Annotated in this window: 102 protein-coding genes, 2 tRNA genes, 2 pseudogenes and 1 riboswitch (2 of these 107 only partly in view); of the genes and pseudogenes, 64 read left to right on the top strand and 42 right to left on the bottom strand. The window is 71.1% G+C overall.

Going from position 1 to position 115343, the window contains the following annotated elements; genetic code table 11:
• The 11 genes from OG780_RS15220 to moeZ all read left to right on the top strand — a co-directional run.
• Positions 1-1059, top strand: partial view of a DUF3152 domain-containing protein gene (locus tag OG780_RS15220; protein WP_328448505.1) — the 3' portion only. It extends 507 nt beyond the left edge of the window; 1059 of the gene's 1566 nt are visible here — the last part of the coding sequence; the start codon falls outside the window, past its left edge; the stop codon is at positions 1057-1059.
• A 55-nt stretch (positions 1060-1114) separates the two neighbouring features.
• Positions 1115-1207 carry an Ms4533A family Cys-rich leader peptide gene (locus OG780_RS15215; protein WP_318658278.1) on the top strand — a complete coding sequence of 31 codons (93 nt, stop codon included), beginning with the start codon at positions 1115-1117 and terminating at the stop codon, positions 1205-1207.
• A 201-nt stretch (positions 1208-1408) separates the two neighbouring features.
• A complete protein-coding gene (locus OG780_RS15210) occupies positions 1409-3127 on the top strand; it encodes an ABC transporter substrate-binding protein (RefSeq protein ID WP_328448502.1) in 1719 nt (572 codons plus the stop codon).
• 4 nt (positions 3128-3131) lie between these two features.
• Positions 3132-4199 (top strand): ABC transporter permease, encoded by a 1068-nt coding sequence (locus OG780_RS15205; protein ID WP_328448500.1) that lies wholly within the window; start codon positions 3132-3134, stop codon positions 4197-4199.
• Positions 4196-5194 (top strand): ABC transporter permease, encoded by a 999-nt coding sequence (locus OG780_RS15200; protein ID WP_328448498.1) that lies wholly within the window; start codon positions 4196-4198, stop codon positions 5192-5194. Before OG780_RS15205 ends, OG780_RS15200 begins: the two co-directional genes overlap by 4 nt.
• Complete coding sequence (locus OG780_RS15195) at positions 5191-6936, top strand: ABC transporter ATP-binding protein (protein WP_328448496.1); 1746 nt, start codon at positions 5191-5193, stop codon at positions 6934-6936. Before OG780_RS15200 ends, OG780_RS15195 begins: the two co-directional genes overlap by 4 nt.
• 210 nt (positions 6937-7146) lie before the next feature.
• Positions 7147-8922, top strand: coding sequence for a DUF3492 domain-containing protein (locus OG780_RS15190; RefSeq protein ID WP_328458141.1), 1776 nt, complete (start codon positions 7147-7149; stop codon positions 8920-8922).
• Positions 8919-10343, top strand: a complete 1425-nt coding sequence (locus OG780_RS15185) for a hypothetical protein (RefSeq protein ID WP_328448493.1) — start codon at positions 8919-8921, stop codon at positions 10341-10343. Before OG780_RS15190 ends, OG780_RS15185 begins: the two co-directional genes overlap by 4 nt.
• A gap of 272 nt (positions 10344-10615) precedes the next feature.
• Positions 10616-11578 carry an NAD-dependent epimerase/dehydratase family protein gene (locus OG780_RS15180; protein ID WP_328448491.1) on the top strand — a complete coding sequence of 321 codons (963 nt, stop codon included), beginning with the start codon at positions 10616-10618 and terminating at the stop codon, positions 11576-11578.
• Complete coding sequence (locus OG780_RS15175; protein WP_328448489.1) at positions 11566-12315, top strand: spherulation-specific family 4 protein; 750 nt, start codon at positions 11566-11568, stop codon at positions 12313-12315. The genes OG780_RS15180 and OG780_RS15175 overlap by 13 nt, the downstream gene beginning before the upstream one ends.
• Positions 12316-12378: 63 nt before the next feature.
• Positions 12379-13557, top strand: coding sequence for an adenylyltransferase/sulfurtransferase MoeZ (gene moeZ / locus OG780_RS15170; protein WP_328448487.1), 1179 nt, complete (start codon positions 12379-12381; stop codon positions 13555-13557).
• 71 nt (positions 13558-13628) lie between these two features.
• Here the strand turns inward: moeZ and OG780_RS15165 are convergent, their stop codons facing one another.
• The 3 genes from OG780_RS15165 to OG780_RS15155 all read right to left on the bottom strand — a co-directional run bounded on the left by OG780_RS15165 (position 13629) and on the right by OG780_RS15155 (position 19963).
• On the bottom strand, positions 13629-15182 hold the full coding sequence (locus OG780_RS15165) for an alpha/beta hydrolase (protein ID WP_328448485.1): 1554 nt from the start codon (positions 15180-15182) through the stop codon (positions 13629-13631).
• A 115-nt stretch (positions 15183-15297) separates the two neighbouring features.
• Positions 15298-16839, bottom strand: coding sequence for an alpha/beta hydrolase (locus OG780_RS15160; RefSeq protein WP_328448483.1), 1542 nt, complete (start codon positions 16837-16839; stop codon positions 15298-15300).
• A 244-nt stretch (positions 16840-17083) separates the two neighbouring features.
• The gene (locus OG780_RS15155; RefSeq protein WP_328448481.1) at positions 17084-19963 is read right to left on the bottom strand and encodes a lysylphosphatidylglycerol synthase transmembrane domain-containing protein; all 2880 of its coding nucleotides are present in this window, start codon (positions 19961-19963) and stop codon (positions 17084-17086) included.
• Positions 19964-20148: 185 nt separating this feature from the next.
• On the opposite strand from OG780_RS15155, the gene OG780_RS15150 reads away from it, so the two are divergent.
• The 5 genes from OG780_RS15150 to nudC all read left to right on the top strand — a co-directional run bounded on the left by OG780_RS15150 (position 20149) and on the right by nudC (position 30439).
• Positions 20149-20514, top strand: coding sequence for an MGMT family protein (locus OG780_RS15150; RefSeq protein WP_328448479.1), 366 nt, complete (start codon positions 20149-20151; stop codon positions 20512-20514).
• A gap of 254 nt (positions 20515-20768) precedes the next feature.
• Positions 20769-24164 carry an ATP-dependent helicase gene (locus OG780_RS15145; RefSeq protein WP_328448477.1) on the top strand — a complete coding sequence of 1132 codons (3396 nt, stop codon included), beginning with the start codon at positions 20769-20771 and terminating at the stop codon, positions 24162-24164.
• A 122-nt stretch (positions 24165-24286) separates the two neighbouring features.
• Positions 24287-27976 carry an ATP-dependent helicase gene (locus tag OG780_RS15140; protein WP_328448475.1) on the top strand — a complete coding sequence of 1230 codons (3690 nt, stop codon included), beginning with the start codon at positions 24287-24289 and terminating at the stop codon, positions 27974-27976.
• Positions 27977-27986: 10 nt separating this feature from the next.
• Positions 27987-29399, top strand: a complete 1413-nt coding sequence (locus tag OG780_RS15135) for a dipeptidase (RefSeq protein ID WP_328448473.1) — start codon at positions 27987-27989, stop codon at positions 29397-29399.
• 95 nt (positions 29400-29494) lie between these two features.
• On the top strand, positions 29495-30439 hold the full coding sequence (nudC, locus tag OG780_RS15130) for an NAD(+) diphosphatase (RefSeq protein ID WP_328448471.1): 945 nt from the start codon (positions 29495-29497) through the stop codon (positions 30437-30439).
• 72 nt (positions 30440-30511) lie between these two features.
• Here nudC and OG780_RS15125 read toward each other — a convergent pair whose 3' ends face one another.
• Complete coding sequence (locus OG780_RS15125; protein WP_326785638.1) at positions 30512-30766, bottom strand: mycoredoxin; 255 nt, start codon at positions 30764-30766, stop codon at positions 30512-30514.
• Between the two features lie 299 nt (positions 30767-31065).
• On the opposite strand from OG780_RS15125, the gene OG780_RS15120 reads away from it, so the two are divergent.
• The 5 genes from OG780_RS15120 (at position 31066) to OG780_RS15100 (ending at position 34989) form a co-directional block, all read left to right on the top strand.
• A complete protein-coding gene (locus OG780_RS15120) occupies positions 31066-33261 on the top strand; it encodes an ATP-dependent DNA helicase UvrD2 (protein WP_328448469.1) in 2196 nt (731 codons plus the stop codon).
• Positions 33262-33425: 164 nt separating this feature from the next.
• Entirely contained in the window at positions 33426-33752 is a 327-nt protein-coding gene (locus tag OG780_RS15115; protein WP_326785636.1) for a hypothetical protein, read from the top strand.
• Positions 33753-33928: 176 nt separating this feature from the next.
• Complete coding sequence (locus OG780_RS15110) at positions 33929-34297, top strand: WhiB family transcriptional regulator (protein WP_328448466.1); 369 nt, start codon at positions 33929-33931, stop codon at positions 34295-34297.
• Positions 34294-34617 (top strand): hypothetical protein, encoded by a 324-nt coding sequence (locus OG780_RS15105; protein WP_328448464.1) that lies wholly within the window; start codon positions 34294-34296, stop codon positions 34615-34617. The genes OG780_RS15110 and OG780_RS15105 overlap by 4 nt, the downstream gene beginning before the upstream one ends.
• Before the next feature lie 138 nt (positions 34618-34755).
• Positions 34756-34989: a hypothetical protein gene (locus OG780_RS15100; RefSeq protein ID WP_328448463.1), complete on the top strand. Its 234-nt coding sequence runs from the start codon at positions 34756-34758 to the stop codon at positions 34987-34989.
• Positions 34990-35082: 93 nt separating this feature from the next.
• Here the strand turns inward: OG780_RS15100 and OG780_RS15095 are convergent, their stop codons facing one another.
• Positions 35083-36474, bottom strand: a complete 1392-nt coding sequence (locus OG780_RS15095; protein WP_328448461.1) for an ABC1 kinase family protein — start codon at positions 36472-36474, stop codon at positions 35083-35085.
• Entirely contained in the window at positions 36467-37657 is a 1191-nt protein-coding gene (locus OG780_RS15090) for a TOMM precursor leader peptide-binding protein (protein ID WP_328448459.1), read from the bottom strand. Before OG780_RS15090 ends, OG780_RS15095 begins: the two co-directional genes overlap by 8 nt.
• A gap of 215 nt (positions 37658-37872) precedes the next feature.
• On the opposite strand from OG780_RS15090, the gene OG780_RS15085 reads away from it, so the two are divergent.
• The 4 genes from OG780_RS15085 to OG780_RS15070 all read left to right on the top strand — a co-directional run bounded on the left by OG780_RS15085 (position 37873) and on the right by OG780_RS15070 (position 41765).
• Entirely contained in the window at positions 37873-38469 is a 597-nt protein-coding gene (locus OG780_RS15085) for a M48 metallopeptidase family protein (RefSeq protein WP_328448457.1), read from the top strand.
• Between the two features lie 128 nt (positions 38470-38597).
• Positions 38598-40301 (top strand): TerD family protein, encoded by a 1704-nt coding sequence (locus OG780_RS15080; protein WP_328448455.1) that lies wholly within the window; start codon positions 38598-38600, stop codon positions 40299-40301.
• Between the two features lie 11 nt (positions 40302-40312).
• Positions 40313-40993 carry an AIM24 family protein gene (locus OG780_RS15075; RefSeq protein ID WP_328448453.1) on the top strand — a complete coding sequence of 227 codons (681 nt, stop codon included), beginning with the start codon at positions 40313-40315 and terminating at the stop codon, positions 40991-40993.
• A 16-nt stretch (positions 40994-41009) separates the two neighbouring features.
• The gene (locus OG780_RS15070) at positions 41010-41765 is read left to right on the top strand and encodes an AIM24 family protein (RefSeq protein WP_328448451.1); all 756 of its coding nucleotides are present in this window, start codon (positions 41010-41012) and stop codon (positions 41763-41765) included.
• 97 nt (positions 41766-41862) lie between these two features.
• Here OG780_RS15070 and OG780_RS15065 read toward each other — a convergent pair whose 3' ends face one another.
• Complete coding sequence (locus OG780_RS15065) at positions 41863-42384, bottom strand: NUDIX hydrolase (protein WP_326785627.1); 522 nt, start codon at positions 42382-42384, stop codon at positions 41863-41865.
• Positions 42381-43811 (bottom strand): zinc-dependent metalloprotease, encoded by a 1431-nt coding sequence (locus OG780_RS15060; protein ID WP_328448449.1) that lies wholly within the window; start codon positions 43809-43811, stop codon positions 42381-42383. Before OG780_RS15060 ends, OG780_RS15065 begins: the two co-directional genes overlap by 4 nt.
• Positions 43812-44001: 190 nt before the next feature.
• Between OG780_RS15060 and OG780_RS15055 the strand changes: the two genes are divergently transcribed.
• The 4 genes from OG780_RS15055 to OG780_RS15040 all read left to right on the top strand — a co-directional run bounded on the left by OG780_RS15055 (position 44002) and on the right by OG780_RS15040 (position 47684).
• Entirely contained in the window at positions 44002-45117 is a 1116-nt protein-coding gene (locus OG780_RS15055; RefSeq protein WP_328448447.1) for an SDR family oxidoreductase, read from the top strand.
• A gap of 414 nt (positions 45118-45531) precedes the next feature.
• Positions 45532-45993, top strand: coding sequence for a molybdenum cofactor biosynthesis protein MoaE (locus OG780_RS15050; RefSeq protein ID WP_328448445.1), 462 nt, complete (start codon positions 45532-45534; stop codon positions 45991-45993).
• 160 nt (positions 45994-46153) lie between these two features.
• Positions 46154-46339, top strand: a complete 186-nt coding sequence (locus tag OG780_RS15045) for a hypothetical protein (RefSeq protein WP_326785623.1) — start codon at positions 46154-46156, stop codon at positions 46337-46339.
• 247 nt (positions 46340-46586) lie between these two features.
• Positions 46587-47684, top strand: coding sequence for a YlbL family protein (locus tag OG780_RS15040; protein ID WP_328448444.1), 1098 nt, complete (start codon positions 46587-46589; stop codon positions 47682-47684).
• Positions 47685-47756: 72 nt separating this feature from the next.
• On the opposite strand, the gene OG780_RS15035 is transcribed toward OG780_RS15040, so the two are convergent.
• The gene (locus OG780_RS15035; RefSeq protein WP_328448443.1) at positions 47757-48299 is read right to left on the bottom strand and encodes a PPA1309 family protein; all 543 of its coding nucleotides are present in this window, start codon (positions 48297-48299) and stop codon (positions 47757-47759) included.
• 164 nt (positions 48300-48463) lie between these two features.
• On the opposite strand from OG780_RS15035, the gene OG780_RS15030 reads away from it, so the two are divergent.
• The 4 genes from OG780_RS15030 (at position 48464) to OG780_RS15015 (ending at position 53864) form a co-directional block, all read left to right on the top strand.
• Positions 48464-51436 carry a UPF0182 family membrane protein gene (locus OG780_RS15030; protein ID WP_328458139.1) on the top strand — a complete coding sequence of 991 codons (2973 nt, stop codon included), beginning with the start codon at positions 48464-48466 and terminating at the stop codon, positions 51434-51436.
• A 42-nt stretch (positions 51437-51478) separates the two neighbouring features.
• A tRNA-Met gene (locus tag OG780_RS15025) sits at positions 51479-51552 on the top strand.
• Positions 51553-51781: 229 nt separating this feature from the next.
• The gene (locus tag OG780_RS15020; protein ID WP_328448442.1) at positions 51782-53632 is read left to right on the top strand and encodes a tetratricopeptide repeat protein; all 1851 of its coding nucleotides are present in this window, start codon (positions 51782-51784) and stop codon (positions 53630-53632) included.
• 158 nt (positions 53633-53790) lie between these two features.
• Positions 53791-53864: transfer RNA gene (locus tag OG780_RS15015), tRNA-Met, on the top strand.
• A 75-nt stretch (positions 53865-53939) separates the two neighbouring features.
• On the opposite strand, the gene OG780_RS15010 is transcribed toward OG780_RS15015, so the two are convergent.
• The 4 genes from OG780_RS15010 to hisN form a co-directional block, all read right to left on the bottom strand.
• Complete coding sequence (locus tag OG780_RS15010) at positions 53940-54365, bottom strand: hypothetical protein (RefSeq protein ID WP_328448441.1); 426 nt, start codon at positions 54363-54365, stop codon at positions 53940-53942.
• Positions 54366-55109: 744 nt separating this feature from the next.
• Positions 55110-55532 (bottom strand): Fur family transcriptional regulator, encoded by a 423-nt coding sequence (locus OG780_RS15005; RefSeq protein ID WP_326785619.1) that lies wholly within the window; start codon positions 55530-55532, stop codon positions 55110-55112.
• A gap of 229 nt (positions 55533-55761) precedes the next feature.
• Complete coding sequence (locus OG780_RS15000; protein WP_328448440.1) at positions 55762-56154, bottom strand: CBS domain-containing protein; 393 nt, start codon at positions 56152-56154, stop codon at positions 55762-55764.
• A 359-nt stretch (positions 56155-56513) separates the two neighbouring features.
• On the bottom strand, positions 56514-57314 hold the full coding sequence (gene hisN / locus OG780_RS14995) for a histidinol-phosphatase (RefSeq protein WP_326785616.1): 801 nt from the start codon (positions 57312-57314) through the stop codon (positions 56514-56516).
• Positions 57315-57539: 225 nt separating this feature from the next.
• Between hisN and OG780_RS14990 the strand changes: the two genes are divergently transcribed.
• The gene (locus OG780_RS14990) at positions 57540-58148 is read left to right on the top strand and encodes a TetR/AcrR family transcriptional regulator (RefSeq protein ID WP_328448439.1); all 609 of its coding nucleotides are present in this window, start codon (positions 57540-57542) and stop codon (positions 58146-58148) included.
• A 72-nt stretch (positions 58149-58220) separates the two neighbouring features.
• Here the strand turns inward: OG780_RS14990 and OG780_RS14985 are convergent, their stop codons facing one another.
• From OG780_RS14985 to OG780_RS14970, 4 genes are all read right to left on the bottom strand, one after another.
• Complete coding sequence (locus OG780_RS14985) at positions 58221-58544, bottom strand: DMT family transporter (RefSeq protein WP_326785614.1); 324 nt, start codon at positions 58542-58544, stop codon at positions 58221-58223.
• Between the two features lie 116 nt (positions 58545-58660).
• A complete protein-coding gene (gene rsgA / locus OG780_RS14980; protein WP_328448437.1) occupies positions 58661-59674 on the bottom strand; it encodes a ribosome small subunit-dependent GTPase A in 1014 nt (337 codons plus the stop codon).
• 16 nt (positions 59675-59690) lie between these two features.
• Entirely contained in the window at positions 59691-61031 is a 1341-nt protein-coding gene (aroA, locus tag OG780_RS14975; RefSeq protein ID WP_328448435.1) for a 3-phosphoshikimate 1-carboxyvinyltransferase, read from the bottom strand.
• A gap of 147 nt (positions 61032-61178) precedes the next feature.
• Positions 61179-61910, bottom strand: a complete 732-nt coding sequence (locus tag OG780_RS14970) for a M50 family metallopeptidase (RefSeq protein ID WP_326785611.1) — start codon at positions 61908-61910, stop codon at positions 61179-61181.
• Positions 61911-61960: 50 nt separating this feature from the next.
• Here OG780_RS14970 and OG780_RS14965 point away from each other — a divergent pair, with 50 nt between their 5' ends.
• The 10 genes from OG780_RS14965 (at position 61961) to OG780_RS14920 (ending at position 72169) form a co-directional block, all read left to right on the top strand.
• Entirely contained in the window at positions 61961-62776 is an 816-nt protein-coding gene (locus tag OG780_RS14965; protein WP_328448432.1) for an SOS response-associated peptidase, read from the top strand.
• 1 nt (position 62777) lies between these two features.
• Positions 62778-63446 carry an alpha/beta hydrolase family protein gene (locus OG780_RS14960; RefSeq protein ID WP_443062163.1) on the top strand — a complete coding sequence of 223 codons (669 nt, stop codon included), beginning with the start codon at positions 62778-62780 and terminating at the stop codon, positions 63444-63446.
• Between the two features lie 255 nt (positions 63447-63701).
• Positions 63702-64394 (top strand): RNA polymerase sigma factor SigR, encoded by a 693-nt coding sequence (gene sigR, locus OG780_RS14955; protein ID WP_326790805.1) that lies wholly within the window; start codon positions 63702-63704, stop codon positions 64392-64394.
• Complete coding sequence (gene rsrA, locus OG780_RS14950) at positions 64391-64693, top strand: mycothiol system anti-sigma-R factor (RefSeq protein ID WP_328448430.1); 303 nt, start codon at positions 64391-64393, stop codon at positions 64691-64693. Before sigR ends, rsrA begins: the two co-directional genes overlap by 4 nt.
• Positions 64694-64878: 185 nt before the next feature.
• The gene (locus OG780_RS14945) at positions 64879-66234 is read left to right on the top strand and encodes an HD-GYP domain-containing protein (RefSeq protein WP_328448427.1); all 1356 of its coding nucleotides are present in this window, start codon (positions 64879-64881) and stop codon (positions 66232-66234) included.
• An 80-nt stretch (positions 66235-66314) separates the two neighbouring features.
• Positions 66315-67538: a metal-dependent phosphohydrolase gene (locus OG780_RS14940; protein ID WP_443062319.1), complete on the top strand. Its 1224-nt coding sequence runs from the start codon at positions 66315-66317 to the stop codon at positions 67536-67538.
• A gap of 153 nt (positions 67539-67691) precedes the next feature.
• Positions 67692-68672 carry a tetratricopeptide repeat protein gene (locus tag OG780_RS14935; RefSeq protein WP_328448425.1) on the top strand — a complete coding sequence of 327 codons (981 nt, stop codon included), beginning with the start codon at positions 67692-67694 and terminating at the stop codon, positions 68670-68672.
• Positions 68673-68731: 59 nt separating this feature from the next.
• On the top strand, positions 68732-69382 hold the full coding sequence (gene def, locus OG780_RS14930) for a peptide deformylase (protein ID WP_328448423.1): 651 nt from the start codon (positions 68732-68734) through the stop codon (positions 69380-69382).
• A gap of 340 nt (positions 69383-69722) precedes the next feature.
• On the top strand, positions 69723-70802 hold the full coding sequence (cyc1, locus tag OG780_RS14925; protein WP_328448421.1) for an epi-isozizaene synthase: 1080 nt from the start codon (positions 69723-69725) through the stop codon (positions 70800-70802).
• Positions 70799-72169: a bifunctional albaflavenone monooxygenase/terpene synthase gene (locus OG780_RS14920; protein WP_328448419.1), complete on the top strand. Its 1371-nt coding sequence runs from the start codon at positions 70799-70801 to the stop codon at positions 72167-72169. Before cyc1 ends, OG780_RS14920 begins: the two co-directional genes overlap by 4 nt.
• Positions 72170-72461: 292 nt before the next feature.
• Here the strand turns inward: OG780_RS14920 and OG780_RS14915 are convergent, their stop codons facing one another.
• The 8 genes from OG780_RS14915 to OG780_RS14880 all read right to left on the bottom strand — a co-directional run bounded on the left by OG780_RS14915 (position 72462) and on the right by OG780_RS14880 (position 82807).
• Positions 72462-72950, bottom strand: a complete 489-nt coding sequence (locus OG780_RS14915) for a hypothetical protein (protein WP_328448417.1) — start codon at positions 72948-72950, stop codon at positions 72462-72464.
• 102 nt (positions 72951-73052) lie between these two features.
• Positions 73053-75143 carry a putative Ig domain-containing protein gene (locus OG780_RS14910; protein WP_328448415.1) on the bottom strand — a complete coding sequence of 697 codons (2091 nt, stop codon included), beginning with the start codon at positions 75141-75143 and terminating at the stop codon, positions 73053-73055.
• A 379-nt stretch (positions 75144-75522) separates the two neighbouring features.
• A complete protein-coding gene (locus OG780_RS14905) occupies positions 75523-76557 on the bottom strand; it encodes a ribonucleotide-diphosphate reductase subunit beta (protein WP_328448413.1) in 1035 nt (344 codons plus the stop codon).
• Positions 76557-78938, bottom strand: a complete 2382-nt coding sequence (locus OG780_RS14900) for a ribonucleoside-diphosphate reductase subunit alpha (protein ID WP_328448411.1) — start codon at positions 78936-78938, stop codon at positions 76557-76559. Before OG780_RS14900 ends, OG780_RS14905 begins: the two co-directional genes overlap by 1 nt.
• Before the next feature lie 136 nt (positions 78939-79074).
• A riboswitch (cobalamin riboswitch) is annotated at positions 79075-79223 on the bottom strand.
• 52 nt (positions 79224-79275) lie between these two features.
• Positions 79276-79797 carry a GNAT family N-acetyltransferase gene (locus tag OG780_RS14895; protein ID WP_328448409.1) on the bottom strand — a complete coding sequence of 174 codons (522 nt, stop codon included), beginning with the start codon at positions 79795-79797 and terminating at the stop codon, positions 79276-79278.
• 122 nt (positions 79798-79919) lie between these two features.
• Positions 79920-81530 carry a monocarboxylate uptake permease MctP gene (gene mctP, locus OG780_RS14890; RefSeq protein ID WP_328448407.1) on the bottom strand — a complete coding sequence of 537 codons (1611 nt, stop codon included), beginning with the start codon at positions 81528-81530 and terminating at the stop codon, positions 79920-79922.
• The gene (locus OG780_RS14885) at positions 81527-81790 is read right to left on the bottom strand and encodes a DUF3311 domain-containing protein (protein WP_328448405.1); all 264 of its coding nucleotides are present in this window, start codon (positions 81788-81790) and stop codon (positions 81527-81529) included. The genes mctP and OG780_RS14885 overlap by 4 nt, the downstream gene beginning before the upstream one ends.
• Positions 81791-82042: 252 nt before the next feature.
• Positions 82043-82807 carry a GntR family transcriptional regulator gene (locus OG780_RS14880; protein WP_326785595.1) on the bottom strand — a complete coding sequence of 255 codons (765 nt, stop codon included), beginning with the start codon at positions 82805-82807 and terminating at the stop codon, positions 82043-82045.
• Between the two features lie 437 nt (positions 82808-83244).
• On the opposite strand from OG780_RS14880, the gene OG780_RS14875 reads away from it, so the two are divergent.
• From OG780_RS14875 to OG780_RS14860, 4 genes are all read left to right on the top strand, one after another.
• A complete protein-coding gene (locus OG780_RS14875) occupies positions 83245-84528 on the top strand; it encodes an extracellular solute-binding protein (RefSeq protein WP_328448402.1) in 1284 nt (427 codons plus the stop codon).
• A 145-nt stretch (positions 84529-84673) separates the two neighbouring features.
• A complete protein-coding gene (locus OG780_RS14870) occupies positions 84674-85660 on the top strand; it encodes a carbohydrate ABC transporter permease (protein ID WP_328448400.1) in 987 nt (328 codons plus the stop codon).
• Complete coding sequence (locus OG780_RS14865) at positions 85657-86532, top strand: carbohydrate ABC transporter permease (RefSeq protein ID WP_328448398.1); 876 nt, start codon at positions 85657-85659, stop codon at positions 86530-86532. Before OG780_RS14870 ends, OG780_RS14865 begins: the two co-directional genes overlap by 4 nt.
• Positions 86533-86541: 9 nt before the next feature.
• Entirely contained in the window at positions 86542-88248 is a 1707-nt protein-coding gene (locus OG780_RS14860) for a glycoside hydrolase family 3 protein (RefSeq protein WP_328448396.1), read from the top strand.
• Positions 88249-88542: 294 nt separating this feature from the next.
• On the opposite strand, the gene nagB is transcribed toward OG780_RS14860, so the two are convergent.
• Positions 88543-89328: a glucosamine-6-phosphate deaminase gene (nagB, locus tag OG780_RS14855; RefSeq protein ID WP_328448394.1), complete on the bottom strand. Its 786-nt coding sequence runs from the start codon at positions 89326-89328 to the stop codon at positions 88543-88545.
• A gap of 635 nt (positions 89329-89963) precedes the next feature.
• Here nagB and OG780_RS14850 point away from each other — a divergent pair.
• Positions 89964-91430: a PAS domain-containing sensor histidine kinase gene (locus OG780_RS14850; RefSeq protein WP_326790802.1), complete on the top strand. Its 1467-nt coding sequence runs from the start codon at positions 89964-89966 to the stop codon at positions 91428-91430.
• Positions 91431-91708: 278 nt separating this feature from the next.
• On the opposite strand, the gene OG780_RS14845 is transcribed toward OG780_RS14850, so the two are convergent.
• Together OG780_RS14845 and OG780_RS14840 are read right to left on the bottom strand one after the other, a co-directional pair.
• Entirely contained in the window at positions 91709-91966 is a 258-nt protein-coding gene (locus OG780_RS14845) for a WhiB family transcriptional regulator (protein ID WP_006380970.1), read from the bottom strand.
• Between the two features lie 316 nt (positions 91967-92282).
• Positions 92283-93248 carry a diacylglycerol/lipid kinase family protein gene (locus OG780_RS14840; protein ID WP_328448392.1) on the bottom strand — a complete coding sequence of 322 codons (966 nt, stop codon included), beginning with the start codon at positions 93246-93248 and terminating at the stop codon, positions 92283-92285.
• 170 nt (positions 93249-93418) lie between these two features.
• Here OG780_RS14840 and OG780_RS14835 point away from each other — a divergent pair, with 170 nt between their 5' ends.
• Entirely contained in the window at positions 93419-93871 is a 453-nt protein-coding gene (locus tag OG780_RS14835) for a hypothetical protein (protein WP_328448390.1), read from the top strand.
• Between the two features lie 7 nt (positions 93872-93878).
• Here OG780_RS14835 and OG780_RS14830 read toward each other — a convergent pair whose 3' ends face one another.
• The 3 genes from OG780_RS14830 to OG780_RS14820 all read right to left on the bottom strand — a co-directional run bounded on the left by OG780_RS14830 (position 93879) and on the right by OG780_RS14820 (position 96015).
• Complete coding sequence (locus OG780_RS14830) at positions 93879-95060, bottom strand: SigB/SigF/SigG family RNA polymerase sigma factor (RefSeq protein WP_328448388.1); 1182 nt, start codon at positions 95058-95060, stop codon at positions 93879-93881.
• Entirely contained in the window at positions 95057-95470 is a 414-nt protein-coding gene (locus tag OG780_RS14825; RefSeq protein WP_328448386.1) for an anti-sigma regulatory factor, read from the bottom strand. The genes OG780_RS14830 and OG780_RS14825 overlap by 4 nt, the downstream gene beginning before the upstream one ends.
• A 284-nt stretch (positions 95471-95754) precedes the next feature.
• Entirely contained in the window at positions 95755-96015 is a 261-nt protein-coding gene (locus tag OG780_RS14820) for a UBP-type zinc finger domain-containing protein (protein WP_328448384.1), read from the bottom strand.
• Positions 96016-96077: 62 nt separating this feature from the next.
• On the opposite strand from OG780_RS14820, the gene OG780_RS14815 reads away from it, so the two are divergent.
• Positions 96078-97673: a Na+/H+ antiporter gene (locus OG780_RS14815; protein ID WP_328448382.1), complete on the top strand. Its 1596-nt coding sequence runs from the start codon at positions 96078-96080 to the stop codon at positions 97671-97673.
• Here the strand turns inward: OG780_RS14815 and OG780_RS14810 are convergent.
• Both OG780_RS14810 and OG780_RS14805 read right to left on the bottom strand, forming a co-directional pair.
• Entirely contained in the window at positions 97655-98545 is an 891-nt protein-coding gene (locus tag OG780_RS14810; RefSeq protein ID WP_328458133.1) for a 1-aminocyclopropane-1-carboxylate deaminase/D-cysteine desulfhydrase, read from the bottom strand. The two genes, OG780_RS14815 and OG780_RS14810, sit on opposite strands and share 19 nt — an antisense overlap.
• A gap of 350 nt (positions 98546-98895) precedes the next feature.
• A complete protein-coding gene (locus OG780_RS14805; RefSeq protein WP_326785584.1) occupies positions 98896-99486 on the bottom strand; it encodes an N-acetylmuramoyl-L-alanine amidase in 591 nt (196 codons plus the stop codon).
• Positions 99487-99745: 259 nt separating this feature from the next.
• Between OG780_RS14805 and OG780_RS14800 the strand changes: the two genes are divergently transcribed.
• The 7 genes from OG780_RS14800 to OG780_RS14765 all read left to right on the top strand — a co-directional run bounded on the left by OG780_RS14800 (position 99746) and on the right by OG780_RS14765 (position 105970).
• Positions 99746-101152, top strand: a complete 1407-nt coding sequence (locus OG780_RS14800; RefSeq protein ID WP_328448378.1) for a family 2B encapsulin nanocompartment shell protein — start codon at positions 99746-99748, stop codon at positions 101150-101152.
• 226 nt (positions 101153-101378) lie between these two features.
• The gene (locus tag OG780_RS14795; protein WP_328448376.1) at positions 101379-102434 is read left to right on the top strand and encodes a family 2 encapsulin nanocompartment cargo protein polyprenyl transferase; all 1056 of its coding nucleotides are present in this window, start codon (positions 101379-101381) and stop codon (positions 102432-102434) included.
• 156 nt (positions 102435-102590) lie between these two features.
• Positions 102591-103244, top strand: coding sequence for a GNAT family N-acetyltransferase (locus OG780_RS14790; RefSeq protein WP_328448374.1), 654 nt, complete (start codon positions 102591-102593; stop codon positions 103242-103244).
• A gap of 468 nt (positions 103245-103712) precedes the next feature.
• Positions 103713-104126: a YciI family protein gene (locus tag OG780_RS14780; RefSeq protein ID WP_328448370.1), complete on the top strand. Its 414-nt coding sequence runs from the start codon at positions 103713-103715 to the stop codon at positions 104124-104126.
• Between the two features lie 5 nt (positions 104127-104131).
• Positions 104132-105358 carry an RNA polymerase sigma factor gene (locus OG780_RS14775; RefSeq protein ID WP_328448368.1) on the top strand — a complete coding sequence of 409 codons (1227 nt, stop codon included), beginning with the start codon at positions 104132-104134 and terminating at the stop codon, positions 105356-105358.
• Positions 105359-105368: 10 nt separating this feature from the next.
• Positions 105369-105716, top strand: coding sequence for a DUF952 domain-containing protein (locus tag OG780_RS14770; protein WP_328448366.1), 348 nt, complete (start codon positions 105369-105371; stop codon positions 105714-105716).
• A complete protein-coding gene (locus tag OG780_RS14765) occupies positions 105713-105970 on the top strand; it encodes a hypothetical protein (RefSeq protein ID WP_328448364.1) in 258 nt (85 codons plus the stop codon). The genes OG780_RS14770 and OG780_RS14765 overlap by 4 nt, the downstream gene beginning before the upstream one ends.
• On the opposite strand, the gene OG780_RS14760 is transcribed toward OG780_RS14765, so the two are convergent.
• The 6 genes from OG780_RS14760 to OG780_RS14735 all read right to left on the bottom strand — a co-directional run bounded on the left by OG780_RS14760 (position 105967) and on the right by OG780_RS14735 (position 110800).
• Positions 105967-106758 carry a VOC family protein gene (locus tag OG780_RS14760; RefSeq protein ID WP_328448362.1) on the bottom strand — a complete coding sequence of 264 codons (792 nt, stop codon included), beginning with the start codon at positions 106756-106758 and terminating at the stop codon, positions 105967-105969. The two genes, OG780_RS14765 and OG780_RS14760, sit on opposite strands and share 4 nt — an antisense overlap.
• Positions 106755-107591: a hypothetical protein gene (locus OG780_RS14755; RefSeq protein WP_328448360.1), complete on the bottom strand. Its 837-nt coding sequence runs from the start codon at positions 107589-107591 to the stop codon at positions 106755-106757. Before OG780_RS14755 ends, OG780_RS14760 begins: the two co-directional genes overlap by 4 nt.
• A gap of 185 nt (positions 107592-107776) precedes the next feature.
• Positions 107777-108196, bottom strand: a complete 420-nt coding sequence (locus OG780_RS14750) for a VOC family protein (RefSeq protein ID WP_328448358.1) — start codon at positions 108194-108196, stop codon at positions 107777-107779.
• Between the two features lie 61 nt (positions 108197-108257).
• Positions 108258-108638: a helix-turn-helix transcriptional regulator gene (locus OG780_RS14745; RefSeq protein ID WP_326790800.1), complete on the bottom strand. Its 381-nt coding sequence runs from the start codon at positions 108636-108638 to the stop codon at positions 108258-108260.
• A gap of 149 nt (positions 108639-108787) precedes the next feature.
• The gene (locus tag OG780_RS14740) at positions 108788-109201 is read right to left on the bottom strand and encodes an SHOCT domain-containing protein (protein ID WP_328448356.1); all 414 of its coding nucleotides are present in this window, start codon (positions 109199-109201) and stop codon (positions 108788-108790) included.
• Between the two features lie 276 nt (positions 109202-109477).
• The gene (locus tag OG780_RS14735) at positions 109478-110800 is read right to left on the bottom strand and encodes a DUF2254 family protein (RefSeq protein WP_328448354.1); all 1323 of its coding nucleotides are present in this window, start codon (positions 110798-110800) and stop codon (positions 109478-109480) included.
• 326 nt (positions 110801-111126) lie between these two features.
• Between OG780_RS14735 and OG780_RS14730 the strand changes: the two genes are divergently transcribed.
• The gene (locus OG780_RS14730) at positions 111127-111324 is read left to right on the top strand and encodes a hypothetical protein (RefSeq protein WP_326785570.1); all 198 of its coding nucleotides are present in this window, start codon (positions 111127-111129) and stop codon (positions 111322-111324) included.
• A 138-nt stretch (positions 111325-111462) separates the two neighbouring features.
• On the opposite strand, the gene sodN is transcribed toward OG780_RS14730, so the two are convergent.
• Positions 111463-111858, bottom strand: a complete 396-nt coding sequence (gene sodN / locus OG780_RS14725; RefSeq protein WP_053662116.1) for a superoxide dismutase, Ni — start codon at positions 111856-111858, stop codon at positions 111463-111465.
• A gap of 145 nt (positions 111859-112003) precedes the next feature.
• Between sodN and sodX the strand changes: the two genes are divergently transcribed.
• Complete coding sequence (gene sodX, locus OG780_RS14720) at positions 112004-112438, top strand: nickel-type superoxide dismutase maturation protease (protein ID WP_328448347.1); 435 nt, start codon at positions 112004-112006, stop codon at positions 112436-112438.
• On the opposite strand, the gene OG780_RS14715 is transcribed toward sodX, so the two are convergent.
• Positions 112342-112971: a CGNR zinc finger domain-containing protein gene (locus tag OG780_RS14715; protein ID WP_328448345.1), complete on the bottom strand. Its 630-nt coding sequence runs from the start codon at positions 112969-112971 to the stop codon at positions 112342-112344. The two genes, sodX and OG780_RS14715, sit on opposite strands and share 97 nt — an antisense overlap.
• A gap of 100 nt (positions 112972-113071) precedes the next feature.
• Here OG780_RS14715 and OG780_RS14710 point away from each other — a divergent pair, with 100 nt between their 5' ends.
• From OG780_RS14710 to OG780_RS14700, 3 genes and pseudogenes are all read left to right on the top strand, one after another.
• Positions 113072-113830, top strand: coding sequence for a class I SAM-dependent methyltransferase (locus OG780_RS14710; protein WP_328448343.1), 759 nt, complete (start codon positions 113072-113074; stop codon positions 113828-113830).
• Positions 113831-113953: 123 nt separating this feature from the next.
• A pseudogene (locus tag OG780_RS14705) lies at positions 113954-114348 on the top strand (RNA polymerase sigma factor); the annotation flags it as partial.
• Entirely contained in the window at positions 114291-114542 is a 252-nt protein-coding gene (locus tag OG780_RS14700) for a hypothetical protein (RefSeq protein ID WP_328458778.1), read from the top strand. The pseudogene OG780_RS14705 and the gene OG780_RS14700, both read left to right, overlap by 58 nt.
• A 104-nt stretch (positions 114543-114646) precedes the next feature.
• Here the strand turns inward: OG780_RS14700 and OG780_RS14695 are convergent.
• A pseudogene (locus OG780_RS14695) lies at positions 114647-114970 on the bottom strand (amino acid ABC transporter ATP-binding protein); the annotation flags it as partial.
• A 77-nt stretch (positions 114971-115047) separates the two neighbouring features.
• On the opposite strand from OG780_RS14695, the gene OG780_RS14690 reads away from it, so the two are divergent.
• A protein-coding gene (locus OG780_RS14690; RefSeq protein WP_328448341.1) for an IS607 family transposase crosses the window boundary here: on the top strand, positions 115048-115343 show its 5' portion. 277 nt of this gene lie beyond the right edge of the window; 296 of the gene's 573 nt are visible here — the first part of the coding sequence; the start codon lies at positions 115048-115050; its stop codon lies beyond the right edge, outside the window.

Genomic DNA, 115343 nt, shown 5'->3' with positions numbered 1-115343 from the left:
GGGACTCCTCAGGGCGCGTCCGCCGGACCGCGGGTGCCCCAGCAGCGCAGGCAGGCCGTGAAAGGACCCCGGCAGGCGTACGTCGACGCGTTCGACCTCGACGAGCGGCAGAGCGGCGGCGCGGCGGGCCGGACGGCCGGCCCCCGTACGGGGTTCGACGACCCCGCCGACTGGAACGCCCAGCCCATCGGCACCGGCGACCGGCCGCTGCCGGAGGCCGACGATCAGGACGAGGGCAAGGCCCGCAAGGGATGGGCGTTCACCGGGATCGCGGCGGCCGCCGTCACCACCGTGCTGGCCGTCGTCGTGGCCGGACAGATGGCCACGGGAGGGCACGACGCCGACGCACGGGCGCAGTCCGCCGACGCGGGCGGCCGGACGACCCAGGACTCCGCCTCGCGCGGCGACGACAGGCCCACCCAGTCGGGACAGCCGCAGGTGGCCGCCGCGCCCCTGACGTACGACCAGCAGATGGCCAGGACCTACCCGCTCGGGGCGAAGCTCAAGGCGTCGGGGAAGTTCGCCGCGGTGCCCGGAGTCGCCAAGGCGCCCGGCAAGGGCCACAAGTACACCTACCGCGTCGACATCGAGCAGGGCCTCGATCTCGACGGCGCGCTCTTCGCCGACGCCGTACAGAAGACCCTGAACGACAAACGGAGCTGGGCCCACGGCGGCGCCCGGACCTTCGAGCGGATCGATTCCGGCAAACCGGACTTCGTCATCACGCTGGCGAGTCCCGGCACCACCGCCGAGTGGTGCGCCAAGTCGGGGCTCGACACCACGGAGGACAACGTGTCGTGCGACTCGGCGTCCACCGAGCGCGTCATGATCAACGCGTACCGCTGGGCCCAGGGCTCCAAGACCTACGGCTTCGGTGACGAGATTCACGCCTACCGGCAGATGCTGATCAACCACGAGGTCGGCCACCGGCTCGGATACGGGCACGTCACCTGCGAGAAGGACGGCGATCTCGCCCCGGTCATGCAGCAGCAGACCAAGTTCCTCGACCACGACGGAATCCACTGTCTGCCCAACGCCTGGCCCTATCCCACGAGTTGACGGAAAGTGCCCGTATCGCTTTGACATGCGGAAAAAGATCGTTCATATTTTCCGCATGTCCTCCCGTCACGCCTCCGTTCGCGCCGCCATCGAGCTGGCGCTCATCGGCGTGACCGCGCTCTGCGTGGCCGACATTCACTGTTGCTGACGCCCGCCCCCCGGCGAGTGCGTCGCTCTCCTTTCCGTCTCGTTCCCGTGCGCTCCCGAACCTCCGCGGTTCGGCGTGCCCGCGCCCCTTTCGGTCCGGTCTGACTCCGACGCCTGACGCCCTGGGCGAGCTCTGCGCTCCGCTGTCTCACTCCGTGTCATTCCGTCTCAGTATTCGAGTCATCCGAGAGGTCGTCTTCCGATGCGTCAATCGTCCGTCATAGCGCGCCGCGTGGCCGCGGCATCCGTCAGCCTGGTCGTGGCAGCGGGCGCCGCCGCCTGCGGGCCGAAGGACAACGATGCCAAGAGCTCCGGTGGCGACTCCCAGCCCCACAAGGGCGGCACGCTCACCGTCCTGAACTCCAATCCGCAGTCGGACTTCGACCCCGCGAGGCTCTACACCTCCGGCGGCGGCAACGTGCCCTCGCTCGTCTTCCGTACGCTCACCACCCGCAACCGCGAGAACGGGGCCGCCGGTGCCGAGGTCGTCCCCGACCTCGCCACGGACACCGGCCGCCCGAGCGAGAACGCGACCGTGTGGACGTACACCCTGAAGAAGGGCCTCAAGTTCGAGGACGGCACGCCGATCACCTCCGCCGACGTCAAGTACGGCATCGAGCGCTCCTTCGCCGCCGAACTCTCCGGCGGCGCGCCCTACCTGAGGGACTGGCTCATCGGCGGCGCCGACTACCAGGGTCCCTACAAGGACAAGAAGGGCCTCGACTCGATCGAGACGCCGGACGCGCTGACCATCGTGTTCCACCTGAACAAGCCCGAGGGCGAGTTCCCCTACCTGGCCACGCAGACGCAGTTCACGCCCGTCCCGAAGGCCAAGGACACCGGCACGAAGTACGAGGAGCACCCGGTCTCCTCGGGCCCGTACAAGGTCGTCAAGAACGAGAACGACGGCGAGCGCCTCACCCTGGAGCGCAACACCCACTGGTCCGCGTCGACCGACGCCGAGCGCAGGGCCTACCCGGACACGATCGACGTACGGTCCGGGCTGGACTCCTCCGTGATCAACCAGCGGCTGTCCTCCTCCCAGGACGCCGACGCCACCGCCGTCACCACGGACACCAACCTCGGCCCGGCCGAGCTCGCCAAGGTGACCGGGGACAAGGCACTTGCCTCGCGCGTCGGAACCGGCCACTTCGGCTACACGAACTACCTCGCCTTCAACCCGAAGGTGAAGCCGTTCGACGACCCGAAGGTGCGTCAGGCGATCTCGTACGCCGTCGACCGCAGCTCGGTGATCAACGCCGCGGGCGGCTCGTCCCTCGCCGAGCCGGCGACGACGTACCTGCCGAACCAGAAGTCCTTCGGCTACACGCCGTACGACCTGTTCCCGGCGGGCGCCTCCGGCAACGCGGTCAAGGCGAAGGAACTGCTGGCGCAGGCGGGCCACAAGAACGGCCTGACCATCACGCTCACGCATTCCAACAGCAAGGACTTCGAGACCAGCCCGGAGATCGCGACCGCCGTCCAGGACGCGCTCAAGAAGGCCGGCATCACCGTCAAGCTCCAGGGTCTCGAGGAGAACGACTACAGCGACAAGATCCACAGCGCGAAGAACGAGCCCGGCTTCTTCCTCGCCCACTGGGGTGCCGACTGGCCCTCCGGCGGTCCCTTCCTGGCCCCGATCTTCGACGGCCGGCAGATCGTCAAGGACGGCGCCAACTTCAACTCCGGCTTCCTCGATGACAAGTCGGTCAATGACGAGATCGACGCGATCAACAAGCTGACCGATCTCGACGAGGCCGCCAAGCGCTGGGGCGCGCTGGACAAGAAGATCGGTGAGCAGGCGCTGACCGTGCCGCTGTTCCACCCCGTCTACAAGCGCCTGTACGGCGAGGGCGTCAAGAACATCGTGATCAGCGACTGGACCGGCGTTCTGGACATCTCCCAGGTCGCGGTGAAGTAGCACCGTGAGCGAGGCACTTGCCGCCTCCCCGGCCCCCGTGGCGGACTCGTCCGCCACGGGGGCCTCGGGGGCCCGTCAGTTCTGGCGGCGGCTGCGTGCGCAGCGCGCCGCCCTCGTCGCGGCGGCCGTCGTCGCGCTGCTCGTCCTGATCGCGATCGCCGCGCCGCTGCTCACGGCGATCGAGGGCCAGGACCCCACCACCTACCACCCCTCGCTGGTGGACTCCGCGCGCGGCGGCGTCCCCGTCGGCCCGCTCGGCGGCATCGGCGCCGACCACTGGCTCGGCGTCGAACCCCAGACCGGCCGCGACCTGTTCGCACGCCTCGTCTACGGCGCCCGGGTCTCCCTGGGCGTCGCCCTGGGGGCGACGGTCGTGCAGGTCCTCATCGGGGTCGTGGTCGGTGTCGCCGCCGCCCTCGGCGCGCGCTGGGTCGATCAGCTGCTGAGCCGGTTCACCGAGATCATCATCGCGATGCCGCTCATGATCATGTCGCTGGCACTGCTGGCGATCGTGCCCAGCGGCTTCCCCCGGCCCCTGCTGGTCGCACTCGTCATCGGCCTGATCGCCTGGGGCAACGTCGCGAAGATCACGCGAGCCCAGACGCTCGCCCTCAGGGGACTCGACTACGTCTCCGCCGCCCGGCTCAGCGGCTGGGGCACCTGGCGGATCGCCCGCCGCGAACTGCTGCCGGGACTCGCCGCGCCGGTCATCACGTACGCCGCGCTCCTCGTCCCGATGAACATCAGCGTGGAAGCCGCGCTCTCCTTCCTGGGGGTCGGAGTCAAGCCCCCGACCCCCTCGTGGGGACAGATGCTCACCGCCGCCGACGTCTGGTACCAGGCCGCCCCGCAGTACCTGCTGCTGCCCGCCGGCGCGCTCTTCGTGACCGTCCTGACGCTGACCGTCCTGGGCGACGGCATCCGCACGGCCCTCGACCCGCGCGCGGCCTCCCGCCTGCGCGTCGGCACCGGCCGCAAGCAGGAGGCCAAGGCGGACGCGGACACCAGGAAGTCCCCGGCGGACACGAGCGCCGGGGCGGAAGCCGCCGGCGGGAAGGGGGCCGTGGCATGAACGGCTTCGGAGGATTCCTCCTGCGCCGCTCCGCCGGCACCGTGATCACCCTGCTCGCCATCTCGGTGATCGTCTACGTCGTCTTCTTCGTCACCCCCGGCAACGTCGCCCAGATCACCTGTGGCCCCCGCTGTTCCCCGGAGCAAGTGCACCAGGTGGCGCAGCAGTTGAGGCTCGACGACCCCCTCTACGTGCGCTACTGGCACTTCCTCCAGGGCATCCTCGTCGGCCAGGACTACTCCACGGGCACGTCCGTGGAGCACTGCTCGGCGCCCTGCCTCGGCCAGTCGTACCAGAGCGGCCGGCAGGTGACCCAGCTGATCCTCACGAAGCTGCCGGTCAGCCTGTCGCTCGTGTTCGGCGCGATGATCCTCTGGCTGATCCTCGGCGTCGGCACCGGTGTCCTGTCCGCATGGCGGCGCGGCCGTCTCACCGAGCGCGTGCTGACCGGCGTCACGCTCGCGGGCGTGGCCACGCCCGTCTTCGTGATCGGCCTCGTCCTGATGATCGTCGTCTGCGGGCAACTGCGGCTGCTGCCCTTCCCGCAGTACGTCAGCCTCACCGAGGACCCCGAACAGTGGGGCTGGAACCTGCTGTTGCCGTGGCTCTCCCTGGCCCTCATCGAGGCCGCCACGTTCGCCCGGCTCACCCGGGCGTCGATGCTGGAGACGCTCGCCGAGGACCACATCCGGACCTTTCGCGCGTACGGCGTCGGCGAGCGGTCGATCATCGGCCGGCACGCGCTGCGCGGGGCGTTCGCGCCGATCATCGCGCTCAACGCCAACAACGTCGGCGGCGCCATCGGCGGAGCGGTGCTCACCGAGACGCTCTTCGGGCTGCCCGGCATCGGCCAGGAACTGGTGCACGCGGTGAACGTCGTCGACCTTCCCGTGGTCGTCGGCATGGTCCTGGTCATCGGCTTCTTCGTGGTCATCGCCAACGCCGTCGCGGACGTGCTCTACGCGGTGGCCGACCGACGGGTGGTGCTGGCATGAGCGACTCTTCCCCGACCCTCTCCACGCTTCGTCAGGCGGGCCCGGGCTCTTCACCCGGTACCTCCGCGGACTCCTCCCCGGCCGGTTCCGCCGCCCCGCTGGTCGAAGTGAACGACCTCGTCGTCGACTTCGGGGGCCTGCGTGCCGTCGACGGGCTCTCCTTCCGGCTGGAGAAGGGCGCCGCACTGGGTCTGGTCGGCGAGTCCGGCTCGGGCAAGTCCACCGTGGCGTCGGCCCTGCTGGCGCTCCACCGGGGCACCGGAGCACGCGTCGACGGCACGGTCCGCGTGGCCGGCGTCGACGTACAGCGGGCGTCCGACGACGAACTGCGGCGGCTGCGCGGCGGAAAGGCCGCCATGGTCTTCCAGGACCCGCTGTCCTCCCTCGACCCGTACTACGCGGTGGGCGACCAGATCGCCGAGGTGTACCGGGTGCACACCAAGGCGTCCCGGCGAGCGGCACGCGCGTGTGCGGTGCGGGTGCTGGACCGCGTCGGCATCCCCGACGCCGCCCGCCGGTCCCGCTCGCGCCCGCACGAGTTCAGCGGCGGTATGCGCCAACGCGCCCTCATCGCCATGGCGCTGGCCTGCGAACCCGAGCTCCTGATCGCCGACGAGCCCACCACGGCCCTCGACGTGACCGTCCAGGCGCAGATCCTCGACCTCCTGCACACCCTGCGGCAGGAGACCGGAACAGGGCTGCTGCTGGTCACCCACGACGTCGGGGTCGCGGCCGAGAGCGTCGACGAGATCCTGGTCATGCGGCACGGACGCGCGGTCGAGCACGGGCCCGTGGGTGCCGTCCTCGGCGCGCCCCGGGAGCCGTACACCCGCGAACTCCTCGGCGCCGTCCCGCGGGTGGACACACCTCGGGCGGCCGGGCCGGCCCGGCGCGAGGACGGTGCCGCTCGGGCCGGGGAGGCCGGGCCGGACGACGTCCTCCGGCCCGACGACGTCATCCTCGAAGCGGCCGGGCTCCGGCGTGAGTTCGGGCGCGGGAAGCGCCGGTTCGCCGCCGTCGACGACGTGTCGCTGAGCGTCCGCCGGGGCGAGACCCTCGGCATCGTCGGCGAGAGCGGCAGCGGGAAGACGACCCTGGGAAGGATGCTGGTCGGGCTCCTGGAACCCACCGCAGGCGTGGTCCGTCACGAGGGGCGCGAACAGTCCGGCGTCCGCCCCTCGGTGCAGATGGTCTTCCAGGACCCGGTGTCGTCCCTCAACCCCCGGCGCAGTGTGGGCGAGTCCATCGCCGACCCGCTGCGGGCGCGAGGGGAGAGGGACGAGGGGTGCATCCGGGGGCGCGTACGGGAACTGCTGGAGCGCGTGGGGCTCGAAGCGGCGCACTACGACCGCTACCCGCACGAGTTCAGCGGCGGACAGCGCCAGCGCGTCGGCATCGCACGGGCCCTGGCCGCCGAACCGCACGCCATCGTGTGCGACGAGCCGGTCTCCGCGCTCGACGTCACCACGCAGGCCCAGGTGGTCGCCCTGCTCGGCGAGCTGCAACGGGAGCTCGGGCTCGCGCTGGTGTTCGTGGCGCACGATCTCGCGGTCGTACGCCAGGTCAGCGACCATGTGGCCGTGATGCGGCGCGGCCGGCTCGTCGAGTACGGTCCCGCCGACGAGGTCTACGAGAGCCCCCGCGACCCGTACACCCGGCAGCTGCTGGCCGCCGTACCGGCGCTCGACCCGGAGATCGCGGCCCGGCGCCGCGCGCGGCGCGAGGAGGTGTCCCCGGCGTGATCCGGGGGCCGGTGGCCCGCGGATACGTGCCCGCGTGATCCCGTAGCGCGACGAAACGCGACCTGCGCGGGAAAGTTACGACCGTTCACCCCTTTTGGTGGTGCGATGGACAACCGTCCGTCGTACCACCTCCTTGTCCGCATACCTTCGTCCCGCTGTGAGCCGCCGGGTCAACGGCGGCTCCCCATACGGGAGATCGGGGGTGTGCTCGTGCGCATCGGACTGGTTACGGAGGGTGGCTATCCGTATGTGAGCGGTGATGCCGGACTCTGGTGCGACCGGCTCGTGCGCGGGCTCGGGCAGCACACGTTCGACATCTACGCGCTCAGCCGCACCGAGCGCCAGGAGGACCAGGGCTGGATCCAGCTGCCGCCCCAGGTCGGCCGCGTCCGCACGGCACCGCTGTGGACGGCGCACGACGACGGCGTGGTGCACGGGCGCCGGGCCCGGCGCCGGTTCTCCGAGGCGTACGGAGAGCTGCTCGCGGCGGTGTGCGGGGGACCGCGGGCCGCGAGCCCCGAAGCCCCCGGAGTCTCCGAAGCCCCCGGAGTCTCCGGAGACCCGGCGGATTCCGTCGGCGCCGAGGCGGACCGTTTCGCCAGTGCCCTGTACGGACTGGCCGAACTCGCCCGGGACGAGGGCGGACTGGCGGGCGCCCTGCGCTCCGAGAACGCGGTGCGTGTCCTCGAACGCGCCTGTCGCGCACCGGGCGCGCTCCGTACGGCCCGCACCGCGCGCGTTCCCGACCTGCTCACCGTCGCCGCGCACATCGAGCGCGCCCTGCGCCCGCTCTCACTGGACTGGTACGAGGACGACGCGCTCGGCTCGGCGGACCTCTGCCACGCCGCGGCCGGCGGGGCGGCGGCGCTGCCCGGCCTCCTGGCCCGGCACTTCCTCGGCGTCCCGCTGCTGGTCACCGAGTACGGCGTGCACCTGCGGGCGCACTATCTGGCCGCCGCGACCCTCGAAGAGGCCCCCGCCGTCCGAGCACTGCTCGCCGCGTTCCACGGCCGGCTCGCCACCGAGGTCTACCGCGCGGCCGTGCTCGTCACGCCCGGCAACGTGCACGCCCGCCGCTGGCAGGAGCGCTGCGGCGCCGACCGCGCCAAACTGCGCACCGTCCACCCCGGCATGGAGGCCGCCCGCTTCGCGGACGTCGGGGAGGGAGTGCGGGGCAGCCGGTGCGCGGACCCCGACACGCTGGTGTGGGTCGGCCGCGTCGAGCCGGCCAAGGACCTGATCTCCCTGCTGCACTCCTTCGCCGAGATCCGCAGGGCCGAGCCGAGGACCCGGCTGCGGATCGTCGGCGCCCCCGCCGAGGACCCGGACGCCGCCGCCTATCTGGCCCACTGCAAGGCGCTGGCCGCGCAACTCTTCCCCGACGAGGCGGAGGGGGTGCACGCCGTCGGCGACAACCCGGTCTCCTTCGAGGAGATCGGCGGCCCCGAGATCCCGAGCCTCGCGGAGGCCTACGCCTGCGGAGCCCTGGTCGTCCTGTCCAGCGTCGTCGAGGGCTTCCCGGTCAGCCTCGTCGAAGCCATGCTCTGCGGCCGGGCCACCGTCTCCACGGACGTAGGCGCGGTCGTCGAGGTCATCGGCGGTACGGGTCTTGTGGTCCCGCCGCGTAATCCGCGGGCGCTGGCGGAGGCGTGCGTGGCACTGCTGCGCGACCCCGAACGCCGTGAGCGGCTCGGCGCGGCCGCCCGCGCCCGCGCCCTCGAACTCTTCACCGTCGAGCAGAACATCACGGCATTTCACGGCATTTACCTGGAGATCGTCTCTCGCTCCCCGGTGCGTCGCCTCGTCGTGGACGACGAGGGGGAGCCGCTGCCCTTCGGCGTTCCCGCCGAGGCCCATGTGCCGGGGCGCTGGACCGAGACCCGCTTCATGACCGCGTGCCGGCCGCGCTGGGCGGAAGGGGCACCCGTACGGGCCACCGTGCCCCCGTCCACGCCGGTACCCGTTTCCGTGCGGGAGGGCGCGTGACGATCGACAGCACGGGACACGGCGCGGGACCGGGTGCCCCGCACGAATGCGACGACCCGAGCGAACCGGCCCGACCCGCCCCGACGACCCCCGCCCCGACGACGACCCCCGCGACACCGGTCCCCGCCCTGGCCGGGCTGACGACGCGTCCTGGCACGACGACCGGCCCCGGCACGGGGGACGAGCGGTCGGCACCCGACGCCGGTCCCTTCGGAGATGACGCCGGTCCCTTCGGAGATAAGGACAGCGGCGGGGGCAGCGGCGGGGCCGGGGGCGGCGACTCGGTGCGCGGCATCGCTCCCCTGCGCGAGGGCGACTCCGCACGTGAGGGTTTCCAGGGCACGCGCGGGTCCGCCGGGCGCCGTGGCGCGGTGGACCCCGTGAAGGCACTCATGCACCGGCACCGCGAGCTCTGCGAACGGGCCGTGGACCCCCTGGAGATCGCGGCGGGTCTGGAGGCGCACGGGGTCACCGACCGGACCGCCGCCCGCCTGCGCCACCGGGACGTCTTCTCACTCGCCGAGGAGATGTACGCCCGCGCGGCCCGCGACGGGGAGGCGACCTCCCGCACCGAGTCCCCCGGACGCCCGGGACCGCGCGCCTACTGGGCGGCGCTCGCCCTGGTGCCGGGCGTCCTCGGCGCGGCCGTCGTCGTCGGGCTGCGGCTCACCGGCGGGCAAGCTCGTCCGGCCGTCGCCGCGTTCGGCGCCCTGGCCGTCGCGTCGGGCCTGTACCTCGCCTTCCGGCGCGGCCCCTTGAGCACCCCGCACCGCACGACGGGCGCCGCACACGTGGGGACCTGCTGGCTCATCGCGTACGCCCTCGCCGGAGACGGACTGCTGAGCGCCGCCCGGGACGGCGGCCCGCACGGCCCCTGGCCCCTGGCCACTGCACCCGTGCTGGCTCTCCTCCTGGCCTGCGTCCCGGCGGCCTGGTGCGCCCACCTCTTCGCCGCCCGCGCCCACCGCCGGCTGAGCGCGAGCCGCGGCCTGGAGGAGTTCGCCACCTCCGTACGCCCTCTGCTCCTCGGGGCGTTCGGCCTGTTCACGGTCGCGCTGTACGGGCTTCTCGCGCTGTGCGGGACGGCACTGGACGAACCGCCCGCCTACGCCGGAGCCGGTGCCCTCGGCGCACTGGTCCTCCTGGCACGGCTGCTCACGGCACGCGGTTTCACCCGCGTCCCGGGCCGCGCGCTGGCAGGCGCGGGTGCGGTGGAGGCCACGGCCCTCGCCATGGTCTTCGCCGCGCGACTGCCCGGCTGCTCGTTCCTGGCCGCCCCCGTCGACAGCCTGGTCGAAGCGGCGGGCGCCGGGGCCGTGCCGGCCCTGGGCTGCGGGGCGGGCGCCCTCGTCCTCCTCGTCCAGTCGACCCGCACGCTCACCCGCGCCTCGGCCCACGCCCCGCCCCGCGAGGGCGCATGAGCCGCGATCGATCCGAGTCCCCCGGCGCGCCGAGACCGCCGACCCGGCGGTCCGTTTCGCCGGGTGGCCGGGCGGCCGAGGCCATCCGGAACCGGCCCACGACGGCCCCACCGCCGTGAGCCCCCCGGAGTCCGGGCAGTTTCCCGGATCCGGACCCCCTTCTCCCGCGGGGCCGACACCGCGGGCCCTCTCCCCGACCTACGGCATCACCTTGAAGGAGACAGTCAGATGATCACCTCCCGAACCGGAGAATCCGCCCCGGGAGCTGCCCGATGAGGGTCCTGCTGATCGGAGCCAACGGCTACCTCGGCCGCTTCGTCGCCGACAGACTGCTCGCCGACCCGGCCGTGCAGCTCACCGCCCTCGGCCGGGGCGACGACGCCGACGTACGGTTCGACCTAGCCTCGGGCAGCCCCGGCGCGCTCACCCGCTTCCTGGACGCGGTGCACCCCGGAGTCGTCATCAACTGCGCGGGCGCCACCCGCGGCGGCGCCCGCGAACTGACCCGGCACAACACCGTCGCCGTCGCCACCGTCTGCGAGGCCCTGCGCCGCAGCGGCTGCGGGGCCCGGCTCGTCCAGCTCGGCTGCGGCGCCGAGTACGGGCCCAGCCAGCCCGGCTCCTCCACCGCGGAGGACGCCGTGCCGCGCCCGGGCGGCCCGTACGGAGTGAGCAAACTCGCCGCGACGGAACTCGTCCTCGGCTCCGGCCTGGACGCCGTCGTCCTGCGTGTCTTCTCACCCGCGGGACCCGGCACGCCCGCCGGATCCCCGCTCGGCCGGCTCGCCGAAGCCCTGCGCCGCGCCATGCAGGCCAGCGACGGCGAACTCAAGCTCGGCGGCCTCGGCGTCCAGCGCGATTTCATCGACGTCCGTGATGTCGCCCGCGCCGTCCACGCCGCCTCCCTGTCCGCCGCGCAGGGGGTGATCAACATCGGCTCGGGCCGCGCCGTACGCCTCCGTGACGCCGCCGCAGTCCTCGCGCGCGTGGCCGGTTACAGCGGCAGCCTGCACGAACTCGACGGCCCGCCCGGCCCGTCCATGAGGCCGTCCATCGGCCACCCCCGTCCCGAACCCGAACACGTGGCCCCGGTGTCGTACCCCTACCCGGACGGCTGCGGCAGCTGGCAGCAGGCCGACGTGCGCACCGCGCGCGACCGGCTCGGCTGGCGGCCCCGGATCAACCTCGAGGAATCCCTGGCCGACATCTGGATGGAGGCGGCATGTCGTATCTGACCAGGACCGCGACCGGCAGCGCGAGCACCGACCTGGGACTCGGCTTCGGTGTCCCCGGCTATGCGCATCCCCTCGTCGCTCCGCTGGAATGGGACGAACTCACCCGCCCCGGCACCCCCTTGCACTGGGTCGTGCTGAACGTGGACAACGGTCCAGGCGAGCGGCCCGACCCGCGCTGCCTGGAGGCCACCGGACGGCTGCGCAACGCGGGCGTCCGGGTGCTGGGACTTCTCGACGCCGCCCACGGCGTACGCCCCTTCGGCGAGACGATCGCCGACGCGCGCCGCCATCTCGACTGGTACAAGGCCGACGGATTCCTCCTCGACCGCTGCCCCACCGAACGCGCCGCGCTGCCCGACGTCCGCCGGACGGCCGGCGCGCTGCGCGCGCTCCGGGACGGCGCCCACATCGTGTTCGGCCACGGCACCCACCCGCATCCGGGATATGCCGAGAGCGCCGACCAACTGGTGACCTTCTCGGGCCCCTGGAGCGAATACCGCTGGTCGCAGGTCGCCGAATGGACCGCCGACCATCCCCCCGAGCGCTTCTGCCATTTCGTGCACGGCGTGCCGCGCGGTCACCTGGACGAGGCACTGCGCATCGCCCGCTGGCAGGGCGCCTCGACGATCTACTTCACCGACCGCACCGATCACGGCGGGACAGCCGACCCCTGGGAGACGATGCCCGGCTACTGGGACGAGATCGTCTCGCGGATCGGAACGGGTGTCTCGGAATGAAGAAGGGCGTGGCAGTGTTACGGGGAGAACAACTGTAGTGATAGACCGACCAACGGAGTCCCCGTGTCGCTGCCACCCCTGGTCGAGCCAGCCTCTGAGCTCACCGTAGACGAGGTCCGCAGGTACTCCCGCCACCTGATCATCCCCGATGTGGGCATGGACGGGCAGAAGCGGCTGAAGAACGCCAAGGTGCTCTGTGTGGGCGCCGGCGGCCTCGGATCGCCGGCGCTGATGTACCTGGCCGCGGCGGGCGTCGGCACGCTCGGCATCGTGGAGTTCGACGAAGTCGACGAGTCGAACCTGCAGCGCCAGATCATCCACAGCCAGGCGGACATCGGCCGTTCCAAGGCCGCGTCCGCGCGCGATTCCGTACTGGGCATCAACCCGTACGTGAACGTGGTCCTTCACGAAGAGCGGCTCGAGGCCGAGAACGTGATGGACATCTTCAGCCAGTACGACCTGATCGTCGACGGCACCGACAACTTCGCGACCCGTTACCTGGTCAACGACGCCTGCGTGCTGCTCAACAAGCCGTACGTGTGGGGCTCGATCTACCGCTTCGACGGCCAGGCCTCCGTCTTCTGGTCCGAGCACGGTCCCTGCTACCGCTGCCTCTACCCGGAGCCCCCGCCGCCGGGCATGGTCCCCTCCTGCGCCGAGGGCGGCGTCCTCGGCGTGCTGTGCGCGTCCATCGGCTCCATCCAGGTCAACGAAGCGATCAAGCTCCTCGCGGGCATCGGTGAGCCGCTCGTCGGCCGCCTGATGATCTACGACGCCCTGGAGATGCAGTACCGCCAGGTCAAGGTCCGCAAGGACCCGAACTGCGCGGTCTGCAGTGAGAACCCCACCGTCACCGAGCTCATCGACTACGAGGCCTTCTGCGGCGTCGTGTCCGAGGAGGCCCAGGAGGCGGCCGCCGGCTCGACGATCACTCCCAAGCAGCTCAAGGAGTGGATCGACGACGGCGAGAACATCGAGATCATCGACGTCCGCGAGGTCAACGAGTACGAGATCGTCTCGATCCCCGGCGCCAAGCTGATCCCGAAGAACGAGTTCCTCATGGGCACCGCCCTGGCGACCCTGCCGCAGGACAAGAAGATCGTCCTGCACTGCAAGACGGGTGTCCGCAGCGCGGAGGTCCTCGCCGTCCTGAAGTCCGCCGGTTTCTCCGACGCGGTGCACGTCGGCGGCGGTGTGATCGGCTGGGTCCACCAGATCGAGCCCGACAAGCCGGTGTACTGACCGGCGGACCGGACCGCGCTTTCGGTGGCGGGGGTTTCGTGGACCTGGTGTCCGTGGAACCCCCGCCGTCGTCATGAACAGACCTTGCCGTCCTTCGGCACCGTTCCGTCCAGCAGATAGCTGTTCACGGTCGAGTCGACACAGTCGCTCCCGCTCCCGTAGGCGCCATGGCCCTCGCCCTTCCAGGTGAGCTCCACTCCCACGCCCTCGCCGAGCTCGTCCGCCATCCTGCGCGCACCCTCGTAGGGTGTCGCCGGGTCCCCGGTGTTGCCCACGACCAGGACGGGTCCGGCTCCCGGAGCACTGACCTCGGGAGTGTCGTACTGGCCGGCCACCGGCCAGTCGTGACACCAGCCCGCCGTGTCCCAGCCCATGAAGTCCCCGAAGACGGGCGAGATCTTCTCGAACTCGGGGAGCCGCTTCCTGGTCTCCTCGGGAGTCGGCCGCTCCTTGTCGTCCAAGCACGATATGACCCGCTGGGACTGGGTCGTCGTGCCGTAGTGCCCCGAGGCGTCACGGTCGTTGTAGTTGTCGGCGAGCGTCAGCAGGGCCGAACCGTCCCCGCCCTCGGCGTTCTTCAGGGCTTCGGTGAGGCTCGGCCAGCGCTCCTGACTGTAGAGGGGCAGCACGATGCCGGTGAGGGCCAGTGTCTGGCTCAGCTTGCGCCCGCCGGAAGCGGGCAGCGGGTTCGCGTCGATCCGCTTCAGCAGGTCCGCGATCTTCCGGGAGCCCTGCTTCGGGTCCTGCCCGGTGGACTTGAGGTAGTCGTCCAGGGCGCGCTGGAAGCCCAGCGTCTGGTTCTTGGCGTGGCCCACGGTGTCGGCGCTCGGGTCGACGACCGCGTCCAGCGCCAGGCGTCCCACGTTCCTCGGGAACAAGTGGGCGTACACACCGCCCAGTTCGGTGCCGTACGAGATGCCGAAGTAGTGCATCCGGCGGTCGCCGAGGACCTGGCGCATCAGGTCCATGTCGCGGGCCGTGTCCGTCGTCGAGACATGGGACAGCAGCTTCCCGGCGGCCTTCGCGCAGGCCTTCCCGAAGTCCGTGGCGTCCTGCAAGTACGCAGCCTCCTCGGCCGCGTCGTCCGGTGTCGCGTCCACCGACTCGGAAGCCTGGATCGCCTTGTCCCCGCGGCACCGCACCCCTTCGCTGGCAGCCACCCCGCGCGGGTCCCAGCTCACCAGGTCGTAGCGCTGGTGGAGCGGGCCGACGATGCTCTCGTACCACGGCATCGTGGAGATGCCCGAGCCGCCGGGGCCGCCGAAGTTGAAGAGGAGCGAGCCGATGCGCTTGCTCTGACCACCGGTCGCCTTGGAGCGGATGAGGGCCAGGCCGATCGTCGCACCGCCAGGCTTCGCGTAGTCCAGCGGCGCCTTGAGCGTGGCGCACTGCCAGCCGTTCCCGGGTGCGGGGGAGTCCGAAGTGCCTTTGCACCGGCCCCAGTCGAGCCTCTGCGAGGTGAGCGAGGCGGGCAGCCCCGGCGACCCGCCGGAGGGCGGGGCGGTGGACGGCGCCTTGTCGCCGTTCTTTTCCTCGTTCTTGCCGCCGTCCGGCGAGCCCCCGCCGCAGCCCGCCAGCAGCAACGCGGCGGCGGCCGCGGCCGTCCACCGTGCGAAACGTGTCATGAGTGCCCCCCTCGCCAGTGGTCCGCACGAGTTCGCGGATCACATGCAGGCCATAGTAGGCGCCGGCCGCCGACCGCCGTCGAGGCCTGTGGATAACGCTCTGACCTGCTGCTTTCTAGGAACAGACGGTGCCGGTCGACGGCACGGTTCCCTCCAGCAGGTAGCCGTTCACCGCACCCTGCACGCACTTGTTCTTGCTGTCGTACGCCCCGTGTCCCTGGCCCTTGTACGTCAGCTCCACTCCGACGCCCTTGCCGAGCGCGTTCACCATCGCCCGGGCTCCCTCGTACGGCGTCGCGGGATCGCCGGTGTTGCCGACCACGAGGATCGGCGCCGAGCCGGGGGCGCTGACATCCGGGTGCTCGGCGGCTCCCGGCACCGCCCAGTCGGTGCAACTGACCATGCCCCAGGCCAGATAGTCGCCGAACAGCGGAGAGGCGGCCCGGAAGTCGGGAACCTTCGACTTCACATGGTCCGCGGTGTAACGCGGCTTGTCGTCGGCGCAGTTGATGGAGATGTTCGCGGGGGTGATGTTGCTGTACTGGCCGTTCTCGCTACGTCCGTTCATCGAGTCCGACAGCAGCATCAGCACCTTGCCGTCGCCGTCGTAGGCCTGTTGGAGTCCCTCCGTCAGGTACTCCCAGAAGTCCTTGGAGTACAGCGACTGCGCGATGCCGCTCGTCGCGGCGGTCTGGGTGAGCCGGCGGGGGAAGACACCGGGGATCGGCTTGCTGTCGAGGTCCTTCAGCAGCCGGGCGATGCGGTCCTTGACGTCCTGCGGGCTGTCGCCGATGGGGCAGTCCTCGACCTTCGAGGTGCAGTCCTCGGCGAAGTTGTCCAGCGCGAGCTGGAAGCCCTTGGCCTGGCCGAGGGAGCTCTGTTCCGCGTTCTGGGTCGGGTCGACGACCCCGTCGAACACGGCCCGGCCCACGTTCTTGGGGAACAGGTGGGCGTAGACGCCGCCCAGTTCGGTGCCGTACGAGATGCCGAAGTAGTGCAGCTTGTCGTCGCCGAGCACCTGCCGCATCAGATCCATGTCGCGAGCGGCGTCCGTCGTGCGCACATGGGGCAGGGCCTTGCCGGAGTTGTTCTCACAGGCCGCGTTGAACGTCCTGGTGTTCCGCAGGAGCGCCTGCTGCTCGGCGTCGTCGTCCGGAGTGGCGTCCTGCTGGAAGAACCTGTCGAGCTGCTGGTCGTTCTCGCACTTGACCCCCGCGCTGCGGCCGACTCCGCGCGGGTCGAAGCTCACCAGGTCGTACCGGGTACGCAGGGCGGCGTAGTCCTGTCCGAAGGCGGGCAGCGTGGCGACGCCCGAGCCGCCGGGTCCGCCGAAGTTGAAGATGAGCGAGCCGATGCGCTTGCCGGGGTCGCCGCTCGCCTTCGCCCGGATCAGCGCGATCCCGATCGTGTCGCCCTTGGGGTCGGACCAGTCGAGGGGCACCTTCAAGGTGGCGCACTGCCATTCCGCCCCACCCGGCAGAGGCGAGGGGGCGCTGCCGCCGCCCTGGGCCTCGGACGGCGCCGGGCACGCCTTCCAGTCCAGCTTCTGCGCCGTCAGATCCTCCTCCTTGGAGTCACCGCTGCAACCGGACACCCACGAGGCCAGCAGGACGGCGGTGACGAACACGGCGGCGGCGCGCGGGGACGGGTTCGGCATGTTCCCCATCCTGCGGGCGGGCAGGGTGGGGCGCTCGGGGCACGAGCCGTGTGGGTGAGGGCGTGACCGAGGGCCCGCGCCCGTGGGCGCGGCTCGGACGGGGCCGTCCGCCCGCCGCCGGTACGGACGGGGACGGGCCGTCCGTCAACCGCTGTCACGGACAGGGCCGAGGGCCCAGTCCGCCGCTGGTACGGGCCGGTGCGGGCGCGTAAGGGCGGTCCTCGCACGGGGTCTCGCGGGCGTCCTAGAGCGCGCCCTTGCGTGTCAGGTGGTTGAAGAACAGCCAGCCGGGCAGCACCGGGATCCACAGGGTCAGCAGCCGGTACAGCAGCACCGCCGGCGCCGCGACCTCCTTGGGCAGCCCGACGGCGATCAGGCCGACGGTGAGGGTCGCCTCGACCGCGCCCACACCGCCCGGGGTCGGGGCCGCCGAGCCGAGTGCGTTGCCGGCGAGGAAGACGACGGCGACGCTGGCGAGGCTGAGCGAGGCCGTCTCCTCGTTGCCGAACGCCCGGATCGACGCGTCCAGGCACATCACGAAGCAGGCTGTCAGCAGCAGCATGCCGCCGATGCCGGTGACGAGCTTCTGCGGCCGCTGCAGCACGTCCAGCATGCGCGGCACGACGCCCGCGAACAGCGACCTCACGCGCGTGGAGACGAACTTGCGCAGCAGCGGCACCGACGTCACCACGAGGATGAACACCGCGACCGTCAGCAGGCCCGCGATGACCGTGCGGGACGGTGACAGGGACGGCGTCTTCTCCGTACCGGTCAGATAGCCGAAGGACAGCAGCATCAGGATGTGGCAGCCGAGCCCGAACAGCTGCGACGCGCCGACACTCGCCACCGCGAGCCCCGGCCGTACCCCGGCACGCTGGAGGAAGCGCGTGTTGAGGGCGACGCCGCCGACCGCGGCGGGCGCCACGATCTTCACGAACGAGCCGGCGACCTGGGCCGCCGCGGTCCGCAGGAAGGGCACCCGCTCCGGTACGAAGCCGAGGAGGCTCATCGCCGCCGCGAAGTAGCTCAGGGCGGAGAACAGCGCGGCCGCCGCGACCCAGCCCCATTCGGCGTTATCGAAGAGGGTCCCGAACTCGATGTGGGTGAGCTGGGTGAGCAGGAAGTACGCGCCGATCGCCCCGGCGATGAGACTGATCAGTGTGCGGGGCTTGACCCGCTCCAGCCGGGCCGGCTCCACGGGCGCCTGGGGCCTGATCAGCAGGACCTGGTGGCGGATCTGGGTGAGCAGATCCTCCTCGCGCGCCTCGTCCAGGGCCTCGTCGATGGCTCGCTTCTCGGCGCGCTGCTCCGCGCGTACGGCCTTCTTCCCGGCCTTCTCCGGCAGGGGCGGGGCCGCTTCCCCGCCTTCCTCGGCCGCTTCCGCCGCGCGGGCGAGTTTGGCCTGCCGCGAGGCCTCCAGTACCGCCTCGCGTTCACGCTGCGCGCGCTCCCGGGCGAGTCTGCGCAGCGTCGCGCGCGTGGAGCGCGTCAACGCGATCGGCTGGAGCATGGGCAGGCAGTTCGCGACGGCGTCAGGGCCGAGCACGCCCACCGCGGACGCCACCGCGCGCTCGGCGCCCACGCGCAGCCCGAGGGTGGTCACGAGCTGGGCGATGTCCATGCGCAGCAGCAGATCGCCCGCCGCGATCTCGCCGCCGCGCAGATCCGTGAGGATCACCGTGCCGGAACGATCCACCAGAATCGCGTCGCCCGCGAGCCGGCGGTGCGCGATGCGCCGGGACTGGAGCGCCTGCACCTGGTGCCAGGTGTCGCGCAGCAGTTCGTCGGTGATCAGCTCGTCGGGCAGGGAGTCCAGGGTGTGCGCGCCGGTGTGCTCGTAGACGAGCATCACGGCGTCCGGGCCCAGCTCGGAGGTCGCGATCAGCTTGGGCGCGTTGGCGCCGGCCGCGATGGCCGCGTAGGCGAGGAGCGCTTCCTGCTCCAGGGCCTGGCGCAGTGACTGGAGGCTGCGGCGCGTGGTGAGGCCGCGCAGCGTCAGACGGCGCCAGACGCGGTAGAAGAAGCCCTGTGCCTGCTGCTCGCGGTCGACGACCGTGACGTCCAGCGGCGGGCCGTCCTCCAGGGTGACGAAGTAGCGCCGGCCGCGGTCGCCGCTCTCCGTGCTCTCCGGCATCTCCTCGCGGGCCGCGCTGACCGGGTGGAAGCCGACGTGCCGAAGGCCCGCCATCAGCGTCCGCCCGGTCGGCCGTACGTTCGGCGAACCGACCGCGTACAGCGTCCCGTAGGCGACGGTCCAGCCGATCAGCACCGTCAGGATGATCGAGAACGGGGTCGTGTAGCCGGTGACCAGCATGGAGAAGGCGTCGAGGAGCAGCACGACCCACAGGACCCCGCGCCAGCGCGGTCTGCGGGACATGCCGACCGCCGTCATGTAGGCGATGACCGGTGCGAGATAGCCGTGCACCGGGTCGGTGAGGGCGTGGACGTCACCGGGCGAGGGCTGGGTGAGCGCCTCCTGGATGGAGCCGGGGGCGCCCTTGGCGACCCACAGGTCCGTGGCGAGTGTCACTCCGTGCGCGAGGACCGCGGCGAGGACGCCGTCGGCGATGCGCAGTCCGTCCCGTTTGATCAGCCGCTCGATGGCGAAGGCGACCGGTACCAGGAGGATCGCGATGCTGGACGCCAGTCCGGCGATCTTGATCAGCAGATCGGGTGCCTGCCCGGTGCCCTTGTTGATGTCCTGTTCGAGGCCCGAGGTGGTGCCGTGCGCGAACGCGGCGATGGCCAGCAGCACCACGATCGCGAGAACGCCGACCAGGAGCCGCATCAGGTCGGAGGGGCGGTGCACGCGCGCGGGAAGCAGCGGTTCGTCGCCCTCGACCTCGTCCGCGTGGACCTCGTCCGCGCAGAGGGTGCCGCGCTCGGCCTGCCGCTTCTCGTCCCTGGGGGTCAGGGACGGGTTCGCCCGGGTCCCAGGAGACGGGGTCTCCCGGGCCTCGGGAGAGGATTCCGCGGCCTCGCCGGAGTCCGTCCCGCCCGTCACGGAGGCGGACTCGTCCGTCTTGTCGTCCGAGTCCTTCTCGTCGACGCCGTCGGTGTCCGGGCGTGACGAGGCAGCGGAGGTGCCCTCCGCGTCTTCGGGGTGCACGCCCTGCTGCCTCATCGTCTCTTCTTGATCTCGTATCACCAGTCACCGCCCGCACGATGGTGGCATGCCCGACCGACACACGGGGGCATCAGGGTGCAAATGCGGGGCGCGCAATCTGCTACAAGCGTCACCCGGCGGGAAGGAATATGTACAGTCGCCGCGGGGTCGCGTTGTCGGTGGGGTGGGGCAGGATGGGGCGGATGAGCGAGGAGAGGCTTCCGGCGGACGCGCTGCCGGAGTACGCGGAGCGGGTCCTCGACGTCGCCGAGCAGATCCCGCCCGGCCGCGTCATGACGTACGGCGACATCGCCGAATGGCTGGAAGAGGGCGGGCCGCGCCAGGTGGGCCGGGTGCTGGCCCTGTACGGCGGAGCGGTTCCGTGGTGGCGCGTCATGCGTGCCGACGGTGCGCTGCTGCCCGGCCACGAACTGGACGCGCTGGCCCGCTACCGCGCCGAGGGGACGCCTCTGAAGGAGGCGAGCCGGGCCGCCGCGGGTCATCTGCCACGCGTCGACATGAGACGGGCCCGATGGGACGGCGGCGAACGCGCGGAAGGTCACACCTGACAGCTTCCGGCATTCACGGGGCCGAAGGGGACACTGAGGCCCGTACGAGGGAAATGAGGCGCATCCGTGACATGCCGTACGTTCGTGCACCACGGGACGCACGGGACGTGCGAGGCGTGAGGGAAGAATCGGAAGCCCTCCTTCCGTGAACCGGACCGGCGTAGCGTCGTCGGCACGCGTCCCCATCACCCCGCGGTCACCGCCTCCACGCGGCAGTCCGCCAACCCGTACGACCACCAGGACCGGCGAACCACGTGAGCTCGACTTCCTCCAGCAGGCGCCTGACGCACCCCTCCGTGCGCCAGGGGGCCCGTGGTGCGTACCGGCTGGTGCGCACCACGCCGGCCCGGGTGGATCCCCCTCGTCTTGACGCAGGACAGCGCGCGGTGGTTGACCACGGGAGCGGGCCGCTGCTCGTTCTCGCGGGTCCCGGTACGGGCAAGACGACCACGCTCGTCGAATCCGTGGCCGCGCGGATCGAGCGCGGCGGCGACCCGGAACGGATCCTGGTGCTCACGTTCAGCCGCAAGGCGGCCGTCGAGCTCCGCGACCGCATGGCGCTGCGCATAGGGGCCGCCCGTGCGCCCCGGGCCACCACGTTCCACTCCTTCTGCTACGCCCTGATCCGGGCCCACCAGGACAGCGACCTGTTCGTGGAGCCCCTGCGGCTGCTGTCCGGCCCCGAGCAGGACGTGGCCGTGCGCGAGCTGCTCGCGGGCCAGCCCGATCTGGAGCGGCTGGGCCTCGCCCATGTGCGCTGGCCGGACGAACTGCGCGCCTGCCTGACCACGCGCGGCTTCGCGGACGAGGTCCGCGCGGTTCTCGCCCGCAGCCGGGAGCTCGGGCTCGGCCCCGACGCCCTGGAGGCCTTCGCGCGGCGCATCGGCCGCCCGGACTGGGGCGCGGCAGCCGCCTTCCTCGCCGAGTACCTCGACGTCCTCGACATGCAAGGAGTCCTCGACTACGCGGAACTGGTCCACCGCGCGGTGCTCCTCGTCCACCGCCCCGAGGTCGCCGAGCGGCTCGCGGCGCAGTACGACGCCGTCTACGTGGACGAGTACCAGGACACCGACCCCGCGCAGGTGCGGCTGCTGCGCGGCCTCGCCGGCGGCGGGCGCACCCTCGTCGCCTTCGGCGACCCCGACCAGTCGATCTACACCTTCCGCGGCGCCGACGTGAACGGCATCCTGGAGTTCCCCGACGTCTTCCCGCGCGTGGACGGCCGCCCGGCCCCGGTCGAGGTTCTCGGCACGTCCCGCCGCTCGGGCGCCGATCTGCTGGAGGCCACCCGCCGGCTCACCCTGCGCATGCCGCTGACCCGGCTGCCGGCGCAGAAGGTGCGCGCCCACCGCGAGCTGTCCCCGGTACGGGACGGGGGGCACGTCGAGGTCTACACGTACCCGACGTCCGGGACGGAGCTCGACAACATCGCGGACATCCTGCGACGCGCCCACCTGGAGGACGGTGTTCCCTGGGGAGAGATGGCCGTCCTCGTGCGCGCCGGTTCCCGCACGATCCCCACGATCCGGCGGGCGCTCACCTCGGCCGGCGTGCCCCTCGACATCGACGGCGACGATCTGCCCCTGCGGCACGAACCCGCGGTCGCGCCGCTGCTGACGGCGCTGCGGGCGGTGGCCCGCGCGGAGTCGGAGACCGGTACGGAAGGGTCGTCCGGCGCGGCTGAGATGTCCGGCGCGGATGAGGTGTCAGACCCGGGTGGGATGTCCGGCGCCGCCGACGATCCGCGGGAGGGGACGGCCGGCGTCCGCGCCGCGGCCTGGCTCGACACCGAGACCGCGCTCACCCTCCTGGCCTCGCCTCTCGCGAGCATGGACGCCGCCGACCTGAGGCGCCTGGGGCGTGCCCTGCGGGAGGAGGAGCGGGCCGGCGGAAACCTCGTACCGCCGCCGTCCGACGTCCTGCTCGCCCGCGCGCTGGCCGAGCCGGAGCGGCTCGTCGCGCACGATCCCGCGTACGCCCGGGGTGCCCAGCGCCTCGGCGCGCTACTGCGCAAGGCGCGTGAGCGTCTCGCGGGCGGCGGAACGGCCGAGGAGGCCCTGTGGGACCTGTGGGACGGCACGCCCTGGCCGCAGCGCCTGGAGAGGGCCGCCCGGCGCGGCGGCGCGGCCGGCCGCAACGCCGACCGGGACCTCGACGCCGTGTGCGCGCTGTTCGCGACCGCCGAACGAGCGGAGGAGCGCACCGGAGGCCGTGGCGCCCTGAACTTCCTGGAGGAGATCGACGCCGAGGACATCGCGGCCGACACGCTCACCCGCAGGGCTTTCCGCCCCGAAGCCGTACGCCTGATGACCGCTCACCGCTCCAAGGGGCTGGAGTGGCGCCTCGTCGTCGTCGCCGGCGTCCAGGAGGGTCTGTGGCCGGATCTGCGCCGCCGCGGCTCCCTGCTGGAGGCCGACCGCATCGGGCGGGACGGACTCGCCGAACCCCTCACCCCCGGGGCACTCCTATCCGAAGAGCGCCGGCTGTTCTACGTGGCCGCCACCCGCGCGCGTGAACGGCTCGTCGTGACGGCGGTGAAGGCACCGGCCGACGACGGTGACCAGCCCTCCCGTTTCCTCACCGAGCTCGGTGTCGAACCCAAGGACGTGACCGGCCGCCCGCGCCGCCCGCTGGCCGTCGCCCCGCTGGTCGCCGAGCTGCGTGCCACCACGGTCGACCCGCGTGTCTCGGAGAGCCTCAGGCAGGCCGCCGCCCGCCGCCTCGCGCGGCTTGCCGCGCTCGCCGACGAGGACGGCCGCCCGCTGGTCCCCTCCGCGCACCCCTACCGCTGGTGGGGCATGTACGAGCCGACTGAGAGCAAGATCCCGCTGCGCGACCGCGACCAGCCCGTCGTGCTCTCCGGCAGCGCCCTCGACCAGCTCGCCAACACCTGCGCCCTGCAGTGGTTCCTCGGGCGGGAGGTGAAGGCCGACGCGCCCGCGACAGCCGCCCAGGGCTTCGGCAACGTGGTGCACGTCCTCGCCGACGAGGTCGCGTCCGGACGCACCCCCGCCGACCTCGACGTTCTCATGGAGCGTCTCGACTCCGTGTGGAACGCGCTCGCCTTCGACGCGCCCTGGAAGTCCGCGCAGGAGAAGGAGCACGCGCGCGTGGCGCTCGAACGCTTCCTGAAGTGGCACGTCATGGACCGCACCGGCCGTACGCCGGTGGCCAGCGAGCACGATTTCGACGTCACCCTCGAAGCCGGCTCCTACGAAGTGCGCATCCGCGGCTCCATGGACCGCGTCGAGGCCGACACCGAGGGCCGCGCCTACGTGGTCGACTTCAAGACCGGCAAGCAGGCGCCGAGCGCCGCCGAGGTGACCCACCACCCGCAGCTCGCCGTCTACCAGCTCGCCGTCGGCGAAGGCGCGGTCGACGACGTCTTCGACGGCGTACGTCCCGAAGCGGGCGGCGCCGAACTCGTCCAGCTCCGCCAGGGCGCCGCCAAGAAGAACGGCGGCGAGACCCTTCCCAAGGTGCAGGCGCAGGAGCCGCTGGAGGGCGAGTGGGTCGGCGACCTGCTGGCGAACGCCGCCGGCAAGGTCCTCGACGAGCGGTTCTCGCCGACGACGGGCCAGCACTGTACGCACTGTTCCTTCCGGGCGTCCTGCAGTGCCCGGCCGGAGGGCCGCCAGGTGGTCGACTGAGCGGCTCCGGGGACATGACGTCAGCGAGTGACGCACAGCACCACATGTGTTGACCTGCGATTATCTCGCCCCGGGCGTCGATCTGGCCACCGCTGTCAGTGGACGCCGCTAGCCTCTGCGACATGCCCGCCCGTATCACCGACCCCGAACAGCTCAAAGAGCTCCTCGGCATCCCGTTCACCCCGGAACAGACGGAGTGCATCACCGCGGAGCCCGCCCCGCAGGTGATCGTGGCCGGAGCGGGTTCGGGCAAGACCACGGTGATGGCGGCCCGCGTGGTGTGGCTGGTCGGCACCGGGCAGGTGGCCCCCGAGCAGGTCCTCGGCCTGACGTTCACCAACAAGGCGGCGGGCGAACTCGCCGAACGGGTCCGCAAGGCGCTCGTCAAGGCGGGAGTCACCGACCCGGACGTCATCGACCCCGACAACCCGCCGGGCGAGCCGGTCATCTCCACGTACCACGCCTTCGCGGGCCGGCTGCTGACCGACCACGGCCTGCGCATCGGTCTCGAACCGACGTCCCGGCTCCTCGCCGACGCCACCCGCTACCAGCTCGCCGCGCGCGTGCTGCGCGAGGCACCGGGCCCGTACCCGGCACTGACCCGCTCCTTCCCCGACCTGGTCGGGGACCTCCTGACCCTTGACTCCGAGCTCTCCGAGCACCTCGTGACGGCCGAGGACCTGCGCGCCCACGACGCCGAACTGCTGCGCACCCTGGAGAGCGCGCGACTCACCAACGCGGATCTGCGCAAGGTCCCCGAGGCCGCCGCGGCCCGGCGCGAACTCGCCGAGCTGGTGGGCCGCTACCGCGCGGCGAAACGAGAGCGCGACCTCCTCGACTTCGGCGACCAGATCGCCCTCTCGGCCACCCTCGCCAGCACCCGTCCCGAGGTCGGGGAGATCCTGCGCGACGAGTTCCGGGTGGTCCTGCTGGACGAGTACCAGGACACGTCGGTGGCCCAGCGCATCCTGCTCGCCGGACTGTTCGGCGGCGGCACAGGGCACCCCGTCACGGCGGTAGGCGACCCCTGCCAGGCGATCTACGGCTGGCGCGGCGCCTCCGTCGCCAACCTCGACGACTTCCCCGAACACTTCGCGCGCCCCGACGGCCGCCCCGCCACCCGCCAGTCGCTCAGCGAGAACCGCCGCAGCGGCGGCCGCCTCCTCGACCTCGCCAACGGCCTCGCGGAGCCGCTGCGCGCCATGCACGCGGGCGTGGAGGCCCTGCGGCCCGCCCCCGGGGCCGAGCGGGACGGCCTGGTGCGCTGCGCGCTGCTGCGCACCCACGCCGAGGAGATCGGCTGGCTCGCCGACTCGATCGCCCATCTCGTCCGCACCGGAAAGGCACCCGCCGAGATCGCCGTCCTGTGCCGCACCGCCACCGACTTCGCCGAGATCCAGGGCGCGCTCGTCGCCCGTGACATCCCCGTCGAGGTGGTGGGCCTCTCCGGCTTGCTGCACCTGCCCGAGGTGGCCGACCTCGTGGCCGTCTGCGAAGTCCTCCAGGACCCGGGTGCGAACGCCTCCCTCGTCCGGCTGCTCACCGGTCCGCGCTGGCGGATCGGTCCGCGCGACCTCGCCCTCCTCGGGCGCCGCGCCCGGCTGCTCGTGTCCCACGCGCGCGCGGGGGCCGACGACGATCCGGACCGCAGGCTCGCAGCGGCCGTCGAGGGGGTCGACCCGGCCGAGGTGATATCGCTCGCCGACGCCCTCGACACGTTCCTGGAGACGCCCTTCGAGGCCGCGGGGGACGACGACGCGCTGCCCTTCTCGCCGGACGCGCGCGTGCGCTTCGCCCGGCTCGCCGCCGAACTGCGCGACCTGCGCCGCTCGCTGGCCGACCCGCTCATGGACGTCCTGCACCGGGTCCTCGCCGTCACCGGCCTCGAGGTCGAGCTCTCCGCGTCCCCGCACGCCCTGGCCGCCCGCCGCCGCGAGACCCTGTCCAACTTCCTGGACATCGCCGCGTCCTTCGCCTCCGGCGACGGGGAGGCGAGCCTGCTGGCCTTCCTCGGGTTCCTGCGCACCGCCGCGCAGTACGAGAAGGGACTGGACAACGCCCTGCCCGGCGGCGAGAACACCGTCAAGGTGCTCACCGCGCACAAGTCCAAGGGCCTGGAATGGGACGTGGTGGCCGTCCCCGGCCTCGTCGACGGCACCTTCCCCAGCGGCCAGGGCCGCGAGAAATGGACCGCACAGGGCAAGGTCCTGCCGCACCGGCTGCGCGGCGACGCCGACACGCTGCCCGACGTCGACACCTGGGACGCCAAGGGCATCAAGGCCTTCCACGAGGCCATGAAGGCTCACCAGCACACCGAGGAACTGCGCCTCGGCTACGTGACGTTCACCCGCCCCCGCTCGCTCCTCCTCGGCTCCGGCCACTGGTGGGGGCCCTCCCAGAAGCGGACGCGCGGCCCCTCGGACTTCCTGCACGCCCTCTACGACCACAGCGTGGCCGGACACGGCGAGATCGAGGTCTGGGCGGACGAACCGGCCGAGGACGAGGAGAACCCGGCCCTGCGCGAGGCCGCCGCCGACCACGCCTGGCCGCTCCCGCTCGACGACGAGGCCCTCGCCCGGCGCCGCGCGGCGGCGGAGACCGTACTCGCCCACCTGGAGCGGGTCGCCTCTCACGACGAGGCCCACCCGGGCGCCGACGCCGACAGGGGTAAGGGGCACCCCTACCCGGCCGCCCACGACCCCGGCTCGCACGACGATCCGGAATGGCCGCCCCCGCCCGAGGACGACACCCCGCCCTACGACGAGTACGACGAGTACGACGAGTACGACGGATACGACGGATACGACGGATACGACGACTACGACGAGGACGGCCTCCCCGAAGACGGGTTCCCCGAAGGGGGCCTTCCGGGAGAGCACTCCCCGCGGGGCGGTTTCCCGGAGAGTGCCCTTCCCGAAGGCGACGACTCGGACTGGGACTCCTGGGCGACGGAGCGGCCGGGAGAGCGCCCGGCCGGCCGCGGGAGCGGGCGTCCCACGGTGCCGCACCAGGCCCAGGGCCCCGCCGACCGCCGGTACCCCCGGGAGACCGGGACTGAGCGCCTCACGCCCGAGGAGGCGCGCACCCTCGCGTCCTGGGACCGCGACCTGGACGCGCTCACCGGAGAGCTCATGCGCACCCGCGCGAGCGTCACCCACGTCCCCCTGCCTGCCTCGCTCACCGCCTCCCAGCTGGTGCGTCTGGCCGCCGACCCGGACGGCTTCGCACAGGAGCTCGCCCGCCCCATGCCGCGCCCCCCGCAGCCCGCCGCACGCCGGGGCACGCGCTTCCACGCCTGGGTGGAGTCCCGCTTCGAAGAACTGCGGCTGCCGATGCTGGACCCCGACGACCTGCCCGGCGGCGAGGCGGAGATCGACGACGAGCACGACCTGGAGACCCTGAAGGACGCCTTCGAACGCAGTCCCTACGCGCAGCGCACCCCGTACCGCGTCGAGGTGCCCTTCCAGCTCGCGATCGCCGGCCGGGTCGTCCGCGGCCGCATCGACGCCGTCTACAGGAACGGCGAAGGCGAGGAGACGACGTACGAGATCGTCGACTGGAAGACCGGCCACGGCCGCACCGCCGACCCGCTCCAGCTCGCGCTGTACCGCCTGGGCTGGGCCGAGCGACAGGGAGTGCCCGTGGAATCCGTCACGGCCGCGTTACTGTACGTCCGCGACGGCGAGGTCGTACGACCGGACGGCCTCCCGGACCGCGCGGCGCTGGAACGGCTGCTCACCGAGGACCCGACGGGTGTACAGGACGAGGTCCTGGCAGAACCGCCGGACGAACACGCCTCCGTGGGCGGATAGGCTCAGGAACATGAGCAAGCCCGTTGACAACGCCGTCAGCACCGTCCGTACGTACATCGAGACCCACCGCGCCGCCTTCCTCGACGACCTCGGTCGGTGGCTGCGCATCCCCTCGGTCTCGGCTCAGCCCGAGCACGCCGCGGACGTGGCACGCAGCGCCGACTGGCTCGCCGCCGAACTCCGGGAGACCGGCTTCCCGACCTGCGAGGTCTGGCCGACCGCGGGCGCGCCGGCCGTCTTCGCCGAGTGGCCCTCCGCGGACCCCGACGCACCCACGGTCCTCGTCTACGGACACCACGACGTGCAGCCCGCCGCCCGCGAGGACGGCTGGGACACCGACCCCTTCGAGCCGGTGATCCGGGGCAACCGCCTCCACGCGCGCGGGGCCGCGGACGACAAGGGGCAGGTGTTCTTCCACACACTCGGCGTCCGGGCCCACCTCGCCGCCACAGGGCGCACCACCCCGGCCGTGCACCTCAAGCTGCTGATCGAGGGCGAGGAGGAGTCCGGCTCCCCGCACTTCCGCGAGCTCGTCGAGAAGCACGCGCGGCGGCTCGCCGCCGACACCGTGATCGTCTCCGACACCGGGATGTGGTCCGAGGACACCCCCACCGTCTGTACGGGCATGCGGGGCCTCGCCGAGTGCGAGATCGTCCTGCACGGACCCGAGCAGGACATCCACTCCGGATCCTTCGGCGGCGCCGTGCCCAACCCCGCCACCGCGGTCGCCCGCCTGGTCGCGGCCCTGCACGACGAGCACGCGCGCGTGGCCGTACCCGGCTTCTACGACGGGCTCACCGAACTCACCGACCGCGAGCGCGAACTCTTCGCCGAACTGCCCTTCGACGAGGAACGATGGCTGCGCACGGCCAGGTCGACGGCCACCCACGGAGAGGCCGGTCACACCACCCTGGAGCGCGTCTGGGCCCGCCCGACCGCCGAGGTCAACGGCATCGGCGGCGGCTACCAGGGCGCGGGCAGCAAGACGATCATCCCGTCCTCGGCCCTGGTGAAGCTCTCCTTCCGGCTCGTCGCCGGGCAGGACCCGGACCACATCGAGAAGGCCGTACGCGCCTGGGCGGCCGGGCAGGTCCCCGACGGCATCCGGCACGAGATCACGTTCGGCGCGGCCACCCGCCCGTGCCTGACCCCGCTGGACCACCCCGCCCTGCAGTCCGTCGTACGCGCCATGGGCCGGGCCTTCGAGCAGCCGGTCCGCTACACCCGCGAGGGCGGCTCGGGACCGGCGGCCGACCTCCAGGAAGTCCTCGGCGCCCCGGTGCTCTTCCTGGGCATCTCCGTTCCCTCCGACGGCTGGCACGCCCCCAACGAGAAGATCGAACTCGACCTCCTCATGAAGGGCGTGGAGACGGCCGCCTACCTGTGGGGCGACCTCGCCGAGAACTGGCGCAAGACACACTGAACAAGCCGAACCCCAGCCCCAAGAGCGCACCGCACGCGCGTCCTGCTGAACCGCCCGCCGAAATAACCGTTCCACCGGGGGAGTTGGAAGCATCCGTGACCACCTGGACCGACCACAGCGCCGACCGTCCCATCTCGCTCACCGCTCCGAGCGGCATTGACCGGGCCGCCCACCACCGGCTCGACGAGGCCTGGCTCGCGGCGGCCTGGAGCCACCCCACGACCCGCGCCTTCGTGGTCTCCGGCGGTCAGGTGCTCATCGACGAGATGGCCGACGGCACCACCGAACTGCTGATGACGCCCTCCTTCGAGGCCCCGCTCACCGAGGCCCACCGCTATTTCCTGGGCACGGACGACGACGGGGTGAGCTACTTCGCGCTCCAGAAGGACGCCCTTCCCGGCCGTATCGACCAGTCCGCCCGCCCGGCGGGCCTGCGCGAGGCCGGTCTCCTGCTGTCCCCGCGCGACGCCGGTCTGATGGTCCACGCGGTCGCGCTGGAGAACTGGCAGCGACTGCACCGCTTCTGCTCCCGCTGCGGCGAGCGCACCGTCATCGCGGCCGCCGGTCACATCCGCCGCTGCCCGGCGTGCGGTGCCGAGCACTACCCGCGCACCGACCCGGCCGTGATCATGGCCGTCACGGACGACGAGGACCGCATCCTGCTGGGCCGGCAGGTGCACTGGCCCGAAGGCCGCTTCTCCACCCTCGCGGGCTTCGTCGAGCCCGGCGAGTCGATCGAGCAGTCGGTGCGCCGTGAGGTCTTCGAGGAGGTCGGCGTCACGGTCGGCGAGGTCGACTACGTCGCCAGCCAGCCCTGGCCGTTCCCCTCCAGCCTCATGCTGGGCTTCCGGGCCCGCGCCACCTCGTCGGAGATCGACGTCGACGGCGAGGAGATCGAGGAAGCCCGCTGGTTCTCCCGGGACGACCTGCGGTCCGCCTTCGAGTCCGGAGAGGTCCTGCCTCCCTACGGAATCTCGATCGCGGCCCGCCTGATCGAGCTCTGGTACGGCAAGCCCCTGCCGACCCGCAACGCCCCCTGAGCACGCCCCGGACATGACGCTGCCCCTCCGGCGAGCTCGCCGGAGGGGCAGCGTCATGTCCGGGGCGTGAGGTCAGGCGGTGAGGGCCTGCTTCACCTGGGCGAGACTCGGGTTCGTCATGACGACCTCGGCGCCGCCGGCGGCGACCACCAGGACCGTCGGAACGGTCTGGTTGCCGCCGTTCGCCTTCTCGACGAACGCCGCGGACTGCGGGTCCTGCTCGATGTTGATCTCGTTGTACGCGATGCCCTCACGGTCCATCTGGCTCTTGAGCCGACGGCAGTAGCCGCACCACGTGGTGCTGTACATCGTCACAGTGCCCTGCATGTCTCATGCGCTCCTTCACGGCTTCGGGTGCGTGGTCGCTGCAAGTGGAACGCAGGCCATGCGGTCACCATTCCCGTGGGGGGTATCGGGGAGGCCCGCCGGGACGTGACGCTCGCCGCACCCGCGTCCCACCGCAGGTGACACGGTCGCGGCGAAGCAGGAGCGTGACACCGGGGCATGGCCGAAAGGCGACCCCGGCACACGCGGCGCACGTGACGCTCGCCGCATTCGTACGACCGCAGCCGTCTCCCTGTGGACAACCGGCTCACCCGCCTCCGCCGACCTGGCAGCATGGCTGTGTGACAGCAGCAACGCACTCCACCCTCTTCCCGCAGGTTCCGGACACGGCAGACGCGGTGCTCGACGGACTCGACCCCGAGCAGCGCGCGGTCGCGACCGCCCTGCACGGTCCGGTGTGCGTGCTGGCGGGAGCCGGCACGGGCAAGACGCGGGCGATCACCCACCGCATCGCCTACGGGGTGCGCGCGGGGATCCTCCAGCCCTCCAGCGTGCTCGCGGTCACCTTCACCAACCGGGCCGCGGGAGAGATGCGCGGACGGCTGCGCCAGCTCGGCGCCGGAGGAGTCCAGGCCCGCACCTTCCACTCGGCCGCGCTGCGCCAGCTCCAGTACTTCTGGCCGAAAGCCGTCGGTGGCGGACTGCCCCGGCTGGTGGACCGCAAGATCCAGCTCGTCGCGGACGCGGCGGCCGCCTGCCGCATCCGTCTCGACCGGGGAGAGCTGCGGGACGTCACGGGCGAGATCGAATGGTGCAAGGTCACCCAGACCATCCCCGCCGACTACGCCGCGGCCGCCGCCCGCGCCGGACGCGAAGCCCCCCGGGACCCGGCCGAGACCGCCAAGATCTACTCGGCGTACGAGGACCTCAAGCGTGACCGCGCGGTCATCGACTTCGAGGACGTCCTGCTGCTCACGGTCGCCATCCTCCAGGACCGGCACGACATCGCCGAGCAGGTCCACTCCCAGTACCAGCACTTCGTGGTCGACGAGTACCAGGACGTCAGCCCGCTCCAACAGCGCCTCCTGGAGCTGTGGCTCGGCGAGCGGGACAGCCTCTGCGTGGTGGGCGACGCCAGCCAGACGATCTACTCGTTCACCGGTGCAACCCCCGACCACCTTCTCGACTTCCGCACCCGCCATCCCGGAGCCACCGTCGTCAAGCTCGTCCGCGACTACCGCTCCTCGCCCCAGGTCGTCCACCTGGCCAACGGACTGCTCTCCCAGGCCCGCGGCCGGGCTGCCGAGCACCGTCTCGAACTGATCTCCCAGCGGCCCCCGGGCGCCGAGCCCGTCTACGCCGAGTACACGGACGAGCCCACCGAGGCCGAGGGCGCCGCCCGCCGCATCCGCGATCTCGTCGCCTCGGGTGTCCCCGCCGGCGAGATCGCGATCCTGTTCCGCACGAACTCCCAGTCCGAGATCTACGAGCAGGCCCTCGCCGACGCCGGTGTGCCCTACCAGCTCCGTGGTGCCGAGCGGTTCTTCGACCGCCCCGAGGTGCGCAAGGCGGGCGCGGCCCTGCGTGCCGCGGCCCGCTTCGGCGGCAACGACTCGCTGCTCGACGATGTCGTCGACCTGCCGTCGCAGGTCCGCGCCGTGCTTTCGGGAGAGGGCTGGACCGGCAAGCCCCCGGCCGGCTCCGGCGCGGTCAGAGAGCGCTGGGAGTCACTGGCCGCCCTGGTGAACCTCGCGCAGGACTTCGCGATCGCCAAGCCCGGCGCGACGCTCGGCGACCTGGTGGCCGAACTCGACGAACGCGCGAGTGCCCAGCACGCCCCGACCGTGCAGGGCGTCACCCTCGCCTCCCTGCACTCCTCCAAGGGACTGGAGTGGGACGTCGTCTTCCTGGTGGGGGTCGCCGAGGGCATGATGCCGATCACCTACGCAAAGACCGAAGAACAGATCGAGGAGGAGCGCCGCCTGCTCTACGTCGGTGTCACCCGCGCCAGGGAGCACCTCTTCGTCTCCTGGGCGCTCGCCCGCTCGCCCGGAGGCCGCGCGGGCCGGCGCCCCAGCCGGTTCCTCGACGGTCTGCGTCCCGGCTCCGTCGCCACGGCGGGCGGTCGCGCCGGCGCCGCCGGCGGCGGTGTCGAGCGCGGCACCGCGAGAACAGGCCTCGCCGCAGAACGGCGTACGAGCCGCAGCCCCGCGCGCTGCCGGGTCTGCGGTCGCACGCTCACCGACGCAGGTGAGATGAAGCTGATGCGCTGCGACGGCTGCCCCTCGGACATGGACGAGGGTCTCTACGAGCGGCTGCGCGAGTGGCGCGCGGTGCAGGCGGAGCGCAGCGGGCAGCCCGCGTTCTGCGTCTTCACCGACAGGACGCTGATGGCGATCGCGGAGACCGCGCCGGACGACGAGGGCGAGCTCGCTCGCATCCCCGGCGTCGGTGTCCGCAAACTGAACCGTTTTGGAGCCGACGTTCTGGCCATCTGCGCAGGTCGGGAGGTCGCGGAACACGGTGAGGGCAACTGATTCAAACTCGTCGGGAAAATAGTTTGCGCATGCCCCGGCAATCCCCATAGGTTCTTAACCACGGCAGCAGCGGCCTTCTCGAAGGCCCTGGTTCCGTGCTGTACTTAATATCCGTCGGATCGGTTCGCCCCGGTCCCCCAAGACGCCGAGAGGAGGCGATTCCAGTGATCAGCATCGACACCAGCTTCATCAACACCGTGAAAATGACCGATCCCTCGGTCGTCGTCTCCACGTGCCCGCTCGGCGTCTCGAACCTGGGTACCGGTCTGTCCGGCATTCCTGCCGTCCGGCCGGCGTCCTCCCTGCCTCTCGCGGGTCTTCCCGTCCGTGAGCGCAATGAGCGACCGATTCAGGCACTGGAAGCGGCAGTAGTGGCAGAAGCACATGCCTATGCCTTTGCGGCAGCCGGTGCCGGATCCCTGAAGCAGACGCAGCAGCACCACACGATGTGGGCCTTCCGTGGGCCTGAACCCTGGAGTGATCCAGCCTGATCCACCATCAGGCCGGCGCCTTCAGGGCCGCGGAACCCCACCCGGGATCCGCGGCCCTTCTGTTTGTCCCCGACCGGGGACGGCAGAGCGAAGGGGCCTCGGGACAAGAAAAGAACCCGGTACCAGCCGCCAACCGGCCGACCCCGGCCGGCACGACCAGACGAGGAAGACGAACCGTGCAACTCGAAGCGCACGCCCCGTCCGTACCGCCTTCCGAAACGATCCCCCCGCCCGGCCTCACGGAGGACTCCACCTTGATCCCCCTCACCGCGCTCACCGCGCTCGACGACGCCATCGAGAACCTCGGCGTGCCCGTCCCCTGCCGTTCCTACGACCCGGAGGTCTTCTTCGCCGAGTCGCCGGCCGATGTCGAGTACGCCAAGTCCCTCTGCCGCACCTGCCCGCTGATGGAGGCCTGCCTCGCCGGCGCCAAGGAGCGGCGTGAGCCCTGGGGCGTCTGGGGTGGCGAGCTCTTCGTCCAGGGTGTTGTCGTGGCCCGCAAGCGGCCGCGTGGCCGCCCGCGCAAGAACCCGGTCGCGGTATGAACATCCGAGGAACGATCGACCGCCCCCTGACGCACGACCCCAAGAAACAGGCCCCGATGAAGCCGTTCACGAGCGAGCCCGCAGGCTCCGCGATCCCAGACTTCGCCAGCACCGGCGCGAATGACTCGCGTCAGAACAGGACCCGAGAGATGCAACTCATCCCAGAAGCCTTGGCTCGTGCGCATATGCACGAGCGACTGCACCAGGCCGAGCGGGAACGTCAGGCCGTGCGCCTGGCGGCCGCTCGCCGCATGCAGCGCAGGGCCGAGCGCGCTTCGATGCGAGCCCGGCGCGCGCTGGCCATGGCGGTCATGCAGTAATCGACGTACGCCGTCGTAGCAGCCGTTGCAGTCGCAGCACTCACAGGCAGGAAAGCCCGCGGGGGCCGGTCCGAACGGACCGGCCCCGCGGTGCGTTGCACCGCGTGAACAGCCCGCCGCGGCGATATCGTCGCCCGAGTGACGAGTCTTCCCGAAGACAGTGACAGCACCGGCCCCGCACCGAAGCCCGAAGCCGACGAAGCCGACGAAGCCGAGAAGATCGTGTGCGCCCACTGCGGCACCACGGCCACCGGCCCCCGGCCGACGTGGACCTGTTCCGTCGAGAACGGCACCCGCCACTACTTCTGCGACGACTGTGCCCGCAGCAACCTCAGAGCGATCGAGGGCCGTCTCGACTCGGCCTGGTGGTAGCCGGACCCGATGACCGCCCCACCCTGCCACCCCGCCGCTCGGTCCCGCCGGCCGCTCCTTCCGCCCCCGGCCGGTCCGCGACGGGACGCGGACTCACGCCTCGGCGGCCGCCACTTCCTCGCCCAGCTCCTCGACCTCCAGCTCCTCGGCTTCCAGGTCCTCCTCCAGCACGAACCCCGGCAGCCACTCCTCCAGTTCGTCGCGCAGCCGGACCGTCGCGCCGAGCTGACACAGGACACCTATGGTGCTGAGGGTCACCCGGTGTATGAGGAGATACGCGGGCGGCAGGTTCAACTGCCTGCCCAACTGATGGGCGGGGGAGCGCGGGTCGGCGATGCGGGCGGCCTGGTTGCGCATCCAGCCTCGGGTGAAGGTGAACTCGTCCACCTCGGCCGGTTCGATGATCGGCAGCAGATAGTCCAGGACCGCGTCGGGTGCGAGGTCTATCGACTCCTTGACGAAGCCTTCCTCACAGAGCAGTTCGTAGACCGACTCGGCGTCGCCGTCCAGGGTCATCCGGAGGGAATCGCCGATCGGCTGGGGCAGGCCGCCGGGAAGCCGGTCCACCGTGCCGAAGTCCAGGACACCCAGTCGCCAGCCGTCCTCCCCGTCCGGCAGGAGACGGAAGTTGCCCGGGTGCGGATCGGCGTGAAGCAGGCCGGTGCGGGCCGGGCCCGAGAAGAGGAACCGGGCCAGCAACTGGCCGGCGCGGTCCCGCTGTTCCGGCGTACCGTCGGTGATCACCTCCGACAGTGGCACACCGTCGATCCACTCCGTCACCAGGACCTGCTCGCACTGGTGGACCACCGCGGGCACCAGCACGTCCGGGTCGTCCGCGAACTCCTCGGCGTGCGCTGTCTGGGCCTGCGCCTCCAGGCCGTAGTCGAGTTCTTCGGAGACCCGGTCGCGCAGCTCCGCGATGAGCGGCTTGATGTCCATTCCGGGGATCAGGGGTCCCAGGAGCCGGGCGAAGCGGCTGAGTTGGGTCAGGTCGGACAGAAGGGCCTCGCCCGCCCCCGGATACTGCACCTTGACGGCGACCTCACGTCCGTCGTGCCACACCGCCCGGTGCACCTGGCCGATGGAGGCGGCCGCCGACGGCTTGTCCTCGAACTCCACGAACAGCTCGGCCCAGTCCGCGCCGAGCCGCTTCTCCAGAACGGAGTGAACCGTGCGCGTCGGCATGGGAGGCGCCGCGTCCTGGAGTTTCGTCAGCGCCGCACGATAAGGGCCCGCGATCTCCTCCGGCAGCGCCGACTCGAACACGGACATTGCCTGCCCGAACTTCATCGCACCGCCCTTCAGCTCTCCGAGGACCTTGAAGAGCTGTTCGGCCGTGCGCTGCTGGAGTTCGCGGCCCACGATCTCCGCCGACTTCCCGCCGATCCGCTTCCCGAGTCCCCAGGTCGCCCGCCCGGCGAAGCCGAGTGGCAGCGCGGCCAGTTTGGCAGTCCGGGTGACTGCCTTCCGGGGAAGATCAGACATGCGCCCTCCAGGTCCCAGCAAGCTGTGCCGCGTGCGGCTGTCGCCCTGACATTGTCGCGTGTGCTTCGCCGTCCTCGGGGGTTCGCTCACCATTTGTTTTCGTAGCGGTGCCGCAGGAGCAGGCGGGGTGCGCACGGACCTGTGTCGACCGCCACTCGCATCCGGGCAGTGACGCCTCCCAGCGGGCCCCCGTGCAGGCGGGCGGATCCCCGTCCAGGAAGGTGAGGGCGTGGCTCGCGGCGAGTCCGGCGACCACCGCGGACAGGGCGAGATCGCACGCGGCCACCCGGCGCTGCCGCCCGGAGCGCCACTGCGCGACCAGCCGCGGCCAGGTCGGATCCATGTCGGCGCGCCACTGGTCCAGACAGCCCGCGCAGCCGGTGTCGCCCGGCAGGACCAGGGGACCCACGACTCCGGTCGCTTCGGCGACCCCCGTGTAGAGGTGGGGCGTCCCCGAGGTGATCAGGCTCTCGGCAGAGGCGGGGTCCGGCGCGTGGACGGCGAGGCCGTCCCGGGGAGCGAGGATCACGAGGGACAGTCCGCGTGTCTCCTCCCCCTTCTCGTCCCTGGCGGACGCGCGGGGAGGACGGTCCGGGGCGGCTCGGCGCACCGCCCGCCGGGCGGCTTCCTCCCGGCGTTCGCCGATGGACTCGACGGGAAGGCCGCCGGGCGCCACGTCCCACGGTTCGACACGGCCGAGGTCACGCACCTCGACCTCGCCCACACCGGCGCCCGCGAGCAGCGCGGCCAGCAGGACCCCCACCCGGCCGGCGCCCCGCACCCGTACGCGCAGGTGACGGCGGGCGGCCAGGCGCTCGACGGCCCCGCCTGGCTCGCGGGAGAGAAGGGAGAGGGAGGCGAGGTCCGGCCGCAGCCGGTCCATGACCTCCTTCCTCTCGCGCAGAGCGTCCGCGGCCGGGCCGCCCCCGGTCGTGTCGTCCAGGAGGCCGGACCCGGCCAGCCGGTCGACCAGCCCGTCCACATGGCCGTCGGGCAGCCCCATCCCGCGTCCCTGCTCGCGCAGCAGCGGCATTCCGCGTGTCCCGTCGAGCAGTTCGAGGAAGCTGCCTGTCGCCGTGTCCATCGGGCCCAGCACCATCGCGTGCGCCGGTGTCATCCCGAACTGCACGGTGTTGAGATCCCGCCAGCCGCGCCGCAGAGCGGGCTTCACGATCGGATGCATGACCTACCCCCGTAGACCCGTAGTACGTCCCCGTATGTCCGCGACACTCCCGCAGCGCGGACCGAGTGCCAGCATGCCCGTGCCCGCCGGACCCCGCCGAAAGTTGTCCACAGACGGCACCGTTCGTCGTACGAATCAGACGGGCAGAGCGCGGATCGGCATCGAACCGTCCCGGGGGCGGGACTTCAGCCATGCGCAGCAGGTAACGTCGGGGCGTGCCCGCCGACCCACCGCACAGCGCCGCGACATCACAGCGCAGCACGACGAGCCCGCCGCCGAGCGGTTCGGGGGCGAGCGCGATCGAGGTCCGCAGGAGCGCCCGACGGCGCAGAACGGTCTCCGCGTACCGCGAGGGCGACCGCACCGTCGTCCTCATCCCCGCCCGGATGTCCGAGGCGGAGGAGAAGCGCTGGGTGACCGTCATGCTCGACAAACTGGCCGCCCAGGAAAGCCGACGGGTGCTCGGCGACACCGAGCTGGCCGAACGCGCCGAGCGGCTGTCGGCCCATTACTTCGACGGTCGCGCGCGACCAAAGTCGGTGCGCTGGGTCACCAACCAGAACACCCGCTGGGGCTCCTGCACCCCCGCAGAGGGCAGTATCCGCCTGTCGCACCGGTTGCAGGGCATGCCCGAGTACGTCGTCGACTACGTCCTCCTCCACGAGCTCGCCCATCTGCTCGTACCCGGTCACGGGCCCCGATTCTGGCGGCTCCTGGAGGCCTATCCGCGCACCGAGCGCGCCCGCGGCTATCTCGAGGGCGTCGTCGCCGCGGAGCGGCTGCCCCACCTCCCGGCGGCACACGACGAGTAGGTGCGCGCGGACCGTCCCGTCCGGAGTGCGATTGTGTACCGGGTCTGTACCGGCTTCGTCCACTTCCGGACTTTGCCGTTAGCCTGGCGCGACGCACTCGCATTCGGGATGGGGGACGGTCGTTACGCATGGCCAGGGAATTCCAACGCGGCCACAAGGCCAAGATCAGTGACCTCACCGCGGGCACGGATCTGTACGTAGGTGTGCAGATCACCGGCCCCGGACTCACCTTCGACATCAGCTGCTTCGGTCTGGACGCCGACGAACGGCTGTCGGACGACCGGTACTTCGTCTTCTTCAACCAGCCGAAGTCCCCCGAGGAGTCCATCCAGCTCCTCGGCGCGCAGTCGGGCGACACGGAGTCCTTCCGGGTCACTCTCGACCGGATTCCGGCGCGGATCCAGAAGCTGTCGTTCACGGCGACGATCGACGGCGCCGGACAGATGTCGCAGATCGCTCCCGGATACCTCCGCGTCGTCGCGGGCGGCGAGGAGGTGGCCCGGTACGCGTTCAGCGGTACCGAGTTCTCCACCGAGCGCGCCGTGATGCTGGGCGACTTCTACCTCAAGGACGTCTGGCGCTTCGCCGCGGTGGGACAGGGCTTCGACGGCGGTCTCGACGCGCTGCTGAAGAACTTCGGTGGCGAGGTCGCCGAGGAGGAGCCCGCCGCCGCCCCGCAGCAGCAGCCGGGCGCCTCACCGTCCTTCGCCCCGCCCGCCCAGACCGCCCCCGCGCCCACGTTCGGCGCGCCTCCGGCGCCCGCTCCGGCGCCCGCGCAGGGCTTCGCGCCGCCCCCCGGGGCCGCGCCGCACGCCCCCACGCCCGCACCCGCGCCCTCGATGCACGGCGCGCCGACGATCGTGGCGCCGCTGCACACCCCGCCGGGCGGCACCGTCCCGCCGCCGGGCCCCGCGCCCTACGGGCAGCCGCCCGGCCCTCCGCCCGGCTACGGCCAGCAGCCGCCCGGCCAGACGGCTCACATGCCGCCCGGCTACGGCCAGCAGGCACCGACCGCTCCTCCCGGATACGGTCAGCAGCCCCCGACGGCGCCCCCCGGCTACGGCCAGCAGCCGCCGTACGGCCAGATCCCCGGCCAGGCACCCGGGCAGTACCCGGGCCAGCCCGGCGCCCCGTCCCCCTACGGCGCACCCCAGGGCGCTCCGCAGGGCGGGGCCGGTGTGGCCGCGGCGCTGGGAGCCTTCAAGGAGACGCCCACCGGTCAGCGGTGGACGCCGCAGAACAAGAAGCTCATCCGTGTCGACCTCGGCATCGGAGGCCAGGCCGTACTCGCCCGCCAGGGCAGCATGGTGCTGTACCAGGGCAAGGTCGACTTCAGCTACAAGGGCGCCGGATTCGCCGGCCGGCTCGTGGGCAACGCCACCGGCCAGGAGATGCAGCTGATGCGCTGCACCGGCCAGGGCCAGGTGTTCTTCGCCGAGAACGCCACCCATGTGCACCCCATCGAGCTCCAGGGGGACGCGATCTGCGTCTCCGCGGAGAACGTCCTCGCCTTCGACGAGTCCCTCCAGTACGAGGTCCGTCGCATCGAGGGGCACGGCATCCCCGGGGGCGCGCTGTTCACGATGCAGTTCCAGGGGACGGGCACCATCGTCGTCAAGACGCACGGCGCGCCCGTCGTCCTGCCGGTGACGCCCACGACGTTCGCCGACTGCAACGCCGTCGTCGCCTGGTCCGCCGCCGCGCAGGTGATCGTCTCCAGCCAGGTGAGGATGCGCCGGAACGCCTACGCCGGTGACACCGGGGAGAGCGTGAACCTCCAGTTCCGTGCCGCGCCAGGCAATTTCGTCGTCGTCCAGCCGTACGAGGTCTGAGGGAGCCCGTCATGAACCAGCCACTCGCGGGCTTTGCCCCTGCGCCCGTCACCGCGCGCATGGAGAACCACGGCAATCACATGCTGAAGGTCGCCATGCAGACCGGAAACGACCTCCTCGCGCGCGTGGGGTCGATGGTCGCCTACGAAGGGTTCGTCCAGTACGAGCCCAACCCGCCCGCCGTACGCCAGATCGCCCGTGACTGGATGACCGGCGAGGGCGCGCCCCTCATGAAGTGCTCCGGCGACGGCCTGCTCTACCTCGCCGACTACGGGGCGAACGTCGTCGTGATCAACCTCAACGGGGACGCGATCTCCGTCAACGCGACGAATCTGCTCGCCTTCGACGCTCATCTCACGTGGGGCGTCGAGCGCGTGAAGGGGCTCGCCAAGTTCGCCGGACAGGGTCTGTGGAACACCAAGATCTCCGGTCAGGGGTGGGTCGCGCTGACCTCCCGCGGCAAGCCGATCGTCGTCGACTGCGGCGGCGGTGAGGACGAGACCTACGTCGACCCGGACGCGCTCGTCGCCTGGTCCCCGAACCTCAGGGTGAAGGGCAAGCGCAGCTTCAAGGCGCAGTCGCTGATCGGGCGCGGCAGCGGCGAGGCGTACCAGATGGCGTTCTCCGGGCAGGGCATCGTCGTCGTCCAGCCCAGCGAGGACAGCACCGACCGCCTCCGAGTCCGGGGCTGAGGGGGAGCAGGACATCATGCAGAGCCCGCTTTTCGGCTACAACGAGCAGCAGACCCAGGACCGCTACAGCCTGCAGAACTCGCAGATGCTGCGCGTCGTCCTGGAGGGTCACGACGACATCCTCGCCCGCAAGGGCACCATGGTCGCGTACCAGGGTCTCGTCGAGTTCGACGCCGAGTACCAGAACAACAGCCAGCACCGCGCGCGTGCGTACACCGGTGAGGGCCTCGACCTGATGCGCTGCCACGGGCAGGGCACGGTCTACCTCGCCAACCTCGGTCAGCACGTGCACATCCTCGACGTCGACCAGGACGGCCTGACCGTCGACAGCAGCTATGTGCTGGCGATGGACTCCGGGCTGCACCACGAGGTCATCGCCGTGGACAGCCAGTACGGCATCTCCGGCTCCGGCAAGTACCAGCTCAACATCACCGGCCGCGGCAAGGTCGCGCTGGTGACCTCCGGGATGCCGCTGATGATGCAGGTCACCCCGGACAAGTACGTCAACTGCGACGCCGACGCGATCGTCGCGTGGTCCACCGGCCTGCGGGTGCAGATGCAGGCCCAGACGCACTCCTCGGGTGTGTGGCGGCGCCGGGGCAACACCGGTGAGGGCTGGGAGCTCAGCTTCATGGGCAGCGGCTACGCGCTCATTCAGCCCAGTGAACTGCTGCCGCCGCAGAACGCGGTGATCGGCCAGGGACTGCGTGCCCAGTACGGCATGGGGCAGCAGGGCGTGCAGGCGCAGAACCAGGGCAACGCCTGGAGCTGACCGTTCCGCCCTCCGGGCTACGACGGTCCGGCGAGCAGAGGTAAGGGGCGACCGCCAATGGCGGTCGCCCCTTACACGTCGATGGCCCTCGCGCCGGTCACAGCCGGGCGCGGGCCGCCTCCAGGAGTCGTACGACAGAATCGTCGGCCGCCTCGGCGACCTCGTCGTAGGCGAACCAGCGCAGGTCGAGGGACTCGTCGCTGATGGCCTCGACGGCGTCGGCCGGGGCGAGGACGGCGTACTGGACGTCCAGGTGCCAGTGGCACGGCGCCGGGATGGCGTGCCGGTCCAGCGTCACGGGGCCGCCCGGCAGCAGGGTCAGCCCCTCGATGCCCGACTCCTCCGCCGCCTCGCGCAGGGCGGCCTCGGCCAGGGTCGGGTCGCCCGGCTCGCAGTGCCCGCCCGTCTGGAGCCACATCTGGAGCTTGCGGTGCAGCGTCAGCAGGACGCGGCCGCGTGACGGGTCCATCACCAGGGCGCTCGCCGTGAGGTGCCCGGCCTGGCAGGACTTCCACATCCCGTCCGGGTGCGCGGACAGGTGGTCCAGATAGACCTGGCGCAGCTCTTCCTGGCCCTCGTGGCTCTTCAGCACGAGGGCCGCGTCGTCGTGCAGGCTCACTCGGCGCCGTCGCTCTTGCCGGAGTCCTCCGTGTCGTCGTGCTTCTTCAGGTCCGGCTTCTCGGCGGTGCCGCTGGCGGCCTCGCCGAGCATCTTGTCGATCTCCGAGAAGTCCATGTGCTCACGGTGCACGAAGCCGTCCGGGTCGTCCAGGTCGGACGCCGTCGGCAGCATGTCCGGGTGGGCCCACAGGCCGTCCCGGCCGTCGACACCGTGCGCGTCCGTGAGCGAGGCCCACAGGCGCGAGGCGTCGCGGAGCCGGCGCGGGCGCAGCTCCAGACCGATCAGGGTGGCGAACGTCTGCTCGGCGGGACCGCCCGTGGCGCGGCGGCGGCGGAGCGTCTCGCGCAGTGCGTCGGCCGACGAGAGCCGGGGTTTGGCCGCCGAGTGGACGACCGCGTCGACCCAGCCCTCGACCAGCGCGAGCGCCGTCTCCAGGCGGGCCAGCGCCGCCTTCTGCTCCGGCGTGTCCTCGGGCTGGAACATGCCCTGCTGGAGTGCCTGCTGGAGCTCCTCGGGGTTCTGCGGGTCGAACTGGCCGACCACGTCCTCCAGCTTCGCGGTGTCGACCTTGATCCCGCGCGCGTATCCCTCGACAGCGCCGAACAGGTGCGAGCGCAGCCACGGCACGTGCGCGAAGAGGCGCTGGTGGGCGGCCTCGCGCAGGGCGAGGTAGAGCCGTACCTCTTCCTGGGGGACGCTCAGGTCCTTGCCGAACGACTCGATGTTCAGCGGCAGCAGCGCGGCCTTGCCGACCGGGCCGAGCGGCAGACCGATGTCGGTCGAGCCGACGACCTCTCCGGCGAGCACGCCGACGGCCTGGCCGATCTGCGTACCGAACATGGCGCCGCCCATGGAGCGCATCATGCCGATCAGCGGGCCCGCCATGGCCTGCATCTCCTCGGGCAGCACATCGCCCATGGCCGCGCCGACCCTCTCGGCGACCGGGTCGACGAGCTCCTTCCACACCGGCAGGGTCGCCTCGACCCACTCCGCCCGGCTCCAGGCCAGCGCGGAGGCCGCGCCGGACGGCAGGGACGTCGCGTCGTCCAGCCAGTGATCGGCCAGACGGACGGCCTCCTCGACCGCGAGTCGCTCGGCGGGGCCGACGCTCGCGTCCTTGGTGCCGTCGGAGGTGCCCTGCGCGACCGTCTGCCGGGCGATCTGCTTGGCCATGTCCCAGTTCACCGGGCCGCCCTCGTACGAGAGCATCTGTCCCAGTTGCTGGAACGCGGCGCCCAGGTCGTTCGGGTTCATCGAACCGAACATGGCTGCGAGCGGATTGTCGGCCCCTGGGCCTCCGGCTCCGGGCAGCCCGAAACCGAACGGTCCCTGACCACCACCGCTCTGCTGGTCCTTCTTCTTGCCCTCGTCGCCGTTGTCCGGCTCCTCCGGCGGAAGGCCGAATCCGAATGGGGTGTCACTCACGGGATTCCTCGGCTGGTAAGGCCGCCGGTTCGTTCCGACGGCGGCTGCCCACAACACCACCCAGCGTAGACACCTGAACCCGATCGGGCCTCGGTGCTTCGCCGACTCGTCGCCTGCGGCAGGATGGATGCCAACTGGTAGGGACGCGTCAGACGCGTCCATTACTGAAGACAACCGCTGGAGACGCCCGGTGAGTTCCCCAGATCCGCAGGTTCGCGCAGCGCGAAACCACTCAACCAGCCCAGCCTCGCGCGGCCCCGTCGTCGCGGTCACCGGCGCGGCGGCCGGTGTGGGCGCGCTGCTCACCGAGCGGCTGGCCGCCAGCGAGGAGATCAAGCGGGTCGTCGCCATCGACGAGCGGCGCGGCGAGTGCGCCGACGCCGAGTGGCACATCCTGGACGTCCGGGACCCGGCGATCGCCGAGAAGCTGCGCGGGGCGGACGTCGTGGTCCATCTGGCGCTCGACCTCGATCTGGAGACGGACGCGGCGGCCCGGACCGCCTACAACGTCCGGGGGACGCAGACCGTGCTCACCGCCGCCGCGGCGGCGGGGGTCCACCGGGTCGTGCTGTGCACGTCGGCGATGGTCTACGGAGCGCTGCCCGACAACGAACTGCCCCTGTCCGAGGACGCCGAACTGCGGGCGACGGCGGAGGCGACGGGTGTCGGCGACCTGCTGGAGATCGAGCGGCTCGCGCGCCGCGCGCCGCGGGCGCACCCCGGGCTGAACGTGACCGTCGTACGGCCCGCGGTACTCGTCGGCGGCGGTACGGACACCGCGCTGACCAGGTATTTCGAGTCTCCTCGGCTGCTGGTCGTGGCGGGGTCGAGGCCCGCGTGGCAGTTCTGTCACGTCGAGGACCTGTGCGCCGCGCTGGAGTACGCGGTCGTCGAGAAGGTCGAGGGCGAGCTGGCCGTCGGGTGCGACGGCTGGCTGGAGCAGGAGGAGGTGGAGGAGCTGAGCGGGATCCGGCGGATGGAGCTTCCCTCCGCGGTCGCGCTGGGCGCCGCCGCCCGGCTTCACCGGATCGGGCTCACTCCCTCGCCCGCCGGGGACCTCGCCTACACGATGTACCCCTGGGTGGTGAGCGGGAGCCGCCTGCACGATGCCGGGTGGCGGCCGCGCTGGACCAACGAGGAGGTCCTGGCGGAACTGCTGGAGGAGGTCGCGGGGCGCCACACGGTGGCCGGCCGGCGGCTGGGCCGCAAGGACGCGACCGCGGCGGGCGCTGCGGGCGCGACGGTGGCCCTGCTGGGCGCGGCGGCGGTGGTCCGCCGGGCCCGGAAGGCCCGGCGCAGGTTCTGACACCGGGTCCGCGCCGCTACGCCACTGGAGTGACCGCCGACAAGTCACGCCGGTTCTCGACGGGCGGCGCCGGTCCCCGACGAGCCCCGACGGGCGACGCGGCCCGCCGGTCCCCGACGGCCCCCGACGCGTTGCGCTGGGCTGCGGGCCGCGGGCCACGCCGTGCCGGGCCACGCCGTGCCGGGCAGTGCTGAGCCGGGCAGTGCAGGGCTGAGCCCGTGCCGTGCCGCGTTGAGCTGTGCCGTGCCGGGCTGCGCCCGTGCGTGCCGGGCTGAGCCGTGCCGGCCCCCGACCGCACCGCCGTGCCCCCGCCGTGCCGTGCCGCGCCGTCTGGAGGAGGCTCCAAGCGGTACGCGTGCGTGCCGGGTGAAAGCCGTATTCCACCGGGTCGGCGGGGTGCGGCACGATGGGGGCATGGCATCTACCTACGACCACCCCGGTGAGCGGGCCGCGCAGGACCCGATCAGGCTGCTCGCGATCCGCGACGAACCGCTCTCCCTGGACGAGGTCTTCAAAGCAGTGGGGGACGATGCCGCCGGGGGGACCGCGTTGTTCGTGGGGACCGTGCGGAATCACGACGGCGGCGCCGACGTCGACGAGCTCGGGTACTCGGCCCACCCCACCGCAGAGGCGGAGATGCGTCGCGTCGCGGAGAAGGTGGCGGCCGCCTATCCGGTGCGGGCGCTGGCAGCCGTTCACCGGGTGGGCGACCTGCGGGTCGGGGACCTGGCCGTGGTCGTCGCCGTGTCCTGCCCGCACCGTGGCGATGCTTTCGAGGCCTGCCGCAAGCTCATCGACGACCTCAAGCACGAGGTGCCGATCTGGAAGCACCAGAGGTTCTCCGACGGCTCGCAGGAGTGGGTCGGCGCTTGCTGAGAGCGACCGGATCCTCCGGCGACCGGCACCCACCCTGGTCCGATCGACTGATAACCGCCGTCCGGTTGCGTAACCGGGGCCCTGCCGCGAGCGTTGACACTGCGGATGGTTAATCTGCTGATCAGTCAGTAGCGGTCGCTCTTGGGGTTGGGAGGTCGACATGGCGGCGCTTGCCTGGTTGCTGATTCCGCTGATGGCCGCGATCGGTGCCGGTTTGTGGGGCAGTTGGGCCGGCCGGAATCGCAAGGCCGCGGGAGACGGTGTCGAGCTCGCCGGATACACGCGCTTCCGTGAGGCCATGGAGCGGACCGACGCCCGGGAGAAGTCACACTCCGACGCGCTCTGAGGTCCACCGGCCGGTCCCCCGAGCTCGCGCGACGCGTCCGTGTGTTCGAGGGGCCGTGTCCACTGTCCCGGGCGACTCCGAACCGTCCCGAGCCGGCTCGCGAGGTCCCCGGCGGCCCGGACCGTGCGAGGCACCTCGGAGTGCCGCCCGGAACACGCGTTTTCGTGCCTTTCGGGCGCATTCTGGGCCCATCACGTACGGACGGCCCCGACGGTGCGCTTACACCACCGTCCCGTACTGTCGTTCCATGCCACGCCGCACCGCGACGATGCTCGCCTCCACTCTGATCCTGATCGCGCTCCTGTGCGCGGGAGTGTTCATCAAAGTGCCGTACTCGGAGATGTCACCGGGTCCCACGGTGAACACGCTGGGTGACCACGACGGTGAGCCGGTGCTGCAGATCTCGGGCCGCAAGACGTATCCGACGACCGGACACCTGAACATGACCACGGTCCGGGTCACGAGCGCCGACTACAACATGAACCTCGTCGAGGCCGTGTACGGCTGGCTGGCGCACGACAGCAAGATCGTGCCGCACGACACGCTCTACCCGAACGGCAAGACCGAGCAGCAGTCGACGCAGGAGAACGCCGAGGAGTTCAGCCAGTCGCAGGAGAGCGCCAAGGTGTCCGCCCTGAAGGAACTGGGCATCCCCGTGAAGTCCTGGGTGATCGTCTCCACCGTCGTCAAGGACTCTCCGGCCGAGGGACGGCTGCACGCGGGTGACGTGATCAAGGCCGTCGACGGTACGGCCGTGAAGGAGCCCGAGGACGTCGGGAAACTCGTCACCAAGCACAAGCCCGGTGACAAGGTCGTGTTCAGGATCGTGCCAGCCAAGGAGCAGGCCGCCGCCACGAAGGAACACACGACGGCGACCGCGACCAAGGATGTGACGATCACCACGGTCAAATCCGACGACGACAGCGCCGACCGCGCGGTCGTCGGGATCTCGGCCGGGATCGACCACACGTTCCCGTTCACCATCGACATCAAGCTCGCCGACGTCGGCGGTCCGAGCGCGGGTCTGATGTTCTCGCTCGGCATCGTGGACAAGCTCACTCCGGGGAACCTCACCGGAGGCAAGTTCGTGGCCGGCACCGGCACCATCGACGACGACGGCAAGGTCGGCCCGATCGGCGGCATCGACATGAAGACGGTCGGCGCGCGCAACAAGGGCGCCCAGTACTTCCTGACGCCCAAGGACAACTGCGCCGAGGCCGCCAAGGACACCCCCGACGGGCTCAGGCTCGTCAAGGTCGACACCCTCGACGACGCGATGAAGGCCCTCAAGGACATCAACGCGGGCCGGACGTCCGACCTGCCCAAGTGCGGCACCAAGGGCTGACGGACACCGCCCGCCCGCGGCAGGGGGCGCCTCGCGAGTCGCGGGGCGCCCCCTGCCGCGTCCGTGCGCGGATCAGTCCGCGAATGTCGCCGACAGCGCCTCCGCCAGGCCCGGCACGAGGCCCGCGCCGGTGAGCACCTCCGTCGCCGCGTCCTTCTCGCGCAGCCGCAGCGCCGAGTCGCGGGTGCCGTCGCGCAGGACACCGACCGTCATGCGCACCTCCTGGCGGTCCGGGTGTGCCGCGACCCACTGGGTGAGCTTCTTGCCGCTCAGACCCTCCGGGACCGAGTTCTCCGCGGACGGCGGCAGCATCAGCCGCTCCACGGTGAGCGCGCAGCCGACGACGGCGTCGGGCCAGGCGATGGTGCCGAGGAACTCGTCCAGCGGCTTGCCGGCAGGGATCTCCTCCTGCTCGACGGGGGTGAGACCGGTGGTCTTCTGCTCGTGCTCCAGGCCGAGCTGAGCGGCGAGGCCGGGTTCCTGGGCCCGCAGCCGTGCGGTGTCTACGAGGGCGAAAAGGCGGGCGGGCTGGTCCCAGCCGAGGCCGGATGCGTACTCGTCGATCTCGAGTACGGCCCGGGTCAGGGGGCTCGCTGCCATGGGAGTGTTGGACATGGTCACAATCCTGCCTCGTTCGTAACCTGAATCGGGAACCGAGTAAAGCGTGAGTAAGTTGCATAGATGAGGCTCCTCGATCACGGAGCCTTGCTGACGGTCCTCCGACATGGAGGCCTGAAGGATTCGACAGCGACTTCGAGGTGCGCACCTTGGCTTTCCAGATGCCGGACCGCGGCGGAGGCCCGACGGGGCCACGGATCAGAGTGGGCCGGCCGTCCCGGCGTGTCCGGACCCTGCTCATGACACTGGGCGTGCTGGCCGTACTGGCCATGGCCTTCGTCATGTTCGCGGGGTTCTGGACGGACTGGCTCTGGTACCGCTCGGTTCACTACTCGTCGGTCTTCACCACCACACTGTGGACCAAGATCGGGCTCTTCTTCGTCTTCGGTCTGCTGATGGCGGCCGCGGTGGGCTTCAACATCTGGCTGGCGCACCGGCTGCGCCCGCCGTTGAGCGCCATGTCGATGGAGCAGCAGAGCCTCGACCGGTACCGCATGGGCATCGCGCCCTACAAGCGCTGGCTGCTGCTCGCGATCACCTCCCTGGTGGGGCTGATCGCCGGCGCGTCCGCCTCGGGCCAGTGGCGCACGTGGCTGATGTGGGTGAACGGAGTTCCCTTCCACCAGAAGGACCCCCAGTTCCACCTCGACGTCTCGTTCTACGCCTTCGACCTGCCCTGGTACCGCTTCCTGCTCGGCTTCGGCTTCGCCGCCGCCGTGCTCTCCCTGATCGCCGCCGCGCTCACGCACTACCTGTACGGCGGTCTGCGGATCACGAGCCCCGGAGCGCGTGCCACGGCCGCGGCCACCGGACACCTCTCGGTGCTCCTCGGCGTCTTCGTCGCCCTGAAGGCGGTCGCCTACTGGCTCGACCGGTACGGGCTCGCGGTGAAGTCCAGTGACTTCAAGGCGACCGGCAACTGGACGGGTCTGCGGTACGTCGACGCGAACGCGTACCTGCCGGCCAAGACGATCCTGTTCTGCATCGCCGTCATCTGCGCGCTGCTCTTCTTCGCGACGCTGTGGCGGCGCACCTGGCAGCTGCCGGTGATCGGCTTCGGCCTCATGGTGCTCTCGGCCGTCCTCATCGGCGGCCTGTACCCCGCGATAGTCCAGAAGTTCCAGGTCGAGCCCAACGAGCAGGCCAAGGAAGCGCCGTACGTCGAGAAGAACCTCAAGGCGACCCGCGAGGCGTACGGGATCGACGGTACCAACGTGCAGGACTACGCGGGGACTAGCGATACCGAGGACAAGACCAGGCTCCGTGACGACGCCGACACCGTCGCCAGCATCCGGCTGATGGACCCGAACGTCGTGTCGCCGACCTTCCAGCAGCTCCAGCAGGTCCGGAACTACTACGGGTTCCCGTCGAACCTGGACGTCGACCGGTACAGCAAGGACGGCAAGGACCAGGACACGGTCCTCGGGCTGCGCGAGCTGAACCTCGCGGGCATCCCGAAGAACAACTGGATCAACGACCACTTCCGGTACACACACGGATACGGCGTCGTCGCGGCCAAGGGCACCACGGCCGACAGCGAGGGCCGCCCGGTCTTCACCGAGTACAACCTGCCGTCCAAGGGCGACCTCGGCGCGTACCAGCAGCAGATCTACTACGGAGAGAAGACCACCCAGTACTCGATCGTCGGCGGTCCCCAGAAGGAGATCGACTACTCCGACGACAGCGGCGAGAAGACCACCAGCTACAAGGGCAAGAGCGGCATCAGCCTCTCCAGCCCGGTCAACCGCGCCGCGTACGCGGTGGCGTTCGGCGAGCCGCAGATCATGTACTCGGGCGCGATCGGCGAGGGTTCGCGGATCCTCTACAACCGCACGCCCAAGGAGCGGGTCGAGGCGGTGGCCCCCTGGCTGACCATCGACGGCGACGCCTACCCGGCGGTCGTCGACGGGAAGATCCAGTGGATCGTCGACGCGTACACCACCACCAACGGCTATCCGTACGCCTCGCGCACCACGCTCGGCGACACCACGGCGGACTCGCTGACGGCGGCCAACAACCAGCGCGCGGTGGTGGCCCAGCAGAACCAGGTCAACTACATCCGCAACTCGGTGAAGGCGACCGTCGACGCGTACACCGGCGCGGTCAAGCTCTACCAGTGGGACACCCAGGACCCGGTCCTGAAGACCTGGATGAAGGCGTTCCCGGACACGGTGGAGTCGAAGAAGTCGATCTCGCCGGAGCTGATGGCCCATCTGCGGTATCCGCAGGACCTGTTCAAGGTCCAGCGAGAGCTGCTCACCCGCTACCACGTGAAGGACGCCCAGACGTTCCTGAGCGGCAGCGAGGTGTGGCAGGTCCCGGACGACCCCAGCAACAACTCGGGTAGCGCCGTGCCGCCGTACTACCTGAGCATGAAGCTGCCGGGGGAGACATCGCAGGCGTTCTCGCTCACGACGACGATGACACCGAACGGCCGTGACAACCTGAGTGCGTTCATGTCCGTCGACGCAGAGGCGGGCACACCTGACTACGGCAAGATCAGTATCCTGAAACTGCCGACGGGCAAGACCATCGACGGACCCAAGCGGGTGCAGAGCCAGTTCAACTCCGAGCCGGCCATCGCCGAGTCCATCAGCCTGCTGGAGCGCGGCGATTCCAAGGTCGAGTACGGCAACTTGCTGACGGTGCCGCTCGACGGGGGTCTACTTTACGTGGAACCGGTCTACGTCCGCGGTGGCGACCTCAAATACCCGTTGCTGCGCAAGGTGTTGGTGACCTACGGAGGCAACACAGCCTTCGAGGCCACACTCGGGGAAGCACTCGACAAGGTCTTCGGGGCGGCGAGTTCGACCCAGCCGCCGGACGAGGACACCACGAAACCGCCGACGTCGAGCAACCCGACGGTCCAGGCCGCGCTCGCCGACGCGCAGAAGGCCTTCGACCAGGGGCAGGAAGCCCTCAAGAAGGGTGACTGGAAGGCGTACGGCGAGGCCCAGAAGGACCTTGAGGACGCGCTGAAGCGGGCCGAGGACGCGCAGGCCAAGGCGGACAAGGCCGCCGGCGGTTCCGGCGCGGACAAGACGGACGGCAAGGGCACCGACAAGAGCGGTACCGGCGGCAGCCCCAGTCCGAGCAGCAGCCCGAGCAGCGAAAAGAGCTCCGGAAGCAGCTGATCAGGACCCACCCCGCGCCGTGGTACGGTTGAGGAACAACAGCGCGGGGTGGAGCAGCTCGGTAGCTCGCTGGGCTCATAACCCAGAGGTCGCAGGTTCAAATCCTGTCCCCGCTACTGAAGTCGAAGGCCCGGATCCAGTTCATGGATCCGGGCCTTCGACGTGTGTGACGCCACGCCGGGGCGTACCCGGTGACCTGGCGACTCGTGTGAAGTGCCGCGACATGCGAGGGCAGTTGGGCGATCTGTGTTTGACTTGTCTCTCTGTGGGCATGTCGACAAAACGCTGAAGTGACCTAACTGGCTGCGGTATACCAGGTGTACCCAGTTTGCAGGTGGTGCGACGATGGACGTTATGGGGGACAAGGCAACTCTGTTGGATACAGGGCGGTTTGCGCAGTCTGCCGACTTTGAGCAGCCTGTGGATCTCACGCAGCCTTCCGACCGGGACGAGACCGGCGAGGCTGCCGAGGAAGCGCGCCGGTGGTCGGCCGCGGAAGCCGGCGACGTCGAGGCGATGAGCGTCCTCGGGGCCATGCTGCTGCGCCGCGGCGATCTCGACGCGGCCGAACCGCAGTTGCGCGCGGCCACCGCCGCGGGCGACCGTGCCGCCGCCAACAATCTGGGTGTCCTCCTCTACCAGCGTGGATATGCCGACGAGGCCGCCGGATGGTGGCGGATCGCCGCCGTGGCCGGCAGCGCCGCCGCCGCGCACGCGCTCGGCCGGCACCACCGCGAGCGCGGTGACGAGCCCGCCGCCGAGTACTGGCTGCGCCAGTCCGCCGAACAGGGTCACGCCCTGGGCGCGTACGCCCTCGCCGATCTGCTGGAGCATCGTAGCGACGTGGGTGCCGAGCAGTGGATGCGGGCCGCCGCGGAGCGCGGGCACCGCGAGGCCGCGTACCGGCTGGCGCGCGCGCTCGACCGCAAAGCCCTGGACTCGGGCGAGGCCGTGGGCGACAACGGTGTCATCGGAGCCGCGGGACAGGCCGCCGAGCAGTGGTACCGGCAGGCCGCCGCGCGCGGGCACCGCAGGGCCGCGCTGCATCTCGGGGCGATCCTGGAGAAGCGCGGCGACCTCAAGGAGGCCGGGCGCTGGTACCTGACGTCCGCCAAGGACGGGGAGGCGCGCGCCGCGTGCGCCCTCGGATTCCTGCTGCGCGACGCCGGGGACCCCGACAGCGCCGCCGTCTGGTGGCTGCGGGCCGCGCAGGACGGGGACGGGAACGCCGCCAACGCGCTGGGCGCGCTGCACGCCGAGCGGGGTGAGACCCAGACCGCCGAGCGGTGGTACCGGGCCGCGATGGACGCGGGCGACGTGAACGGCGCGTACAACCTCGGGCTGCTCTGCGCCGAGCAGGGGCGGACCGCGCAGGCCGAGCAGTGGTACCGCAGGGCCGCGTACGCCGGTCACCGCGAGGCCGCCAACGCCCTGGCGATCCTGCTGCTCCAGGGCGGCGACGCGGCCGGGGCCGAGCCGTGGTTCTCCAAGGCCGCGGAGGCCGGGAGCGTGGACGCCGCGTTCAACCTCGGCATCCTGCACGCGGGACGCGCCACGGAGGGCGACGACGCCGCGGCGCTGCGGTGGTACGAGCGTGCCGCCGCCGCCGGACACACGGAGGCGGCGCTCCAGGTGGGCATCGCGCGGCTGAGGGAGGGCGACGAGCCCGCTGCCGAGCGGCATCTGCGGTGCGCCGCGGGAGGGGGCAGCGCGGAGGCCGCCTACCGGCTCGCCGCCGTGCTCGACGCCCGACGGCCCCCGGCGCCCGCGCACGAACTCGGGGAGCCCGCGCAGGAGAAGAGCGAATGCGAGGAGTGGTACGAGCGTGCCGCGTCCCAGGGGCACCGGCGCGCGCAGGTGCGGGTCGGGATGCTGGCCGCCGCGCGGGGCGATGTGGTGGAGGCGGCGCGCTGGTACCGCGAGGCCGCCGAGGCCGGGTCGCGCAACGGCGCCTTCAACCTCGGGCTGCTGCTCGCCCGCGAGGGGAGCGAGCCGGAAGCGGCGCTGTGGTGGACTCGCGCGGCCGACGCGGGCCACGGGCGGGCGGCGCTCCGGCTGGCGCTCGTGTACGCGCGGCGCGGGGAGCTCGCCGAGGGGCAGCGCTGGGCCGACCGGGCCGTGTCGCTGGGGCCGGCGGAGGTCTCCGAGCGGGCGGCGCGACTGCGGGATGCCTTGCGGGAGGAACTGTCCGCGTGAGGGGCGGCCGGATGCCCGGGCCGACCGGGCACCCGGCGCCCCGCGCCCGGGAAACCGCCCCGGGCGCGGGGGCGCCGGGGGCCGCAGGGCGACCGTCGGACCCCCTGGTCAATGGATTTGCGCGGGCCACGCTCTTGACGTACTGTTCAGTTCATCGACGCGGGGTGGAGCAGCTCGGTAGCTCGCTGGGCTCATAACCCAGAGGTCGCAGGTTCAAATCCTGTCCCCGCTACTTATATCTCGTGGCCGGATCCTTCTGGGATCCGGCCACGAGTCTTTAGCCGCGACGCGTTTGTAACCGCGCCGGTCAGGTTGTGGTGTGGAACCAACCGCTATAGCTCACCGTGGTAGAGCCTTCGACGTTGAGTGCTTTGAAATAGATCTGGTGGTTTTCAGGCAGATCTTCATCGATATCCCTGCAAATCCCGTAGCTGAGCGTGGCGTCGTCGACCCTGGTGTCCGACGTGGTGAAGTCCAAATCGTAGATGACTGCGGGGTGGTGGCCGTCGGCCTTGCTGTCGCAGAGGAGAATGTGTTCGCCGTAGGCCTGGAAGCAGACCTGCGCCCCGCCATCGGGGGACTTGATGCCGGGCAACCCCAGGGAGTCGCAAGTGGTGGTTGCCGCTGACGCGTTCGTGGGTGTCACGAGCGTGACCGTCAGTGCAGCGATCACCGCTGCCAGAACGACGAAAATGGTGCGAAATCTTGTCCAATTGCCGTGAATGCCAAGCAAGGTAGATCTCCATTAAATGGGTCGTTATTGCGCTTCATTTACAAAACCTACGTTAATGCTTGAACCGATTGACGTGTACCCGCCGCAGCGTTAATGGCTGAAATCTGACGGCTAATGAAGGACCGTTCGGAGTTTTTATCTAGTTTGCATCGCTTTGCGTGCATCAGAGTTGCACTCGTGCCTCTCATGTGACGGAGCCTTGTGCGGCAAAGTGGTAGTAGTCGCCCATAGGGCGCTCCTTGAAATGAGACAGGCTTCAGGGGGTTAGGCAGGTAACCGAGGTGACGGGATCGCGTGCTGTGGTGTAGCCGGGCGGGGTTTACCGGGAACGCGCGACAGGAATGTGTAATTCGCCAGGGCGACCTGCAGTCTGATTCTCGGTCTCCCGAGTCCGTTTCGAGGAACGCGGATGTGGGCCATCGCGGCCTCAGTTCCGGTGCGTCGCCAGCCTGGCCGCAGTGATGAGTAGGGGCGGGCGTGGGTATGGCCATCACTGGCGAGGCGGAGTTCCGTGTTCTGGCCGTCGCAGTAAAAGTGCGGCGGTGTTCGGCTCGCCGCCGCACCATATCGTGATCAGCCGGGATTAGCGGCTCGATTCGTTCCCGCAGCGCATCAGCGATTATTTATCGGGTATTCGATCAGTTGGCCAGTTGCCGAAGAAATACGTTCTACCCGCCGCATGGCAAAAAGCCCCGGCGCGCGTGGCGTGCCGGGGTTCGTGTGTGTGCGGGCGTTCGCGTGCCTCTACGCCGCCATGGCCGCGCAGTCGGGGCAGACGCCGCGGTAGGTCACCTCGACGTTCGAGACGGTGAAGCCGAAGCGCTCCGAGTCGGGGAGGTCGCCGAGCGGGTTGCCGATCGGATGGACGTCGCGGATCGCCCCGCACCGGGCGCACACAAGGTGGTGGTGCGGACGGTGCGCGTTCGGGTCGTAGCGCTTGGCGCGCTTGTCCGTGGCGACTTCCAGCACCTCGCCGAGCGAGACCAGTTCGCCCAGTGTGTTGTAGACGGTCGCCCGGGAGATCTCGGGCAGCTTGGCCACGGCGCGGGCGTGCACCTCGTCGGCCGTCAGGTGGACGTGGTCGCCGTCGAGGACCTCGGCCACGACACGTCGCTGCGCGGTCATGCGCCATCCGCGTCCGCGCAGGCGTTCCAGCAGGTCACTCATACCGGTCAGCCTAACAGCAGGTGAACCAGATCCCGAACGAGTGTTGTTTTAGATCTTGACCTGACTTGGACGGCATCCATCTCCGGGGCGAGTCCGGTGTGCCGGGTGTGGACGGCGGGCCCGAACCCCCGGGATCCGCCCGGGAGTTCAGGCCCGCCTGGGTGCTCGGACGGGATCCGCCGGTCCGTTCAGGTCCGCCGACGTGCTCGCGCCGGACCCGGCGGTCCGCTCAGGCCGGTACCTGCTGCCGGGCGGGTGCCCAGCAGCGGATGATGTCGCGGACCGAGACGATGCCCACCGGGCCGCTGCCGTCGAGCACGATCAGGTGCCGGAAGCCGCCGTGCGACATCGCGGCCGCGGCCTCCTCCAGGGTCCAGGTGGGCGCCGCGAAGACGACGTCGGTGGTGGTGTGGCTGCCGGCTGTCTCCGAGTCCGGGTTCTGGCCGTGGGCGAGGGAGTTGAGGATGTCGCGCTCGGTGAGGATGCCGAGGCCGGACGAGTCCTCGTCGAGGACCACGGCCGCGCCGACGTGGCGCGCGGACATCAGACGGGCCGACTGACGGAGGGTGTGTGCCGGGCCGATGGTGAGGACCACCGTGCTCATGGCGTCGCGGACGAGCATGGGCTGGAGCCACCTCCTCGGTGAGCCGCAGGCTCCCCGGCTCCTCGACGGAGCGCAAAGAGAAGCGGTTCACAAGTTCACAAGTGGGGGAGCCCTCAGGGTCGCAGTTAAAGAGAGGGTCAACAAGGGGGCGCGTGCCGTGAGTTCGGGGGCGCCCGGGGTTGCTCGGCAGTCCCGGGGCCCGGCAAGGCTGCTCAGGCGCCCCGGCGGTATCGCCGATCCCCGAGACGCCGTACGGCGAGGCGGGACCCTCAGGGCGGCGGATCGGCCCGCTCGACGAGCGATTCCTCGGGCGTGCCCGCGGCAGGCCACCCGGCGGCCGTGCGAGCCACCGTCACGTCATGGCCGCCGCCGGCCACTCAATAGCGCTGATTCAAATACCCCAGCATCTCGTCGTGGAGGAGGCCGTTCGACGCGGACGCGTTGCCGCTGTGCGGGCCGGGGCGTCCGTCGAGGCCGGTGAACGCGCCGCCGGCCTCGGTCACGATGATCGCGTTCGCCGCCATGTCCCAGAGCGACAGCTCGGGTTCGGCGCAGATGTCGACCGAGCCCTCGGCGACCATCATGTACGGCCAGAAGTCGCCGTAACCGCGGGTACGCCAGACCGCCTTCGTGAGATCGAGGAAACCGTCCAGCCGGCCCTGGTCCTCCCAGCCGGACAGCGAGGAGTACGCGAAGGAGGCGTCGGCCATCCGCGAGACCTCGGACACCCGCAGACGGGACGCGGAGGACAGGCTGCGGCCGGTGAACGCGCCGTGCCCCTTCGCCGCCCACCAGCGACGGCCGAGCGCGGGGGCGGAGACGACGCCGACGACCGGCTGGTAGCCGCCCTCGCCCGCCTCCATCAGGGAGATCAGCGTGGCCCACACGGGCACACCGCGGACGTAGTTCTTGGTGCCGTCGATCGGGTCGATGACCCAGCGGCGGGGGCCCGTGCCCTCGATGCCGTACTCCTCACCGAGGACCGCGTCGCGCGGCCTCGCCCGCTGGAGATGGCCACGGATGAGTTCCTCGGCGGCCTTGTCCGCCTCGCTCACCGGTGTCATGTCCGGCTTGGTCTCGACCTTCAGGTCGAGGGCCTTGAAGCGGTCCATCGTCGCGGCGTCGGCGGCGTCCGCCAGGACATGGGCGAGGCGCAGGTCATCGCGGTAGTCGGGCATGGGTGAACCGTATCTGCCCGCGTCGTGACGGGGCTACACAGGACCGGCAGGTGATCCCCGGGCCCGGACCGCGGCGGCGCCCGGCGGGGAGCGGCCCCCCGGGGCTCGTGCCCGGTCAGGGCGCGCACCGCTTCGGGTGCGCGCCCCCCAGGGCCGCCGCGACCCCTTGACAGTGCTCCCGCACGCGTCAAACCTGGCTCCAGAGCCGCTCGCCCCAAGGAGGCGATGATGCCCGCAGCGCGCGAATCGCTCTTGGACGCCGCCTATACGGCACTCGCGCGCCGGCCGTGGTCCGCGGTGCGGATGGTCGATGTGGCCGCGGTGGCCGGAGTGTCACGCCAGACGCTCTACAACGAGTTCGGGAGCAAGGAAGGCCTGGCGCGCGCCCTCGTGCGGCGGGAGGCCGACGCCTATCTCGCGGGTGTCGACCGGGCCCTGGCCGCTCACACGGACACGCGGGACCGGCTGGCCGCGACCGCCGAGTGGACCACCTCGACGGCCCGCAGCAACGCGCTGGTGCGGGCGATGCTCACCGGAAGCTGGAGCGAACGGCTGCCCTCGCCCGCGCTGTCCGCCGTGCCCTCGTCGTCTCCGGTGCCCGCGCAGCGGCGGGCCGACGGACCGCTGCCCTCGCCCGCCGACTTCGTGGTACTGGTCCGCGACCGCGTCGTCGCCGCGCTCGCCCTGTCCCGGGCGGACACCCCCGAGGTCACCCGGACCTGCGAACTGGTCACCCGGATCGCGCTGTCGTGCGTCGTCGCGCCGCCCGCCCGGGGCGGTGCCGCGGAACTGGTCAGGACCGCGCTGGCGTCGTCCCACCGGCTCGGAGTCTGAGGGCGGGCGCCTCGGGCCCAACTGCCGCCAGGGGGTGCGTACTCAAGGCATGCGCACTCAGGGGGTGCGTCCTCAGCGCGCCGACCCCGAGAGCTGGAGCCCGATGACACCGGCGATGACCAGGCTGATCGAGACGATCTTGAGGACCGAGACCAGGTCGTCGAGGAAGATCATGCCGTAGATGGCGGTGCCCGCCGCGCCGATGCCGGTCCACACCGCGTAGGCCGGACCGACGTCGAGCTTCTTCAGGGAAAGGGTCAGCAGCCCGAAGCTGCCGAGGGCGAAGACGCAGAAGGCCACGGTGGGCCAGAGTCTGGTGAAACCGTGGGAAAGCTTCAGGCAGACGGCGAAGCCGGTTTCGAGCAGTCCCGCCACAACGACCAGCAGCCACGCCATGTCTTGTCCTCCCGCATCGCACGTCGACTGCCGGCCCGGCCCGGGTCGGTGCGATTATGCATTCACCGACCCGGAGAAGCCCTTACCGACCACGGGCACGCGCAAACACGGGGACGTCAGTCGCCCTCGCGGCGCTCGCGTGTGGACAGCAGCCGGCGCAGCGAGTACAGCCGCTGCGGGTCGGCGTGGCCGTCGGCCACCCACTGGTCGAGCGCGCAGTCCGGTTCGTCGTGGCTGCACGCCCGGGGGCAGCCCTCGGTGCCGGGTTGGAGATCGGGGAAGGCGTTGATGACCCGGGACGGATCGACGTGGTTCAGGCCGAAGGAACGGACACCGGGGGTGTCGACGAGCCAGCCTCCGGCGCTGCCCGCCAGGGGCAGGGCCAGTGCCGAGGTGGTCGTGTGCCGGCCGCGGCCCGTGACCGCGTTGACGTGACCGGTCGTGCGGCGCTGCTCGGGCGGCACCAGCGCGTTCACCAAGGTCGTCTTGCCGACGCCCGAGTGACCGACGAACGCCGTGATTTTGCCGTTCAGCTGCTCGCGTACGCGGTCGGCGGCGGCCTCGCTGCGCAGTTCCTCGCGGCTGGTCACCACGTAGGGGATGTCCAGCGCTCCGTACAGCTCCAGGAACTTGTCCGGCGGGGCCAGGTCCGACTTCGTGAGCACGAGGAGCGGGGTCAGGCCGCCGTCGAAGGCCGCCACCAGACAGCGGTCGATCAGTCGGGGGCGCGGCTCGGGGTCCGCGAGGGCGGTGACGATGGCGAGCTGGTCGGCGTTGGCGACGACCACGCGCTCGTACGGATCGTCGTCGTCGGCCGTGCGGCGCAGCACCGAGCCGCGCGGCGCGATGCGGACGATGCGGGCGAGGGTGTCCTTCTCGCCGGACAGGTCGCCGACGATGGCCACCCGGTCGCCGACGACGGCGGCCTTGCGGCCCAGTTCGCGTGCCTTCATCGCCACCACGGCGCGGCCCTCGACCAGACAGGTCAGCCGGCCGCGGTCGACCGTGAGGACCATGCCCTCGACGGCTTCCTCGTGCTTGGGGCGGATGTTCGTACGCGGACGGTTGCCCTTGCGGTTCGGCCGCTGGCGGATGTCGTCCTCGTCGGTGTTCTTGCCGTATCGGCGCATGATCCAGGTCCGCCCGTCAGTTCCCGAGCATTCCGGTCCACAGGTCGGGGAAGTCGGGCAGGGTCTTCGCGGTCGTCGCCACGTTCTCGATCTGGACGCCCTTCACCGCCAGCCCGATGATCGCGCCGGCCGTCGCCATGCGGTGGTCGTCGTACGTGTGGAAGATGCCGCCGTGGAGCCGTCGCGGCCGGATGTGCAGGCCGTCGGCGGTCTCGGTGACGTCGCCGCCGAGTTCGTTGATCTCCTTGGTGAGCGCGGCCAGCCGGTCCGTCTCGTGCAGCCGCAGATGGGCCACGCCGCGGAGCGTGGAGGGGGAGTCGGCGAGCGCCGCCACCGCCGCGATGCCCGGGGTCAGCTCGCCGACCTCGCCGAGGTCCACGTCGATACCGTGGATCGCACCCGAACCGGTGAACCGGAGCCCGATCTCGGTGAGTTCGCAGGAACCACCCATCTCGGTGAAGATCTCCCGCAGCCGGTCACCGGGCTGGGTGGTGTGGGCCGGCCAGTCGGGGACGACGACCGTGCCGCCGGTCACCAGCGCCGCCGCCAGGAACGGCTGGGCGTTCGACAGGTCCGGCTCGATGATCAGGTCGCGGCCGAGCAGCGCGCCCGGCGTCACCCGCCACACGTTCGGCTCGCCGCCCGACTCCGGGGTGTCCACCTGTGCGCCGACCGCGCGCAGCATGTCCACGGTCATCCGGATGTGCGGCATGGACGGGAGGGTCGAGCCGGTGTGCCGGACCTCGACGCCCTGGTTGAAGCGCGGGGCGGAGAGCAGCAGGGCGGACACGAACTGGGAGGACGACGACGCGTCGATCTCCACCGGGCCGCCGTCCAGGGCGCCGCCGCCGTGCACCGTCAGGGGAAGAGCGCCGCGGCTGTCGTCGTCGATCCGGGCGCCGAGCAGGCGCAGCGCGTCGATCACGCCGTGCAGCGGACGCTCGTACGACCTCGGGTCGCCGTCGAAGCGGATGGGGCCGTCCGCGAGCGCGGCGACGGGGGGAAGGAAGCGCATGACGGTGCCGGCGTTGCCGACGTCGACCGTGGCCGGACCGCGCAGGCCCGAGGGGATGACCCGCCAGGCCTCGCCGGAGGCGTCCGGGCCCGCCGCGACCGTCGAGCTGGAGGCGACCGTCTCCTCGATGCCCACGCCCATCGCGCGCAGCGCGCCGGCCATCAGCAGGGTGTCGCGGGAACGCAGCGGGCGGCGCAGCCAGCCCGGCTCGGAGGCCAGCGCGGCCAGGACGAGAGCGCGGTTGGTGACCGACTTGGACCCCGGCACGTGAACCGTCGCGTCGACGGCTCCGCTTGCGTGCGGGGCTGGCCAGAGGGCGGTGTGGGCGGGGTTCACGGTCATGCGCCCCACTTTAGTGGCAGGGCGCTGGGCAGCCGCCGGTCCGTCACCGCCGGTGACGCCCGCGCGGGGGAGCCGGACAGGGGTGTCCCGGGAGCACGGCGGACGGCCGCGGCGCGGCGCGGCGCCCTGTGAGCGGCGGCCCGCTGCTCACAGCCCCAGCAGCCAGCGCCCGCCGCCCATCAGCGAGCACAGCGACACGGCATGGAAGAGGAACAGCCACAGCCCGGCCGGTACGTGCGTCAGCCGTGACAGCTGGTCCGCGTCGGAGTCGCCCGCGCCGCCCCGGGTCCGCTTCGCCTGGAGTTCGAAGGCCGGGCGGACGCCGCCGAGGAGCAGGAACCACACCACGGCGTACGCGAACGCGGCCTGTACCTGGGGTCCGGCGAGCCAGGACACCAGCAGGAAGGTGCCGCCGGTGAGGATCACGGTGAGCGCGCCGTACGCGTTGCGGATCATCACCAGCATGGCTATGAGCAGGGCCGTGGCCACCCACAGCAGCAGGGTGATGTGGCCCGCGCCGAGCAGCGCGGCGCCGCCGAGGCCGAGCAGCGGGGGAGCGGTGTAGCCGGCCGCCGCCGTGAGGATCATGCCGAGGCCGGTCGGCTTGCCGCGGCTGACGGTCAGGCCGCTGGTGTCGGAGTGCAGCCGGATGCCGCTGAGGCTGCGCCCGGTGAGCAGGGCGACCAGACCGTGGCCGCCCTCGTGCGCGATGGTGATGGCGTTGCGGGAGACGCGCCAGACGCCGTGCGGGACGATCGCCGCGAGGGCCGCGACCATGGTGGCGATCACCACCCACAGGTCGGGGTCCGGCTGGGTGCCGAAAACCTCGTCCCACAGGGAGCTGAGCGAGGCCAGCGAGGTGGATGCGGTGCTGTCCATTGTCGGCGGTGGCTCCCTTTCGTGGCGCGGAATCTGGCAGTGTTGCACGTATGTGCGGACGGTATGCAGCCAGTCGTGGACCCGAGGATCTCGCAGCAACCTTTGAGGTCGAGAAATGGGACGCGGAGGAGACTCTGGCGCCCGACTACAACGTGGCTCCGACGAAGGAGGTCTACGTCGTCCTCGACCGCCCTGTGAAGGACGCGGACAGCCCGGAACCGGTTCGCCAGCTGCGCAAGCTCAAGTGGGGACTCGTCCCGTCCTGGGCCAAGACGCCCGAGGGCGCCGCCCGGCTGATCAACGCGCGCGCGGAGACGGTGCACGAGAAGCCCTCGTACCGCCGTGCCTTCGCCGCCCGGCGCTGTGTCATCCCCGCCGACGGCTACTACGAGTGGGTCACCGGCGGCGCCGAGCGCGAGCTGGAGGTCGAGGGCAGGAAGAAGCGGCCGCGCAAGCAGCCGTACTTCGTGACGCCCGCGGACGGCTCCGTCTTCGCGATGGCGGGACTGTACGAGTTCTGGCGGGACCGGACGCTGCCGGACGAGCATCCGCTGGCCTGGTGGGCGACGTGCTCGGTCATCACGACCGAGGCGGAGACGACACCGCTCGCGGTGGCCCCCGCCGAGGGCCCGCGGGCGCTGGCGGACATCCACCCGCGGATGCCCCTGATGCTCACCCCCGACCGCTGGGACAGCTGGCTCGACCCGTCCCGCACGGACCCGGACGAACTGCGTGACCTGCTCGCGCCGCCGCCCGCCGGGCTGATGCGCGCGTACCCCGTCTCCACGGCGGTCAGCAATGTCCGCAACAACGGGGCGGAGCTGCTGACGGAGCTGGAAGGGCCCGAGGAGGGCACACTCTTCTGACGTGACGAAGATCAGCGATGTGAGCGGGACCGTCGAGAGCGAGACCGTCGAGACGGACGCCGGCACGGCCCGGGTCACCTGGCACCGGGCGGCCGGGGCGCGGCTCGTCCTCGCCGCGAGCCACGGCGCGGGCGGCGGCATCGAGGCCCGGGACCTGCGGGCGCTCGCCGAGGTGCTGCCCGCCCACGGGGTGAGCGTGGCACTCGTCGAGCAGCCCTGGCGGGTGGCCGGGAAGAAGGTGGCGCCCGCGCCGAGGACGCTGGACGTGGGATGGCGGGGCGTGTGGCCGGCGCTGGCGCGGCAGGGCCTGCCCGTGGTGTCCGGAGGCCGCAGCGCGGGCGCCCGGGTGGCGTGCAGGACCGCGGTGGAGCTGGGCGCCGCGGGAGTGCTCGCCCTGAGCTTTCCCCTGCACCCGCCGGGCAGGCCCGAGAGGTCCCGCGAGGAGGAACTGTTCGCGGCGGCCCCCGGCGGTGTGCCACTGCTGGTCGTCCAGGGCGCCCATGACCCGTTCGGGCGCCCGGAGGAGTTCCCCGAGGGATACGAGCCGGGCGTCGTCGTGCCCTACGGAGACCACGGCTTCGCCGTCCCGAAGCGGGCCCCGCTCGCCCAGGAGGAGGCGCTGAAGATCATCACGGACGGTGTCGTCGGGTGGGCCGCGTCACTCGGGTGACGGCCGGGAATGCAGAGTGACGGTCCTCTGTTGTGCGGATCAGACAGCACGCAGCGTGCTGCACCGTTCGTACGAGAGGAAGTCCGCCGCATGGGTTCGACCTTCTGCCCGAGCCGCAGCAGCCGCGCTGACCTGGACTGGACGGTGCTGCACGCGGGCAAGAACGCCCCGATTCGGGCGGCGGGCGGGCATGATGTTCGTCTATCCTCCGATTCCAGTGGGACCGGTCTCGGTCTCGCTACGTCGCTGGAGGAGGTGGGTCCGGTCACTGGGACCGACGCAGGGACCGAAAACGGCCAGGCGGAGCAGCCCGAGGGCCAGGGCACGAGCGACGCGACGGCGGAGACCTCCGCCGAGCGCACCGCGCGCTTCGAGCGGGACGCGCTCGAATTCCTCGACCAGATGTACTCGGCCGCCCTGCGCATGACGCGCAATCCGGCTGATGCCGAGGACCTGGTGCAGGAGACGTACGCCAAGGCGTACGCGTCCTTCCACCAGTTCCGTGAGGGCACGAACCTCAAGGCGTGGCTGTACCGCATTCTCACCAACACCTTCATCAACTCGTACCGCAAGAAGCAGCGCGAACCCCAGCGCAGCGCGGCCGAGGAGATCGAGGACTGGCAGCTGGCGCGCGCCGAGTCGCACATGTCGACCGGCCTTCGTTCCGCCGAGTCGCAGGCGCTGGACCACCTGCCCGACTCCGACGTCAAGGAAGCGCTGCAGGCGATCCCCGAGGAATTCCGCATCGCCGTCTATCTCGCGGACGTAGAGGGCTTTGCGTACAAGGAGATCGCGGACATCATGGGGACACCCATCGGTACGGTGATGTCCCGGCTGCACCGGGGTCGTCGCCAACTGCGCGGCATGCTGGAGGACTACGCCCGTGACCGTGGGCTGGTCCCCGCCGGCGCCGGAGAGTCGAACGAAGCGAAAGGCTCGGGCTCATGAGCTGCGGAGAGCCGCACGAGACGGATTGCAGTGAGGTACTCGATCATCTGTACGAGTTCCTCGATCATGAGATGCCGGACGCGGACTGCACCAAGTTCGAGGTCCACTTCGAAGAGTGCTCCCCGTGTCTGGAGAAGTACGGCCTCGAGCAGGCCGTCAAGAAGCTGGTCAAGCGGTGCTGCGGCCATGACGACGTGCCGACCGATCTGCGGGCCAAGGTCATGGGCCGCATCGATCTGATCCGCTCAGGACAGGCCGTGCCCGAGCACGACGTGACCGCGACGGCCCAGGAGTCCTGACCCCGGGCGGCCCTCCACCGCGAGGGCCACGCCCCGGCGACGGCCTCCCGGCCCTCCTTTTATCACCCGAACGTGCGAATCCGCGGGCCTGGAGCCCGCGGATTCGCACATACCCGTCCCCACTCCCTTTCTCCCGCCCTAGGCTCCGAACCTGAGACCGGGGGAGGTACGGGGGAGGTTCGGGGATGGGTTCGGTTCCGGCGTGGGCCCGTGCGTACGTGGCCGGTGTCGTTCTCCTGGCTCTCGCCTGCCTGGCTCCTCTGCCGCACCTGCGCGTCCCCTGGGAGATCGTCGCGCTGCTCGCCGTGCTGTACGCGGGCTGCGAGCGCGTCACGCTGCCGCTCCGGCCGCACGGAGCCGGCGCACCCGGCGGCGACGCCACCCAGGGGATGGGCGCCTTCCTCCCCGTCCTGCTGGCCGGCGCCTTTCTGCTGCCCGCGCCCGCCGCCGCCCTCGTCGCACTGCCCGGGGCGCTGCTCGCCCGGGTCGAACAGCGCCCGCGCGGCCCGCGCCGGATCTGGCGCGCGGCCCAGCTCGCCGTCGCCGTCTGGGCGGCCTCCCGGGTGTACGGGGCGCTCGGCGGCAGGGACGCGCTCGTCGCGCCCGATTTCCCCTACGCGCTCGTGCCCGCCGGAGCCGCGGTGCTCACCTTCAGCGCCGCGCTCACCGTCCTCGACGGCGGGATCCTCGCACTGGCCGAGCGCGCTCCGCTGCGCGGTGCCTGGCACGGACTCTTCGCGCGCTCACTGGCACCGGTCGCCGTGCACGGCCTCGCCGGACTGATGATGGCGGTGCTCTGGCGCAGCCCGTACGGGCCCGTCGCCGCGCTCCTCGTCCTGCTGCCGATGTACGTCTCCTGCTGGGTCTTCGCCCAGTACCACCGCGAACGGGCCGCCCACCAGGCCACCATCCGCGCCCTCGTCCAGGCCGTCGACATCAAGGACGGCTACACCCGCGGACACAGCGAGCGGGTCGGGCGGGCGTCCGTGCTGATCGCCCGTGAGCTGGGCATGCACGACGAGCGCGTCGAGGTGCTCCGGTTCGCCGGCATCCTGCACGACGTCGGCAAACTCGGTGTCCCCACGCGGCTGCTGCGCAAGGACGGACCGCTGACCCCCGAGGAGCGCCGGGTCATCGAACTGCATCCCGAGTACGGGCACGAGATGGTCCGCGGGATCGGGTTCCTCGGAGAGGCCCGCTCGGCGATCCTGCACCACCACGAGCGGCTGGACGGAAGCGGATATCCGTACGGGCTGGCGGGGCCGCAGATCCCGGAGTTCGCCCGGGTGGTGGCCGTCGCCGACGCGTTCGACGCCATGACGTCGACCCGGTCCTACCGCAGGGCCCGCCCGGTGCGGGCGGCCCTTGAGGAACTGGGGCGCTGCGCGGGGACGCAGTTCGACCCCCGGATGGTGGCGGCGCTGGTACGGGCGCTCGACCGGCACGGCTGGCATCCCGCGGTGACCGCGGACACCGCCCCGGCCGTCGTACCCGGCAGGCCGGCGTACCAGTCCGACACCCTCGGGCGGAGCGCACCGTGAGCACCACCGCCCCGCGGCGCGAGGCCCCCGCCCGCTCCTCCCGGCAGGCCCGTCCCGCGCCGGCCGGGAGGACCCCCGCCCTGCTCGCGGCGGTGCGCGCCCTCGCCCTTCTCCTCGCGCTCCTCGCCCTCGGCGTCACCCTCTGGGAAGGACTCGACCAACGCGGCACGGCGCTGGCCTTCGGCCTGCTCATAGCCGTCGGCGAGCTCGCCCGGTGGAGCGGGGCCGAGGAACGGGAGTCCGCACCCCTCGGAGCCGCCGGAGCCCTCGCGTACGCGCTGCTCGGCGAGAACGCCGGGCACCGCACCGACCACGGTGTCCTTCAGGTCGTCGCCGTGGTCGTGGCGGCCGCACTGATCGGCTGCGTTCCGCACGTGGCACGGGGACAGGCGCCGACGCTCGATCATCTCTCCCGCCGCGTCCTGACCGTCACCTTCGCCGCCGTCTGCTTCCAACCCCTCTACGACCGGGGCAGGTTGCTGGAATGGGGCGGCTCGGCGCAGGCCCTGCTGCTCGTCGCGCTGCTGGTCCTCACCACACTGTGGGACGCAGTGCTCGCGGCGGTGACGGCCCACGCGCGGACCCGGTGGCCGTTCGGGCCGCTGCTGCGCGACGAACTGCGGGCCACCCTCGGGATCGGTTCGGCGGTGTGCGCGACCGGGGCCGTGATGGCGCTCGCGGTCGCGGTGGTCGGACTGTGGGCACTGCCCGTCTTCTCGCTGCCGCTGCTGCTCACCCAGCTCTCCTTCCGGCGCTACGCGGCCGTACGGGTCACCTACCGGCAGACGATCGCGTCCCTCGCGCGCGCGACCGAGATCGCCGGGTACACACCGGCCGGTCACGCCCGGCGGGTGGCCGCCCTCAGCAGGGCCGTGGGCCGCGAGCTGGGCCTGTCCGAGCCCGGCCTCACCGTCCTGGAATACGCGGCGCTGATGCACGACATCGGGCAGCTCAGCCTGGTCGACCCGGTGCCGGCCGGCGCCACCGCCGCGCTTCCGGCGGCCGAGCAGCGGCGGATCGCGCTGCTCGGCGGCGCCGTCGTACGGCAGACCGGGGTGGAGGCCGAGGTCGCCGTCGTGGTGGAGCGGCAGGCGGACCCGTACCGGGAGCAGCCGGTCACCGCGCGCATCGTGCGGACCGTGAACGCATACGAGGAAATGGCCCGGGCAGCAGGGCCCACAGGGCCGCTGACCGCGCTGGAGAAGCTGCGGCTGGCGACCGCCCGCGACTACCAGCCGGAGGTCGTGGAGGCACTGGCCCGGGTCCTGTCCCGAGCCGGTCTGACCTTGCCCCGGGCTGGGTAACCCATGGGTAATGAGCGGCCGTCCGAAGGTACGTGGTTGGATGCGAGGGAGAGGGTGTCAGGGGGCGTGGGCCGGCCCGGGGCTGCACTGCCTCCCAGGGACTCTTCGAAGGACCGGCAGGCGGGTAACACCAGGAACTGGCAGGCGGGAATCGTGAGGATCTTCGGCAAGGGACGACACCGGCCCTCCGCCTCATGGCGGCAGGCCACCGACCGTGCGTTCACGCTGATCGGCGACGGCCGGTACGAGGACGCGGGAGCGCTGCTGACGCGTGCCGCGGACCTGGAGCCCTGGCTGTCCGAGTCCTGGTTCAACCTGGCTCTGCTGTACAAGTTCCGGCACGACTGGGAGCAGGCGCGGGCAGCGGGCCTGCGGGCCGTCGCCCTGCTCGACCGCGAGACCGGCGCACCCGACTGGTGGAACGTGGGGATCGCGGCCACCGCCCTGCAGGACTGGCCGCTGGCGCGGCGTTCCTGGCAGGCGTACGGGCTGCGGGTGCCCGGCGGTGCCGCGGTCTCGGGCGAGCCCGTGGGCATGGACCTCGGCAGCGCGGCCGTGAGGCTGTCGCCGGAGGGCGAGGCCGAGGTGGTGTGGGGGCGTCGGCTGGACCCCGCCCGCGTCGAGGTGCTGTCGATCCCGCTGCCGTCCTCCGGACGCCGCTGGGGCGAGGTCGTTCTGCACGACGGCGTTCCGCACGGCGAGCGGACCACGGCCGCCGGGCACGCCTACCCGGTCTTCGACGAGATCGAGCTGTGGGCGCCCTCGCCGGTGCCCACCTGGGTCGTCCTGCTCGAGGCGGCCACCGAGGACGACCGGGACGCGCTGGAGCGGCTCGCCGCCGACGCCGGCTTCGCCGCGGAGGACTGGTCCTCGTCCGTACGGCTGCTGTGCCGGATGTGCTCGGAGTCCCGGATGCCGTCCGACGAGGGCGACGAGGAACACCTCGACCCGCACGACCACAGCGAGCCGGGGCACCCGGGCCCACTCGGCCACCGCACCGACGGGCAGCTGTGGGTGCCCGAGCGGGAGTGCGGGCTCGCGGCGCCGGCCTCGCTGGTGCGCGGCCTGCTCGACGGCTGGGTCGCCGACAGTCCGGACTCCCGTGACTGGCGGGATCTGGAAGAGGTCTGCTGAGCGCACCTTTAGGCTGTAGTCGCAGAAAAATCAAAGGTCTGAGGAAGGCGTACGTCGTCATGGCGCAGCAGGAAACCGATCAGCAGCACGTGGGCGTGCTCCCCGTGGACGACGACGGCTTCGTCATCGACACCGAGGACGCCGAGGAGCGCGAGACGGGCTACCGCGAGCGTGGCACCTCGCGCCCGATCACGGTGGTCGGGAACCCGGTGCTGCACAAGGAGTGCAAGGACGTCACAGAGTTCGGCGACGAGCTGGACCAGCTGATCGCCGACATGTTCGCGAGCCAGCGCACCGCCGAGGGCGTGGGCCTGGCGGCCAATCAGGTCGGCGTCGACCTGAAGGTCTTCGTCTACGACTGCCAGGACGACCAGGGCGTCCGGCACGTCGGCGTGGTCTGCAACCCGAAGCTGGTCGATCTGCCCGCCGACCGGCGTCAGTTGGACGAGAGCAACGAGGGCTGCCTGTCGGTGCCGACCGCCTACGCGCCGCTCGCCCGCCCCGACTACGCCGAGGTCACCGGGCAGGACGAGAAGGGCAACCCGGTCCGGGTGCGCGGTACCGGATACTTCGCGCGCTGCCTCCAGCACGAGACGGACCACCTGTACGGGTACCTGTACATCGACCGGCTCTCCAAGCGCGACCGCAAGGACGCGCTGCGGCAGATGGCCGAGAACGAGCCGCGCTACGCGACCGTGGCGAACGGCTGAGCCTCGCTTGGCAGGGCGCCCCGCACCGCTGTGACATAAATTGACCGGCGTGACGCACGGTCTCTCGTGGGTCCACTCGAACGGTGCTTGGACAGGCGATCCGCCTGACCAGGCACCGTTCGCATGTACGTCATATGTTCGATCCCTTGTGCTCCTTCCGTGATCCATATTCAGTCACACAAGGGGAGATTCTCGGCATGGTCGCGTAGTCAGTGGGCCAAATCCGTTCCCAGAACGGTCAGTTGTGGTGCTGAATGGGAAGTGCGGGGATACGCAACGGCGCACGCCCGGCACAGCCGGAGGGGCGTGACGTCAACAGGCGGCTGAGAGGGGTTTGTTCGTGCGTGCTTTCTCATACGGCTCTTCATCGACAGTGCTTGCGGTACCACCGGCGCTCTCTCTCCCGGTGATCGAGTCCGAGTTTCCCCGTCGACTGCACCCGTATTGGCCGAGGCTTCAGGAGAACACCAGGACCTGGCTCCTCGAAAAGCGTCTGATGCCCGCGGACAAGGTCGAGGAGTATGCGGACGGCTTGTGCTACACGGACCTCATGGCGGGCTACTACATAGGCGCCCCCGACGACGTCCTCCAGGCGATTGCGGACTACAGCGCATGGTTCTTCGTCTGGGACGACCGGCACGACCGCGATGTCGTCCACGGCCGGGCGAGCGCCTGGCGGAAGCTCAGGTTCCGGCTCCATGCGGCCCTCGACGCCCCCAGGGACCATCTGCACCACCAGGACCCACTGGTCGCGGGGTTCGCGGACAGCATGGTGCGGTTGTACTCGTTCCTCGGCGAGAACTGGAACAAACGGTTCGCACTCCACTTCCATGCGGTGATCGACGCGTACGACAGGGAATTCCGGAACCGGGCCTCCGGCACCATTCCCACGGTCGCGGAATACCTGGAACTCCGTCGGCTCACTTTCGCGCACCGGATCTGGACCGACCTTCTGGAACCGAGCGCCGGCCGCGAACTCCCCGCCGATGTGCGGCTGCATCCGGCATTCCAGCGGGCGGCACTGCTCAGTCAGGAATTCGCCGCCTGGTACAACGACCTCTGTTCGCTCCCCAAAGAAATAGCGGGCGACGAGGTCCACAATCTAGGAATCAGTCTCATTCATCATCAGGGGCTGACACTCGAAGAAGCCGTCACCGAAGTGAGGCGGCGGGTCGAGGAATGCGTGGAACAGTTCCTCGTCGCCGAGAAGGACGTTTCACGGCTCGCCGGATCACTCGCGGACGGTACGGTCCGGGGAAAAGAGACGAGCATCGCCGTCAGGGCGTGCCTCGGAAACATGCGGAACTGGTTCAGCTCCGTGTACTGGTTCCACCACGAGTCGGGCCGGTACATGGTCGACAGCTGGGACGACCGCTCCACACCCCCGTACGTCAACAATGAAGCGGCAGGTGAGAAATGACCGTCGATGCGGTACGACCCGAGGTGCCAGAGGTGCGGGAGCTGTCCGTCCCGCCCCTCGCCGGAGGCGGGCTGCCCGTCCTCGGGCACGGCTGGAAACTGGTCCGCGACCCGCTGGGCTTCCTCGCCCGGCTGCGTGACCACGGCGATGTCGTACGGCTCAGGATGGGACCCAAGACGGTGTACGCCGTCACCAGCCCCGCGCTCACCGGCGCACTGGCGCTCAGTCCCGACTACGAGATCGGCGGCCCCCTGTGGGAGTCGCTCGAAGGCCTGCTGGGCAAGCAGGGTGTAGCCACGGCCAACGGAGCGCTGCACCGGCGCCAGCGCCGGACCATCCAGCCCGCGTTCCGGGCCGACATCATCCCCGAGTACGGCCCGATCATGGAGGAGGAGTCGGAGGCGTTCGCGGAGCGCTGGGAGGGCGGCGCGGCGGTCGACTGCACCTCCGAGTCGTTCCGCGTCGCGGTCCGTGTCGCCGCCCGCTGTCTGCTGCGCGGCCAGTTCATGGACGAGCGCGCCGAGCGGCTGAGCCTCGCGCTCGCCACGGTGTTCCGGGGCATGTACCGCCGTATGGTCATACCCGCGGGACCGCTCTACCGGCTCCCGCTTCCCTCGATACGCGCATTCGACCGTGCATTGGCCGATTTGCACGCGCTCGTCGACGAGATCATCGACGAGCGGCGGGCATCTGGTCAAAAGCCGAACGATTTGCTGACGGCATTGCTGGAGGCGAAGAACGACGACGGCGACCCGATAGACGAACAGGAGATCCACGACCAAGTCGTCGCGATCCTCACTCCCGGCAGTGAAACCATCGCTTCCACGATCATGTGGTTGCTTCAAGTCTTGACGGAACATCCGGAACAGGCGGACAAAGTGGCCGCAGAGGTCCGGTCCGTCGCGGGAGACCGGCCCGTCGGATTCGGTGACGTCCGGAAGCTGTCGCACACGAACAATGTCGTCGTCGAGGCGATGCGTTTACGCCCGGCCGTATGGATATTGACGCGGCGCGCGGTGGCCGAAACCGAGCTGGGGGGCTATCGCATTCCGGCCGGTGCCGACATCGTCTACAGCCCGTACGCGATCCAGCGCGACCCCCGTTCGTACGAGGAGCATCTGGATTTCGATCCCGACCGCTGGCTTCCGGAACGCTCCAAGGACATCCCGAAGTATGCGATGCGCCCCTTCAGCGTGGGTAACCGCAAGTGCCCGAGCGACCACTTCTCGATGGCGCTGCTCTCCCTGATCACCGCCACCGTGGCGTCCCGGTGGCGCTTCGAGCCGGTGTCCGGGTCCAGCGACGCGACCCGTGTCGGCATCACCCTGCGGCCCCACGACCTGCGGCTGAGAGCCCGGCCGCGCTAGGGCCTGTCTGACAATTCCCGTCTGCCCGGCGACGCCATGCACGCTCCCCCAAGCTCTTCGAGCAGGGGGGACCCCCACTCGCCGCACCGGCCCCAGACCCGAGTACGTCCAGTACGCGGGTCTGGGGCCGGCACTCCCCCAGCCTTCGGCCGGGGGGACCCCCATGACGCCGCCGGGCCGCCCTTCGGGCGACGACGCGAATTGTCAGACAGGCCCTAGGGCTCTTTGCTCCCGCACCTCCATCGGCGCACGTCCGGGCCGCGCTCGGGCCCCCGGACGTGCGCCGCGGTTCTCACGCTTCCGGCACGACCACGGTGACCGTCCACTCCTGAAGGCCGTCGCAGGAGACCCGGGCCGGATCGCTCGGGCACAGCGGGCGGGACGAGGTCAGCCGGACCGTTCCCGCCGAGACCGCCCGGTAGGCGGCGGACGCGTCACCCGGCTGGAGGACGATCCCGCTGTTGGTGGCCTCCAGCCCGCTTCCGTCGCTCTTCACCGGAGCCCAGGGCCGGCTGGTGGTGCCGTCCAGGGAGACACGGATCGTCTCGCCGGGCGCCAGACAGTACGTGTGGCCGGTGTCGGCGGCGCCGAGCTCCGCCTCGGCCTTCGCGCAGTCCGGGTGGGACGGGGTCGGGGACGGAGTCGAGGTCGAGGACGGGGTCGGGGACGACGACACGGTGTCGCCGCCGCCCGCGTCGCCTCCGCTCTGTGTGCCGCAGCCCGCGAGGAGCAGGGCCAGGGTGGCGAGGGCGATGGTCCGGGTGTGAGTCGTTCGGCGCATGGGGTGGCCTCCTCGGGGGTTGGACGTGCCACCGGGCGATCAGGATCCGTCCCCGCGCACGACAGGGTCCCGGCCGCCTCGGTGGCCGGGACCCCGCGCGGTTCAGCCGGTCGTCAGGGCGGTGTCGTCCACGACGAAGCTGGTCTGGAGCGAGGAGTCCTCGACGCCGCTGAACTTCAGCGTGACGGTCGAGCCGGCGAAGGAGGACAGGTCGAAGCTCTTCTGGGCGTACCCGGAAGCCTTGTTCAGGTTGGAGTACGTCGCGAGCGTGGTGGAGCCCGCGGTGACGGTGAGCTTGTCGTAGGCCGAGGTGGTGCTGGTCTCGGCCGTGTCGACGTGCAGGTAGAAGGTGAGGGTGGCCTTGCAGCCGGACGGGACGGTCACCGACTGGGACAGCGTGTCGGTGTGGGTCGAGCCGTAGCCGTCGAGCCAGGCGTCGTACGAGCCGCCGTGCGTGGCCTCGCCGGTGTCATTGGTGATGACACCGCTCGTCTCGCTCCAGACGGTGGCGCCCGACTCGAAGCCCTGGTTGCCGAGCAGCTGCGCCGAGGTGCAGGTGCCGCCGCCCGAGGTGCTGACGGTCCACGTGAAGGACGCCGAGCCGGAGGCGCCCGTGCTGTCCTTCGCCGTGACGGTGACCGCGTAGGTGCCGGCAGTGCTCGCCGTGCCGGAGATCAGCCCGGTCGAGCTGCTGATCGACAGACCGGTCGGCAGCCCGGTCGCGCTGTACGTGAGGGTCGCGCCCGCGCTGTCGCTCGCCGAGATCTGCAGACTCGCCGAGCCGCCGGTGGCCGTGGACTGGCTGCCCGGGTTGGTCACGGCCACGGTGTTGCCGGTGCTGGTGCCCGAGGTGAAGGCGGCCGTGCCGTTGGGGGTGCCCCAGCCGGTCGGGCCGTCGTAGCCGGTGGCCGCGGTGCAGAAGTACGACGGGGAGCAGGAGCCGTTGTTGCCGCTCGTCACGTCGTACAGGTTCGAGGTGTGGGAGTAGGGATACTTCGCCGGGTAGTCGGCGGAACCCGGGGTGCCGGCCAGCGCGTACACGCCCGCGATGATCGGCGCGGAGGCGCTGGTGCCGCCGTAGACCGCCCAGCCGGAGCCGCCGTAGGTGTCGTAGACCGCCACACCGGTGGCGGGGTCGGCGACCGCGGAGACGTCGGACTCCATGCGCTTGCTGCAGCCGGTGTCGGTCTGCCAGGACGGCTTGGCGTCGTAGGCGGAGCAGCCGGAGCCGGTGCCCTCGCTGCTGCTGGTCTTCCACACCGACTCGGTCCAGCCGCGGGTGCTGGAGGAGGTGCTGAGCGCGGTGCCGCCGACGGCGGTCACGTACTGGGAGGTCGCCGGGTACTCGGCGCCGTAGGCCTCGTCGCCCGAGGAGACGGTGATCGCGACGCCCGGGTGCTTGAAGTACGAGGTGTCCTCGCTGGTCTGCGAGGAGGACTCGGAGCCGCCCCAGCTGTTGGAGACGAACTTGGCGCCCAGCGCGACCGCCTCGTTCTCCGCGGCGCCGAGGTCGGAGTCGTTCGCGGAGTTCGCCTCGACGAGGATGATGGTGCAGTTGGGGCAGACGGCGCTGACCATGTCGATGTCGAGCGCCTCCTCACCCGCCCAGCCGGTGTCGTTCGACGGCAGCGAGGTGGTCGAACCGGTCTGGCTGACCTGCTTGAAGCAGCCGTTGGCCTTGGTGCAGGCGGACAGGCCGAACTGCGAGCGGTAGGTGGCCAGGTCGGCGGCGGCGTTGGGGTCGTTGTAGGCGTCGACCACGGCGACGGTCATGCCGGAGCCGCCCGTCGAGGGCAGGTTGTAGGCGCTGTGCAGGTTGGCCGGGCTGAGGCCGGACACCGCGGCGGCGGCGTCGGGGGAGACCTGTGCCGCGAGCTTCTGCGCGATGTCGGTGCGGCGCTGGGCGAAGCACGACATCCGGCCGGGCTTCGACGGCTCGGCGCACAGGTGCTTCGTCGCGACCTTCTGGCCGGCCCTGCCGGTCGCGTGGACCGCCTGGCGGGCGGGGTCGGTGAGGGCCCCGGAGTTCTGGGTCGCCCGGGAGACGTGGGGGGTCGGCGCGGGCTGCGCGTCCGCGGGAGGGGCCGCGGCGAACCCGGCGAGGCCGAGTGCCAGGGCGGGGAGGGCGGTGGTGAGGAGTCTTCGCAGGCTCCGGGCGGGTCTGCCGGAGGGTATCGGGGGCTGGGAACGCATGGGGGTGTCGCCTCCATCGGTTCGAGGCCGGTGCCGCTCGGGCCCGGGTGGGGCCGTTCGCGGCGCCATGGCCGGAAGTGGGGTTCTCGGCGCTCTGAACCGGCAGGCCCGTGACGCGCGTAGCGCGAGCATGGAGAGGCACGTCATGGGCATGCCAATTCAGTCGTCCCGGGTGTGCCGAGGTGCGCGGCTCGACGGGACGGCCAGAACGTAACCGGGGGGAACGGCGCCCGAACAGGCGTGCCGGAAGAACTTTGCCGCTCCATGGACGGGGATTGGCCCGGCGATTGGAGGCACGGGGGCAGTACGTGACGAAAGCCGGGCCGCACAGGGCGGCCCGGCTCTCATCGGTGACGAACGGTCAGGTCGACCGGAACGGTCAGAAGTCCTCGTCGAAGTCGACGGTTCCCTCCACCGCGACCTGGTACGCGGACGGCCGGCGCTCGAAGAAGTTCGTCAGCTCCTGGACACCCTGGAGCTCCATGAAGGAGAACGGGTTCTCCGAGCCGTACACCGGCGCGAAGCCCAGCCGCTGAAGGCGCTGGTCCGCCACGCACTCCAGGTACTGCCGCATCGAGTCGGTGTTCATGCCCGGCAGGCCCTCGCCGCACAGGTCGCGCCCGAACTGCAGCTCGGCCTCGACGGCCTCGCGCAGCATGTCGGTCACCTGCTCCTGGAGCCGGTCGTCGAAGAGCTCCGGCTCCTCCTTGCGGACGGTGTCGACGACCTCGAACGCGAAGCTCATGTGCATCGTCTCGTCGCGGAACACCCAGTTGGTGCCGGTCGCCAGGCCGTGCAGCAGACCCCGGCTGCGGAACCAGTAGACGTACGCGAAGGCCCCGTAGAAGAAGAGTCCCTCGATGCACGCGGCGAAGCAGATCAGGTTCAGCAGGAAGCGGCGGCGGTCGGCCTTGCTCTCCAGCCGGTCCAGCTTCTCCACCGAGTCCATCCACTTGAAGCAGAACTGCGCCTTCTCACGGATGGAGGGGATGCTCTCGACGGCAGCGAAGGCCGCGGTGCGGTCCTCGGGGTCGGGCAGGTAGGTGTCCAGCAGCGTCAGATAGAACTGGACGTGCACGGCCTCCTCGAAGAGCTGCCGGCTCAGGTAGAGCCGCGCCTCGGGGGAGTTGATGTGCTTGTACAGCGTCAGCACGAGGTTGTTCGACACGATCGAGTCGCCCGTCGCGAAGAACGCGACCAGCCGGCCGATCATGTGCTGCTCACCCGGCGTCAGCTTCGCGAGGTCGGCCACGTCCGAGTGGAGGTCGACCTCCTCGACGGTCCAGGTGTTCTTGATCGCGTCCCGGTAGCGCTCGTAGAAGTCCGGGTAGCGCATGGGACGGAGAGTCAGTTCGAAGCCCGGGTCGAGGAGGTTCTTCTCGGACGCGGCCTTCTCGGTGGTGGTGTCGCTCATTACTGGCAGGCCTCGCAGGACTCGGGGTTTTCCAGAGAGCAGGCGACGGCGTCGGGGTCGGCGACCTGCTGGACGGGGATGGTCTTCTCGGGCTGCGCCTGTGCCTGGGCCGCGCGGGCGATGCGCGTCGCCGGGCGGGAGCGCAGGTAGTACGTCGTCTTCAGGCCCGACTTCCAGGCGTAGGAGTACATCGAGGAGAGCTTGCCGATGGTCGGCGTCTCCAGGAACAGGTTCAGCGACTGGGCCTGGTCCAGGAACGGGGTCCGGGCGGCGGCCATGTCGATCAGGCCGCGCTGCGGGATCTCCCACGCCGTGCGGTACAGGTCGCGGACGTCCTGCGGGACCCAGGTGAAGCCCTGCACCGAGCCGCTGGACTCGCGCAGCGCCTCACGGGTCTGCGCGTCCCACACGCCGAGCTTCTTCAGCTCGGCCACCAGGTAGGAGTTGACCTGGAGGAACTCGCCGGAGAGCGTCTCGCGCTTGAACAGGTTCGACACCTGCGGCTCGATGCACTCGTACACGCCCGCGATGGACGCGATGGTCGCGGTCGGCGCGATGGCCAGGAGCAGCGAGTTGCGCATGCCGACCTCGGCGATCCGCTGCCGCAGGGCCGCCCAGCGCTCCGGCCAGTTCAGCTCGACGTCGAAGTGGTCCGGGTGCAGGACGCCACGGGCGGTACGGGTCTTCTCCCAGGCCGGGAGCGGCCCGTTGCGCTCGGCGAGGTCCGCGGACGCCTCGTAGGAGGCGAGCATGATGCGCTCGGCGATCCGGGTGGACAGCGCGCGGGCCTCGGGCGAGTCGAAGGGCAGCCGCAGCTTGAAGAAGACGTCCTGGAGACCCATCGCGCCGAGGCCCACCGGACGCCACTTGGCGTTGGAGCGGCCCGCCTGCTCGGTCGGGTAGAAGTTGATGTCCACGACACGGTCGAGGAAGGTGACCGCGGTGCGCACGGTCTCGTCGAGCCGTTCCCAGTCGATGTCGTCACCGACCACGAACGCGCCCAGGTTGACCGAGCCCAGGTTGCAGACCGCCGTCTCCCCGTCGTCCGTCACCTCCAGGATCTCGGTGCACAGGTTCGAGGAGTGAACGGTGTGACCCGGCTCCGCCGTCTGGTTGGCCGTGCGGTTGGCGGCGTCCTTGAAGGTCATCCAGCCGTTGCCGGTCTGCGCGAGGGTGCGCATCATCCGGCCGTACAGGTCGCGGGCCGGGATGGTCTTCCTGGCGAGGCCCGCCTCCTCGGCCTTGCGGTACGCGGCGTCGAACTCGTCACCCCACAGGTCGACCAGCTCCGGCACGTCGGCGGGGGAGAACAGCGACCAGACGCCGTCCTCGTTCACCCGGCGCATGAACTCGTCCGGGATCCAGTGCGCGAGGTTCAGGTTGTGCGTACGCCGGGCGTCCTCACCGGTGTTGTCGCGCAGCTCCAGGAACTCCTCGATGTCGGAGTGCCAGGTCTCCAGGTACACCGCGGCCGCGCCCTTGCGCCGGCCGCCCTGGTTCACCGCGGCGACCGAGGCGTCGAGCGTCTTGAGGAACGGGACGATGCCGTTGGAGTGCCCGTTGGTGCCGCGGATCAGCGAACCGCGCGAACGGATACGGGAGTACGAGAGGCCGATGCCGCCCGCGTGCTTCGACAGGCGCGCCACCTGGTGGTAGCGGTCGTAGATGGAGTCCAGCTCGTCCAGCGGGGAGTCGAGGAGGTAGCAGGACGACATCTGCGGGTGCCGCGTACCGGAGTTGAAGAGCGTGGGGGAGGAGGGGAGATAGTCCAGGCGGCTCATGAGCCGGTAGAGCGCGGCGACTTCGTCCACCGAGCGGGCGGTGTCGTCCTCGGCGAGGCCGGAGGCCACCCGGAGCATGAAGTGCTGGGGCGTCTCGACGACCTTGCGGGTGATCGGGTGCCGGAGCAGATAGCGGCTGTGCAGCGTGCGCAGCCCGAAGTAGCCGAAGCGGTCGTCGCCCTCGGAGTCGATGAGCGCGTCGAGGCGGGCCGTGTGCAGCCGGACGAACGCGGCCGTGCGGTCGGCGATCAGGCCCTCGCGGTGGCCGACGACGACCGACTCGGAGAAGGTCGTGACGCCCTGGGAGGCGGCCTCCTCGGTGATGGTGATCGCCAGCAGACGGGCGGCCAGCCGGGAGTAGACGGGATCCTCGGAGATGAGACCCGCGGCCGCCTCGGTGGCCAGTTCGCGCAGCTCGGCCTCGTCGGCGCGGGCGGACCGGCCGCGCAGCGCCGCGGCGGCGACCCGGCCGGGGTCGGCGTCGGGGAGGTCGGCGGTGAGATCGGTCAGGGTCCGCAGCAGCGCGGTTCCGGGACCGTCGGTCTTCACCCGGGCCTGCTGCGCGGTCACTGAAGCCGGATCGGCTGGCGCGATGGTCACGTGGGGATCTCCCTCGCTCGGCACGGGGCCTTGCGGGCAGGAGCGGGGCACACGGGAGCGCTTCAGGGCAGCAGCGCACCGCGCGTCCACCAGCCCATTCCGCGAGGCCCGGACGTCGTCGGCACCCGGGCCGGACGGCCGGGGCGCGCTGTCGGCAGGTCCTCGGACTGACACGAGAGCGGGCCCGCACACACGCGAACACGCACAAGTACACCGTTGCGGGACAGTTCCGGATTCGCACCGGATTCCCCTGCGGCGACAGCGACCATGAGCATACATCTTGTGCCGGGCTTCGGGACTGCCCCCACATCTTGTGTCCGCTTGGTGCCGAAGAGCGCTACGGAGTGTGTCGGAGCGTCAACTCGTAAGTGAGCAGCCGGATGTCGTCGAGCTCCGGAAGCGGGTTCCGGTCGCGGTCGGGCGTACGGGTGAAGCCCACGCGCTCGTAGACGCGGTGGGCGCTGTGCAGGCTGCCCTGGGTGGACAGCACCACGCGCGTACAGCCGCCCTCCAGAGCCCGTGCCCGCCCGACACAGGCGCGCACGAGGGCTTCACCGGCACCCCGGCCGCGTGCCTCCCGTGCGACCGCGAGCATCCGGATCTCGGCCTCCCCGGCGCGCGCGAAGTCGGCCATGGGGCTGCCGTCCGTCACGAAGGTCACACTGCCGAGCACCCGCTCCCCGTCCACGGCGACCAGCACTTCGGAGACGGCCGCGCGCTCCGCGACGCCTCGCAGCTTTCCGAGGTACGGGTCGCTCTCCCCGAAGTCGAGCAGTCCGTCGCCGAGACAGGCCTCGGCCGTGATCTCGGCCACCGTGGGGTACTCCTCTGGCCGCGCGGGCCGGATGACGATGTCCATGCGGGTGAGTGTGCCCGACCGGCACGGCGACGGGCCGCCGGTTTTCACCGGCGGCCCGTCGTTCCCGGCCGTCGCCCGGACCTGCCCCGTGACCCCGCGGCCAGGACAGGTCTCCGGCTCTCCTAGTGGCTCGCGTCCGCCGTGGCCGGCGGGAGTTCCGTCTCGACGCCCGCGTCGCCCGCGTCGGCCGTGTAGTCCCCGGGCGAGGTCTCGTCCACGCCCTCCGGGGCCTTGAGCGCCCTGAGGGCGAAGGTGAGGACGACGGCCACGGCCACGTTCAGGACGAACGCCGTCAGGCCGATGTAGCCGATCTCCCCGATCCCGGGGATCTCCTTCGAGCTGCCGCCGAAGTGCTTCTGGGTCGGGGAGGCCACTCCGTAGGCGGCGATCGTGCCGTAGAGCATGCCGACCGCCCAGCCGCCCAGCAGCGCCCAGCGGTGGAACCAGCGGGTGAACAGCCCGCCGACCAGGGAGGGGAAGGTCTGCAGGATCCAGATGCCGCCCAGCAGCTGGAAGTTGATCGCGACGGTCTTGTCCATGGTCAGGACGAAGACCAGCGCGCCCACCTTCACCAGCAGCGAGACCAGCTTGGAGACCTTGGTCTCCTGCCGCGGGGTCGCGTCCGGGTTGATGAAGTCCTTGTAGATGTTGCGGGTGAAGAGATTCGCGGCCGCGATCGACATGATGGCCGCCGGGACGAGCGCGCCGATCCCGATGGCGGCGAAGGCGACGCCGGCGAACCAGTCGGGGAACATGTTCTCGAAGAGCTGGGGGATGGCGAGCTGGCCGTTGGTGACCTTGACGCCGGCCGCGATCGCCATGAACCCGAGCAGGGCGAGCAGGCCCAGCATCAGCGAGTACAGCGGCAGGATCGTCGTGTTGCGGCGGATCACCTCCCGGCTGCGGCCGGACAGTGTGGCCGTGACCGAGTGCGGATACATGAACAGCGCCAGCGCCGAGCCGAGCGCGAGGGTGGCGTACGTCCACTGGCCCGCCTCGGCGGGGACGAGCCCCCCGGCGCCCGCGGCCGTGTACTTGTCGCTCGCCGCCTTGAAGATCTCGTCGAAGCCGCCCAGCTTGATCGGGATGTAGATGACGGCCACCGCGATCACGATGTAGATCAGGGCGTCCTTCACGAACGCGATCAGAGCGGGGGCCCGCAGGCCCGAGGAGTAGGTGTACGCGGCCAGCACGCCGAAGGCGATGAGGAGCGGCAGGTCCTTGACGAACCAGTTGGCACTGTCGCCGCCGCCCACGCCCATCACGTCCAGGACGGCCTGGATGCCGACGAGCTGGAGCGCGATGTACGGCATGGTGGCCAGGATGCCGGTGACGGCCACGGCGAGGGACAGGCCCTTGGAGCCGAAGCGGCCGCGCACGAAGTCCGAGGTCGTGACATAGCCGTGCCGGTGGGAGACCGACCACAGGCGGGGCAGGAAGGTGAAGATCAGCGGATAGACCAGGATCGTGTACGGCACGGCGAAGAAGCCGGCCGCGCCCGCCGCGTAGATCGCCGCGGGCACCGCGACGAAGGTGTACGCCGTGTAGAGGTCGCCGCCGAGCAGGAACCAGGTCACCCAGGTGCCGAAGGACCGTCCGCCCAGGCCCCACTCGTCGAGGGTGTGCTCGTCGGCGGCTCTGCGCCAGCGCGCGGCCAGGAAGCCCAGGACCGTGACGGCCAGGAAGAAGAAGACGAAGACACCGAGGGCGACGCCGTTCACACCGTCCTTCATGCCTCCGCACCTTCCTTCGCCGAGGTGCGGGCCCGCTGGTCACGTCGCCAGAGCTGGTACGCGACCACCGTCAGCAGCGTGGAAAGGGGTACCCACAGCAGTTGGTACCAGTAGAAGAACGGGATGCCGATGAACGCCGGGTCGGTCTTCGTGTAGGAGCCGACCCACAGCATCGCCCCGAAGGGCGCGAGCAGACAGAGGGCGATCACCACACGTACCGGTGTCACCACTGGTGGTTTCACTTCGGGCAGGTCTGACATAGGGCGGCTCCGTCCCCTCATCGATCACCTGGGCAACGCGCAGGCAATCTAGGGGATGGTTCCGCTCTAGGGAACCCCTGCTCGGACGGCGGGTGTGGAGGGTTCGTGTCGGAGCGCACGGCGCCTTCGGCGGGCGCGGAACCCCTGGGGCCGGTACGGCGCCTGACGGTCCGTCCGGGCCCGCCGGGCCGGGCGGCGCAACGCGCGGGTACGGGAGCGTGCGCCCCGTACCCGCGGGTTACGCCATATGGCTCAGTCCTGCGGGCGCTTGAGGCGGGCGACGAACTTGTACCGGTCGCCCCGGTACACCGACCGCACCCATTCCACCGGCTCGCCCTGCCGGTCGATCGAGTGGCGGGAGAGCATCAGCATGGGCAGGCCCACGTCGGTGCCGAGCAGTCCGGCCTCGCGCGGGGTCGCCAGCGAGGTCTCGATGGTCTCCTCGGCCTCGGCGAGATGGACGTCGTACACCTCGGCCAGCGCGGTGTAGAGAGAGGTGTACTTGACCAGCGACCTGCGCAGGGCGGGGAAACGCTTGGCGGAGAGATGGGTGGTCTCGATGGCCATGGGCTCGCCGCTCGCGAGGCGCAGCCGCTCGATGCGCAGCACCCGGCCCCCGGCGGTGATGTCGAGCAGGCCGGCGAGGGCGTCGTCCGCGGTGATGTAGCCGATGTCCAGCAGCTGCGAGGTCGGTTCGAGGCCCTGGGCCCGCATGTCCTCGGTGTACGAGGTCAGTTGGAGCGCCTGGGAGACCTTCGGCTTGGCGACGAAGGTGCCCTTGCCCTGGATGCGTTCGAGACGCCCCTCGACGACCAGCTCCTGAAGGGCCTGCCGCACCGTGGTGCGCGAGGTGTCGAACTCGGCGGCGAGGGTCCGCTCCGGCGGCACCGGCGTACCGGGCGGCAGCGTCTCCGTCATGTCGAGCAGATGCTTCTTGAGACGGTAGTACTTGGGCACACGCGCGGTACGGATGGGCGCCCCACCCTCGTTCTCCGCACTGCTGACGTCGGTGCTCATGCTCTGCCTTCCCGGCTCCGGATGCCGAAGCGACCGCCATGTCGTCGGCCACGCCTCACATCGTGGCACGGCTTGTTGCGCACGTGTTCCCCGCACGCTCCGTGATCCCCTCTATATACCGTCGGCGTACCTGTTGGTCTAGTCCATCGCGCACAGACGGTGTCGTCGAACTCGGCGCGGGCGGACCGGGGATGGTTCCTTCGCAGGCCGCGAACGGGTCCGTAATTTGTGCCGCTTGGCTACTTAAAGGTTCTTGCATATGTAGGTCCCATAACGGCCGACTGGACGGGCTTACACACCCTTGACACCCCCCTAGGTCTAGGCCAAGCTCCCGGTACTGGTCTACACCATTGGTCCAGTCCCGGCCCCACGGGCGGTACACGGCGTATGTCACCGCGGGGAGCAGGGGGGTTTGTGGCATCCCTGAGGAGGGTGGCGTGAAGCGCAAGCTGATAGCCGCGATCGGTATCGCGGGCATGATGTTCTCCGTCGCGGCGTGCGGCAACGACGACAAGTCCGGGGGGTCGGACAAGGGCGCGGACGCCAAGGAGCTGACGGTCTGGCTCACGGTCGACGCGCAGAACAACTGGCCCGACCTGGTCAAGCAGGCCGACACGGCGATCGAGGCGAAGCACCCCGGCATCAAGATCAAGCACGAGTACTACGGCTGGCCGGACAAGAACACCAAGCTCGACGCGGTCCTCGCCACCGACAAGGCGCCGGACGTGGTCGAGATGGGCAACACCGAGATGCTCGGCTACATGGTCAAGGGCGCCTTCGCTCCCCTCGACGCCTCGAAGTTCGAGAACTCGGACGCCTGGCTGGACGGCCTCAAGGAGTCCGTGACCTACGACGGCAAGACCTACGGCGTGCCGTACTACGCCGGTGGCCGCGTCGGCAACTGGCGCAAGGACGTCGCCGCCTCGGCCGGCGTGAAGTCCACGCCGAAGACGTACGCGGAGCTCACCGCCGACCTGGACAAGATCCAGAAGAAGCAGGGCGCCAAGTTCAGCGCCTGGTACCAGCCCACCCGCGACTGGTACGCGGCCATGTCCTTCGTCTACGACGCCGGCGGCTCCATCGCGAAGGAGGAGGGCGGCACGTGGAAGGCCAACCTCTCCTCGCCCGAGTCGGTCAAGGGACTCAACGAGTTCAAGACCATCGTCGACAAGTACATGCACGGCGACAAGACCAAGGACGAGTCCGACCGTTACATCGTCTACGGCCAGGGCAAGTCCGGCATGATCTTCGGTGCCGCCTGGGAGGGCGCGACCGCCGAGGACCCCAAGAGCGACAAGACCGGCAAGCTCAAGGGCAACCTCGAGAACTTCGTGATGCCCGGCCCGTCCGGCAAGAACCTCCCGGTCTTCCTGGGCGGCTCCGACCTCGCCGTCCCGGTGAAGTCGAAGGCGCAGGCCGTCGCCGCCGAGTGGATCAACGCGTTCACCGGCGCCAAGGGCCAGAAGTACCTGATGGGCAAGGGCAACCTGCCCAACAACAAGACCGACCTGGTCAGCCTGCAGAGCGACCCGGCGACGGCCGTTCCGGCCACCGCTGCCGAGTCCAGCTGGTTCGTCCCGATGGCGCCGGGCTGGGGTCAGGTCGAGAAGGCCCAGGTCCTGCAGACCATGCTGCAGAACATCGGCACCGGCAAGAAGTCCGTCGCGGACGCCGCGAAGGAAGCGGACGCCGCGATCGACAAGGTCATCAACACCAAGTGACCTGAGAGCAGGGCCCCGTCGGTCCTCCGTCACGGAGGGGCGGGGCCCTGCCTCCCGTACGGCCCGGCCAGGGTCTCACCCCCTGACGCCCGGCCGTGCGGGCCTTCGCTTTCGTACGACCTGAGGGACCGCTGAGGAGCGCGCGATGAGTGCCGCAGACACGACCACCCCTGCCAAGGTGCCGCCGCCGCGGCAGGCACCACCACCGGCTGTCGCGAAGGCGCCACGCGCCAGGCGGACCTCGGGTGCGGCGGCGGCCCCCTGGGCCCTGCTCGCCCCGTGCCTGCTGATCCTCGCGCTCGTCCTCGGCTATCCGCTGGTGCGCCTGGTCACGCTCTCCTTCCAGAAGTTCGGGCAGTCCCAGCTCTGGGGCTTCCAGCCGGCCGAGTCGGTCGGCTTCGACAACTTCAAGGGCGTCCTCTCGGACAGCGAGTTCTGGGCGGTGGTCGTCCGGACCGTCCTGTTCGCCGGCGGGGCCGTCGTCTTCACCATGGTCATCGGCATGCTGATCGCGCTGCTCCTCCAGCGGGTGTCCGGCTGGGTGAAGACGCTGATCAACATCGTGCTGGTGGCGAGCTGGGGCATGCCCATCATCGTGGCCACCACCGTCTTCAAGTGGCTCTTCGACTCCGACTACGGCATCTTCAACGCGCTGCTCAGCAAGCTGCCCGGCGTCGACATGGTCGGCCACAACTGGTTCGCCAGCGGGACGCAGGGCCTGAGCGTGATCATGCTCCTGGTCGTCTGGGGCGCGGTGCCCTTCGTGGTCATCACGCTCAGCGCCGGACTCACCCAGGTCCCCGCCGAGCTGGAGGAGGCCGCACGGCTCGACGGCGCGGGTGCCTGGGGCGTCTTCCGCCATGTCACGCTGCCGATCCTCAAGCCGATCATCGTCATGCTGACGACCCTCTCCGTCATCTGGGACATGGGCGTCTTCCCGCAGGTCTTCGTCATGCGGGGCGGCCACCCGGAGGCGGAGTTCCAGTTGCTCACCACGTACTCGTACGACCGCGCCTTCGTCGTCAACGACTACGCGCAGGGATCGGCGATCGCGGTGCTGACCGTGCTGCTGCTCCTGGGCGTGGTCGCCGTGTACATGCGTCAGATGCTGCAGATCGGAGAGGTCGAATGAGTGCCGTCGCCACGTCCGGGCGTACGTCCGCCACGGGGCGGAAGTCCTCCCGGCCCCGCAAGTCCAAGCTCGGCTGGAACCTGCTCGGCCTGGTCGTCTTCCTCACCGCGGGCTTCCCCGTGTACTGGATGCTCAACACGGCGATCAAGCCGGCCAAGGACGCCATCGACCCCGATCCGAGCCTGCTCCCCACCGGGTTCACGCTCGACAACTTCCGCCGCGCGCTGGACATCGCCGACTTCTGGGGTCCGGTGGGCCGCAGCCTGATCGTCTCCGTCTCGGTGGTCGTGATCGGCGTCGTGGTCGGGATGCTGGCCGCGCTGGCCATCTCCCGCTTCGCCTTCCGCGGCCGCAAGATCGTGATCGTCGGCATCCTCGCGGTGCAGATGATCCCGCTCGTAGCCATGATCATCCCGGTCTTCCTGCTGCTGAACGACCTGCACCAGTACGACAAGCTCTCCGGTCTGATCCTCACGTACCTGACCTTCATCCTCCCTTTCACGGTGTGGACGCTGCGCGGCTTCATCGTCAACATCCCGAAGGAGCTGGAGGAGGCGGCGATGGTCGACGGATGCAGCCGCACGGGCGCCTTCATCCGCGTGGTCTTCCCGCTGCTGGCCCCCGGCATGGTCGCGACGTCCGTCTACGCCTTCATCCAGGCCTGGAACGAATACCTCTACGCCCTCATGCTGCTGAGCCAGCAGAACCAGACCGCCACGGTCTGGCTCGGCAACTTCACCACCAAGCACGGCACCGAGTACGCCCCGATGATGGCCGGATCCACCATGATGGCCGTGCCGATCGTCGTCCTGTTCCTCCTCGTCCAGCGCAAGATGGCCGCGGGTCTGACCGCGGGCGCCGTGAAGGGATAACGCCTCCCGATGACGACATTCGCCAGTGGTACAGACACCCTGACGCGCGACGCCCTCACCGTGCTCCAGCCCGGTTTCACCGGGACCACGGCTCCGGACTGGCTGCTGCGCCGTCTCGGTGAAGGTCTCGCCTCCGTCGGCCTGTTCGGCCGCAACATCGCCTCGCCCGATCAACTGGCCGCTCTGACCGCCCAGTTGCGTGTCGAACGTGACGACGTCCTGGTCGCCATCGACGAGGAGGGCGGTGACGTCACCCGCCTGGAGGTGCGCACCGGCTCGTCCTTCCCGGGCAACCACGCGCTGGGCGCCGTCGACGACGTGGCGCTCACCGAGGAGGTCGCCCTCGAACTCGGCCGCAGGCTGGCCGCGTGCGGGGTGAACCTCAACTGGGCGCCGTCCGCCGACGTGAACTCCAACCCGGCCAACCCGGTCATCGGCGTACGGTCCTTCGGCGCCGACACCGGCCTGGTGGCCCGGCACACGGCCGCCTACGTCAGGGGCCTCCAGGCCGCGGGCGTGGCCGCCTGCACCAAGCACTTCCCGGGCCACGGGGACACCGCGGTGGACTCCCACCACGCCCTGCCGCGCATCGACGCGGACCTGTCGGTCCTCCAGTCCCGCGAACTCGTCCCCTTCCGGGCCGCCATCGCCGCGGGCAGCCTTGCCGTGATGAGCGCGCACATCCTCGTCCCGGCGCTGGACCCGGACCGCCCGGCCACCCTCTCCCGCCGCATCCTCACGGGCCTGCTGCGCGAGGAGCTCGGCTACGAGGGCCTCATCGTCACCGACGGCATGGAGATGCAGGCCATCGCGGCGACGTACGGCATCGAGCGGGGCAGTGTGCTGGCCATCGCGGCCGGTGCGGACGCCATCTGCGTCGGCGGCGGACTGGCGGACGACGACACCGTGCGCCGGCTGCGAGACGCCCTGGTCTCCGCCGTCCGGTCCGGCGAGCTCCCCGAGGAACGCCTCGCGGACGCGGCGAACCGGGTGCGGGCGCTGGCCGAGTGGACGGCCGCGGCCGCCGACGCCCGGAAGACCTCCCCGGCCGCCTCCGGCCCGGTGGTCGGCTCTCCCAAGAATGGCTTGAACAGCTCGAACGGATCGAACAGCTCGGGCGGTACGGGTGGTGCGAGCGGTACGGGTGGCATGAACGGTGTCGGTGGTACGGATGTCACCGGTCGTGCGAACGGTACAGCGGGTACAGGCGGTACGGGCAGCCCGGACGGAACCGGCGGGTCGGACGGAGTGGGCGGCGGTACGGCCCGGACCGCCGATGTGGGCCTGGTCGCCGCCCGGCGCGCGCTGACCGTGACCCGCTCCGTGTCGTACACCCCGCTCACCGAGGCTCCCTACGTCGCCGCGCTCACCCCGGTCGCGAACATCGCCGTCGGCGACGAGACCCCCTGGGGCGTGGCGGCGGAACTGGCCCGGCTGCTTCCCGGCACCGAGACCGGCAGCTTCACCGGTGAGGACGCGGGCTCCTCGGCGCTCGCGGCCGCCGCCGGGCGGCCCCTCGTCGCGGTGGTCCGCGACGAACACCGTCACCCCTGGATGACGGCGGCCCTCGACACCCTGCTCGCCTCCCGCCCCGACACCGTCGTGGTCGAGATGGGCGTCCCCCAGTCGGCTCCCCGGGGCGCCCTGTACATCGCCACCCACGGCGCGGCACGGGTGTGCGGCCGGGCGGCGGCGGAGGTCATCGCGGGCGCGTAGCGCCCCGGCCCCAGGGCCTCCGGGCCCCGGCCCCAGGGCCTCCGGGCCCCGGCCCCAGGGTCTGGCCTCCGGTCCCAGGGTCTGGCCTCCGGGCCCCGGGCTTGGCTTCCGGGCCCCGGCCCCGGGCCCCCGGCCCCGGGCTTGGCTTCCGGGCCCCGACCCCGGGCCTGGCCTCAGTGTCGGCCCTCGGGCTTCCGGGCCCTGGCCCGGGGCCACCACGCACCGGTGCCGGGCACTCCCTCGGGAGTGCCCGGCACCGTTCTGTCTCCGCGGCGCGGCGCGCCGGGCCCGCCTCTAGATGCCCTGCCAGTCCGGCTTGGCGGCGAACGTCTGGCGGAAGTAGTCCCCGAGCTTCAGCTTGGACGCGGCGGCGTCGTCGACGACCACCGTCGCGTGCGGGTGCAGCTGAAGCGCCGACGCGGGGCAGACCGCCGCGACCGGCCCCTCGACCGTCGCCGCCACGGCGTCCGCCTTGCCCTCGCCGGTCGCGAGCAGCACCAGGTGCCGTGCCTCCAGGATCGTGCCGATGCCCTGGGTGATGACGTGGTGCGGCACCTGTTCGATGTCGCCGTCGAAGAACCGGGCGTTGTCCACCCGGGTCTGCTCGGTCAGCGTCTTGATGCGGGTCCGGGAGGCGAGCGAGGAGCACGGTTCGTTGAACCCGATGTGCCCGTCCGTCCCGATCCCCAGCAGCTGGAGGTCGACCCCGCCGGCCGCCGCCAGCGCCCTGTCGTACGCCTCGCACGCGGCCTGGACGTCCGCCGCCGTGCCGTCGGGCCCCATGAACGCGTCCATGCCGATGCCCAGCGGCTCCAGCACCTCGCGCCGCAGCACGGAGCGGTAGGACTCGGGGTGCTCGGCCGGCAGTCCCACGTACTCGTCGAGCTGTGCGATGCGCGTACCCGAGGTGTCCACGGCACCGGAACCCACTCGGGCCGCCAGCGCCGCGTAGATGGGCAGCGGCGTCGAGCCGGTGGCCACGCCGAGGAGCGCGTCGGGCTTGCGCCTGAGCAGTTCCGCCATGGCCTCGGCGATCAGCTCGCCGCCCGCCTTGGCGTCCGGGACGATGACAACTTCCACGCTGGGCCTGCCGATCTGGAGAGGGGACTCAGGAACGCATCCGAATCCGAAGGGGGACACATGTGGTATAGACCAATCTAGCAGAGCGTCACCCTTTCGTCGCCCCGTCGCGGGGCGCGTCGCGGGGTGAACCGCCGCCCCCACGGGGACCGCCCCGGCCCACTCCGCCCGTCCGGGGACTCCGCCCCTTCGGTGACGCCTCCCGTTCGCGAACCGAAGCGGGATAGTCTGACGGGCGCTCCTGGTGTTGGATGAGCGGACGACGACGAACACGACCGGAGCGCAAGGGCCGTGGACGCGGCCGCGGGTGCGGACGCATGGACGCGGAACCATGGTCTAGTCCACAATGCTCTGAGAAACTGAACAAGCCTCCGTCTTCCCCGCACAGGAAGACGGACCGAGGAACCGGCGCTCTCTGCCCTGACTGCACCGGCTCCTCTCTTCGGCCGACCGGGACCGCACACCCCACGGCCGTTGTTGCTCCGGGCTGCGGTGCCGGGAGGGTTGAGGGTCCCTCTCAGGCGCCGCGGCCCGCGGGTGTTCTCCGGGGCCGCACGGCGCTCCCGGAGCCCGGGGAGCGTGGCCGATTTCGGGACCTGTCGGATCCTCCGGGTACGCTCGCACACGTGCCCTCCATGAACGACCTCGTACGCCAGCACACAGCCCTCGACGACTCCGATCTCGAGTGGCTCCATCTGCTGGTCTCGGAGTGGCAGCTGCTCTCCGACCTCTCCTTCGCCGACCTCGTCCTGTGGGTCCCCACGCGCGACGGCACCCGCTACGTCTCGGTCGCCCAGATGCGCCCCAACACCGGGCCCACCTCGTACCAGGACGACATGGTCGGCCATCTGGTCCCGCGTGGCCGCCGCCCCCTGCTGGACGCCGCGCTCGACGAGGGCCGGATCGTGCGCGAGGGCGATCCCGAGTGGCGCGAGGAGGTGCCGGTCCGGGTCGAGTCCATTCCCGTACGACGTGAGGGCCGGGTCCTCGGTGTCATCGCGCGCAACACCAACCTGCTCACCGTGCGCACCCCGAGCCGCCTCGAACTGACGTATCTCCAGAGCGCCTCCGACCTCGCGCAGATGATCGCGGCGGGCACCTTCCCGTTCCCCGACCAGCAGGTCGACATGGACGCCTCGCCCAGGGTCGGCGACGGACTGATCCGCCTCGACGCGGACGGCATCGTCCAGTACGCCTCGCCGAACGCGCTCTCGGCGTACCACCGCATCGGCCTGGCCTCCGACCTGGTGGGTCACAACCTCGGCTCCACGACCGCCGAACTCGCCCCGTCCCGGGGTCCGGTGGACGAGGCGCTGTCGAAGGTGGCCAGCGGCTGGGCGCCCCGCGAGTTCGAGATCGAGAGCGCCGACGGGGTGATCCAGCTCCGGGCGATCCCGCTCAAGCCCAAGGGCACCCGCGTCGGTTCCCTGGTCCTGCTCCGCGATGTCACCGAACTGCGCCGCCGCGAGCGCGAATTGATCACCAAGGACGCCACCATCCGGGAGATCCACCACCGGGTGAAGAACAACCTCCAGACGGTGGCGGCCCTGCTGCGGCTCCAGGCCCGTCGCATCGAGTCGGACCGGGGCCGGGAAGCCCTGGAGGAGGCCGTGCGCCGGGTCGGCTCGATCGCGATCGTGCACGAGACGCTCTCCCAGAACCTGGACGAGCGCGTGGAGTTCGACGAGATCGCCGACCGGGTGCTCGCCATGGTCGCCGAGATCTCGCCGGGCAAGGTCACCGGCCGGCGCACCGGACGCTTCGGCATCTTGGACGCCGAGGTCGCGACCCCGCTCTCCATGGTCCTCACCGAGATTCTCCAGAACGCGCTGGAGCACGGCTTCCGCGAGGGCGACCGGGGCACCGTCGAGGTCTCCGCGGTGCGCGGCGGCACCTCCAAGGACGCCCGCCTGCTGGTCACCGTCCAGGACGACGGGGTCGGACTGCCCGAGGGCTTCGACCCGCACCGCTCGGGCAACCTCGGCCTGCAGATCGTACGGACGCTGGTGGAAGGTGAGTTGGGCGGCACCTTCGACATGGTGGCCGCTCCGGAGCGCGGCACCCAGGTGCTCCTGGACATCCCGGTGGTCGTACCGAAGTAGCGGGCCCGGACGAACAGCCGGACAAACACCCGCACAAGTGACCGACGGGCAGGGGCAGTCGATGCCCATGGATGCCCGTCACTCACTGTGACCGACGCCGGACGCGGGGAGCGCCGGGCACCGGACGCGAACAGCAATGAGCCCCGGACCACCAGGTGGTCCGGGGCTGAAAGCTCGTTGCATCAAGCGCATCGGGGTACTGCGCGCTGCGGCTCGGGGGCGGGAGTTGCGTACTCGCTGTACGCGCCGCCAAGCTCAGGCTCGTGCGGGGTGGAACGTCAGGCGGTGGCCTGACGAGCTCGGTTGCGGGCGGCACGGCGCTTCATTGCGCGGCGCTCGTCCTCGCTGAGGCCACCCCAGACGCCGGAGTCCTGGCCGGACTCGAGCGCCCACTGCAGGCACTGCTCCATGACGGGGCAGCGGCGGCAGACGGCCTTGGCTTCCTCGATCTGCAGCAGCGCAGGACCGGTGTTGCCGATGGGGAAGAAGAGCTCGGGGTCTTCCTCGCGGCAAACGGCGTTGTGACGCCAGTCCATGGCTGCTACCTCTCCTTGGTATTACATGCACGTTGCTTGTGAATGTGAACGCTTTCACGAATCCCTCAACAAGTGAAGGGCCGACAGCCAGACGGACTGGTGTGGTCCTTGATTTGAGGAGGGGTTCCGGTGCTCTGGGGGCCGATGGTGCGGGCCGTCCCGAGCGCCACGTAGAGACTCGCAAACCTCAGCGGCGGATACAACCCCTTCCGGAAAGTTTTTTTTGATTCCTCGGTGTCGGCTGAGTCACAGCCGTACTTCCATGGGGTGGACCGTGGTCTAAACGTTCGAGTGAAAGGAGTTTGGCCCCTTCCGCTCACACAATCACACGCAGTGCACGGCGTACGCCTGTGAACGTCACGCTCGTACGCAGTCCCAGATGGTCGCCGTCCATCTGAAGGGGGAGTGGCACCTTCGAATGCAAGGTGAAGTCCGCCAGGTCATGCAGAGTGACGGCGTGCTTGCCGTGGGGTCCACGCTCGGGGGACGAAGTGAGCAACTGGGTGGCATACCGGGCGACCGCGGGCGTCGACATGCGGCTGAGTGCCAGTACGTCGAGTCCGGTATCGAACGAGGCCTTAGGCGCCGCGTACACCGGACGATTGCCGAGAAACGTCCACGGCGAGGTGTTGCAGATGATGGACAGGACCAGATCGGTGACCGGGTCGGCGCCGGGGCGCTCCAGGGTGATCGTTCCGTGCCGGCGGTGAGGATCGTCCAGAAACTGACGCAGCACTTGGCGGAGATACAGCGCGTGCGTGGAGCGCCGGCCGAGCTCGCGCTGCTGTTCGACCCGGCCCACCACCCCGGCGTCGAAGCCGAGGCCGGCGCAGAAGGTGAACCAGCGGGAGGGGACGGACTCGTCCTCGGTGCCGGGCGTGCCCGCGGCCAGACCGAGGCCGACCGTGCGCTCGCGCTCCTCGCGCAGCGCGTCCAGCAGGGCGCCCGTCGCCTCCACGGCGTCGTTCGGCAGGCCCAGGGCGCGGGCGAAGACGTTGGTGGAGCCGCCGGGGACCACGGCGAGGCCGGGGAGGCGGGAGTCGGGGCCCCGGTGCAGCAGACCGTTCACGACCTCGTTGACCGTGCCGTCCCCGCCGAGGGCCACGACCATGTCTATGTCGTCGCTGTCCGCGGCCTGCCTGCCGAGGTCCCGGGCGTGTCCGCGGTACTCGGTCGTGACCACTTCCAGTTTCATCTCACTGGCCAATGCGTGGATCAGCACGTCACGCGTACGCGCACTTGTAGTGGTTGCCGCCGGATTGACCACGAGAAGTGCACGCATGCGATGCAGCGTACCTACTGGGTGGTACTCGTCCCAGACCGAGGTAGGGATCCAGTAAGAGTCCGCGGGTGCGGCAGGGGTGCGAAACCGGATCGCCGCACCGCCCGAGACGGTGCGGTTCCCGGCCCCGGGGCACTCGGGCGTCCGGGGTCGACGGCTACTCTTCGGGGGTGAGCCGTGAGCAGAATCCCACCCCCGACGCCCCCCGATCCGACCCCCGCCCCGGACGGCTGACCGCCGCCGCGGCGCTGGCCGCACTGGAGGGGGCCGCCCTCGTGGCGGGCGGCGTCTGCGTCCTCGTCCTCGGTCTCACCGGCGATCCCGACAACCGGCAGCAGGCTGTCACCGGCGGCGTCACGCTGATCGCGCTCGCGCTGCTGCCGCTGCTCGCCGCGCGCGGACTGCTGCTGCGCCGCGCCTGGAGCCGGGGCCCGGCCCTCGTCACCCAGATCCTGGCACTGCCCGTCGCCTACACCCTGCTCCAGGCCGACAGCGTCGCGATCCCCGCCGGTATCGCCCTCGGCGCCGTCGCCGTGGTGGCCCTGGTGCTGCTGGCGAACCCGGCGACGACACGGGCCCTCGGAATCCGAGGGCCCGGCGGCGACGCACACGACGAGACGTAGGCGGGGCTCACTCCTCGACGAGGAGCTTCTCCCGAAGCTGGGCCAGTGTGCGGGCCAGCAGTCGCGAGACGTGCATCTGCGAGATGCCGACCTCCTGCGCGATCTGCGACTGGGTCATGTTGCCGAAGAAGCGAAGGAGCAGGATCCGCTTCTCCCGCGGGGGCAGGTCCTCCAGCAGCGGCTTCAGCGACTCGCGGTACTCGACGCCCTCCAGCGCCTCGTCCTCGGCGCCCAGGGTGTCCGCGACCGCCGGGGACTCGTCGTCCGTGTCGGGGACGTCCAGGGACAGCGTGGAGTACGCGTTGGCGGACTCCAGGCCCTCCAGGACCTCCTCCTCCGAGATGGCCAGCTTCTCGGCCAGCTCGTGCACCGTCGGGGAACGCCCGTGCAGCTGGGAGAGCTCCGCGGTCGCCGTGGTCAGCGCGAGGCGCAGTTCCTGAAGACGGCGCGGGACGCGCACCGCCCAGCCCTTGTCGCGGAAGTGCCGCTTGATCTCGCCGACCACCGTCGGGGTCGCGTACGTCGAGAACTCGACACCGCGCTCCGGGTCGAACCGGTCGACCGACTTGATCAGCCCGATCGTCGCGACCTGGGTCAGGTCGTCCAGCGGCTCACCGCGGTTGCGGAAGCGGCGGGCCAGGTGCTCGACGAGCGGCAGATGCATGCGGACGAGCTGGTTGCGCAGCTCCGCGTACTCGGCGCTGCCGTCCTGGAGCTTGCGCAGCTCGATGAACATCGCCCGCGCCCCGCTGCGGTCGCGAGGGTCGTGCTGGATGTGCTGGGGACTCGGCCCGTGCTGGATCTGCCGGGCTTCGGTCTCGTGCTGGGCGTCCTGCACACCCTGCGCGCCCTGCTCAGGCTCTCGCTCGTGCTGCGCGCCCTGCACGTTCTGCTCCGCGTTTCGCTCGTGCTCGCTCATAGTCCCGCCCGTCACCATTTCCCGAGCTCGAGGCTCTTCCCCCGTGTCCTCGGCCGCGCTCGAACCGGGGGGACCTCCCCGGACGGGGAAGGCTCCCGGCTGCGCCGCCGCCGAGGAGACGCCGATCTCCGGATGCGGCCGGGCCTGCTCGGGGATGCCGTCGACGCCGTCCGCCGTGTGCCGCGGCCCGCCCGGACCGTCGGCGCGCCCCGCGGGAGGCTCCCGTGTGCCGCGCTCTTCGTCCCGCACCGGCCCGTCCCCGTTCCTCACGCCGGCCCGGGTCCCGCGCCGCGTTGTTTGTAGAGGCTGATCGAAACGGTCTTGTCCTCGGAGACGGTGGAGTCGACCTTGCCCGCGAGAGCCGACAGGACGGTCCACGCGAAGGTGTCACGTGACGGAGCGTGACCGTCGGTGGTCGGCGCCGAGACCGTGACCTCGAGTGAGTCGTCGATCAGCCGGAAGACACAACTGAGCACCGAGCCGGGGACGGCCTGCTGCAGCAGGATCGCGCAGGCCTCGTCCACGGCGATGCGCAGATCCTCGATCTCGTCGAGGGTGAAGTCCAAACGGGCCGCCAGCCCGGCCGTGGCCGTGCGCAGTACCGACAGGTAGGCACCCGCGGCCGGCAGCCGGACTTCCACGAAGTCCTTCGTCGCGGGCTCGCCTGCGATCTGGGACACCCTCACCTCCATGGTGGTACAAGCTCATTCGAGCTCTTTCGGGGGCCGAGGGTCGCCCCCCGGGGTAACGCGCTACGTCGTTCAGCGGTGACGCTACCGCGCTCCTGACTTTCCTGTCCTGGGGACCCCGTCCCTTGCTGTCACTCATAGTAAGCCTATGAGTACGGACAGTGGCTAGAGGTCTGCGGCCCCAAATAGGAAGAGCGGGCGCCGGGTTGACGTACCCAGACGTCAGACGGTCGAACCGTCCGGATCGGGAGTCACGCGCGTACGTGATCCACGGCTCAGACGAGGACGTGGTCCACGAAACACCAACGCCAGTTCTCTCCCTGCTCGAACGTGCGCATGATCGGATGTCCGGTGGTGTTGTGATGCTCAGAGGCGTGCCGCAGCGGTGAGGAGTCGCAACAGGCGAGATGCCCGCACTCCAGACACAGCCGAAGCTGCACCGGGTGGGTGCCGGCGGCCACGCACTCCAGGCAGGTCTCGCTCCCGGGGTCGGGTTCGGGCTGCGGCAGCGCTTCGGCGTGCGTGCACTGTTTCATGATTGCCAGGTTACGTCGGGCGTGCGGGACACCGCGCGGAAAAAGAGGGCGGGCGGAAGACGATGGACGTGTTGCCACTGCTGTTGCTGGTCGCGGGGAGCGCGGCGGTCGCCGGGGCCGCCCGCCGCACCCCGGTCCCGGCACCCCTGCTGATCGTCGCCGTGGCCCTGCTGGTCTCGTACATCCCCGGAGTGCCGACGTACGAACTCGACCCCGACGTCGTGCTCCCGCTGGTGCTGCCCCCGCTGCTGTACACGGCGGCCACCGACAGTTCCTACCTCGACCTGAGGGCCCAGTTGAGGCCCGTCGCGCTGTTGTCGGTCGGGTACGTCCTCTTCGCCACCCTCGTGGTCGGCTGGGCCGCCTATCTGCTCGTACCGGGCCTGCCGCTGCCTGCGGCGCTGGTGTTCGGCGCCGTGGTGGCGCCGCCGGACGCGGTGGCCGCGACGGCCGTGGCACGCCGCGTGGGGCTGCCCTCACGGATCACCACGATCCTTCAGGGCGAGTCCCTGGTGAACGACGCGACCGCGATCACCGCCTACAAGGTGGCGCTCGCGGCGGCGGTCGGCGAGGGCGCGACCTGGGCGGGCGGTGTCCGCGAGTTCCTGCTCGCGGCGGTCGGCGGCGTCGTCGTCGGGCTCGTGCTGATGATCCCCATCCACTGGCTGCGCACCCACATGAACGAGGCGCTCCTGCAGAACACCCTCTCCCTGCTGATCCCCTTCGTCGCCTACGGCATCGCCGAGCAGTTCCACGCCTCCGGTGTGCTCGCGGTGGTCGTCGTCGCGCTCTACCTCGGACACCGCTCCTGGGAGGTGGACTTCGCGACCCGGCTCCAGGAGGAGGCGGTGTGGAAGATGGTCGCCTTCGTCCTGGAGTCCGCGGTGTTCGCGCTGATCGGACTCCAGCTCCCGGTCGTCCTCAAGGGCCTCGGTGCCTACGAGGGGACGACCGCCGCCTGGTACGCCCTCGCCCTCTTCCTCGTCGTCGTCGTGACCCGCTTCGTGTGGGTGTACCCCGCCACCTTCCTGCCTCGCCTCCTGTCGGCGCGCATCCGCGAGCGCGAGGCCAACCCCACCTGGAAGGGGCCGTTCGTCATCGGCTGGGCCGGCATGCGCGGCGTCGTCTCGCTCGCCATCGCCTTCTCCGTCCCGCTCACCGTGGACGGCGGTGACGCCTTCCCCGGACGCAACCTGATCCTCTTCCTGACCTTCACCACCGTCATCGGCACCCTGGTCGTGCAGGGTCTGACCCTGCCCCCGCTCATCCGGCTGCTGAAACTGCCGGGACGCGACACGCAGGCCGAGACCCTCGCCGAGGCCAACGCCCAGGCGCAGGCCTCCCGCGCCGCCGAGGAGCGCCTCGACGAACTCCTCGCCGACGAGCGCAACGCCCTGCCGCCGCCGCTCGCCGAGCGCCTGCGCACGGTCATGGAGCGGCGCCGCAACGCCGTCTGGGAGCGGCTCGGCGCGGTCAACCCGGTCACCGGCGAGACCGCGGACGACACCTACCGCCGGCTCTCCCGCGAGATGATCGGCACCGAGCGCGACGTCTTCGTCAAGCTGCGCGACCACCGCTACATCGACGACGAGATGCTGCGCACGCTGCTGCGCCGGCTGGACCTGGAGGAGGCGGCGGCCTACCGGGAGGCGGCCTGAGGTCCGGTCCCCGGGGCGGGGAACGGCGCTCCGGTGATCACCGCCGCCACCGTCGTGCCGCGCGGGAACGCCCCTTCTTCGGCGAGGGCGACAAGTCCATAGAGCATCTTGGCGACATAGAGACGTTCGACGGGCAACCCGTGCCGCTGCTCGAAGTCCTCGGCGAAGGCGTCGAGTTCGGCGGTGGTGCGGGCGTAGCCGCCGAAGTGGAAGCGGTCGTCGAGGGACCAGTTCCCGCGCCGGGCGCCGAACGCGGCCGTCTGGAGGGCCGTCGTGCCGGCGTCGAGGAAGCCACCGCGCAGGACCGGGACGCCCAGCGCCCGCTGGCCTGGGGCGAGGCCCGCGGCCATCCCGGCGAGGGTGCCGCCGGTGCCGCAGGCGAGGGCGGCCACCTCGATGCCGTCCTCGTCGCGCAGTTCCTCGCCGAGTGCCCGGCAGCCGCGCACGGCGAGGACGTTGCTGCCGCCCTCGGGCACGACGTACGCGTCCTCGGCGCCCGTCGCCCGCAGGATCCCGGCCAGCGTCCGGGGTTCCGTCTTGTGCCGGTACGTCGATCTGTCGACGAAGTGAAGGCGCATGCCGTCGGCGGCGCAGCGGGCCAGTGAGGGGTTCAGGGGGCGGTCGGCCAGTTCCTGGCCGCGGACCACGCCCACGGTGGGCTGCCTGAGGAGACGGCCCGCGGCGGCGGTGGCGCGCAGATGGTTCGAGTAGGCCCCGCCGAAGGTGACCAGTGTGCGGCCGGCCGCCGCGTCGAGGTTCGGCGTCAGCTTGCGCCACTTGTTGCCGATCAGCTCCGGGTGGATCAGGTCGTCCCGCTTCAGCACCAGCCGCACCCCGCGCCGCGCGAACCGCTCGTCCCCGGCCTCCACCAACGGCGACGGGAGCCGCGGCGGGGGACCGACGGGAGCGGGAGTCCCGCGCGGGGTGCGCGGGCCCGCGGGAGGGGCCGTGACGGCCGGGTGCGGCACGGCACGCGCGGTGCGGGAGTCCGAGGGACCGGGCGTGACCGCCGGGTCCGCAGGGCGGGCGGCGCGGCGCGGGACGGCCGGGTCGGGGACTTCCGGGTCGGAGGCGGGCCCGGGGCGGTCCGGGCCGTCGTCCGGGGTGTCGGGGCTGGTCACGGGTCCATTGTCGGACACCCGTCCGGGGACACCCGTCCGGGGACGGCCGGACGCGGGAGCCCGCGGCGCCGCCCGCCCGCGCCGGCCCTCGGCGCCTCAGCTCACTTCAGCAGCTCGCGGACGCGTCCCCGCAGCGAGTTCATCGTGAAGCCCCGCGGGTCCACCTTCCCCGGCTGCCACTCCAGGTGGCCGATGACCGAGCGCTCCGTCCAGCCGTGGAAACGGCAGATCGCGGCGGAGACCTTGGCGATGGCGTCGAGCTGCGCCTCGGGCCACGGGTCCTTGCCGTCGCCGAGGTTCTCGCACTCGAAGCCGTAGAAGTGGCGGTTGCCGTCGGTGTTCGCCTCGTTGTCGTGCGGCAGCGCCTTCTCGGCGATCACCGCGCGCAGCACGTCGTCGTCGCCGAGGCCCGCGTGGTTGGCGCGGCCGTAGCCGACCAGGTGCAGGACACCGTCCTTGGTGATGACCCCGTGGCACAGCGGTCCGGGCAGGTCCTCGCGGCCCTCGCGGCACAGCCCGACCGTGAGCGCGCCGCCCGAGGTCACGGTGTGGTGGATCATCACCCCGTGCACCGGCCCCCAGGGGCCCTTGTGATTGCGGTTGTGATGCTCCCAGTCGCCGACCTCGACGACATGGACTCCTTCGTCCCTGATCCGGTCGAGGAACCTGCCCGCGGACATGGGCGATGCCATGGCCGACTCCTTCGCGCTGTTCGTCGGCCGCCCTGCCGCGGCCGTCTGGTACCGCAGCTTCTATATCCGGCCGGGTGGCCGGAACCAGCCGTTCGCACGGCGTGCGAGCCGATCCGGTCAGTCCGGGAGAAGCGGAATCGGCCCTCCCTGCCCACGTCCGGAGTGATCCATTCCCCCTCATTCGTGTAATGGCATCAGCACACACAGTGATGAAAGGCTTGGCCGCGAAGATCAGTGCACGACCGGGAGGGCAATTTTCATGTCGGTAGGCGAAGAGGTCCGCGCGGAGCAGAACCGTCCGCAGCAGAGTCTCGGCACATCAGCCGCGCGGAACCTGGCCACCACCACCAAGTCCGCGCCACAGATGCAGGAGATCAGCTCACGGTGGCTGCTGCGCATGCTTCCGTGGGTGAACGTGCAAGGTGGCACGTACCGCGTGAACCGGCGGCTCAGCTACTCCGTGGGCGACGGACGCGTGACGTTCGTCAAGACGGGCGACCGCGTCCAGGTCATCCCCGCGGAGCTCGGAGAACTGTCCGTGCTGCGGTCGTACGAGGACCACGACGTGCTGGGCGAGCTCGCCCAGCGGTGCCAGCAGCGGGAGTTCGCACCGGGGGAGGTGCTGACCTCGTTCGGCAGCCGGGCCGAGGAGGTGTTCCTCCTGGCGCACGGCAAGGTCGAGAAGATCGGCACCGGCCCCTACGGGGGCGACACGGTGCTCGGTGTCCTCGCCGACGGCGCGTACTTCGGCGAACAGGCGCTCATCGACCCGGAGGCCATCTGGGAGTACACGGCCCGCGCGGTGACGGCGGTGACCGTGCTCGTACTGCCCCGCCAGGACCTCGAACAGGTGGCGGAGCGTTCCGAGTCCCTGAACGAACACCTTCGGGAACTGCGCGCGATTCCGTCGCAGCGCACCAACAAGTACGGCGAGAAGGAGATCGACCTCGCGGCCGGTCACACAGGTGAGCAGGACATCCCGGGCACCTTCGTGGACTACGAGGCGTCCCCGCGCGAGTACGAACTGAGCATCGCCCAGACCGTCCTGCGCCTGCACACACGCGTGGCGGATCTCTACAACCAGCCGATGAACCAGACCGAGCAGCAGTTGCGGCTCACCGTGGAGGCGTTGAAGGAGCGCCAGGAGCACGAGCTCATCAACAACCGCGAGTTCGGCATGCTCAACAACTGCGAGTACGACCAGAGGCTCCAGCCGCACGACGGCGTACCGGGCCCGGACGACATGGACGAGCTGCTCAGCCGCCGCCGCGGCACCAAGCTGTTCCTCGCCCATCCGCGCGCGATCTCCGCGTTCGGCCGCGAACTGAACAAGCGCGGGCTCGTCCCCGAGAGCATCGAGATCGCCGGCAACCGCATCCCGACCTGGCGCGGGGTGCCGATCTTCCCGTGCAACAAGATCCCCGTCAGCGACGCCCGTACGACCTCGATCATCGCCATGCGTACCGGCGAGGCCGAACAGGGAGTGGTCGGGCTCCAGCAGGCGGGCATCCCGGACGAGATCGAGCCGAGCCTGTCGGTGCGCTTCATGGGCATCAACGAACAGGCGATCATCTCCTACCTGGTGACGGCGTACTACTCGGCCGCGGTGCTCGTGCCGGACGCGCTCGGCATCCTGGAGAACGTCGAGATCGGGCGCTGGCGGTGACGTTCCGCCAAGCGGAGCCCGGTGTGGTCCCGCCTCCCGGGGCGGGACCACACCGGGGACACGCACCCGCGCACGGCGGCCTCCTCGGCGCCATCGTCAGCAGGTGTTCCGGAGCGATCGAGCGGGTGAGGACATGACGACCCGGACACGGCAGGGACCGGCCGGAATCCCCGGCGGACGGCGCCCGGCGAGGCCTTCGGACCGACGGGGTCCCGGCCCAGGCCCCATGGAGAGACCGGAGAGACCGGGCCCGCCGGGCCCGCCCGACGCGCAGGAGGCCGCGGTCGTCCTGGAGCGGGCGCGGGCGTGCGTCGACCCCGAGCTGCGCCGGGCCGTCGACTCGCTGCCGGGCTCCATGCGCCGGATCGCGCTGTACCACTTCGGCTGGGAGCAGGCGGACGGCACCCCGGCGGCGGGGAACGCAGGCAAGGCCATCCGGCCGGCGCTGGTACTGACCGCGGTCCAGGCGCTCGGCGGACAGCGCGAGGCGGCCGTACGGGCGGCCGCCGCGGTGGAGCTGATCCACAACTTCACCCTGCTGCACGACGACGTGATGGACCGGGACACCACCCGCAGACACCGTCCCACCGCGTGGACCGTGTTCGGCGACGCCGACGCGATCCTCGCCGGGGACGCCCTCCAGGCCCTGGCCCTGGGGATGCTCGCCGAGGACCCGCACCCCGCGTCCTCGGCCGCCGCCGCGCGGCTCGCGGGCTGCGTCGTCGAACTGTGCGCCGGACAGCACACGGACACGGCCATGGAGAAGCTCGGCCCGTACGAGGTCACCCTCGACGAGTGCCTCGCCATGGCCGAGGCGAAGACGGGAGCCCTGCTCGGCAGTGCCTGCGCCATCGGCGGGCTGTACGCGGGGGCGCGTGCCGAGGACGTCGAGGCTCTCGACGCGTTCGGCCGGGAGGCGGGGCTCGCGTTCCAGCTCATCGACGACGTGATCGGGATCTGGGGAGACCCGGGCCGCACCGGCAAACCGGCCGGGGCGGACCTTGCCGCCCGCAAGAAGTCGCTGCCCGTGGTCGCCGCGCTCACCTCGGGCACCCCGGCGGCCGTCGAACTCGCCGAGCTGTACGCGGCGCCCTACCGGGAAGGGGAGCTGGAGCGCACGGTGCTGGCGGTCGAGCGGGCGGGCGGGCGTGACTGGGCGCAGGCCCAGGCGGCCGACCGGATGTCCCGGGCGATGCACGAACTGTCCCGCGCGGTGCCTGACCCCGAGGCGGCGGGCGGCCTTCTCGCACTCGCCGAGTTCGTCACGCGGCGCAGCACCTGACCGGTTCCGGTGCCGCTGGTCGACGGCCCCGGAACCCCGGGCACCGTACGGAACCTGACATCCGTGCGGTGCCCGGCTCCGTGTGCCGGCGCGGGGGCGTAATAGGCTCAACCGCCGTACGGTCGAGGCTGGTTGGGGCGAAGGGCGGGGCTGGTCATGGGTGTGGCGATCCGGGTGGCGGACGAGGCGGACCGGGAGCTGGTCGTCCGGCTGCTGGACGAGGCCTTCCAGGACGATCCGGTGAGCAACTGGGTCTTCCCCGACCCCGCGCAGCGCCGGGCGAAGCACCCCGGGCTGATGGCGGCCTTCACCGATGTGGTGCTCGCCGAGGGGCGCGTCGATCTGGCCGAGGACGGTTCGGCGTGCGCCCTGTGGCTGTCCGTCCCCGCCACCGGGAACCATGACGGCGCGGGCGGGAACCGGGGGGACGGCGAAGGCGACGGGGCGGACGAGGACGGTCCCGCGCAGCTCCGCGAGGCCGTCGACCCGGACAACGAACGCGTCGAGCTGATCGGCCGGCTGACGGCCGGCATCCACCCCGAGGGGCGGGCCCACGCCTACCTGTGGATGATCGGGGTGACGCCGGAGCGCCAGGGCGAGGGCCTCGGCCGCGCGCTGATCGAGTCGGTCCTCGACCGCTGCGACCGCGAGGGACTGGCCGCGTACCTGGAGGCGAGCAACGCCCGCAGCCGCGCACTGTACGAACGGCTCGGCTTCGCGCTCTCGGGCCGCCCCCTCGACCTGCCGGACGGCCCGCGGATGTGGCCGATGTGGCGCGAGCCGCGTCCCGGGGGACCGGCGCGGGCCTAGGCCGGGAGCCGGGGCCGGAGCCGGAGCCGGGCCTTGTTCTGGACGTACGACAGGAAGTGGTGGGTCCGCCGTCCTACCCTGAAGGCATGGGCACGGATGAGCATGTATGTCCAGAATGCGGGCAGCCGGTCGCCACGGTCGTGCACCGGTACAAGACTCTGGGCGCCTGGGTGCCCAGATGGGGTCCCGGACCCTGCCGCAACCCGGACTGTGCGACCTACGCGGACGAGCCAGGGCACGGACACGGCCAAGGCGAGGGCCAAGGGCAAGGCCAAGGCGGGGGCGAGGGGCGGGATCTGCCGGAGGAGGCCGGGGCGGAGCCGTCCTGACGCACGCCGGACACCGCCGCACGAGGTCGTGAAAAGTCGTGCGGGGAACGTGTAGAGAAACGCGGGCCGGCTCCGACGTCCCCTGTGAGAGCCGCCCACGACGGGCGGTCCGAGCCGAGGAAGCCGAAGGAGCGGACTCATGAAGTACCTGGTGATGGTGCAGGGCACACAGGCCGACTACGAGGGCATGCGGGGCAACGCCTCCGAGCAGGCGCCGGCCTGGAGCGAGCAGGAACTGCAGGCCATGTACGCCTACATGGGCGCGATCGGCGACGACCTCTCCGAGTCCGGCGAGCTCGTCGACGCCCAGGGACTGACCGACCCCGCGCGGGCCCGCCAGGTGTCCCTGGACGCGGACGGCAAGGCCGTGATCACCGACGGCCCGTACAGCGAGACCAAGGAGCTGATGGCCGGCTACTGGGTGGTCGACTGCGCGAGCCTGGAGCGGGTCACCGAGATCGCCGAGCGGGTCACCCGTTGCCCCGGCCCCGAGGGCCAGACCGGCCACCCGGTGGTCATCCGGCCCGTCCAGGAGGGGGCCGGGGACATCTGAGCGGGATGAGGGACACGACCGAGGTCGAGGACCTGCTGCGCCGCCACGCGCCGCAGGTCCTCGGCGCGCTCGTCCGCCGCTACGGGCATTTCGACTCGGCCGAGGACGCGGTGCAGGAGGCGCTGCTCGCGGCCGCCGGGCAATGGCCCGAGAAGGGTGTGCCGGACAACCCGCGCGGATGGCTGATCAAGGTCGCCTCGCGCCGGCTCGTCGACGCCCTGCGCGCGGAGGAGGCGCGGCGGCTGCGGGAGGAGAAGGCCGCGGCGCTGACACCGCGGGACGCCTTCACGGCGCCGCCGCCGGGCCCGGACCGCGCCCCGTCGCTGGACGACACCCTCTCCCTGCTCTTCCTGTGCTGCCATCCCGCACTGTCCCCGACCGTGCAGATCGCCCTCACGCTGCGCGCGGTCGGCGGCCTGACCACGGCGGAGATCGCGCGGGCGTACCTGGTGCCCGAGGCGACCATGGCGCAGCGGATCAGCCGGGCCAAGCAGCGGATCCGGGGAGTCGGTCTCGGCCGCCCCGACCACTGGGAGGAACGGCTTCCCGCAGTCCTGCACACGCTCTACCTGATCTTCAACGAGGGCTACACGGCGACGTCCGGCTCGACCCTCCAGCGTGCCGAACTCGCCCATGAGGCGATCCGGTTGACCCGCACGGTCCGGCAACTGCTGCCGGAGGACGGCGAGGTGACCGGACTGCTCGCGCTGATGCTGCTCACCGACGCCCGGCGCGCGGCGCGGACCGGGCCGCACGGGGAACTCGTCCCCCTCGACGAACAGGACCGCACCCGCTGGGACAGGACGGCGATCGAGGAGGGGGTGACCCTGGTGACCGAGGCACTGGCGCTGGGACCGGCGGGCCCGTACGCGCTCCGAGCCGCCATCGCCGCGGTCCACGACGAGGCGCCGTCGGCGGAGGCGACGGACTGGACCGAGATCCTCGGCCTGTACGACCTCCTCGTCCGCCGGGTCCCGGGTCCCGTCGAACACCTCAACCGCGCGGTCGCCGTGGCCATGGTGCACGGGCCGCGTGCCGCTCTCGCCGAACTCGACCGGATGGAGGGGGAGTCGGCGGCCGGGCACCGGCTGGACGCGGTCCGGGCGCACCTGCTGGAGCGCGCGGGCGACCCGGACGCGGCACGTGAGGCCTACGCGTCGGCGGCGGCCAAGACCCTCAGCCTGCCCGAGCGCCGCTATTTGGAGGTGCGGGCGGCCCGGCTGCGTACGTAGCGTGGTCCGCATGTCCGAACCTCTGCTGCATCTGACCGAGCGTTCCCTGTGGGACGCGGCCCGCGCGTCGGGCACCTTCGAGATTTCCACCCGCGGCCGGACCCTCCAGGAGGAGGGCTTCATCCACTGCTCGCTGCGCCGCCAACTCCCCGCCGTGGCCGCCACGGTGTACGGCTCCTACACCGGACCCGACGAACTCGTGGTCCTCGTGATCGACGCCGGACGGCTCACGGCGCCGGTCCGCTTCGAGGCGATGGACCCCGGCGGGGAGGAATTCCCGCACATCTACGGGCCGATCGCGGTGGAGGCGGTCGTGGACGTTGAGGTCTGGGACCGGGGCGGGGCGGCTTCGGCGTGAGCGCGGACGGGGAGCGACGCCGGGTGTGGCGTCGGCTCCTGGTGCTGTGGGCGGTCGCCGTGGCCGGCGGCGGCATCCTCACGCTCTGGCTCCAGGCCTCGGCGCAGCCGCCACCGCCCACCGGCTGGTACACCTCCGAGCAGGACGGCCGTGACGGCCCGGCCCCGCTGATCTCCGCCCAGGTCTCGGACTTGCCCTGCCCCGAGGCGGAGCGCGGGGGGCCCGTCCTCTGTATGGTCGCGACCCGCCCCTAGGGCAGGCTGCCCGTCGCGGGATCGCGGCCGGTCAGGCAGTAGGTGCCGCCGGCGGGGTCCCGCATCACCGTCCACCGCGCGCCCCGGCCGACCGCCGTCGCGCCCAGGGCTTCGTGGTGGGCCCGGACCGCGTCGACGTCCGAGCAGGCGAGGTCCAGGTGGGCCGAGGCGGGACGGTCGGTGCCCAGGCGTTGCAGCAGGATGCGCAGCGGCAGCCCGGTGGGCGGCTTGATCAGATGGAACTCGGGGAGCGCTCCGGGGAGGGAATCCCACCCCGTGAGCTCGCTCCAGAAGACGGTCTCGGCGTCGTACACGCCCGGCGCCAGGTCGATGCTCACCTGGTCCAGCCGGCTCGTCGCCCCGTCCGGCCCCTCGGTCACCGGCGGCCGCGCCGATTCCCCGTTCCACGGCACCGCGCAGAACAACTGCCCGCCGGGGGAGCGCAGTACGGCCCACCCGTCGTGGTCCGCGACGACCGCGGCACCCAGCCGCAGCGCCCGTTCCACCAGCGCCGGCACGTCCTCCACGGACAGGTCGAGATGCGCGCCCCCGACGCCGTCCCCGACACCCTGGGCCTTCACGCACGCGTCCCCCTCGCCGGGCAGCAGCGTCACGAACTCGCCCTGGCCGCCCCGGGGTTCGGACAGCTTCGTGCCGGTGACCGCCGTCCAGAAGCCGAGGGCCCGTCCGAGCTCCGCCGCGGGCCGGTCGACGAAGACGTGGGTCCACCGGACGACCGGCCCCGTGGTCACCGAGGGCTTCCCCGCCTCACCGTCCGTACGGTTCATGCCGTCTCCCCGGCGATCAGGGCGCGCAGCGACGCCTTCATCCGTGCGACGAAGGCGTCGCGGGTCCCGGGGGAGAGGACGTCCAGGGAGAGATACGGGTTGAGGTCCTCCAGCTCGACGAGGAGCAGCTCGCCGCCGGGTGCCCGGCAGGCGTCCACGCGCTGGATGCCGTACGCGATGTCGTTCCACTCGACGAACCGCTGCGCGAACTCCCGGTCCTCGTCGGTCGGTTCGTACGGCTCCAGGGCCCAGCGCCGCTCCGGGTCGGGCGCGTACAGGGCGTACTGGAGGGTGTGGTCGACGAAGTAGAACGACACCTCGTAGCGGAAGTCGACGCGTGGCTGGACGAGGAGGTCGCCGAACGGCAGGGAGGCGAGTTTCTCGCGCGGAACGAACTCCAGGCCGATGGAGTCCGCCCCCTGCCTCGGTTTCACCACGTACATGGCGGCCTCGGGCAGCAGGCCCAGATCCTGTGCGCGGTCGACGGTCGGAATGACGGGGAACCCAGCCGCGGTCAGCTCCAGCAGATAGCCCTTGCCGGCCATGTCCCCCTTGCCGGAGAGCTGGTTGTAGACGCGGACCCCCTCCGCGAGCGCCCGTTCGCGGAACGCGTCGTACGCGGCCTGGTAGTGCAGGACGGGCCCGCTGTTGCGTACGACCACGGCGTCGAAGCCGGTCATCAGCGCGGCCGCGTCCAGCGGGTGGCACACGGCGATGTCGAAGTCCTCGCGCAGCCGGGAGGTCAGGGCGATGTCCTCGTCGCAGTACCGCCGCCCCTTGGCCGGATAGGCCAGGTCGCTGACGAACAGGACGCGGGGGCGTGCGGACGGCACGGATGGCTCCTCGAAGCGTTCGGACGGTTCGTCCCACGGGCCGATCATGGCCGCGGAACACGGACGTAGTGTCCCTCCCCCGTAATTCCGGCCTCCTGTCGCCCCGCCGGATGCCGCCGGCACCCGGGAACGACAGCCGGTCCCGGGGCCCGGAGGAGTGCGGGGCCGGCCGCGGACCGTCCCGGTCAGCGGCCGGCGCGCTTCTCCGCGAAGCGCAGGAGGTTGCCCGCCGGGTCGCGGAAGGCGCAGTCCCGCAGGCCGTACGGCTGGTCCTCGGGCTCCTGGACGACGTCGGCGCCCGAGGCACGGACCCGCTCGAAGAGCTCGTCGCAGTCGGTCGTCGAGAAGATCACCCCGCGCAGCATCCCCTTGGCCAGCAGTTCGGCCATGGCCTGCTTGTCCGCGGGGGAGGCGTCCGGGTCAGCCCCCGGGGGCTCCAGGACGATCTCCACATCCGGCTGGAGCGGCGAGCCGACGGTGACCCAGCGCATTCCCTCGAATCCGACGTCACCCCGGACCTCCAGGCCCAGCACGTCACGGTAGAAGGCGAGCGCCTTGTCGTGGTCGTCGACGGAGATGAAGCACTGGGACAGTTTCAGATCCATGCGTCCAACCTAGAGCCTGCCGTTCGCGTCACGCGGGCGGACGAGGAGAGGACGGCGGGCCCTAGAGACGCGTCCCCGGTTCCGCCTCCGGGTTGCGGTGGCGGGCCGGGCGGGTGAGCCGGCGGGCCACGCAGGAGGGGATGGGGGCGCCGTGGTCGTGCGGGCGGGCCCGGTACGCGCTCGGGGTCTCGCCCACCAGCTCCGTGAACCGCGAGCTGAACGAGCCGAGCGAGGTGCAGCCCACCGCGAAGCACACCTCGGTCACCGTCAGGTCGCCGCGCCGCAGCAGAGCCTTCGCGCGCTCGATCCGCCGGGTCATCAGATACGTGTACGGCGTCTCGCCGAAGGCCTCCCGGAAACTGCGCTGGAAGTGTCCGGGCGACATCAGCGCGGTGCGCGCGAGCGTGGCCATGTCCCACGGTTCGGCGTACTCGCGGTTCATCCGGTCGCGCGCCTGCCGCAGCCGGACCAGGTCTTCGAGCGGTCGGGGATTCGCCACCTCCCCAGAATGGCACACGGACCGCCGCCCCCCGGGGGATCACTGGCCCGGGGGACGGCGGTGGTCGTGCGTACGCGGGGGTGTCCGTGCCGTCAGGCGGCGAGGACCTTGGCCTTGGCCTGCTCGAACTCCTCGGCCGTGAGGTGGCCGTGGCTCTTGAGGTCCGCGAGCTTCGCCAACTCGTCGGCCTTGCCGGTGGTCCCGGCGGTCTCACGGATGTAGGAGTTCATGTCCTCCTGGTTCCGCTGCATGCGCTTCATCTCGCGCTCACCCATTCCGCGGCCCCGTGCGATCAGGTACACGAAGATGCCCAGGAAGGGCACGATGACGACGAAGACGCACCAGCCCGCCTTGCCCCAGCCGCTCAGCTCGTCGTCGCGGAAGACATCCCCGATGACGCGGAAGAGCAGCATGAACCAGAGGATCCAGAGGAAGAACCACATCATGCTCCAGAAGACGTTCAGCAGGGGGTAGTCCGCTGCCAGATTGAGCGTCGAGCCGTTCATGGTCGAACTCCTGTCGGTTGTCGACATCTCCGCGGGCGTGACGTCTTGCTTCGGCTCCAGAGTGCGGTCACCCCCCGCCCCGGCGGATCACCCTCCGCGGGTGAGCTCGCGGATCCGCCTCCGCGGGCTCCTCGACGACCGGTACCGGCACCGGGCACCGGTACCGGTAGGGGCACCCGTCACGGCGACGGCATCGGGACCGTCGCCGGTCCCGATGCCGTCGCCGTGACGGATCCGCCCCGGCCGGTCACCCCGGAGGCCCCGGCGGGCCGCTCGTCAATCGCCCTGAGGCGCCTCGCGCCCTCCACGCTCCCCGCGTTCCTGGAACTCCTCGCGCACCGCGCGCCCGTCACGCTCCTGACGCCCGTCGCGCTCCTCCGCGAGGGCGTCCCGGAGCCGGGGGAACCGGGCGTCGAGCTCCTCGTCCACCCAGGTCAGCCGCCTGGTGAGGGGCGCCCCGCCGTGGCCCGCCCCGCGCAGGTCCTCCAGGAGGGTCCGGAGGCGGATCAGGACCATCGGGGAGTTCCGGGCGGCCGGGATCACCTCGTCGACGGCGGTCCGCAGGAAGTCGTCCCAGCCCGGCAGCGGGACGACCACGCGAAGGTTGCCCGCGCGGTCGGCGATCTCGCGGGGCCGGGCCCGCGCCGGGACCGGCCGGCGCAGCAGATCGTCCACGGCGTCCAGGGCCTGGACCGCCGTGGCGGGGTCGTTGACCGCCGGGGACAGCGCCCTGAGCGCGATGTCGGCGAGCAGCCGGAAGGCGAGTCCGGGGTCCTGGTCGAAGACGCGTTCGGCGCCGGTCTCCAGGCCGCGCAGCACGGCGGAGGCGGCCAGTTCGCCGCCGTACACCTCGGCGACGGTCGTGCCCTGCTGCACGGTGGTGCCGGGGGTCACCCGGAGCACGACGACCGCGTCCGCCGCCCGTGCCGCGCCCGCCAGCAGGTCCTCGTCCACGCGTTGCAGCACCGCGCCGCCCTTCGGCCAGCGGACCGTCGAACACGGCCCGCCCGGACCGGCCGGGTCTCCCAGGTCTTCCCGCGTGCCCGGATACAGGACGTCGAGGTTGTGCCGGCCCCGTTCCGTGATGGAGCCGAGCACCGGGGCCAGCTGGATCGCGGCGACGGCCCGCAGCAGGAGGGCGCGCAGCAGCGTCAGCAGCAGGAGCAGCAGGACGCCCGCGCTGATCGGCACGACCACCGAGACCTCGTCCCGGTTGGCGATGGTCAGGGCCGCGGTGGCACAGAAGACGGTCAGTCCGACGGCGAAGGCGAACGTCCGCCACACGATCGGCGCGTCCCGGAAAAGGGTGAGCCGCGGGGTGAAGGTGGTGGCCGCCCACTGCACCACCAGGAACAGCACGGAGAAGATGACGGTGGCCGCGCCGAGCACTCCGAAGCCCGTCGCGAGCAGCATCTCGGCCACCTGGCGGGACGGCAGCACGGGTCCTCGGGCGAACTCCGGGACGAGGAGGCCGAGGCCCAGTCCGATGCCGATGAACAGCAGTTGGAGGAGGCCCGCGCGCCACCACCGCCGACGGCGGAACGCGGCGTGGCCGGTGCGGACGGAGGTGTCCCGGCCGGCTGCCGCGAGAGCGTTCATCGGACATCCTCCGAGGCGGTCCCGGGGGCCGCCGGAACGCGGACCCGCCTCCCCAGGTTCGCCGCCCGCGCGGCCACCCGCATCACCCGTCGAAGGTGAGCCCCCGCGCGGCACGGGCCCGCTCACCCTTTTTTCGGCCTTTTTCGTCGCCCGGAGGGCGTAACGCCGGGGTACGGGTGGAAGGTGGAGTGGCGAGGGTGTGAGCGGGAGAGTTCCGAGGTGGGCGGATGTCGCCCGCACCGGGGGATGTCACATCGGTGCGGGCGGCCGACGATGGCAGGGCTTCGCAGCGGACCCCGCACCCCGGCCCCGAGGGAAGTGCTCGTATGCGCTATGAATTCCGCATCGCCGGCATTGTTTCGGACACGCTCGCCTCGGCCTTCTCCGAACTCGACAGGGTCCGTACGAAGGAGCAGACCCTGTTCTTCGGCACCGTGATCGACGACGCCCATCTCTACGGACTGCTCACCCGGTTCCAGGCCCTGGGCCTTCGGGTGATCGAGATGCGTCAGCTTCCCGTGTGACCGAGGACGCCCACCGCCCCGGGAAAGCAGTACGCACCCGGACTGTCGGGCCGCCGGGAACGGCGGCCCGACAGTCCGGGTGCGTACAGACGGGCGACGCGATCCGCGCGGACGCGGCTCGGACGGCCCGGACGAAGGTCAGGCCTTCTTGGTCTCCCAGAAGATCTTGTCGATCTGGGCGATGTAGTCCAGCGCCTTCTGGCCCGTCGCCGGGTCGGTGGACGCCTTCGCGGCCGAGAGGGCCTTGAGGGTGTCGTTGACCAGCTGGTGCAGCTCCGGGTACTTCTCGAAGTGCGGGGGCTTGAAGTAGTCGCTCCAGAGCACCGACACGTGGTGCTTGGCGAGCTCGGCGCGCTGCTCCTTGATGACCGTGGCGCGAGCCTGGAAGTGCGGGTCGTCGTTGCCGGCCATCTTGTCCTGAACGGCCTTGACCGACTCCGCCTCGATGCGGGCCTGGGCCGGGTCGTACACGCCGCAGGGCAGGTCGCAGTGCGCGCTGACCTTGACCTTGGGGGCAAACAGGCGGGAGAGCATTGAGCTGTCCTTCCTCGTGATCGTCTTCTCAGGTGGGACATTACTCCGTGGGAGACGCTATTTCGCGAGTGCCCCCATGGGCTTAGGACAAAAGTCCGGGGTGAAACTGGGACTGGTGGAGGATAGGACCGGGGAGGTGCCGGTGATGCCGGAGCTGTCGCAGGAGACCGAGCGGGGGAAGGCTCTGCTGCCGTTCGGGGCGGCGGAGGTGACGGGCCCTTCGATGGTGCCCACACTCCAGCACGGGGATCGGCTCGTCGTTCAGTGGGGGGCGAGGGTGCGGCCGGGCGATGTCGTCGTCCTGCGCCATCCGTTCCAGCAGGACCTGCTCGTCGTGAAGCGGATCGCGGAACGGCGTGAGGGCGGCTGGTGGGTGCTCGGGGACAACGCGTTCGCGGGCGGGGACAGCACCGACTACGGAACCGTCCCCGAGGAACTCGTCCTCGGGAAGGTGTGGTTCCGTTTCCGGCCGCCGAAAGCGGGTCAGCGGTCGCCGTTCGCCGTCGTCCGCTGGGCGCTGGTGGCCGCCAGGCCGGTGCTTCCCGTCCGGTCCGCCTCCAGGCGCTTGCGGGCGCGGTAGGCCGCGACGTTGGCGCGGGTCGCGCAGCGGTCCGAGCAGTAGCGCCGGGAGCGGTTGGTGGAGGTGTCCAGGTAGGCGTTGCGGCACGGGGCGGCCTCGCACAGGCCGAGACGGTCCACGCCGTACTCGGTCAGATGGAAGGCGAGGCCCATCGCCGCGATCGCCGCGTAGCCCGCGGTCGCGTTCGACGGGTGATCCGCGAGGTGCATGTGCCACAGCGGGCGGTCGTCGTCGTCGCGGTGGTCGTGCCCCGAGATCTGCGGACTCACCGGGAATTCGAGGAGCAGGGAGTTCAGCAGGTCCACGGCGAGGGTCTCCTCGCCGCCGGCCGCCGCCTCGAAGACCGCGCGCAGCCGTCCCCGTACCGAGCGGAAGCGGGTGACGTCGGCCTCCGCGGCGCGGCGGGCCGCCGAGGCGTTGCCCCCGAACAGGTCACGGACGGCCTCGACGGAGGTCAGCGAGTCCTTGCCCCGGACCGGTTCCTCGGTGTTGACGAGGCGGACGGCGTAATCCGAGTAATAGGCCAGTTCCACTTGTAGTCCTTACGGAGGCGCTCTATCGTCGTGACGGTGATCAGGTAACAGCTGATCGCCCTTACAGGGTATTACGTCGTCGACTGGAGGAGGGGCTTTCATGGCCATCGGCACCGGAACCGACTGGCATGCCTGGCAGCAGAGCTGGGACCGGCAGCAGGAGTGGTACATGCCGGACCGCGAGGACCGCTTCCGGGTGATGCTCGACATGGCCGAGGCGCTCGTCGGACCCGCGCCCCGCGTCCTCGACCTCGCCTGCGGGACCGGCACCATCACCGCCCGGCTGCTCGCCCGCCTCCCCGGAGCCACCAGCACCGGCGTCGACCTCGACCCCGCCCTCCTCGCCATCGCCGAGGGCACCTTCGCCGGCGACGACCGGGTCTCCCTCGTCACCGCCGACCTCAAGGACCCCCGCTGGCGCGAGCGGCTGCCGTACGACACGTACGACGCCGTCCTGACCGCCACGGCCCTGCACTGGCTGCACAGCGAACCCCTCACCGTCCTCTACGGCCAGATCGCCGAACTCGTCCGTGACGGCGGTGTGTTCATGAACGTCGACCACATGATCGACGAGACGACACCCCGGATCAACGCCGCCGACCGCGCCCAGCAGCGCGCCCGCAGGGAGCTGGCCAAGAAGGACGGCGCCCTCGACTGGGCCGATTGGTGGGAGGTGGCCGCCCAGGACCCGGTCCTCGCCGGCCCCACCGCCCGCCGCTTCGAGATCTACGGCGAGCACGCCGACGGGGACACCCCCTCCGCCGACTGGCACGCGCGCGTGCTGCGCGAACAGGGCTTCGGCGAGGCCCGCCCGGTGTGGCGCTCCCCCTCGGACGCGCTGGTGCTCGCGGTCAAGTAGGCCACCCGCGGAACCTGTTGGAGGCGGTACGGAAATCCGTACCGCCTCCACTGCGTCCTGCGGCACCTCCCGCCGCACTGGAGGGTGAGACGGTCCGCGAGCGCGGGCCGGGAAGGGGGCGGGATGACGCGCGGCGAGGAAGCCGCTCTGCACGCTTTCGTGGAGGGCAGACGGTGGGCGCTGTTCCGCTGGGGGTGCCCCCTGCTCGAGCGAAGCCGAGAGCTTGGGGGAGCCTCTCTGCGTGCGGCAGTCGCGACGAGGCCGAGGACCTCGTCCAGACGACCCTGGTGAAGGTTGTCCTCGGCGCGTGCCGGCACGGACGTCTCGAAAGTCTCGAGGCCTACGCGCGCAGGACGCTGGTCAACACCTTCATCTCCGCCCGCCGCCGGTTCTGGCGGCGCGAGCACGCGTACGGCGAGGTGCCCGACGTGGCGGGGCGGCCGGTCGACAGCGACACCGGGTGGTGGACGAGGTCCAGGTACCCGGGAGCCGCGGCAGCGAGACCGTCTTCGCGCAGGCCTCGCGGGTGAGGTGGCGCCGGCGCACGGCGGTGACCGACCCCGCCCTGCACCCGGTTCCGGACTGGGGACGGGAGTTCGCGGCGGTCCTGAACCTGAAGGACGGCAGGGCCCTCCACGTCCGGGACAGCACCGGCTACCGGGGCAAGGGCCGGCTCGGCCCGCTGCTCAAGACCCCGGCGCTGCCGAAGTAGCGGGAAGGGCACGAGAACGGGGGAACGGGGGGGCATGAGGAAGGGGCGGTACGGGAGACCCGTACCGCCCCTTGTTCCTGCGTTCCGCAGTGTCGGCGTCCTGGTCAGAGGACCTTCGACAGGAACGACTTCGTGCGCTCGTGCTGCGGGTCCGTCAGGACGTCGCGCGGGTTGCCGGACTCGACCACCACACCGCCGTCCATGAAGACCAGGCTGTCGCCGACCTCACGGGCGAAGCCCATCTCGTGCGTGACGACGACCATCGTCATACCGGACTCGGCGAGGTCGCGCATGACGTCGAGGACGTCACCGACCAGCTCCGGGTCCAGGGCCGAGGTCGGCTCGTCGAAGAGCATCAGCTTCGGGTCCATCGCCAGCGCGCGGGCGATGGCCACACGCTGCTGCTGGCCGCCGGACAGTTGCATGGGCTTTGAGCTGGACTCGTTCTAGTGAAGAACGAGCGATCACGAGCATTCATGAGTGAGTGGCCTCTACGGTCTGGCGTGTGAATCTGACCGAGTGGGCGAAGGCCCAGGGCGTCCATCCGCAGACGGCGCGCCGCTGGTTTCGTGATGGAACGCTGCCGGTACCTGCGGAGCGGGTGGGTCCGCGCACGATCCTGGTGAACATCGAGGCCAACCAGGTCGCCGATGCCGTCGGGGGCGTGGGCCTGTACGCCCGGGTCTCCTCCCACGACCAGAAGGCCGACCTGGTGCGGCAGACCGCGCGGCTGGTGGAGTGGGCGGCGAAGGCCGGGCACCGGGTCGTGCGGACCGAGTCGGAGATCGCCTCGGGCATGAA

The organism is Streptomyces sp. NBC_00386 (assembly GCF_036063235.1).
Lineage (GTDB): Bacteria > Actinomycetota > Actinomycetes > Streptomycetales > Streptomycetaceae > Streptomyces.
This window is presented reverse-complemented; position numbering and strand designations above follow the sequence as displayed.

Excerpts from the sequence above, each read along its gene's own strand:
- OG780_RS15105 (WP_328448464.1), top strand. The coding sequence starts at position 34,294 with ATGAACATCCGAGGAACGATCGACCGCCCCCTGACGCACGACCCCAAG.
- OG780_RS15125 (WP_326785638.1), bottom strand. The coding sequence starts at position 30,766 with ATGCAGGGCACTGTGACGATGTACAGCACCACGTGGTGCGGCTACTGC.
- OG780_RS14865 (WP_328448398.1), top strand. The coding sequence starts at position 85,657 with ATGAGTGCCGTCGCCACGTCCGGGCGTACGTCCGCCACGGGGCGGAAG.
- OG780_RS14920 (WP_328448419.1), top strand. The coding sequence starts at position 70,799 with ATGACCGTCGATGCGGTACGACCCGAGGTGCCAGAGGTGCGGGAGCTG.
- OG780_RS15180 (WP_328448491.1), top strand. The coding sequence starts at position 10,616 with ATGAGGGTCCTGCTGATCGGAGCCAACGGCTACCTCGGCCGCTTCGTC.
- OG780_RS14710 (WP_328448343.1), top strand. The coding sequence starts at position 113,072 with ATGGCCATCGGCACCGGAACCGACTGGCATGCCTGGCAGCAGAGCTGG.
- OG780_RS14780 (WP_328448370.1), top strand. The coding sequence starts at position 103,713 with ATGAAGTACCTGGTGATGGTGCAGGGCACACAGGCCGACTACGAGGGC.
- OG780_RS15200 (WP_328448498.1), top strand. The coding sequence starts at position 4,196 with ATGAACGGCTTCGGAGGATTCCTCCTGCGCCGCTCCGCCGGCACCGTG.
- OG780_RS15155 (WP_328448481.1), bottom strand. The coding sequence starts at position 19,963 with ATGAGGCAGCAGGGCGTGCACCCCGAAGACGCGGAGGGCACCTCCGCT.
- rsgA (WP_328448437.1), bottom strand. The coding sequence starts at position 59,674 with ATGCGCCGATACGGCAAGAACACCGACGAGGACGACATCCGCCAGCGG.
- OG780_RS15140 (WP_328448475.1), top strand. The coding sequence starts at position 24,287 with ATGCCCGCCCGTATCACCGACCCCGAACAGCTCAAAGAGCTCCTCGGC.
- OG780_RS14880 (WP_326785595.1), bottom strand. The coding sequence starts at position 82,807 with ATGAGCACCGACGTCAGCAGTGCGGAGAACGAGGGTGGGGCGCCCATC.
- OG780_RS14985 (WP_326785614.1), bottom strand. The coding sequence starts at position 58,544 with ATGGCGTGGCTGCTGGTCGTTGTGGCGGGACTGCTCGAAACCGGCTTC.
- OG780_RS15210 (WP_328448502.1), top strand. The coding sequence starts at position 1,409 with ATGCGTCAATCGTCCGTCATAGCGCGCCGCGTGGCCGCGGCATCCGTC.
- OG780_RS15050 (WP_328448445.1), top strand. The coding sequence starts at position 45,532 with ATGGCATCTACCTACGACCACCCCGGTGAGCGGGCCGCGCAGGACCCG.
- OG780_RS14750 (WP_328448358.1), bottom strand. The coding sequence starts at position 108,196 with ATGGATCTGAAACTGTCCCAGTGCTTCATCTCCGTCGACGACCACGAC.
- aroA (WP_328448435.1), bottom strand. The coding sequence starts at position 61,031 with ATGACCGTGAACCCCGCCCACACCGCCCTCTGGCCAGCCCCGCACGCA.
- OG780_RS14910 (WP_328448415.1), bottom strand. The coding sequence starts at position 75,143 with ATGCGTTCCCAGCCCCCGATACCCTCCGGCAGACCCGCCCGGAGCCTG.
- OG780_RS14820 (WP_328448384.1), bottom strand. The coding sequence starts at position 96,015 with ATGAAACAGTGCACGCACGCCGAAGCGCTGCCGCAGCCCGAACCCGAC.
- sodN (WP_053662116.1), bottom strand. The coding sequence starts at position 111,858 with ATGCTCTCCCGCCTGTTTGCCCCCAAGGTCAAGGTCAGCGCGCACTGC.
- OG780_RS14730 (WP_326785570.1), top strand. The coding sequence starts at position 111,127 with ATGCGCTATGAATTCCGCATCGCCGGCATTGTTTCGGACACGCTCGCC.
- OG780_RS14735 (WP_328448354.1), bottom strand. The coding sequence starts at position 110,800 with ATGAACGCTCTCGCGGCAGCCGGCCGGGACACCTCCGTCCGCACCGGC.
- hisN (WP_326785616.1), bottom strand. The coding sequence starts at position 57,314 with ATGCCCGACTACCGCGATGACCTGCGCCTCGCCCATGTCCTGGCGGAC.
- OG780_RS15080 (WP_328448455.1), top strand. The coding sequence starts at position 38,598 with ATGGCCAGGGAATTCCAACGCGGCCACAAGGCCAAGATCAGTGACCTC.
- OG780_RS15005 (WP_326785619.1), bottom strand. The coding sequence starts at position 55,532 with ATGAGTGACCTGCTGGAACGCCTGCGCGGACGCGGATGGCGCATGACC.
- OG780_RS14885 (WP_328448405.1), bottom strand. The coding sequence starts at position 81,790 with ATGTCAGACCTGCCCGAAGTGAAACCACCAGTGGTGACACCGGTACGT.
- mctP (WP_328448407.1), bottom strand. The coding sequence starts at position 81,530 with ATGAAGGACGGTGTGAACGGCGTCGCCCTCGGTGTCTTCGTCTTCTTC.
- OG780_RS14945 (WP_328448427.1), top strand. The coding sequence starts at position 64,879 with ATGGGTTCGGTTCCGGCGTGGGCCCGTGCGTACGTGGCCGGTGTCGTT.
- OG780_RS14800 (WP_328448378.1), top strand. The coding sequence starts at position 99,746 with ATGTCGGTAGGCGAAGAGGTCCGCGCGGAGCAGAACCGTCCGCAGCAG.
- OG780_RS15150 (WP_328448479.1), top strand. The coding sequence starts at position 20,149 with ATGAGCGAGGAGAGGCTTCCGGCGGACGCGCTGCCGGAGTACGCGGAG.
- OG780_RS15165 (WP_328448485.1), bottom strand. The coding sequence starts at position 15,182 with ATGACACGTTTCGCACGGTGGACGGCCGCGGCCGCCGCCGCGTTGCTG.
- OG780_RS15095 (WP_328448461.1), bottom strand. The coding sequence starts at position 36,474 with ATGTCTGATCTTCCCCGGAAGGCAGTCACCCGGACTGCCAAACTGGCC.
- OG780_RS15020 (WP_328448442.1), top strand. The coding sequence starts at position 51,782 with ATGGACGTTATGGGGGACAAGGCAACTCTGTTGGATACAGGGCGGTTT.
- OG780_RS15035 (WP_328448443.1), bottom strand. The coding sequence starts at position 48,299 with ATGTCCAACACTCCCATGGCAGCGAGCCCCCTGACCCGGGCCGTACTC.
- OG780_RS14915 (WP_328448417.1), bottom strand. The coding sequence starts at position 72,950 with ATGCGCCGAACGACTCACACCCGGACCATCGCCCTCGCCACCCTGGCC.
- OG780_RS14795 (WP_328448376.1), top strand. The coding sequence starts at position 101,379 with ATGGAGAGACCGGAGAGACCGGGCCCGCCGGGCCCGCCCGACGCGCAG.
- OG780_RS14805 (WP_326785584.1), bottom strand. The coding sequence starts at position 99,486 with ATGGCATCGCCCATGTCCGCGGGCAGGTTCCTCGACCGGATCAGGGAC.
- OG780_RS15040 (WP_328448444.1), top strand. The coding sequence starts at position 46,587 with ATGCCACGCCGCACCGCGACGATGCTCGCCTCCACTCTGATCCTGATC.
- OG780_RS15195 (WP_328448496.1), top strand. The coding sequence starts at position 5,191 with ATGAGCGACTCTTCCCCGACCCTCTCCACGCTTCGTCAGGCGGGCCCG.
- OG780_RS14965 (WP_328448432.1), top strand. The coding sequence starts at position 61,961 with ATGTGCGGACGGTATGCAGCCAGTCGTGGACCCGAGGATCTCGCAGCA.
- OG780_RS15135 (WP_328448473.1), top strand. The coding sequence starts at position 27,987 with ATGAGCAAGCCCGTTGACAACGCCGTCAGCACCGTCCGTACGTACATC.
- OG780_RS14815 (WP_328448382.1), top strand. The coding sequence starts at position 96,078 with ATGGACGTGTTGCCACTGCTGTTGCTGGTCGCGGGGAGCGCGGCGGTC.
- OG780_RS14870 (WP_328448400.1), top strand. The coding sequence starts at position 84,674 with ATGAGTGCCGCAGACACGACCACCCCTGCCAAGGTGCCGCCGCCGCGG.
- OG780_RS14905 (WP_328448413.1), bottom strand. The coding sequence starts at position 76,557 with ATGAGCGACACCACCACCGAGAAGGCCGCGTCCGAGAAGAACCTCCTC.
- OG780_RS15000 (WP_328448440.1), bottom strand. The coding sequence starts at position 56,154 with ATGCTCGTCCGCGACGCCATGAGCACGGTGGTCCTCACCATCGGCCCG.
- OG780_RS14840 (WP_328448392.1), bottom strand. The coding sequence starts at position 93,248 with ATGCGTGCACTTCTCGTGGTCAATCCGGCGGCAACCACTACAAGTGCG.
- OG780_RS14990 (WP_328448439.1), top strand. The coding sequence starts at position 57,540 with ATGATGCCCGCAGCGCGCGAATCGCTCTTGGACGCCGCCTATACGGCA.
- OG780_RS15070 (WP_328448451.1), top strand. The coding sequence starts at position 41,010 with ATGCAGAGCCCGCTTTTCGGCTACAACGAGCAGCAGACCCAGGACCGC.
- OG780_RS15045 (WP_326785623.1), top strand. The coding sequence starts at position 46,154 with ATGGCGGCGCTTGCCTGGTTGCTGATTCCGCTGATGGCCGCGATCGGT.
- OG780_RS14860 (WP_328448396.1), top strand. The coding sequence starts at position 86,542 with ATGACGACATTCGCCAGTGGTACAGACACCCTGACGCGCGACGCCCTC.
- OG780_RS14970 (WP_326785611.1), bottom strand. The coding sequence starts at position 61,910 with ATGGACAGCACCGCATCCACCTCGCTGGCCTCGCTCAGCTCCCTGTGG.
- OG780_RS14775 (WP_328448368.1), top strand. The coding sequence starts at position 104,132 with ATGAGGGACACGACCGAGGTCGAGGACCTGCTGCGCCGCCACGCGCCG.
- def (WP_328448423.1), top strand. The coding sequence starts at position 68,732 with ATGGCGCAGCAGGAAACCGATCAGCAGCACGTGGGCGTGCTCCCCGTG.
- OG780_RS14895 (WP_328448409.1), bottom strand. The coding sequence starts at position 79,797 with ATGGACATCGTCATCCGGCCCGCGCGGCCAGAGGAGTACCCCACGGTG.
- OG780_RS14850 (WP_326790802.1), top strand. The coding sequence starts at position 89,964 with ATGAACGACCTCGTACGCCAGCACACAGCCCTCGACGACTCCGATCTC.
- OG780_RS14740 (WP_328448356.1), bottom strand. The coding sequence starts at position 109,201 with ATGAACGGCTCGACGCTCAATCTGGCAGCGGACTACCCCCTGCTGAAC.
- OG780_RS15215 (WP_318658278.1), top strand. The coding sequence starts at position 1,115 with ATGTCCTCCCGTCACGCCTCCGTTCGCGCCGCCATCGAGCTGGCGCTC.
- OG780_RS14770 (WP_328448366.1), top strand. The coding sequence starts at position 105,369 with ATGTCCGAACCTCTGCTGCATCTGACCGAGCGTTCCCTGTGGGACGCG.
- OG780_RS15160 (WP_328448483.1), bottom strand. The coding sequence starts at position 16,839 with ATGCCGAACCCGTCCCCGCGCGCCGCCGCCGTGTTCGTCACCGCCGTC.
- OG780_RS15030 (WP_328458139.1), top strand. The coding sequence starts at position 48,464 with ATGCCGGACCGCGGCGGAGGCCCGACGGGGCCACGGATCAGAGTGGGC.
- sodX (WP_328448347.1), top strand. The coding sequence starts at position 112,004 with ATGCCGGAGCTGTCGCAGGAGACCGAGCGGGGGAAGGCTCTGCTGCCG.
- OG780_RS14845 (WP_006380970.1), bottom strand. The coding sequence starts at position 91,966 with ATGGACTGGCGTCACAACGCCGTTTGCCGCGAGGAAGACCCCGAGCTC.
- OG780_RS15090 (WP_328448459.1), bottom strand. The coding sequence starts at position 37,657 with ATGCATCCGATCGTGAAGCCCGCTCTGCGGCGCGGCTGGCGGGATCTC.
- OG780_RS15175 (WP_328448489.1), top strand. The coding sequence starts at position 11,566 with ATGTCGTATCTGACCAGGACCGCGACCGGCAGCGCGAGCACCGACCTG.
- OG780_RS14790 (WP_328448374.1), top strand. The coding sequence starts at position 102,591 with ATGGGTGTGGCGATCCGGGTGGCGGACGAGGCGGACCGGGAGCTGGTC.
- rsrA (WP_328448430.1), top strand. The coding sequence starts at position 64,391 with ATGAGCTGCGGAGAGCCGCACGAGACGGATTGCAGTGAGGTACTCGAT.
- OG780_RS14760 (WP_328448362.1), bottom strand. The coding sequence starts at position 106,758 with ATGAACCGTACGGACGGTGAGGCGGGGAAGCCCTCGGTGACCACGGGG.
- OG780_RS14745 (WP_326790800.1), bottom strand. The coding sequence starts at position 108,638 with ATGAACCGCGAGTACGCCGAACCGTGGGACATGGCCACGCTCGCGCGC.
- OG780_RS15075 (WP_328448453.1), top strand. The coding sequence starts at position 40,313 with ATGAACCAGCCACTCGCGGGCTTTGCCCCTGCGCCCGTCACCGCGCGC.